62 protein-coding genes and 3 pseudogenes are annotated in these 106,872 nt (G+C 73.1%); 43 read left to right on the top strand and 22 right to left on the bottom strand.

What is annotated here, in order from left to right; translation table 11 throughout:
• Positions 1-164: 164 nt before the first annotated feature.
• The 5 genes from ACIG5E_RS26150 to ACIG5E_RS26130 all read right to left on the bottom strand — a co-directional run bounded on the left by ACIG5E_RS26150 (position 165) and on the right by ACIG5E_RS26130 (position 29,364).
• Complete coding sequence (locus tag ACIG5E_RS26150) at positions 165-380, bottom strand: MbtH family protein (protein ID WP_396537250.1); 216 nt, start codon at positions 378-380, stop codon at positions 165-167.
• A 3-nt stretch (positions 381-383) separates the two neighbouring features.
• The gene (locus ACIG5E_RS26145; protein WP_396537248.1) at positions 384-24,377 is read right to left on the bottom strand and encodes a non-ribosomal peptide synthase/polyketide synthase; all 23,994 of its coding nucleotides are present in this window, start codon (positions 24,375-24,377) and stop codon (positions 384-386) included.
• Positions 24,378-24,487: 110 nt separating this feature from the next.
• Positions 24,488-26,746 (bottom strand): ATP-binding cassette domain-containing protein, encoded by a 2,259-nt coding sequence (locus ACIG5E_RS26140; RefSeq protein ID WP_396537246.1) that lies wholly within the window; start codon positions 26,744-26,746, stop codon positions 24,488-24,490.
• Positions 26,747-26,977: 231 nt separating this feature from the next.
• Positions 26,978-27,343, bottom strand: coding sequence for a DUF5132 domain-containing protein (locus ACIG5E_RS26135; protein WP_396537244.1), 366 nt, complete (start codon positions 27,341-27,343; stop codon positions 26,978-26,980).
• Between the two features lie 317 nt (positions 27,344-27,660).
• Positions 27,661-29,364 carry a DUF885 domain-containing protein gene (locus ACIG5E_RS26130; protein WP_396537242.1) on the bottom strand — a complete coding sequence of 568 codons (1,704 nt, stop codon included), beginning with the start codon at positions 29,362-29,364 and terminating at the stop codon, positions 27,661-27,663.
• A gap of 212 nt (positions 29,365-29,576) precedes the next feature.
• On the opposite strand from ACIG5E_RS26130, the gene ACIG5E_RS26125 reads away from it, so the two are divergent.
• The 5 genes from ACIG5E_RS26125 to ACIG5E_RS26105 are packed head-to-tail and all read left to right on the top strand — an operon-like array spanning position 29,577 to position 36,078.
• Complete coding sequence (locus ACIG5E_RS26125; RefSeq protein WP_396537240.1) at positions 29,577-31,160, top strand: ABC transporter substrate-binding protein; 1,584 nt, start codon at positions 29,577-29,579, stop codon at positions 31,158-31,160.
• A gap of 14 nt (positions 31,161-31,174) precedes the next feature.
• Positions 31,175-32,143: an ABC transporter permease gene (locus tag ACIG5E_RS26120; RefSeq protein ID WP_396537238.1), complete on the top strand. Its 969-nt coding sequence runs from the start codon at positions 31,175-31,177 to the stop codon at positions 32,141-32,143.
• Between the two features lies 1 nt (position 32,144).
• Positions 32,145-34,001, top strand: coding sequence for a dipeptide/oligopeptide/nickel ABC transporter permease/ATP-binding protein (locus ACIG5E_RS26115; protein ID WP_396537236.1), 1,857 nt, complete (start codon positions 32,145-32,147; stop codon positions 33,999-34,001).
• A complete protein-coding gene (locus ACIG5E_RS26110) occupies positions 33,998-34,789 on the top strand; it encodes an ABC transporter ATP-binding protein (RefSeq protein WP_396537234.1) in 792 nt (263 codons plus the stop codon). The genes ACIG5E_RS26115 and ACIG5E_RS26110 overlap by 4 nt, the downstream gene beginning before the upstream one ends.
• Positions 34,786-36,078, top strand: coding sequence for an NAD(P)/FAD-dependent oxidoreductase (locus ACIG5E_RS26105; protein WP_396537232.1), 1,293 nt, complete (start codon positions 34,786-34,788; stop codon positions 36,076-36,078). Before ACIG5E_RS26110 ends, ACIG5E_RS26105 begins: the two co-directional genes overlap by 4 nt.
• Here the strand turns inward: ACIG5E_RS26105 and ACIG5E_RS26100 are convergent.
• Positions 36,068-36,832 (bottom strand): annotated as a pseudogene (locus ACIG5E_RS26100) (alpha/beta fold hydrolase); the annotation flags it as partial. The gene ACIG5E_RS26105 and the pseudogene ACIG5E_RS26100 overlap by 11 nt on opposite strands.
• A gap of 387 nt (positions 36,833-37,219) precedes the next feature.
• Positions 37,220-38,116, bottom strand: a pseudogene (locus ACIG5E_RS26095) (type III PLP-dependent enzyme); the annotation flags it as partial.
• On the opposite strand from ACIG5E_RS26095, the gene ACIG5E_RS26090 reads away from it, so the two are divergent.
• The 5 genes from ACIG5E_RS26090 (at position 38,107) to ACIG5E_RS26070 (ending at position 44,074) form a co-directional block, all read left to right on the top strand.
• Positions 38,107-39,207 (top strand): glutamine synthetase, encoded by a 1,101-nt coding sequence (locus ACIG5E_RS26090; RefSeq protein WP_396537230.1) that lies wholly within the window; start codon positions 38,107-38,109, stop codon positions 39,205-39,207. The pseudogene ACIG5E_RS26095 and the gene ACIG5E_RS26090 sit on opposite strands and share 10 nt — an antisense overlap.
• A gap of 222 nt (positions 39,208-39,429) precedes the next feature.
• Positions 39,430-39,615, top strand: coding sequence for a hypothetical protein (locus tag ACIG5E_RS26085; protein ID WP_396537228.1), 186 nt, complete (start codon positions 39,430-39,432; stop codon positions 39,613-39,615).
• A 389-nt stretch (positions 39,616-40,004) separates the two neighbouring features.
• Complete coding sequence (locus ACIG5E_RS26080) at positions 40,005-42,143, top strand: alpha-galactosidase (RefSeq protein ID WP_396537226.1); 2,139 nt, start codon at positions 40,005-40,007, stop codon at positions 42,141-42,143.
• A gap of 168 nt (positions 42,144-42,311) precedes the next feature.
• Positions 42,312-43,568, top strand: a complete 1,257-nt coding sequence (locus ACIG5E_RS26075; RefSeq protein ID WP_396537254.1) for an SLC13 family permease — start codon at positions 42,312-42,314, stop codon at positions 43,566-43,568.
• 14 nt (positions 43,569-43,582) lie between these two features.
• Positions 43,583-44,074, top strand: coding sequence for a universal stress protein (locus ACIG5E_RS26070; RefSeq protein WP_396537224.1), 492 nt, complete (start codon positions 43,583-43,585; stop codon positions 44,072-44,074).
• Between the two features lie 12 nt (positions 44,075-44,086).
• Here the strand turns inward: ACIG5E_RS26070 and ACIG5E_RS26065 are convergent, their stop codons facing one another.
• The 4 genes from ACIG5E_RS26065 to ACIG5E_RS26050 all read right to left on the bottom strand — a co-directional run bounded on the left by ACIG5E_RS26065 (position 44,087) and on the right by ACIG5E_RS26050 (position 49,440).
• Positions 44,087-46,642 carry a glycosyl hydrolase family 95 catalytic domain-containing protein gene (locus ACIG5E_RS26065; protein WP_396537222.1) on the bottom strand — a complete coding sequence of 852 codons (2,556 nt, stop codon included), beginning with the start codon at positions 46,640-46,642 and terminating at the stop codon, positions 44,087-44,089.
• A gap of 121 nt (positions 46,643-46,763) precedes the next feature.
• Positions 46,764-47,642 (bottom strand): amidohydrolase family protein, encoded by an 879-nt coding sequence (locus ACIG5E_RS26060; RefSeq protein WP_396537220.1) that lies wholly within the window; start codon positions 47,640-47,642, stop codon positions 46,764-46,766.
• A 55-nt stretch (positions 47,643-47,697) separates the two neighbouring features.
• Positions 47,698-48,429 carry a FadR/GntR family transcriptional regulator gene (locus ACIG5E_RS26055; RefSeq protein ID WP_396537218.1) on the bottom strand — a complete coding sequence of 244 codons (732 nt, stop codon included), beginning with the start codon at positions 48,427-48,429 and terminating at the stop codon, positions 47,698-47,700.
• A gap of 441 nt (positions 48,430-48,870) precedes the next feature.
• Positions 48,871-49,440, bottom strand: a complete 570-nt coding sequence (locus ACIG5E_RS26050) for a hypothetical protein (protein WP_396537216.1) — start codon at positions 49,438-49,440, stop codon at positions 48,871-48,873.
• Positions 49,441-49,623: 183 nt separating this feature from the next.
• On the opposite strand from ACIG5E_RS26050, the gene ACIG5E_RS26045 reads away from it, so the two are divergent.
• A complete protein-coding gene (locus tag ACIG5E_RS26045; protein WP_396537214.1) occupies positions 49,624-50,574 on the top strand; it encodes an alpha/beta hydrolase family esterase in 951 nt (316 codons plus the stop codon).
• Positions 50,575-50,693: 119 nt separating this feature from the next.
• On the opposite strand, the gene ACIG5E_RS26040 is transcribed toward ACIG5E_RS26045, so the two are convergent.
• The 4 genes from ACIG5E_RS26040 to ACIG5E_RS26025 all read right to left on the bottom strand — a co-directional run bounded on the left by ACIG5E_RS26040 (position 50,694) and on the right by ACIG5E_RS26025 (position 56,075).
• Positions 50,694-52,985, bottom strand: coding sequence for a glycoside hydrolase family 3 N-terminal domain-containing protein (locus ACIG5E_RS26040; RefSeq protein WP_396537252.1), 2,292 nt, complete (start codon positions 52,983-52,985; stop codon positions 50,694-50,696).
• 86 nt (positions 52,986-53,071) lie between these two features.
• Positions 53,072-53,890 carry a carbohydrate ABC transporter permease gene (locus tag ACIG5E_RS26035; protein WP_396537212.1) on the bottom strand — a complete coding sequence of 273 codons (819 nt, stop codon included), beginning with the start codon at positions 53,888-53,890 and terminating at the stop codon, positions 53,072-53,074.
• The gene (locus ACIG5E_RS26030; RefSeq protein ID WP_396537210.1) at positions 53,890-54,786 is read right to left on the bottom strand and encodes a carbohydrate ABC transporter permease; all 897 of its coding nucleotides are present in this window, start codon (positions 54,784-54,786) and stop codon (positions 53,890-53,892) included. The genes ACIG5E_RS26035 and ACIG5E_RS26030 overlap by 1 nt, the downstream gene beginning before the upstream one ends.
• The gene (locus ACIG5E_RS26025) at positions 54,783-56,075 is read right to left on the bottom strand and encodes an ABC transporter substrate-binding protein (RefSeq protein ID WP_396537208.1); all 1,293 of its coding nucleotides are present in this window, start codon (positions 56,073-56,075) and stop codon (positions 54,783-54,785) included. The genes ACIG5E_RS26030 and ACIG5E_RS26025 overlap by 4 nt, the downstream gene beginning before the upstream one ends.
• A gap of 191 nt (positions 56,076-56,266) precedes the next feature.
• Here ACIG5E_RS26025 and ACIG5E_RS26020 point away from each other — a divergent pair, with 191 nt between their 5' ends.
• Positions 56,267-57,313, top strand: coding sequence for a LacI family DNA-binding transcriptional regulator (locus ACIG5E_RS26020; RefSeq protein ID WP_396537206.1), 1,047 nt, complete (start codon positions 56,267-56,269; stop codon positions 57,311-57,313).
• A 157-nt stretch (positions 57,314-57,470) separates the two neighbouring features.
• On the opposite strand, the gene ACIG5E_RS26015 is transcribed toward ACIG5E_RS26020, so the two are convergent.
• Positions 57,471-58,952 carry an endo-1,4-beta-xylanase gene (locus ACIG5E_RS26015; RefSeq protein WP_396537204.1) on the bottom strand — a complete coding sequence of 494 codons (1,482 nt, stop codon included), beginning with the start codon at positions 58,950-58,952 and terminating at the stop codon, positions 57,471-57,473.
• A 414-nt stretch (positions 58,953-59,366) separates the two neighbouring features.
• Here ACIG5E_RS26015 and ACIG5E_RS26010 point away from each other — a divergent pair, with 414 nt between their 5' ends.
• From ACIG5E_RS26010 to ACIG5E_RS25975, 8 genes are all read left to right on the top strand, one after another.
• The gene (locus ACIG5E_RS26010) at positions 59,367-60,509 is read left to right on the top strand and encodes a radical SAM/SPASM domain-containing protein (protein WP_396537202.1); all 1,143 of its coding nucleotides are present in this window, start codon (positions 59,367-59,369) and stop codon (positions 60,507-60,509) included.
• Positions 60,510-60,593: 84 nt separating this feature from the next.
• On the top strand, positions 60,594-62,150 hold the full coding sequence (locus ACIG5E_RS26005; protein ID WP_396537200.1) for an NAD(P)-binding domain-containing protein: 1,557 nt from the start codon (positions 60,594-60,596) through the stop codon (positions 62,148-62,150).
• Entirely contained in the window at positions 62,147-63,424 is a 1,278-nt protein-coding gene (locus tag ACIG5E_RS26000; RefSeq protein WP_396537198.1) for a sugar efflux transporter, read from the top strand. The genes ACIG5E_RS26005 and ACIG5E_RS26000 overlap by 4 nt, the downstream gene beginning before the upstream one ends.
• Positions 63,421-64,398, top strand: coding sequence for a glycosyltransferase (locus ACIG5E_RS25995; RefSeq protein ID WP_396537196.1), 978 nt, complete (start codon positions 63,421-63,423; stop codon positions 64,396-64,398). The genes ACIG5E_RS26000 and ACIG5E_RS25995 overlap by 4 nt, the downstream gene beginning before the upstream one ends.
• A complete protein-coding gene (locus ACIG5E_RS25990; protein WP_396537194.1) occupies positions 64,395-65,186 on the top strand; it encodes a PIG-L deacetylase family protein in 792 nt (263 codons plus the stop codon). The genes ACIG5E_RS25995 and ACIG5E_RS25990 overlap by 4 nt, the downstream gene beginning before the upstream one ends.
• A 16-nt stretch (positions 65,187-65,202) precedes the next feature.
• The gene (locus ACIG5E_RS25985; RefSeq protein ID WP_396537192.1) at positions 65,203-67,791 is read left to right on the top strand and encodes a glycoside hydrolase family 3 N-terminal domain-containing protein; all 2,589 of its coding nucleotides are present in this window, start codon (positions 65,203-65,205) and stop codon (positions 67,789-67,791) included.
• Between the two features lie 269 nt (positions 67,792-68,060).
• On the top strand, positions 68,061-70,073 hold the full coding sequence (locus ACIG5E_RS25980; protein ID WP_396537190.1) for a glycoside hydrolase family 6 protein: 2,013 nt from the start codon (positions 68,061-68,063) through the stop codon (positions 70,071-70,073).
• A gap of 76 nt (positions 70,074-70,149) precedes the next feature.
• Positions 70,150-71,694 carry a cellulase family glycosylhydrolase gene (locus tag ACIG5E_RS25975; protein WP_396537188.1) on the top strand — a complete coding sequence of 515 codons (1,545 nt, stop codon included), beginning with the start codon at positions 70,150-70,152 and terminating at the stop codon, positions 71,692-71,694.
• Between the two features lie 17 nt (positions 71,695-71,711).
• Here the strand turns inward: ACIG5E_RS25975 and ACIG5E_RS25970 are convergent, their stop codons facing one another.
• Positions 71,712-72,746 (bottom strand): LacI family DNA-binding transcriptional regulator, encoded by a 1,035-nt coding sequence (locus ACIG5E_RS25970; RefSeq protein ID WP_396537186.1) that lies wholly within the window; start codon positions 72,744-72,746, stop codon positions 71,712-71,714.
• A gap of 255 nt (positions 72,747-73,001) precedes the next feature.
• Here ACIG5E_RS25970 and ACIG5E_RS25965 point away from each other — a divergent pair, with 255 nt between their 5' ends.
• The 7 genes and pseudogenes from ACIG5E_RS25965 (at position 73,002) to ACIG5E_RS25935 (ending at position 81,585) form a co-directional block, all read left to right on the top strand.
• Positions 73,002-74,360, top strand: a complete 1,359-nt coding sequence (locus tag ACIG5E_RS25965; RefSeq protein ID WP_396537184.1) for an extracellular solute-binding protein — start codon at positions 73,002-73,004, stop codon at positions 74,358-74,360.
• A 77-nt stretch (positions 74,361-74,437) separates the two neighbouring features.
• Positions 74,438-75,421, top strand: coding sequence for a carbohydrate ABC transporter permease (locus tag ACIG5E_RS25960; RefSeq protein WP_396537182.1), 984 nt, complete (start codon positions 74,438-74,440; stop codon positions 75,419-75,421).
• 5 nt (positions 75,422-75,426) lie between these two features.
• Positions 75,427-76,287, top strand: coding sequence for a carbohydrate ABC transporter permease (locus ACIG5E_RS25955; RefSeq protein ID WP_396537180.1), 861 nt, complete (start codon positions 75,427-75,429; stop codon positions 76,285-76,287).
• Between the two features lie 40 nt (positions 76,288-76,327).
• On the top strand, positions 76,328-77,791 hold the full coding sequence (locus ACIG5E_RS25950) for a glycoside hydrolase family 1 protein (RefSeq protein ID WP_396537178.1): 1,464 nt from the start codon (positions 76,328-76,330) through the stop codon (positions 77,789-77,791).
• A gap of 121 nt (positions 77,792-77,912) precedes the next feature.
• The gene (locus tag ACIG5E_RS25945; RefSeq protein WP_396537176.1) at positions 77,913-78,917 is read left to right on the top strand and encodes a LacI family DNA-binding transcriptional regulator; all 1,005 of its coding nucleotides are present in this window, start codon (positions 77,913-77,915) and stop codon (positions 78,915-78,917) included.
• Positions 78,918-79,340: 423 nt separating this feature from the next.
• A pseudogene (locus tag ACIG5E_RS25940) lies at positions 79,341-80,060 on the top strand (glycoside hydrolase family 11 protein); the annotation flags it as partial.
• Between the two features lie 100 nt (positions 80,061-80,160).
• Positions 80,161-81,585, top strand: a complete 1,425-nt coding sequence (locus ACIG5E_RS25935; RefSeq protein WP_396537174.1) for a non-reducing end alpha-L-arabinofuranosidase family hydrolase — start codon at positions 80,161-80,163, stop codon at positions 81,583-81,585.
• Positions 81,586-81,661: 76 nt separating this feature from the next.
• On the opposite strand, the gene ACIG5E_RS25930 is transcribed toward ACIG5E_RS25935, so the two are convergent.
• Together ACIG5E_RS25930 and ACIG5E_RS25925 are read right to left on the bottom strand one after the other, a co-directional pair.
• Entirely contained in the window at positions 81,662-82,951 is a 1,290-nt protein-coding gene (locus ACIG5E_RS25930) for a glycoside hydrolase family 6 protein (protein WP_396537172.1), read from the bottom strand.
• A gap of 31 nt (positions 82,952-82,982) precedes the next feature.
• The gene (locus tag ACIG5E_RS25925; protein WP_396537170.1) at positions 82,983-83,954 is read right to left on the bottom strand and encodes a glycoside hydrolase family 6 protein; all 972 of its coding nucleotides are present in this window, start codon (positions 83,952-83,954) and stop codon (positions 82,983-82,985) included.
• A 298-nt stretch (positions 83,955-84,252) separates the two neighbouring features.
• Here ACIG5E_RS25925 and ACIG5E_RS25920 point away from each other — a divergent pair, with 298 nt between their 5' ends.
• The 7 genes from ACIG5E_RS25920 to ACIG5E_RS25890 all read left to right on the top strand — a co-directional run bounded on the left by ACIG5E_RS25920 (position 84,253) and on the right by ACIG5E_RS25890 (position 94,519).
• Positions 84,253-85,278 (top strand): LacI family DNA-binding transcriptional regulator, encoded by a 1,026-nt coding sequence (locus ACIG5E_RS25920; RefSeq protein ID WP_396537168.1) that lies wholly within the window; start codon positions 84,253-84,255, stop codon positions 85,276-85,278.
• A 409-nt stretch (positions 85,279-85,687) separates the two neighbouring features.
• The gene (locus ACIG5E_RS25915; protein ID WP_396537166.1) at positions 85,688-86,989 is read left to right on the top strand and encodes an extracellular solute-binding protein; all 1,302 of its coding nucleotides are present in this window, start codon (positions 85,688-85,690) and stop codon (positions 86,987-86,989) included.
• Positions 86,990-87,167: 178 nt separating this feature from the next.
• Positions 87,168-88,178, top strand: coding sequence for a carbohydrate ABC transporter permease (locus ACIG5E_RS25910; protein ID WP_396537164.1), 1,011 nt, complete (start codon positions 87,168-87,170; stop codon positions 88,176-88,178).
• A 17-nt stretch (positions 88,179-88,195) separates the two neighbouring features.
• The gene (locus ACIG5E_RS25905) at positions 88,196-89,143 is read left to right on the top strand and encodes a carbohydrate ABC transporter permease (protein WP_396537162.1); all 948 of its coding nucleotides are present in this window, start codon (positions 88,196-88,198) and stop codon (positions 89,141-89,143) included.
• 55 nt (positions 89,144-89,198) lie between these two features.
• The gene (locus ACIG5E_RS25900) at positions 89,199-90,650 is read left to right on the top strand and encodes a GH1 family beta-glucosidase (RefSeq protein WP_396537160.1); all 1,452 of its coding nucleotides are present in this window, start codon (positions 89,199-89,201) and stop codon (positions 90,648-90,650) included.
• A gap of 190 nt (positions 90,651-90,840) precedes the next feature.
• Positions 90,841-91,761 carry an NADP-dependent oxidoreductase gene (locus ACIG5E_RS25895; protein ID WP_396537158.1) on the top strand — a complete coding sequence of 307 codons (921 nt, stop codon included), beginning with the start codon at positions 90,841-90,843 and terminating at the stop codon, positions 91,759-91,761.
• A gap of 346 nt (positions 91,762-92,107) precedes the next feature.
• On the top strand, positions 92,108-94,519 hold the full coding sequence (locus ACIG5E_RS25890; protein ID WP_396537156.1) for a SpoIIE family protein phosphatase: 2,412 nt from the start codon (positions 92,108-92,110) through the stop codon (positions 94,517-94,519).
• A 183-nt stretch (positions 94,520-94,702) separates the two neighbouring features.
• Here the strand turns inward: ACIG5E_RS25890 and ACIG5E_RS25885 are convergent, their stop codons facing one another.
• The 3 genes from ACIG5E_RS25885 to ACIG5E_RS25875 form a co-directional block, all read right to left on the bottom strand.
• A complete protein-coding gene (locus ACIG5E_RS25885) occupies positions 94,703-95,743 on the bottom strand; it encodes an ABC transporter permease (RefSeq protein WP_396537154.1) in 1,041 nt (346 codons plus the stop codon).
• Positions 95,727-97,298 carry a sugar ABC transporter ATP-binding protein gene (locus ACIG5E_RS25880; RefSeq protein WP_396537152.1) on the bottom strand — a complete coding sequence of 524 codons (1,572 nt, stop codon included), beginning with the start codon at positions 97,296-97,298 and terminating at the stop codon, positions 95,727-95,729. The genes ACIG5E_RS25885 and ACIG5E_RS25880 overlap by 17 nt, the downstream gene beginning before the upstream one ends.
• A gap of 84 nt (positions 97,299-97,382) precedes the next feature.
• On the bottom strand, positions 97,383-98,435 hold the full coding sequence (locus ACIG5E_RS25875) for a sugar ABC transporter substrate-binding protein (RefSeq protein WP_396537150.1): 1,053 nt from the start codon (positions 98,433-98,435) through the stop codon (positions 97,383-97,385).
• 352 nt (positions 98,436-98,787) lie between these two features.
• On the opposite strand from ACIG5E_RS25875, the gene ACIG5E_RS25870 reads away from it, so the two are divergent.
• The 9 genes from ACIG5E_RS25870 (at position 98,788) to ACIG5E_RS25830 (ending at position 106,725) form a co-directional block, all read left to right on the top strand.
• A complete protein-coding gene (locus ACIG5E_RS25870; RefSeq protein WP_396537148.1) occupies positions 98,788-99,639 on the top strand; it encodes a fumarylacetoacetate hydrolase family protein in 852 nt (283 codons plus the stop codon).
• Positions 99,640-99,650: 11 nt separating this feature from the next.
• Positions 99,651-100,988 carry an L-fuconate dehydratase gene (locus tag ACIG5E_RS25865; protein ID WP_396537146.1) on the top strand — a complete coding sequence of 446 codons (1,338 nt, stop codon included), beginning with the start codon at positions 99,651-99,653 and terminating at the stop codon, positions 100,986-100,988.
• Positions 100,985-101,749, top strand: coding sequence for an SDR family NAD(P)-dependent oxidoreductase (locus ACIG5E_RS25860; RefSeq protein ID WP_396537144.1), 765 nt, complete (start codon positions 100,985-100,987; stop codon positions 101,747-101,749). The genes ACIG5E_RS25865 and ACIG5E_RS25860 overlap by 4 nt, the downstream gene beginning before the upstream one ends.
• Positions 101,746-102,744, top strand: coding sequence for an aldo/keto reductase (locus ACIG5E_RS25855; protein WP_396537142.1), 999 nt, complete (start codon positions 101,746-101,748; stop codon positions 102,742-102,744). Before ACIG5E_RS25860 ends, ACIG5E_RS25855 begins: the two co-directional genes overlap by 4 nt.
• On the top strand, positions 102,744-103,484 hold the full coding sequence (locus tag ACIG5E_RS25850; protein WP_396537140.1) for a (Fe-S)-binding protein: 741 nt from the start codon (positions 102,744-102,746) through the stop codon (positions 103,482-103,484). Before ACIG5E_RS25855 ends, ACIG5E_RS25850 begins: the two co-directional genes overlap by 1 nt.
• Entirely contained in the window at positions 103,481-104,944 is a 1,464-nt protein-coding gene (locus ACIG5E_RS25845; protein ID WP_396537138.1) for a LutB/LldF family L-lactate oxidation iron-sulfur protein, read from the top strand. The genes ACIG5E_RS25850 and ACIG5E_RS25845 overlap by 4 nt, the downstream gene beginning before the upstream one ends.
• Positions 104,944-105,618 (top strand): lactate utilization protein C, encoded by a 675-nt coding sequence (locus tag ACIG5E_RS25840; protein ID WP_396537136.1) that lies wholly within the window; start codon positions 104,944-104,946, stop codon positions 105,616-105,618. Before ACIG5E_RS25845 ends, ACIG5E_RS25840 begins: the two co-directional genes overlap by 1 nt.
• Positions 105,615-105,926 carry an L-rhamnose mutarotase gene (locus ACIG5E_RS25835; protein WP_396537134.1) on the top strand — a complete coding sequence of 104 codons (312 nt, stop codon included), beginning with the start codon at positions 105,615-105,617 and terminating at the stop codon, positions 105,924-105,926. The genes ACIG5E_RS25840 and ACIG5E_RS25835 overlap by 4 nt, the downstream gene beginning before the upstream one ends.
• Before the next feature lie 103 nt (positions 105,927-106,029).
• Positions 106,030-106,725, top strand: a complete 696-nt coding sequence (locus ACIG5E_RS25830; protein WP_396537132.1) for a FadR/GntR family transcriptional regulator — start codon at positions 106,030-106,032, stop codon at positions 106,723-106,725.
• Positions 106,726-106,872: the final 147 nt, after the last annotated feature.

Below are 106,872 nucleotides of genomic sequence, written 5' to 3'. Positions count from 1 at the left end.
GGGGGCGGTGGCCGGGGCCCCCGCGCGCCAGCGGGGCTACTACGGGGACGGGGCCCCGGCTGGCGGGGGGGGTGCGCTGGGGGGCGGCGGGTCGGCCGCCGCGGCCGGGGCCCGCGGTGTCGCGGGCCCCGGCCGAAACGGTGGTCGAGGTCATGTCTGCCGCGCTACCGCTTGGCGTCCATGGCCTCGGCGAGGCTCTTGGGCCGCATGTCGGTCCAGGCCTGCTCGACGTGCTCCAGGCAGGCGGCGTGGGTGTCGGGGCCGTGGGCGACGGTCCAGCCGTCGGGAACGTCCGCGAACTGCGGCCACAGGGAGTGCTGGTTCTCGTCGTTGACGAGCACGAGGAAGGTGCCGTCCTGGTCGTCGAAGGGGTTGGTCATGGGTCAGTCCTCCTGGTGGGAAAGGGTGGTGCCATCGGTGTCACGGACGGCATCGGGGTCGCCCGCGGCCTCGGCGAGCCTGGCGGCCAGGATCGGTCCGATCTGGGCCAGCGAGCCGGCTTGGGTCATCCGGTCGTGCCGGGTGGTGATCTCGTGCGATTCGATCCGGCCGGTGACGTAGGGGCGCCAGGTCTCGGGCCCGGCGTTGTCCTCGGCCCGGTCGATCGTGGAGTTGAACAGCAGCAGGTCCCCGTCGTAACTGCCGGGGACGAAGTCGACCGCCAGCTTCGCGTTGTTGATCATGATGTCGACGATCACCTCGACCTGCCGCTCGTTCAGACCGGCCAGCGCGCTGCCCCGCCGGTTCAGCACCTCGGCGACCTCGGCGTAGGTGATCTCCCGGTCGCCCAGCTCGTCCGGGTCGACGTCGAGCACCCCGACGAGCACGTCCCGCACGGTGGGTACCGGAGCCACCTCGAACTGCACGTCCTTCACCGGGTAGGCGTCGAGGATCGCCAGCAGTGCGGTCCGCTCGCCGCGCGACTGCAGCTCGCAGGCCAGCGCGTGGGCGATCAGCCCGCCGGCGGACCAGCCGAGCAGCAGGTACGGGCCCTCCGGCTGGATCTTCTGGATGTGGTCGGCGTAGTCGGCCGCCATCTCCTCGCAGGAGGTCGGCAGCGGTTCGGGCCGGCCGAGGCCGCGCGCCTGGATCGCGTAGACCGGGTGCTGCGGACCGATGTGGTTCAGCAGCCCGCTGTACGACCAGCTGATGCCGCCGCCGGGGTGGATGCAGAACAGCGGTGTGGCCGTCCCGGTCGAGCGCAGCGGCAGCACCACGTCCAACGCGTCGTCGGGATTGTCCATGACCAGGCGCTCGGTGAGCCCGGCCACGGTCGGCGCCTCGAACAGCATGCGCAGCCCCAGCTCCAGGCCGAGGGTCTCGCGGACCCGGGAAACCAGCCGGGCGGCCAGCAGCGAGTGCCCGCCCAGGTCGAAGAAGCCGTCGTCGATGCTCACCTGCTCCCGGCCGAGGACCTCGGCGAACAGGCCGCAGAGCAGCTGCTCCTGCGGGGTCCGGGGGCCGCGCCCGGCGTCCGACGCGCCGTACTCGGGGGCGGGCAGGGCCGCCCGGTCCAGCTTGCCGTTGGCGGTCAGCGGCAGCGCGTCCACGGTGACGAACGCCGCCGGCACCATGTAGTCGGGCAGTTCGCGGCGCAGCCGGCCGGACAGCTCGCCCGGCTCGGGCGCCGCGCCCTCGGGGGCGGGCACCAGGTAGGCGACCAGCCGCTTGTCGCCCGGCCGGTCCTCGCGGGCGACCACGGCCGCCTGGGCGACGCCCGGGCAGCCCGCCAGGACCGCCTCGATCTCTCCGGGCTCGATCCGCAGGCCGCGCAGCTTGACCTGGTGGTCGGCGCGTCCGGCGAACTCCAGCGTGCCGTCGGGCAGCCACCAGGCCAGGTCGCCGGTGCGGTACATCCGGCTCCCGGGCGGCCCGTACGGGTCGGCCGTGAAGCGCTCCGCCGTCAGGCCGGGTCGGCCGAAGTAGCCGCGGGCCACGCCCGTCCCCGCGAGGTACAGCTCGCCGACCAGGCCGGTCGGCACCGGCCGCAGGTGGTCGTCGAGCACGTAGGCGCGCATGTTCGCCATCGGCCCGCCGATCGGCACGGTCGCGGCGTGTTCGGGGAGGGTGCGCACCGGGTGGCAGGTGGCCAGGGTGGTGGCCTCGGTGGGCCCGTAGCCGTTGACCACCTCGATGCCCGGGCAGGCGGCCAGCACCCGGGCGGCGGCGGCCGGGGAGACCACGTCGCCTCCGGTCCAGACCTCGCGCACCCCGGCGAGCAGGCCCGGGCGCTCCTCGGCGACCAGCCGGAACAGTCCGGCGGTGAGCCACAGTCCGGTCACCCCGTGCGTGGTGATCGTGTGCTGGAGCAGGTCGAGGTCGAGCTGCTCGGGCGGTGCGACCACGATCCGGCCGCCGCCCAGCAGCGGCACCCACAGCTCGTAGGTCGAGACGTCGAAGGCCGTCGGGGAGTGCATCAGCACCCGCTCATGTCCGCCGCCGCGCCATTCCGGGGTGAGCGCGTGGCCCACCACGTCACGGTGGGTGACGGCCACGCCCTTCGGCCGCCCGGTCGAGCCGGAGGTGTACATGATGTACGCCAACTGGCCGGGATCGCACGGGATTTCGAGGCTGGACGGGTCGCGCTCGGACTGCACCAGCGCGGTCAGCACCTCCTGGGTGAGCACCAGCGCGGCCCCGGTCTCCCGAAGGATCAGCTCGATCCGCGACGAGGGGAAGCGCGAGTCCAGCGGCACGTAGGCGCCGCCCGCCTTGATGATCGCCAGGATCGCCACGACCAGCTCCGCCGAGCGCCCCAGCAGCACCGCGACCGGTGTCTCCGGCCGTACGCCCTGGCGGACCAGGGCCCGCGCCAGCCGGTTGGACCGCTGGTCGAGCTCCCGGTAGGTCAGCTCGGTGCCGCCCGCGACGACGGCCACCGCGTCCGGGGCGGCCGACACCTGACGGGCGAACAGCTCCGGCACCGCGGCCCGGGGCAGCTCGGCCGCCGTGTCGTTGAACCCGTACAGCAGCCGGTGGCGTTCCGCGTCGGACATCAGGTCGATCCGGCTGATCGGCCGGTCCGGGTCGGCGACCGCCGCCCGCAGCAACCGGGCCCAGCGGGCGAACAGCAGCTCCACGGTGGCCGGGTCGAACAGGTCGGTGGCGTACTCCACCGCGCCGACCAGGCCGTCGGGGCCGCCGTCCGGACGGAACTGTTCGGCCAGGCTGAAGGTCAGGTCGACCCGTGCCGTCCCGGTCGGCGCCTCCAGGTGGCCGGTCTCCAGCCCCGGCAGCGCGAACTCGCCCAGCGGCGCGTTCTGCAGGGCCAGCATGATCTGGAACAGCGGGTGGTGGGCCAGCGACCGCGCCGGGTTGACCACCTCGACCAGGTACTCGAACGGCACGTCCTGGTGGTCGTACGCGGTGAGCGCCTTCTGCCGCACCCGGCCGAGCAGTTCGGCGAAGCCGGGGTCGCCGCCGGTGTCGGTGCGCAGCACCAGGGTGTTGACGAAGAAGCCGACGAGCTCGTCGAGTGCCTGGTCGGTACGGCCGGCGATCGGGCTGCCGATCGGGATGTCCGTACCGGCGCCGAGCCGGGTGAGCAGCGCGGCCAGGCCGGCCTGGAGCACCATGAACATGCTGGCGCCGCGCGTGGCGGCCAGGTCCCGCAGGGCCTGGTGCAGTTCGGCGTCCAGCCGGACCCCAACCCGGCCGCCCCGCTGGGAGGCCACCGGCGGCCGGGGCCGATCGGCGGGCAGCTGCAGCTGCTGCGGCATGCCCTTCAACTCATCCTTCCAGTAGGCAAGTTGCCGGGCGAACAGGCTGTCCGGGTCGGCGGCGTCACCGAGCAGGTCGCGCTGCCACCGGGAGTAGTCGGCGTACTGCACCGGCAGCGGGGACCACTGCGGTTCCTCGCCCCGGCAGCGGGCCGTGTAGGCCGCGGCCAGGTCACCGGCGAGCGGGCCCATCGACCAGCCGTCGGCGGCGATGTGGTGCACCACGACCAGCAGCGCGTGCCGGTCGGGGGCGAGCGCGTAGAGCTCCGCCCGGATCGGCGGCTCCGCCGCCAGGTCGAAGCCGCGTTGGGCCGCCTCGGCCAACCGCTCGGCCAGTTCGCCCTCGTCGAGCTCGACCACCGGCAGTGCGGGGTGAGCCTGCGCGGCGCCCAGCACGACCTGGTACGGCACCCCGTCCGTCTCGCGGAAGACCGTCCGCAGGCTCTCGTGCCGGGCGACCACGTCCGCGAGTGCGGCGTGCAGGGCCGGGCGGTCCAGTTCGCCGGTCAGGCTCAGCGCGAGCGGCATGTTGTAGGTGGCGCTCGGCCCGTCCATCCGGTGCAGGAACCACAGACGGCGCTGGGCGAAGGACAGCGGCACCCTCCCCCAGCCTTGACGGCCGGGAGGTGCCCCCATGGGGCGGGGCTGGGCGGTCAGCGCGGGCCGCGCCGTTCCGGAGCCGTCCAGGCGGGCCGCCAGGGCGGCCACGGTCGGGGTCTCGAACAGGGTGCGGACCTCCAGCTCCGCGCCGAGGGTCGCCCGGACCCTGGAGGCCAGGCGGGTCGCCAGCAGCGAGTGGCCGCCGAGGTCGAAGAAGCTGTCCTCGACCCCGACCTGGGCCACGCCGAGCACCTCGGCGAACAGCTCGGCGAGGAGTTGCTCCTGCGGGGTGCGCGGCGCCCGCCCGGATCCGGCCGAGCCGAGGTCGGGAGCGGGCAGCGCGCGGCGGTCGAGCTTGCCGCTGGCCGTCAGCGGCAGCGCCTCCAGCGCCACCAACGCCGACGGGACCAGGTAGTCGGGCAGCCGCCCGCGCAGCCAGTCGCGGAGTTCGCCGATGAGGGCGCCGGTGCCCCGGCTGCCGGTCGGGCGGTTGGTCAGCGACGACAGCGGCCTGCCGGTGGACCGCGCCGGCCGGTACGGCTCGACCGGGGAGCCGTGTGGCGTCCGCGGGTCGGCGAAGACGACGTCCAGGGCGTCGGCCGCGGTGGCCGACCAGGTGACGCCCACCCGGCGGTCGAACTCCCGCCCGAGGGCGTGGAAGTCCTCCGGATCGGGAAGGTCGGCCTCCTCCGGGGCGTGCAGCCGCTCCAGCAGCTCGGCGAGCGAGCCGTCCCCGTCCTGCACCGCCCGGGCCAGGGCGGCTTCGCGCAGCACACGGCGGTTCGGCACTCCGGCGATCCGCAGCACCCCGGCGGGCGGCTGGGCGAGAAGTTCGCGCAGCTCGGCCAGTCCCGCGAGCTGCCGCCCCCACTCCAGCTCGACCGTGCGGCCCGCGGCCATCGGATGAACCGGGGCCTTGTGCAGCGTCACGTCGTAGCGGTAGCGGCTCAGTTCGTTGTGGTGGCGGGCCTCCTTGACCTCGACGGCCACCGCGCCGACCTCCGTGCCCTGCTCCCGCAGGACGGTGAAGAAGTCCGGGTCGACCAGCAGCTCCTTCTCCACCCGCACGGCCTGGTCCACCGCGCGGCGCACCGACGCGAGGTCGGTACCGGCAGCGGTCCGGTGCAGCTGGACGGCCGTGGCCAGCGGGCGCAGCAGCCGCAGGTTGCGGACGTCGCCGATGAACAGCGCGCCGCCGGGGGCGAGCAGCCGCATCAGCTTCCCGATCACGTCCGCGAGGTAGTCGGCGGACGGGAAGTACTGCACCACCGAGTTGATCACGATGGTGTCGAACTCCCCCGTCGGCAGCCCGTCGGTGTCGTGCGCCGGGCGGGTCTGCAGGACGACTCGCCCGGCCAGGTCGGGCTGCCGGTCGACCTGGGCGGCCAGCGCGTCGATCGCGGTGGCGGAGAAGTCGGTCGCCCAGTACGTCTCGCAGTGCGGTGCGACCTGGGAGAGCAGCAGACCGGTGCCGACGCCGACCTCCAGCACCCGGCGCGGGCGCAGGGCCAGGATCCGGGCCACCGTGGCGTCCCGCCACTCCCGCATCTGCTCGACCGGGATCGGGCTGGCGTCGTAACTGCTGTTCCAGCCCACGAAGTTCTGGCCGAACGCGGCTTCCTCGGGGGCGATGGGCAGGGCGTCGTAGATGTCCCGCCACTCGCCGACGTGGTCGGCCTCGACCCCGTCGTCCCGGGCGGTGTCCTGGCGCGGGACGACGTAGCCGATCAGCCGGTCGTCCTGGGCGAGGACGGCGGCCTGGGCGACGGCGGGGTGCTCGGCCAGGGCCGCTTCGACCTCGCCGGGCTCGACCCGGAAGCCGCGCACCTTCAGCTGGTCGTCGGCGCGGCCGACGTACTCCAGCTGACCGTCGGCCCGGAAGCGGACCACGTCGCCGGTGCGGTACATCCGGGCGCCCGAAGGATCGAACGGGCAGGCCACGAACCGCGCGGCGGTCAGACCCGGTCGGTTCAGGTAGCCGCGGGCCAGTCCGGCGCCCGCGACGTACAGCTCGCCGGGCACGCCGGGCGGCACCGGCCGCAGCCGCTCGTCCAGCACGTACACCCGGGCGTTGGTGATCGGCCGGCCGATCGGCGGCACGCCCGAGCCGGGCGCGAGCGGGTCGCTCATCGTCGCGCACACCGTGGTCTCGGTGGGACCGTACGCGTTGACCATCCGACGGCCGGGCGCCCAGCGGGCGACCAGCTCCGGCGGGCACGCCTCCCCCGCCACGATCAGATTCGACACCGTCACCGAGTCCTCCGGCAGGGCCGCGACGACGGACGGCGGCACGGTCACATGGGTGACCGCGAGGCCCGGGTCGACCAGCGCGGCGACCGGATCGGCCGTCGGAGGCAGCACCAGCGCCGCGCCGCGCAGCAGGGCGGTGTAGATCTCCGACACCGAGGCGTCGAAGCTGGGCGAGGCGAACTGGAGCACCCGGCTGTCCGGGTCGATCGCGAACCCCTCGATCTGCCCGGCGACCAGGCTCGCCACACCGCCGTGGGCGACCACGACGCCCTTGGGGCGGCCGGTGGAGCCCGAGGTGTAGATCACGTAGGCCGGGTGCCGGACGTCGAGCGCGACCTCCGGGTCGCTGTCCGGCCAGTCGCCCTCGGCCACCATCGCGGGGTCGTCGACCAGCAGTGCGGGACGGGCGTCCGTGAGCATGAAGTCGATCCGCGACTGCGGGTACGCCGGATCCACCGGCAGGTACGCCGCCCCGGCCTTCAACACGCCGAGGAGCGCCACCACGGCTTCCACCGAACGCGGCAGCGCCACCGCCACCAGCTGCTCCGGCCCCACGCCCCGGGCGATCAGCGCATGCGCGAACCGGTTCGCCCGCACGTTCAGCTGACGGTACGTCAATTCGATGTCGCCGCGGACGAGGGCGACCGAGTCTGGCGTCGCCACCACCTGCGCTTCGAAGGCCCGCGGCACCGGGACGGCACCCAGCTCGCGGGCGGTCGCGTTGCCCCGTTCCAGCAGCCGGTGCCGCTCGTCGGCGTCGAGCAGGTCGATCCCGCCGAACGGCCGCTGCGGGTCGGCGGTGACGGCCTCCAGCAGGAGCGTCCAGCGCCGGGTCAGGGCGGCGACTGTCGCGCGGTCGAACAGGTCGGTGGCGTACTCGACCGCGCCGACGATCCCGGCCGGGCTCCCGTCCGGACCGAACTGCTCGACCAAGCTCACCCCGAGGTCGAACTTGGCGGTTCCGGTCGCGACCGCGTAGGTCTCGACGTCCAGGCCGGGCAGCGAGAACCGGCCCATCGGCGCGTTCTGTACGGCCAGGATGGTCTGGAACAGCGGGTGGTGCGACAGCGACCGGGACGGGTTCAGCACCTCCACCAGCTGCTCGAACGGCACGTCCTGGTGCGCGTACGCCGACAGCGCCGTCTCCCGCACCCGCTCCAGCAGCTCGGCGAAACTCGGATCACCGCTGGTGTCGGTGCGCAGCACCAGCGTGTTCACGAAGAACCCGACCAGCTCATCCAGGGCCTCGTCGGTGCGCCCCGCGATCGGGCTGCCGATCGGGATGTCCGTACCCGCGCCCAGCCGGGTGTACAGCGCCGCCAGCGCCGCCTGCAGCACCATGAACAGACTCGCGCCCGAGCGCCGCGCCAACTCCACCAGGGCGGCGTGCAGTTCGGGGCTCAACTCCAGGCCGAGGTGGTCCCCGTGCCAACCCGCAACGGCCGGCCGGGGCCGGTCGACGGGCAGTTGGAGCAGCTCCGGCAGGTCGGACAGCTGCCGCTTCCAGTAGTCGAGCTGCTCGGCGAACCGGCTCTGCGGGTCGGCTGCGTCGCCGAGCAGCTCGTGCTGCCAGAGCGTGTAGTCGGCGTACTGGACCGGCAGGGCCGGCCGGCTCGCCGCCCGGCCCTCGCAGTGGGCGGCGTACGCCTCGGCCAGGTCGCGGGCCAGCGGGCCGGTGGACCAGCCGTCACCGGCGATGTGGTGCATCACCAGCAGCAGCACGTGCTCGTCCGGCGCGAGTGCGAACAGCTCGGCCCGCAGTGGGGGCTCCGCCGCCAGGTCGAACGGCTGCCGGGCGAACTCGGCGAGCCGATCGTGCAGTTCGGCCCGCGACACCTCGGTCAGCCGCGCCCGGGGCCGGGCCTCGGCCGGGTCCAGCACGCGCTGGCACGGTACGCCGTCGACCTCCGGGAACACCGTGCGCAGGGTCTCGTGCCGGACCACCACCTCGGCCAGTGCCTCGTCCAGCGCCGCCCGGTCGAGCGTTCCGGTCAGCTGGAGTGCCAGCGGGATGTGGTAGGTGGCGGCGCTGCCGTCCATCCGGTGCAGGAACCACAGCCGGCGCTGGGCGAAGGAGAGCGGCACCGCCTCCGGCCGCTCGTGCACGGTCAGCGCCGGGCGGACGCGGCCGTCCCCGGCCAGTGCCCCGGCCAGACCCGCCACGGTGGGCGCTTGGAAGAGCGCGCGCAGCCCCAGCTCGACGCCGAGCACCGAGCGCACCCGCGCGGTCAGCCGGGTGGCGAGCAGGGAGTGCCCGCCCAGGTCGAAGAAGTCGTCGTCGACCCCGACCTGCGGCACGCCCAGCACCTCGGCGAACAGCCCGCACAGGATCTGCTCCTGCGGGGTGCGCGGCGCCCGCCCGGCCTCGGCCGAGCCGGGGTCGGGAGCGGGCAGCCCCGCCCGGTCCAGCTTCCCGTTCGGCGTCAGCGGCAGCGCGTCCAGCAGCACGAACGCGGACGGCATCAGGTAGTCCGGCAGCCGCTCGCGCAGGTACGCCGCCAGCTCCGCCGGCCGGACCGCCGTGCCGGGACGGGCGGCCGCGTAGCCGACGAGCCGGTCGTCCCGGGCCACCACGGCGGCCTGGGCGACGGCGGGGTGCTCGGCCAGCGCGGCCTCGACCTCGCCGAGTTCCACGCGGAAACCGCGCACCTTCACCTGGTCGTCGGCGCGGCCGACGTACTCCAGCTCGCCGTCGGCCCGGCGCCGCACCACGTCACCGGTGCGGTACATCCGGGCACCCTCCGGCCCGAACGGGCAGGCCACGAACCGCCCCGCCGTCAGGCCCGGCCGGTTCAGGTAGCCGCGCGCCAGACCCGGGCCGGCGACGTACAGCTCTCCCGCCACGCCCGGCGGCACGATGCGCAGCCGCTCGTCCAGGACGTACACCCGGAAGCCCGCGACCGGTCGCCCGATCGGCGGCACGCCGGCTCCCGCGGACAGCGGTTCGCTCATGGTCGCGCACACCGTCGTCTCGGTCGGGCCGTACGCGTTGATCATCCGACGGCCCGGCGCCCAGCGCTCCACCAGCTCCGGCGGGCACGCCTCACCCGCCACCACCAGGGTGGCGGCCGTGAGTTCGGCACCGTCCAGCGCGGCCAGGGCCGAGGGCGGCAGCGTCACATGGGTGACGTCCAGCCGGCGGTCCGTCAGGGCCTCCAACGGGGCCTCGACGGGGGCCAGGACGAGGGCGGCGCCGGTGAGCAGCGCGCTGCAGAGGTCCCAGAAGGACGCGTCGAAGCTGGGCGAGGCGAACTGGAGCACCCGGCTGCCCGGCGCCACGCCGAGCCGCTCGACCTGCGCCGCCACCAGGCCCGACACACCGGTGTGGCTCACCACGACGCCCTTGGGCCGGCCCGTCGAACCCGAGGTGTAGATCACGTAGGCCGGGTGCCGGGCGTCCACCACGACTCCCGGATCGTTCTCCGGCCGCCCGGAGGCCTCGGCCACCAGTGCCGGATCGTCGACCACCCAGGCCGGCCGCGCGTCGTCCAGCATGAACGCGATCCGCGCCGCCGGGTACGCCGGATCCACCGGCAGGTACGCGGCCCCGGCCTTCAGCACGCCCAGGACCGCCACCACCGACTCCACCGACCGCGGCAGGGCCACCGCCACGACCTGCTCCGGGCCCACCCCACGCGCGATCAGCGCATGCGCGAACCGGTTCGCACTGGCATCCAGCTGCCCGTACGTCAAGGCGACATCGCCGCACACCAACGCGACCGCGTCCGGCGCGGCCGTCACCTGCGCCGCGAACAGCTCCGGGAGGCTCACCCCGGCCGCCCCGCGCTCGACGGCGGGCAGCAGCTCGCAGCGCTCCTCGGCGAACAGCAGGTCGATCCCGCCGATCGGCCGGTCGGGCGCGGCGGCGACGGCGGCCAGCAGCCTGGTCCACCGGGCGACCAAGGCCTCGACCGTCGAGCGGTCGAACAGGTCGGTGCTGTACTCGACCGCACCGCTGAGCCCGGCCGGCGCGCCGTCGGGCCCGTGCTCCTCCGCGAACCCGAAGGTCAGGTCGAGCCGCGCCGTCCCGGTGAGCACGGTCACCGCGGAGACCTGGAGGCCCGGCAGCTCGAAGTCACCGCCCGGAGCGTTCTGCACGACCAACCCGGTCTGGTACAGCGGGTGGTGGGACAGCGAGCGGGACGGGTTCAGCGCCTCCACCAGGTGCTCGAACGGCACGTCCTGGTGCGCGTACGCCGACAGCGCCGTCTCCCGCACCCGGCCCAACAGCTCGGCGAAACTCGGATCACCGCTGGTGTCCGTGCGCAGCACCAGTGTGTTGATGAAGAAGCCGACCAGCTCGTCCAGCGCCTCGTCGGTACGGCCCGCGATCGGACTCCCGATCGCGATGTCCGTGCCCGCGCCCAGCCGCGTGTACAGCGCGGCGAGCGCGGCCTGCAGCACCATGAACAGGGTCGCACCCGAGCGCCGCGCCAACTCCACCAGCGCCGCGTGCAGTTCGGCGTCGATCCGGAGTTCCAGCAGCTCGCCGCCGTACGACATGGTGGCCGGGCGGGGCCGGTCAGCAGGCAGCTGCAGCTGCTCGGGCAGCCCGGCCAGCGCCTCCGTCCAGTAGGCGACCTGGCGGGCGAAGACGCTGTCGGCGTCGTGCTCGTCGCCCAGGATCTCGTGCTGCCACAGGGTGTAGTCGCCGTACGTCACCGGCAGCGGCGGCCAGGCCGGCGCCCCGCCGCCCTGCCGGGCGGTGTAGGCGGTGGCCAGGTCACGGGCCAGCGGGCCCATGGACCAGCCGTCCCCGACGATGTGGTGCATGACCAGCAGCAGCACGTGCTCGTCCGGCGCGACCGCGAACAGCTCCGCCCGCAGCGGTACTTCCGAGGTCAGGTCGAAGCCGCGCACCGCGGCCTCGCGCAGCAGGGCGGGCACCTCAGCCTCGCCGGCCGCGCGCACGGTCAGCGGGACGGCGACCTCGGTGGTGTCCAGCAGCCGCTGGTACGGGACACCGGCGGTGTGCGGGAAGACCGTGCGCAGGGTCTCGTGCCGGGCCACCACGTCCGCGAGCGCGGCGCTCAGCGCGGCCCGGTCGAGGTCGCCGGACAGTCGCAGGGCCAGCGGCATGTGGTAAGTGGCGCTCGGCGCGCCGAACTGCTGGAGGAACCAGAGCCGGCGCTGGGCGAACGACAGCGGCATCGGGTCGAGGCGGGGCCGGGGTACCAGGGCCTGCCGCGCGGTGCCGGCGTCGTGCAGCCCGGCCGCCAGTCCGGCGGGCGTCGGGGTCCGGAACAGGCTGCGCAGCTCCAGCTCGGCCCCGAGGGTCGCCCGGACCCGCGAGACCAGCCGGGTGGCGAGCAGGGAGTGCCCGCCCAGCTCGAAGAAGTCGTCCTCGACCCCGACCCGGGCGAGGCCCAGCACCTCGGCGAACAGCTCGCAGAGGATCTGCTCCTGCGGCGTGCGCGGCGCCCGGCCCGCCTCCCTGGTCGTGGCCTCCGGCGCGGGCAGCGCGGCCCGGTCCAGCTTCCCGTTCGGCGTCAGCGGCAGTGCGTCGAGCAGCACGAACGCGGACGGCACCAGGTAGTCCGGCACCCGGTCGCGCAGGTACGCCGTCAGTGCCGCCGCCGTCGCCCCGGTCCCGGCCAGGGGGACGACGTACGCGACGATCCGGGTCTCGCCCGGCCGGTCCTCGCGGGCGAGCACCGCGACCTGGGCGACGCCCGGGTGCGCGGTCAGCTCGGCCTCGATCTCGCCCGGCTCGATCCGGAAGCCGCGCACCTTCACCTGGTGGTCGACCCGGCCGGCGAACTCCAGCTCGCCGTCGGCGCGCCAGCGCACCAGATCGCCGGTGCGGTACATCAGCGCGCCCGCCGGACCGTACGGGTCGGCGACGAAGCGGCCGGCGGTGAGCCCGGGCCGGTTCAGGTAGCCGCGGGCGAGCCCCGCCCCCGCGAGGTACAGCTCGCCCAGCACCCCGGGGGCGACCGGCCGCAGCGCGGAATCCAGCACGTACGCCCGGCAGTTGGCGATCGGACGGCCGATCGGCACCGGGAGCGGGCAGTCCGCCGGGTCGGCGGGCAGCGGGTAGGCGGTGATCACATGGGTCTCGGCGGGGCCGTAGTGGTTGTGCAGCACCCGGCCCGGGCGGCGCGCCTGGAACCGGCGTACGGCGCCGCCGAGGCGCATCGCCTCGCCGGCCTGGGCAACCAGGCGCAGGTTGGGCAGCTCCAGCCCGGCCTCCTCGGCGGCCTCGGCCAGCGCCTCGATCACCAGGTTGGGTGCGAACAGCTCCCCGACCTCGTGCCGGTCCAGCCAGTGCGCGAGCAGTTCGGCGCTGTGGCGCTGCTCCTCGGTCGGCACCACCAGGGTCTTGCCGTAGAGCAGCGCGGACAGCACCTCCTGCACCGAGACGTCGAAGCTGATCGCGGTGAACTGCGCGGTGCGCGTGCCGGGTTCGCCGCCGACGGCCCGGTGGTGCCACGCCAGCAGGTTCAGCAGTCCAGCGGCGGGCATCACCACGGCCTTGGGCCGCCCGGTGGAGCCCGAGGTGTAGATGACGTAGGCCGGGTGCCGGGCGTCCACGGGGACGGCCGGATCGTGCTCCGGCTGCCCGTCGGGCGGTGTGACGGCCGCGAGGTCGTCCAGCACCACGGCCGGACGCGCGTCCTCCAGCATGTAGGCGATGCGGGCGGCCGGGTAGTCCGGGTCGATCGGCAGGTACGCCGCGCCCGTCTTGAGCACCGCGAGGACGGCGACCACCAGCTCGGCCGAGCGCGGCAGCCGCAGGGCGACGAGCTGCTCCGGGCCCACGCCGCGCGCGATCAGCGCGTGCGCCAGGCGGTTGGCCCGGCGGTTCAGCTCGCGGTAGCTCAGCACGCGGTACATCGGCTCGCTGGCCTCGAACAGCACCGCCGGGGCCTCCGGGGTCGCCCGGACCTGCGCCTCGAACAGCGCGGGCAAGGTGGCCGCGGGCACCGGCCGGGCGGTGTCGTTGCGTGCGACCAGCAGCTCGTGCCGTTCCTCGGCGGTGAGGACGTCGATCCGGCTCAGCGGCCGGTCAGGCTCGGCGACCACCGCCGCCAGCAGCCGCAGCCACCGGGCGACCAGTGCCTCCACCGTGGCGGGGTCGAACAGGTCGGTGCTGTACTCGACCCGCCCGATGATGCCCTCGGCCGGCCCGCCGGTGCCGCCGCGCTCCAGCAGGTGGAAGCCGAGGTCGAACATCGCCGTCGGCGTCCGCACCAGGACGATCTCGGCGGCCAGGCCGCTCAGCGCGAACTCGGTACGGGGCACGTTCTGCAGCGCCAGCAGCACCTGGAACAGCGGCTGGCGGGCGAGCGACCGGGACGGGTTGAGGGCCTCGACGACGTGCTCGAACGGCAGGTCCTGGTGGGCGTACGCGCCGAGCGCGCCCTCCCGGACCCGGCCCAGCAGCTCGGCGAAGGACGGGTCGCCACTGGTGTCCGTACGGAGCACCAGGGTGTTGACGAAGAAGCCGACCAGGTCGTCCAGCGCCTGGTCGGTCCGGCCGGCGATCAGGCTGCCGACCGGGATGTCGTCGCCCGCGCCGAGCTTGTCCAGCAGCGCCGCCAGCGCGGCCTGCAGCACCATGTAGACGCTGGCTCCGTGCTCCCGGCCCAGCCGGACCAGCCCGGCGTGCAGTTGCGCGTCCAGGTCGATCGCGAGGTGGCCGCCGGAGTAGGAGGGGGCCGCGGGGCGGTGCCGGTCGGCGGGGAGCCGGATCTGATCCGGCAGGTCCGCCAGTGTCCGGGTCCAGTAGGCCACCTGACGGGCGGACAGGCTGTCCGGGTCGGCCGCGTCGCCGAGCAGCCGGTTCTGCCACAGGGTGTAGTCGGCGTACTGCACGGGCAGTGGCGCCCACTGCGGCTCCTCGCCCTGACGGCGCGCCGCGTAGGCGGTGGCCAGGTCGGCGGCCAGCGGGGCCAGCGACCAGCCGTCACCGGCGATGTGGTGCATCACCAGGAGCAGTACGTGCTCGTCCGCCGAGAGCTCGAACACCTCGGCGCGCAGCGGCGGTTCGGCAGCGAGGTCGAACCCGCGCGCGGCGGCCCCGGTCAGCAGTTCCGGCAGGGCCGACTCGTCGGCCGGGGTGACCGACAGCCCCGGGCGCGCCTCTCCGACGGCCAGCACCTGCTGGTGGGGCACCCCGTTCGCGGCCGGGAAGACGGTGCGCAGGGTTTCGTGCCGGTCGACGACGTCGCCCAGTGCCGCCGCCAGGGCCGCCAGGTCCAGCGGCCCCGAGAGCCGCCACGCGAGCGGCATGTTGTAGACGGAGTCGGCGCCCTCCAACTGGCGCAGGAACCACAGCCTCCGCTGAGCGGACGACAGCGGTACCAGCGCGGGCCGCTCCGCCCGCTCCAGGGCGGGCCGGGCCCGGTCCGCGCCGCCCAAGCCGGCGGCCAACCCGGCCACGGTGGGGCTGCGGAACAGGGTGTGCAACGCGAGTTCCACGCCCAGGGTCGTACGGATCCGGGCCACCAGCCGGGTGGCGAGCAGCGAGTGCCCGCCGAGGTCGAAGAAGTCGTCGTCGACGCCGACCTCGGACCGGCCCAGCACCTCGGCGAACAGCCCCGCCAACACCTGTTCCTCAGGAGTGTGCGGTGCCCGCCCGGCCCGCGTCACGGTGGACTCCGGCTCGGGAAGTGCGCGCCGGTCCAGCTTGCCGCTGGTGTTCAGCGGCAGGGCGTCGAGGGAGAGGAACGCGGCCGGCACCATGTAGTCCGGCAGCCTCTCGCGCAGGTGCGCCCGCAGGTCCTCCGGTCGCGGCTCCGCCCCGGTGGCCGGCACCAGGTAGGCGACCAGGCGGGGGTCCTGCGCCCGGTCCTCCCGGACGATCACGGCGGCCCGCGCGACCTGCGGGTGCTCATCGAGAACCGCCTCGATCTCGCCGAGTTCGATCCGGAAGCCACGGACCTTCACCTGGTCGTCGGCGCGGCCGACGTATTCCAGCTGACCGTCCGCACGTCGGCGCACCACATCACCGGTGCGGTACATCCGCGCGCCCGCCGGACCGAACGGGCAGGCCACGAACCGCCCGGCGGTCAGGCCCGGCTGGTTCAGGTAACCACGCGCGAGCCCCGGGCCCGCGATGTACAGCTCCCCGGTCACGCCCGGCGGCACCAGGCACAGCCGCTGGTCCAGCACGTACGTCCGGAACCCGGCGATGGGACGGCCGATCGGCGGCACACCCGACCCCGGCGACAGCGGCTCGCTCATCGTCGCGGTCACCGTCGTCTCCGTCGGACCGTAGGAGTTGATCAGACGTCGGCCCGGCGCCCAACGCGCCACCAGCTCGGGCCCGGACGCCTCACCGCCCACCAGCAGTGTCGGCACGGCCACGTCGTCCGGCGACAGCACCGCCGGCACGGACGGCGGCACGAGGGCATGGGTGAGCGCAAGGCTCGGATCGGTCAGCGCGGCGACCGGCTCGGTCGCGGGCGCCAGCACCAGAGCGGCACCGGTGAGCAGGGCGCCGAACAGGTCCCACACCGAGGCGTCAAAGCTCGGAGAGGCGAACTGGAGCACCCGGCTGCCAGCACCGATGCCGAGCCGCTCGACCTGCTCGGCCACCATTGCGGGCAAGCCCTCGTGGCTCACCACCACGCCCTTGGGCCGGCCGGTCGAACCCGAGGTGTAGATCACGTACGCCGCGTTCCCGGGCACGACCTGTACCCCGGGGTCGCCGTCCGGCAGCCCGGCCGCCCCGGCTCCGGTATCGAGCAGCAGCCGGTCGAGGCCGTCCGGGCCCGGCAGGGCCGCCTCCAGGTCCGCGGTGGTGACCAGCAGCGCCGGCCGGGCGTCGTCGAGCAGGTACGCGATCCGCGCCGCCGGGTAACCGGGGTCGATCGGCAGGTACGCGGCCCCGGCCTTGTGCACCGCCAGGATGGCGACCACCAGCTCCGGGGAGCGCGGCAGGGCCAGCGCCACCAGCCGCTCCGGTCCCGCCCCCCGGGCGATCAGGGCATGCGCCAGCCGGTTGGTCCGGGCATCCAACTCGCCGTACGTCAGCGTGACGTCCCCGCTCACCACGGCCACCGCCTCGGGCTGTTCCTGGGCCCGGGCCCGGAACAGTGCGGGCACGCTCGCGGCGGGTGCCGGCTGTGCCGACTCCTCACGGGAGGCGAGCAGTTCGCGGCGCTCCTCGGCTGACAGCAGGTCGAGGCGGCCGAGCGGCCGCATCGGGTCGGCAACGGCCGCGGTCAGCAGCCGGACCAGGCGCGCGACCATCGTCTCGACAGTGGCCGGGTCGTACAGGTCGCTCGCGAACTGGACGAACGCGTCGATCCCGGCCGGGGAGCCGTCCTCGGTGTGCCGCTCGGCCAGCGAGAAGATGAGGTCGAACTTGGACGAGGTCGTGGTCAGCTCCACCTCGGCGACCCGCAGGCCGGGTGGGGCGAACTCCGCCCGGGCGTTGTTCTGCAGCACCAGCATGACCTGGAAGAGCGGGTGGTGGGAGAGCGACCGGGACGGGTTGAGGGCCTCGACCAGGTACTCGAACGGCAGGTCCTGGTTCGCGTAGCCGGCCAGCGCGGTGTCCCGGACCCGGGCGAGTAGGTCGGCGAAGGTCGGGTCGCCCGAGGTGTCCGTCCGGAGCACGAGGGTGTTGACGAAGAAGCCGACCAGTTCGTCCAGCGCCTGGTCGCTGCGGCCGGCGGTGAGGCTGCCGACCGGGATGTCCTCGCCCGCGCCGAGCTTGCTCAACAGCGCCGCCAACCCTGCCTGGAGCACCATGAACAGACTGGTCCCGTGCGCGCGGGCGAGCTCGCGCAGACCGCGGTGCAGCTCGGCGTCCAGCCCGGCACGCACCGAGCCGCCCCGGTGCGAGGCGACCGCCGGGCGGGGCCGGTCGGTGGGCAGCTGGATCTGCTCCGGCAGTCCGGCCAGCTGCCTGGTCCAGTAGGCCGCCTGGCCGGCGAACAGGCTGTCCGGGTCGGTGGAGTCGCCGAGCAGTTCGTGCTGCCACAGGGTGTAGTCGGCGTACTGGACCGGCAGCTCCTCCCACTGCGGCTCCTCACCGCGGCAGCGCGCCGCGTAGGCGGCGGTCAGGCCCTGCGTGAGCGGGCCCAGCGACCAGCCGTCGCCCGCGATGTGGTGGAGCACCAGCTGGAACACGTGCTCGTCCGGTGCCAGCTCGAACAGCTCGACCCGCAGCGGCACTTCGACCGCCAGGTCGAACCGACGGTCCTTCGCTTCCGCCATGAGGGCCGGCAGCCCGGCCTCGGTGGTCCGGCTCACGAGCAGCCGCGGGCGGGCCGCCACGACGTCCAGCACCCGCTGGTACGGCACGCCGGCCACCGCCGGGAAGACGGTGCGCAGGCTCTCGTGCCGGGCCACCACGTCCGCCACGGCGGCCTCCAGGGCCCGCCGGTCCAGCTCCCCGGACAGCCGCCAGGCCAGGGAGATGTGGTAGTTCGCGCTGGCGCCCTCCAACTGGTGCAGGAACCACAGCCGCCGCTGCGCGAACGACAGCGGGATCACCTCGGGGCGCTCGCGCCGTGCCAAGGCTGCCTGCGCCGGTCCGGCCGCCACCAGGGCGGCGGCCAGGCCGGCCGGGGTGGGCGCCTCGAACAGGGTGCGCAGCGGCATCTCCACGCCGAGCGTCGCACGGACCCGGGCGGCCAGCCGGGTGGCCAGCAGCGAGTGCCCGCCCAGGTCGAAGAAGCCGTCCTCGACGCCGACCGACGCCACACCCAGGACCTCGGCGAACAGCTCGCAGAGGATCTGCTCCTGCGGGGTGCGCGGCGCGCGGCCGGTCCGCTCCGCGGTGAACTCCGGTTCGGGCAGGGCCCGGTGGTCCAGCTTGCCGTTGGCGGTCAGCGGCAGCGCGTCCAGCACCACGAAGGCCGACGGCACCATGTACTCCGGCAGCCGCTCGGCCAGGTGGCCGCGCAGCTCGGCCGGGCGCGGCGCGGCTCCGGCGGCGGGCACCAGGTAGGCGACCAGGCGGGTGTCGTCGGCGCGCTCCTGCCGGGCCAGCACGGCGACCTGGGCGACGCCGGGGTGCGCGGCGAGCGCCGCCTCGATCTCGCCGAGCTCGATCCGGAAGCCGCGCACCTTCACCTGCTGGTCGGCCCGGCCGACGTAGCGCAGGCTGCCGTCCGCGGCGCGGCGCACCACGTCGCCGCTGCGGTACATCCGCGATCCCGCGGGCCCGAACGGGTCCGCGACGAACCGCCCGGCGGTCAGGCCCGGCCGGTTCAGGTAGCCGCGCGCCAGGCCGGCGCCCGCGACGTACAGCTCGCCCGCGACGCCCGGGGGCACCGGACGCAGGCCCTGGTCCAGCACGTACGTGTGCAGGTCCGGCAGGGCGGTGCCGATCTGCCCGGCGCTGGTGCCGGACGCCCCGAGCGCCGCATGGGTGACGTGCACCGTGGTCTCGGTGATGCCGTACATGTTGACCAGTCGCGGCGTGTCCTCCGGGTGCCGCTCGTACCAGCTCGCCAGCCGGCCGTGTTCCAGCGCCTCGCCGCCGAACACCACGGTGCGCAGGGCGAGTTCACGGCCGACGGCCGGCGCCTCGGCGTCCGCCTGGATCAGCTGGTAGAAGGCGGAGGGCGTCTGGTTGAGGACGGTCACCCGTTCGCGGGCGAGGAGTTCCAGGAACCGGCCGGGCGAGCGGCTGGTCTCGTGGTCGACGACCACCAGCCGGCCGCCGTGCAGCAGCGGGCCCCACAGCTCCCAGACCGAGAAGTCGAAGGCGTAGGAGTGGAAGAGCGTCCAGACGTCCTCGGCGGTGAACCCGAACAGCTTCTCCGTGGTCCGGAACAGCCGCAGCACGTTCCGGTGCGGGACCACGACGCCCTTGGGGTTGCCGGTGGAGCCGGAGGTGTGGATGACGTAGGCCGCGTGCGCGGGGTCGACGGCGACCTGCGGATCGGTGTCCGGCCGTCCGTCCAGGTCGGCGGTGTCCAGCAGCAGCCGGTCCACGCCGTCCGCTCCCGGCAGGTCGCCGACCGCGCTGGTCGTCACCAGCAGCGTCGGCCGGCCGTCCTGGAGCAGGTAGGCGATCCGGGCGGCCGGGTACCGCGGGTCCACCGGGAGGTAGGCGCCACCCGCCTTGAGCACGGCGAGCACCGCCACGACCTGCTCCGCCGAGCGCGGCAGGGCCAGCGCCACCAGTTGCTCCGGGCCCACCCCCCGGTCGATCAGCGCGTGCGCGAGTCGGTTCGCCCGGGCGTTCAACTCGCCGTAGCTGAAGGATACTTCGCCCTCGGTGAGGGCGACGGCGGCCGGGTTCGCCCGGACCTGCCGCTCGAACAACGCGGTGATGCCACTGTCCGGCAGCTCCTCGCCGAGGACCTCGCCGGCGGGCAGCAGCGCGCGGAGCTCCTCGTCGGACAGCACGTCCACCCTGCCGATCCGGCCACCGGGGTCGGCGACGACGGCGCGCAGCAGCCGCAGCCACCGCTCGACGATCCCGGTCACGGTGGCCGCGTCGAACAGGTCGGTGCTGTACTCCACCACGCCCGACAGACCGTCCTCGCCGGGCTGTTCGGCCAGGATGAAGGTCAGGTCGCACTTGGCCGTCCCGGTGTGGACCAGGTCGGTCGCCACCCGCAGCCCCGGCAGGTCGAAGGTGCCGAGCGGCGCGTTCTGCAGGGCGAGCATGGTCTGGAACAGCGGGTGGTGCGCCAGCGTCCGGGTCGGGTTGAGCGCCTCCACCAGGTGCTCGAACGGCACGTCCTGGTGCGCGTACGCGGCCAGCGCGTCGGCGCGCACCCGGCCGAGCAGTTCGGTGAAGGACGGGTCGCCGGAGAGGTCGGTGCGCAGCACCAGGGTGTTGACGAAGAAGCCGACCAGCTCGTCCACGGCCTCGTCGGTGCGCCCGGCGATCGGCGTGCCGATCGGGACGTCGTCGCCCGCGCCGAGCTTGCCCAGCAGGGCGGCCAGTCCGGCCTGGAGCACCATGAACAGGCTCGCCCCGCCGTCGCGGGCGAGCGCCCGCAGGCCCTGGTGCAGTTCGGCGTCGATCCGCACCGGCAGGTGGGCGCCCCGGTAGGACATCGCGGCCGGCCGGGGCCGGTCGAAGGGCAGCTCGGTCTGCTCCGGCAGATCCGCCAGCTGCTGCCGCCAGTAGGCGAGTTGGCCACCCAGCAGGCTGTCCGGGTCCGCGCCGTCGCCGAGCAGCTCCCGCTGCCAGAGGGCGTAGTCGGCGTACTGGACGGGCAGTGGCGGCCACTCGGGCTTCGCACCCTCCGCGCGGGCCGCGTAGGCGGTCGTCAGGTCCCGCGAGAGCGGGCCCATCGACCAGCCGTCACCGGCGATGTGGTGCACCACCAGCAGCAGCACGTGCTCCTCGGCCGCCAGCTGGAAGAGTTCGACGTGCAGCGGCGGTTCCTCGGCGAGGTCGAAGCCGTAGCGGGCCGCCTGCGCCAGCCGCTCCGGCAGCTCGCGTTCGCCGAGTTCGGTCACCCGCAGCCGCGGCCGGGCCTCGTCCGGTTCCAGCACCCGCTGGCACGGCACGCCGTCGACCGTCGGGAAGACGGTGCGCAGGCTCTCGTGCCGCTCGACCAGGTCCGCCAGGGCGGCTTCCAGGGCCCGCTGGTCCAGGCGCCCGGACAGCCGCAGGGTCAGCGGGATGTTGTAGGTGGCGCTCGGGCCCTCCATACGGTGCAGGAACCACAGCCTTCGCTGTGCGAAGGACAGCGGGACGGTCTCCGGCCGCTCGCGCCGCGCCAGCGCCGGGCGCGCCCGGCCCGCGACGTCCACGGCCGCCGCCAGTTCCGCCACCGTCGGCGCGTCGAACAGGTCGCCGAGCCGCAGCTCCACCCCGAGGATCGAGCGGGCCCGGGCGACCAGCCGGGTGGCCAGCAGGGAGTGCCCGCCGAGGTCGAAGAAGCTGTCGTCCAGCCCGGGTTCGGGCACCCCGAGCACCTCGGCGAACAGTCCGACGAGCAGGTGCTCGGTCGCGGTGCGCGGGGCGCGGCCCGGCGCGGCGGGCTGCCGCCCGGGCGCCGGGAGGGCCCGCCGGTCGAGCTTGCCGTTCGGGGTCAGCGGCAGCGCGTCCAGCAGCACGTACGCGGCCGGCACCATGTGCCGGGGCAGCCGGTCCCGCAGGTGGTCGCGCAGGGCGGTGTCGGTCACGGTGGCACCGGGCCCGGGCACCGCGTAGGCGACCAGCCGGGGTTCCTCCTCCTCGGTGCGCACCAGCACGGCGGCCCGGGCGACCTGCGGGTGCTCGGCGAGGACGGCCTCGATCTCGCCGAGCTCGACCCGGAAGCCGCGGATCTTCACCTGGTCGTCCGTGCGGCCGAGGAACTCCAGGTTCCCGTCCGCGCCCCAGCGCACCAGGTCCCCGGTGCGGTACATCTGCGAACCGCTCGGCCCGAACGGGTCCGCGACGAACCGCCCTGCGGTCAGCCCCGGCCGGTTGAGGTAGCCGCGGGCCAGGCCCGCGCCCGCGATGTACAGCTCGCCCGCCGCACCGGCCGGCAGCGGCCGCAGGGCGCCGTCGAGCACGTACAGCCGGGCGTTGGTGACGGGCCGGCCGATCACCGGGCGCGGGCTCGAAACCAGCGCCGCGACCACCGAGTTGACGGTGCACTCGGACGGTCCGTAGAGGTTGAGGCAGGACACCCCCTCGGCCGAACGCAGTTGCTCCCACAGCCGCTCCGGGACGGCCTCGCCGCCCGCCGCGACCAGGGCCGGGCGCCGCTGCGGGTCGCTCAACAGTCCGTGGTCGACGAGGACTCGCAGGTACGACGGGGTGGCCTCGACGTAGTCCAGCCCGCAGCGCGCGGCGTAGCCGACGAAGGCGTCCGGGTCGGTCCAGGTCGCGTGGTCCAGGACGTGCAGCTCGTGGCCCCCGAACAGGGCGAGCAGCTGGTTCCAGGAGGCGTCGAAGGAGACCGAGGTGGTCAGGGCCACCCGCAGCCGCTGCCGCTCCTTCAGCACCGGCGCGAAGTGCACCTGCCGGAGGTCGGTGAGCAGGTCCAGCAGGCCGCCGTGGGTCGGCAGCACGCCCTTGGGCCGTCCGGTGGAGCCGGAGGTGTGGATGACGTACGCCGGGTGGCCCGGGTCGACGGCCACCATCGGGTCGGCCGCCGGGCGGTCGGCCACCAGGGCGGCCGTCTCCGGGTGGTCGAGCACCAGCCGGTCGACGGGCCCGGCCTGGGGCAGCCGCCCCTCGCTGCCGGAGTCCGTGACGAGCAGCGCCGGCCGGGCGTCGTCGAGCAGGTACGCGATCCGGGCGGCCGGGTACTCGGGGTCGACCGGGACGTACGCCGCGCCGGTCTTCAGCACCGCGAGGATCGCCACCACCAGCTCGGCCGACCTCGGCAGCGCCACCGCCACCAGCCGCTCCGGGCCCGCTCCCCGCTCGATCAGGGTGTGCGCCAGCCGGTTGGCCCGCGTGTCCAGCTCCGCGTACGTCAGCGAGACCGCCCCGCAGACCAGCGCGACCAGGTCCGGGGTCGCCCGCACGTGTTCCCGGAACAGCTCCGGCAGGCTCGCGGCGGGAACCTCGGCCACCGGCCCGGTACCGAGCTCCGCCAGCTCGCGGCGCTCCTCGGCGGTGAGCAGTTCGATCCGGCCCACCGGCTCGTCCTGGTCGCAGTCCGCGAGGGTGTCCAGCAGCGCGAGCAGCCGCTGCTGGTGGGCGGCCAGGTCGTCGGGGCCGTACGCCTCCGGCGAGCCGTGCAGCCGGAGCAGCGGCGGGTTGCCGTCTCGGTAGTCGAAGACCCAGACGGCGAGGTCGGTGGTCGAGCCGGACACGAAGTGGTGCACGGAGGCCGGGTGCCCGGCGAAGCTCGGCCTGGAGTTGAAGGCCATGATGTTGACGATCAGCGGGAACGCCGTCCCGATGCTGCCGGGGGCGCCGAGGTCCCGCAGCAGGTCCTCACTGCGGTAGCGCTCGTGCGCGACGGCCGTCTCGACCTCCCGCGCCGCCTGGGCGACGAGTTCGCGCCACGGCATGTCCGGCCGCACCGTCAGCCGCAGCGGCACCACGTTGGACATCGTGCCCGGCACCGCCGTCAGGTCGCGGTCGGCACCGCGGCGGGCGGTGACGGGCAGGGCGAGCACCACGTCCTGGTTGCCGGTCAGCCGGTGGGCGTAGAGCGCCGTCGCCGCGACCACCAGCCGGGACCACCGGACGCCGGCCCGCCCCGCCGCCGCCCGCAGGGCGTCCGGGCGGCGCAGTGCCCGCTCCTCGGCCAGCCGGAGGGCGCGGTGCGGGTCGGTCGCGGAGGTGTCGGTGAGCCGGGTCGGGGCGGGCAGGTCGGCGAAGCGCTCGGTCCAGTAGGTGCGGTCGGCGGCGAAGTCGGTGGACGCGCGGTACGCGGTGTCGCTGTCGACCAGGTCCCGCAGCGTGCCGAACGGGCAGGGCGGCACGGCGCCGCCCTCGGCCAGTGCCGAGTACACCTCGCCGACCCGCTGCCGGAGCATGGAGCTGCTGATCGCGTCCAGCACCACGTGGTGGTAGTTCAGGTACCAGAGGTACTCCGTCGGCGCCGCCTTGATCAGCGCATGGCCGAACAGCGGGTCGCGGGCGAGGTCCAGCGGGCGCAGCAGGTCCCGCTCCATCCATTCCACGGCCGCCGCCCGGGGGTCGGGCTCCCCGCTGAGGTCGAGGTGCACGGGCGCCCAGTCCCAGCCCTCTCGGAGGACCTGGCGCGGGCCCTCGCCGTCGTCGACGAAGGTCACGTGCAGGGCGTCGACCTCGTCCACGACCCGGCGCAGCGCGGTCTCGAAGAGCTCCCGGTCCACCGGCCCGTGGATCTCCAGGCACTCACCGACGCGGTAGCCCGGGATCGGGGTTCGGGAGCGCTGCTCGGCGAGCCAGATCTCGCGCTGGGCCGCTGTCAGGGGAAGGGCGTCACCGTCGCGACGGGACATGGGGGTACCTCCGAAAGTATGGGCGGGCGTCGTCGCGGGGCGGCACGCCGGGCCGCGCCGACCGCGGTGTCGTCACGCGGTCGGCCGGCGGGCGGGCGCGGCTGCTGCGGTCAGGCGGCGAGTTCGCCGGCCTGGAGCTGCCAGAGGGATGCGTAGAGTCCGTGCTGGGCGAGCAGTTCGTCGTGGGTGCCCTGTTCGGCGACGACGCCGCCCTTGTCCAGGACGTAGATCCGGTCGGCGTGGCGGACCGTGGAGAGCCGGTGGGCGATGACGACCATCGTCCGGTCGGTCGCGAAGACCCGGAGCGTGCGCTGGATGGCGGCCTCGGTCTCGTTGTCCACGGCGGAGGTGGCCTCGTCGAGGATGACGACCGGCGGGTCCTTGAGGATCGCCCGGGCCAGGGCGATGCGCTGCCGCTGGCCGCCGGAGAGCGCGGCGCCGCGTTCGCCGATCAGGGTGTCGTAGCCGTCCGGCAGCGTCGCGATGAAGGTGTGCGCCTCGGCCATGGTGGCCGCCTGGACGACGGCCTCGTCGGAGGCCTCGAAGCTGCCGTAGCGGATGTTGTCGGCGATGCTGCCGTCGAAGAGGAACGGGTCCTGGGCGACGAAGCCGATGGCGTGCCGAAGGTCGTGCCGCCGCAGGTCCCGGACGTCCCGCCCGTCGAGCAGCACGCTGCCGGACTCCGCGTCCTGGAAGCGCATCAGCAGTTTGGCGACCGTCGTCTTGCCGGAGCCGGTGGCGCCGACCAGGGCGGTCACCTGCCCGGCCGGGATGGTCAGCGAGAGGTCCTCCAGGGCCGCCGGCCGGCCGGGGTAGGCGAAGGTGACCCCGTCGAGGACGAGCTCGCCCCGCACCTCGGCGAGGTCGATCGTCCCCTCGCTGCCGTCGGCCTCGACGGGCAGGGCGCGCAGCCGCTGGACCCGGTCGTAGGAGGCACGGGTGCGCTGGTACTGGTCGACGATGCCGCCGAGCCGGCTCATCCGCATCAGCAGCATCTGGGGCAGCCCGATCAGCGGGCTGAACACCTCGAAGCGCAGGGTGCCGTTGAGCACCGAGCGGCCGCCGATCAGCAGGGTGCCGGCCATCGAGGCGGTGGTGCAGGCCCGGACGGTCTCGGCGTGGCGGATCGTGCTCCGGTCGGTCTGCCGGCTGCTCTCCTGGGCCGCCTCGCTCAACTCGTCGATGCGTTCGGCCTCGTAGTCCTCGGTGCAGAAGCTCTTGACGGTGGCGCCGGCTTCCAGCGAGTTGATCACCTGGCTGCCCAGCCTGGCCCGGCACTCGCCGGTGACGGCGTAGTCGGCCGCGGCCTTGTCCTGGTGGTGCAGCGAGAGCCAGGCGATGACCGGGATCGGCAGGAACGCGATCCAGGCGATCTGCGGTGCCAGCAGCAGGAACGCCGGCACCAGGAGGGCCAGGCTGGTGCCGAGTTGCAGCACGTCGTTGGCCGGGCCGGCGAAGAAGGCGCCCAGCTGGCCGACGTCGTCGATGAGCGCGCCGGCCACCCGGGTGGTCCGCTCGCCCTCCAGGTGCTCCAGTTCGAGGTGCTGGACGTGCCGGTACGTGCGGCTGCGCCAGTCGTGCTCGATGTCCTGGCCGAGTCGGCGCCACTGGAGGTTCGAGGCGTACGAGAGGCCCGCGACGGCGGCACAGGCGGCGGCCACCAGGCCGGCCAGGCCCCAGAGCTGCGCGGAAGCGGTGGTCAGGCCGAGGCTGACCAGCGGCGCCGCCTCGCCCTTGATGAGGACCAGTCCGGTCCAGCCGAGGAAGGTACCGAGCGCCATCTCCGAGACCTGGCAGGAGACCGAGAGTGCGGCGGCCCGGTAGAGGCGGCGGCGGTGCGGCCCGACGATCTCCAGCAGAGGGTGGCGTTCGGCGCCGGGTCCGACCGCGTCCTGGGACGCGTCGACCGTTCTGCGCCAGGCCTTCCGCAGGACGGCCGCGGTCGCGGCGGCCACTCCGCCCACCGCCACCAGCTGCTTGCTCAGCGCCGACCCCTTGACCAGGGCGATCCCGGCCGCGACCCCGCCGCCGACGGCGAGCACCGGTCGCACGACCAGGCCGCGGTCCACCTGCCGGGCCGGTGCGGCGGCGGGCCGGGCCGGTGCCGGGCGTGCCGCTCCGGTCGGATCCTCCGCGACCAGGCTGACGGCTCTGCGGACGATGCGGCTGACGTCCGTGGCGCGCACCCGCGCATCGTGCCGGACGAGCACCCCGCCGGTGACCGGGTTGGCCTGGGCCTCGGTGATCCCGGGAATGCGGCGCAGCACGGCGGCGAGGACCTCGGCCGTCCGGGGCCGTCCGAGCACCAGCTTGACGTCCCAGCGCTGGCGGCCCGGAATGACCGAGCGCGGGCTCGCGTCCAATTCCACGGAGCGGAATCCGGCTGCGGCACCCAGTAGCGATGGCATGTGTACGTTCACCTGTTTGCGGAGGTCGCGGAAAACCGTCACGGACACGACGGAGTACGGCGACGGGGTGGAAATTCTGGACGGCGGATTTCTGCGGCCGAACGGCCTGTGGTCGGCCGCCGCCCGGGCGCGCATTCCGTCGAGATCGATCGGCATGCGCTCCCGGCGGCGGCCGCGGCTCCCGACGGGCCGTCAGTGCGCCTTTCCGGGGCCGGTGCTAGGGCCGGCGGCGCTGCCGGCGCCGGCGGTCGCGCGGATCTTCGGGGCCCTCGCGTCCCCCTCGGCGCGGTTGGCGGCCTCGTCCTTGGCGCCGTTCGGCGCACCGTTTCCGGTGGCGTGCTGGCCGTCACCGGAGGCGATCTGGGCGGCCACCATGTCGGCGGCCACCTCGGCCGCGAGGTCGTGGATGTTCTCCCCGGCCTCGTGGGCCGCCTTCTTCACCTCCATCGCGATGCCGACGGACGTCTTGACGACTCCCCGGACCAGCGGCTTCAGCAGACGCTTGGCCAGGGGGGCGACGATGAGGCCGACCAGGAAGGGCGGTACAACGGGCGGCATGATGCTCCATCCTCTCTACGCATACGTATGACAGGGAACCCGGGCACTGCGAAAACGGGAGCAGCGCGCAGCCGGACGGACGGAAGCATTCCACCTCGGAATCCGAGATTCACCTACCGAATCGAATTTCCCGGACACCGGCGCGTACCGCCCGATCTCGTGGCAACCGTAGTCGAACCATGTCCGCCGGAGCCAAACGGCTTCCGCAGGGTTCACTCATGCGGGTGTCCATGACCTTCTCGCGTGACCTGAATTGCAGCGCACCCGAACACCGCATTGCCCTATTACCTGGATGGCTCTATTGCCGATTATCAGACTCAATGAACTCCGAGTTCCCGCATCACCCGCCGCCGCAGCCCCGGAAACGGCAACGCCCCACCCCCCAGCACCGCCTCGTGGAAGGCCCGCACCTCGAACCCGGCACCCAGCTCCGCCTCGGCGTCGGCCCGCAGCCGGCCGAACTCCAGGAAGCCGGCCCGGTAGGACAGCGCCTGCCCGGGCAGGTCCGTCGAGTAGCGCAGCAGGTCCGAGGCGATCTGGCCGTCCGCCTCGGTGGAGTTGGCACGCATGAAGTCCCGCGCCCGCTCCAGGCCCATCGTCCCGAGGTTGAGCCCGGTGTCGACCACCAGCCGCTGCGCGGTGAACCGCTCCTGGGCGAGGCGCCCGTAGGCGTCCCACGGATCCTCGTAGAGCCCCGCCTCCCAGCCGAGGCCGGCCGCGTACTCGGCCCAGCCCTCGTTGAACGCACCGAACTCGGCCACCTCGCGGCGCAGTTGCGGCAGGGCGCCGTCCTCCGCCTGCCGGGCGAGGTGGAAGTGGTGCCCCGGCGCCAGCTCGTGGTAGATCAGCGAGGCCGAACCGAGCAGGGACCGCCGGTCCAGGTCCGAGCCGTTGTAGCGGTAGCGCCCGACCGGGTCGGCCGCGGTCGGCGCCTCGTAGTACCCGAAGGTCATCCCCGGCTCCAGCGCCGGGTCCAGCCGGGCCAGCCCGTACGGCGCCCGCGGCAGCACCGCGAACCAGCGCGGCAGCACCGGGTCCAGCCGGTCGAGGTGGCCGCGGTAGCGGGCCTCGACCTCCTCCGGCGTCCGGGCGTACATCCGGGGCTCGGTCCGCAGCCGCTCGTGGAACTCGGCCTCGGAGCCGTGGAAACCCAGCGTCGCGCGCACCTCCCGCATCCGCTCGGCGAGTTCGCGGCACTGCTCGCGGCCGAGCTCGTGCAGCCGCTCGGGCGCCGTGTCGCCCCCGGTGCTGGTCCGGACGAAGTCCCGGTACGCCTCCTCGCCGTCCCGGTACCGCGCCCAGCCGACCTCCTGCGGCGCGGCGCGCAGATAGGCCGGGTCGTCGAGGACGGCCAGCAGTCGGTCGAAGGCCGGCGCCAACTCGCTCTCCTGCAACCGCCGTACGCCGTCCCGGAGCTGTCCGCGCGCGGCCGGCCCCAGCCCGGCGAGCCGGTCCTCGGCCACCTCCACCCGGCGCGCGACGGATTCCCGCAGGCCGGCGAGGGCGGCGCGTGCTCCGGCCAGCGCCGGGGCCGGCACCCGGAAGCCGCGCGCCGCCTGCCCCACCACCTTGTCCCCGATCGAGCCGACCAGCCGGGCCAGTTCCCGCACCAGCGCCAAGTACCGCCCGGCGTCCGGCGGTTCGGCGAAACGGAAGGCGCGCAGCACCGCGTCGGCGTACAGCGACAGCGGGAACAGCCGGTACGGCGTGGCGGCGGGCGTCAGCCAGTAGTGGCGGTACGCCCGCAGCTCCTGCTCGGCCAGCCCGGCCAGGAAGGCGGCGGTGTCGGCGTCGGCGCCGGACGGCTCGCCGTCGGACGACCCGGCGCCGTCGAGCGCGTGCACCTGGCGGAGCACCTCCTCGGCGAACCGTGCTCTCTCCTCGGCCTCCGCGAGCGACGCCCCCGGCAGTGTCTCCACCGGAAGCCCCTGACGGGCCCTCAGCATCGGGTCACGCGCCAACAGGAACTCGAAGTAGCGGTCCGCCAGACGGCCGATCTCCCGGCCCGGTTCGTTCGTCATGCCACCCATCCTGGCGACGACCGGCCACCGGGCGGCCCGGCCCAGGACGCACTGACCGCAACACCCCTCGAACGGGTGAATCATGGTCACCCGCCCCGGCCGCCGCCGACGGCTCCCGGCCAGGCCGGCAGGCCACTCCGAGCATTCGAACACGCTTACCGCACCCGCCAGTTGACTCGCCACGGCCAAGCCCCGGTGGCACCATGGCCGCCATGCCCCGACGCACCCTGCCGGTCGCCCTGGCGGCCACCCTCACCGCCTCGGCCGTCGCGCTGAGCGGCTGCGGCGGCGTCGCCACCTCCTCGACGACCACCCCCCTGGTGGACCACGGGACCGTCCGGATCGCCGAGTCCAGCGAGACGCCCAGCTTCGACCCGTACTCCACCTTCGGGGCCAGCCAGGCCCGCTACGCCTACGACTCGCTGGTCAACATCGCCCCCGACGGCACCGTGGTCTCCGGCCTCGCCTCCTCCTGGCAGGCCACCACCACCACGGCCACCTTCACCCTCCGCCCGGGCATCACCTGCTCCGACGGCACCCCGCTCACCGCCTCCGCCGTGGCCCGGGCCCTCGACTACGCGAGCGACCCGGCCCACCAGCTGGCCGGCGCCCAGACCGTCCTGCCGAACGTCCCGTTCACCACGGAAGCCGACGACGGCGCCGGCACGGTGTCGGCGACCACCGCCGCGCCCTTCCCGTTCCTCACCCGCACCCTCGGCCTGCTGCCGATCGTCTGCCCCACCGGCCTCGACCGGCCCGAGGCGCTGGCCCGCACCACCCAGGGCACCGGCCCGTACGTGCTCACCCGCTACTCCCCCGGCGGGCCGTACGAGTTCACCGTCCGCGAGGGCTACACCTGGGGCCCGGCCGGAGCGACCACCGCCGCTCCCGGCCTGCCGGCCCGGATCGTCCTCTCGGTGGTGCCCCAGGCCTCCACCGCCGCGAACCTGCTGCTCACCGGGGGCGTCGACATCGCGAGCGTGAACGGGCCCGACCGTGCCCGGCTCACCGGCCACGGCCTGACCACCGAGGACGTGGCAACGGTGGTCGGGCTGACCTTCTTCAACCAGCGCCCCGGCCGGGCCCTCGCCGACCCGGCGGTGCGCCGCGCCCTGGTGTCCGCGCTCGACCGCCAGGGGCTCGCCAACGTCGCCGTCGGCGGCACCGGCCGGCCCGCCACCGACTTCGGCGCCGAGGGGGCCGTCTGCCACGCCGACCTCGCCGCCGCCAACCTGCCCGCCCAGGACGCCGCCGAGGCCCTGCGCGCCGCCGGCTGGACCCGCACCGGCACCGGCCCGCTCGGCAAGAACGGCCACCGGCTGAGACTGCGCCTGATCACCAGCCCGGACCTCGGCCCGACCCTGCCGCCCGCCGCCGAGCTGATGGCCCGGACCTGGACGGCGCTCGGCGCGGACGTCGAGCTGGTCACCGAGAGCCTGCCCGCCCTCGTCAACGCCATGTACCAGACCGCCGACTTCGACATCGTGGTCGGCAGCACCCCCGGCTTCGCCCTGCCCGTCGGCTTCATCCCGTTCTTCTCCGGCCCGACCCCCGCCCGCGGCCTCAACTTCGCGGGCGTCTCCAACCCCGAGTACGACGCCCTGGTCGCCCAGGCGCTCCGGGAGCCGGACACCACCGGCTGCGGCAGCTGGAACCGGGCCGCCGCCGCGCTGCTGCGTTCGGCCGACGCCCTGCCGATCGCCGACGGCCGGAGCACCGTGTACGGCTACCGCACCGCCTTCGCCACCACCTTCGGCGGCCAGCTCGTCCCCACCAGCATCCGGCTGCACCGATGAACCGGGGGCCCGCCGTGTCCTTGCCCCGCCTGCTGCGCCACCCGTGGACGGCCTTCCTGGCGCGCCGCACGGCCCGGCTGCTGGTCTCCCTCGCCGTCGTGCTCACCGCCTCGTTCGCAATGGTCCGGATCGTCCCCGGCGACCCGGTCCGCGCCGCCCTCGGCGTCGACGCCGCCCCCGCCCTGGTGGCCGCCCGCCGCCACCAACTCGGCCTCGACGCGCCCTTCCCGTCCCAGTACCGGCACTACCTCGGCGGTCTGCTGCACGGCGACCTCGGCACCTCGCTGGTCACCGGCACGCCGGTCGCGGAACTGGTCCGCACCCGGCTGCCCGCCACCCTGGAGATCGCCGGCCTGGCCTTCCTGGTCACCCTCGCCGTCGCCCTGCCCGGCGGACTGCTCGCCGCCGTGCGCACCCGCGACGGCCGGCACCCGCGCAGCGAGCTGGCCTTCACCGTGGTCACGGCCGGCCTGGCCGGGGTGCCGGACTTCGTCCTGGCCGCCGGGCTCACCGCGCTGCTGGCCGTCGGCCTCCAGCTGCTGCCGGTGGCCGGCGCCGCGGGCGCCGAGTCCTTCGTGCTGCCGGTCCTGGCGCTCGCCCTCGCGCCGACGGCCGTACTGCTGCGCATCGTCCGGGTCGAGGCGCTGAAGGTGCTGGGCGAGGACTACCTGCGCACCGCCCGGAGCAAGCGGCTGTCCCCCGCCCGCCGCTACCTGCGGCACGCGGCGCCCAACACGGCCACCGCCGCGCTCACCGTCGCCGGGAGCCTGCTGCCCGCGATGATCGCCGGCACGGTGCTGGTCGAGAAGGTGTTCGCCTGGCCCGGCATCGGATCGGCGCTGGCGCAGTCCGTGGTGACCCAGGACTACCCGGTGATCCAGGCGATGGTGCTGATTCTGGGCACCACCGTGCTGCTCTCCGGCCTGCTGGTCGACGTGCTGCTGGCGGTGCTCGACCCCCGTTCGACGATCCGGGAGAGCTGAGATGCACCTTCCCACCAGGTACCTCCGCTCGCCGATGGCCTGGATCTCGGCGGTCATGCTGGTCTCGCTGGTCGTCCTCGCGCTGGCCGCCCCGCTGCTGTGGGGCACGGCGGCCGACCGGCCCGACCCCTCGGCGGTCCTGCGGGGCCCGTCCGCGGCCCACCCGTTCGGCACCGACAACCTCGGCCGGGACGTGCTCGCCCGGGTCCTGACGGCCACCCGGCCCTCCCTGCTGCTCGCCCTGGCGGCGACCCTGCTCGGGGCCACCGGCGGCGTCCTGCTCGGCGCCGCCACCGCCGTCGTCGGCCGCCGGAGCCGACGGCTGCTCACCGCGCTGATCAACCTGCTGCTCGCCTTCCCCGCCCTGCTGATCGCGATGTTCCTCGCGGTCGTGTTCGGCGCGGGCGCCGGCGGGGCAGTGCTCGCCCTCGCCGTCGCGGGTGTCCCCGGCTTCGCCCGGCTCGCCCAGACGCTCGCCGCCGCGGTGGCCGGCACCGACCACCTGGCCGCGGCCCGGGTCCTCGGCCTGCGCCGGCACCGGCTGCTGTGGCGGCACGTCCTGCCCAACATCGCCGAGCCGCTGCTGCTGGCCACCACCACGGCGGCGGGCGCGGCGCTGGTCGCGCTCTCCGGGCTGAGCTTCCTCGGCCTGGGCGTCCAGCCGCCCGACTACGACTGGGGGCAGCTGCTCAACCAGGGGCTCGACCGGATCTACGCCGAACCGCTGCCCGCGCTCGCTCCGGGTCTGGCGATCCTCTACGCGGCCCTGACCTTCCAGCTGCTCGGCGAGGTCCTCGCCGGCCACGTCGCCCGGCGCGGCCCGGCGGACCGCACGCCCGCACCGCCGCCCACCCCGAGCGGGCCCGCCGAGGACGGCCTGGTGCTCCAGGTCGAGGACCTCGGCGTCGAACTCCCCACCCCGGACGGGCTGATCCGGCCGGTGCGCGGGGTGAGCCTCGCGCTGCGGCCGGGCGAGATCGTCGGGCTCGTCGGCGAGTCCGGCTCGGGCAAGTCACTCACCGCGCTGGCCATCGCCGACCTGCTCCCCGAACGGGCCCGGGTCACCCGGCGGACCCTTCGCCTGCTCGGCGCCGACCTCGCCACCATGACGCCCAGGCAGCGCGACCGCCACCTCGCGACCGGCCTGGCGGTGGTCTTCCAGAACCCGGCCTCCGCACTCAACCCCTCCCTGCGGATCGCCACCCAGCTCACCGAGGCCGTCCGGGCCCACCGCGGTGCGAGCCGCGCCCAGGCCGCCGCGCAGGCCGCCGACGCACTGCGCCGGGTCGCCCTTCCCCCCGCGCTGTTGCGCTCGCGCCCCCACCAGCTCTCCGGCGGCCAGCGCCAGCGGGTGCTGATCGCGGCCGGACTGATGGTGCGGCCCGGTCTGATCATCGCCGACGAGCCGACCACCGCGCTCGACGTCACCGTGCAGCGGCAGATCACCCGACTGCTCGCCGACCTCCGGAAGGAGACCTCCGCCGCCGTCCTGTTCATCAGCCACGACGTCGCGCTGGTCGGCGAGTTCTGCGAACGCGTCCTGGTGATGTACGCGGGCACCCTCGTCGAGACGCTGCCCGCCGACCGCCTCGCCACCGGCGCCCGGCACCCCTACACCCGCGCCCTGGTCGCCTCGGTGCCGGACCTCGCCGCGGACCGCGACCGCCCGCTGCCGACGGTGGAAGGCGCACCGCCCGACCCGCTCACCCCCGCCGCCGGCTGCCCCTTCGAACCCCGCTGCCCGCGCCGCCTGGACCACTGCGCCGAGCAGGCACCGCCGCTGGACGGCCTCGACGCCGTGCACCGGGTCGCCTGCTGGAACCCGGTGCCGGTGACGGTCGAGGCGGTGACGCCGTGACCACCCTCCAGCTCCGCGACCTCACCGTCCGCCACCACGGCCCACGCGGCCCGGTCACCGCCGTGGACGGCGTCTCGCTGGACGTCCCCTCCGGCAGCACGCTCGGGCTGGTCGGCGAGTCCGGCTCGGGCAAGTCCAGCCTGGCCCGCGCCGTCGTCGGTCTCACGCCCGTGCACGCTGGCCGGGTCCTGCTCGACGGCCGGGAGGTCCGGGTCCGCACCGTCCGCGACCGGCGCCGGCTCGGCCGGCTGGTCCAGGTCGTCCTCCAGGACCCGGACACCGCGCTGGACCCGAGGATGACGGTCCGCCAGACCCTGGTCGAGGCGGCCACCGCGTTCGACCGGCTCGACCGGCCGGCCCGTACCGAGCGCGTCACCGGCCTGCTCGGCCTCGTCGGCCTGGACACCCGGTACGCGGACCGGCTGCCGCGGCAGCTGTCCGGCGGCCAGCGCCAGCGGGTCGCCATCGCCCGTGCCCTGGCCGTCGGCCCGGGCCTGCTGATCGCCGACGAGATCACCTCGGCCCTCGACGTCTCGGTGCAGGCGGCCGTGCTCAACACGATCCGCGAACTCCAGCGGCGGCTGGGCCTGTCGATGCTGTTCATCGGCCACAACCTGCCCGCCGTCTGCCATGTCTCCGACTCGGTGGCCGTCATGCGGCACGGCCGGATCGTCGAGACCGCCGCCACCGAGACGCTGCTGCGCGCCCCGCAGCACCCGTACACCAGGGAGTTGCTCGACTCCGTGCCGCGCCTGCGCACCCGCCCGCCCGAGGAGGAATCGTCATGACCGCACCCCCACCCGATGCGGTGGTGGTCGGAGCCGGGGTGATCGGCTCGGCCGTCGCCCTCGAACTCGCCCGCACCGGACGGCAGGTGGTCGTCGTGGACAAGGCGGGTGCCCCCGGCCACGGCTCCACCGGCGCCTCCAGCGCGATCGTCCGGTTCAACTACTCCACCTTCGACGGCGTCGCCACGGCCTGGGAGTCCCGGCACCTGTGGACGGACTGGCCCGAGCACCTGCGGCTCGCCGGCCGCGGCCCGCTCGCGTCCTTCCAGCGCACCGGCGCCGTCCTGCTCGACTCCCCGGTGGCCGCGCCCTCCGAGGTCACCGCCCTGTTCGACCGCGCGGGCGTCCCGTACGAGCGGTGGGACGCCGCCGCGCTGCGCCGGCACCTGCCGGGGATCGATCCCGGGCGGTACTGGCCGCCGAAGCCGGTGGACGACGACGCCTTCTTCGCCGACCCGACCGGCGAGCTCGGCGCGCTCTTCACCCCGGACGCCGGGTTCGTCGACGACCCGCAGCTCGCCGCCCAGAACCTCGCCGACGCGGCGGGCGAGCTCGGCGCCCGCTTCCTGTTCCACCGGGCCGTGGCCGCCGTCGATCGGTCCGCCGACCGGGTGACGGGCGTCCGCCTGGCCGACGGCACCCGGATCGCCGCACCGGTCGTCGTCAACGCCGCCGGCCCGTGGTCGGGCGGCCTCAACCGGCTGGCAGGCGTCGGGAGCGACTTCACCGTCGGCGTGCGCCCGCTGCGCGAGGAGGTCCACCTGGTCCCCGCGCCCGGCGGGTACGCGCCCGTGGTTGCCGACCTCGACCTCGGCACCTACCTGCGGGCGGCCCCCGGCGGCCACCTCCTGATCGGCGGCACCCAGCCGGACTGCGACCCGCCGGAGTGGATCGACGACCCGGACGCCGCCGACCCCCGCCCCACCGCCCGGCGCTTCCGGGCCCAGGTGACCAGGGCGGCCCGCCGCTTCCCCGCGATCGGAGTGCCCAACCGGCCCCTCGGGACCGCCGGGGTGTACGACGTCGCGGACGACTGGACCCCGATCTACGACCGCACCGATCTCGACGGCTACTACGTCGCCATGGGCACCAGCGGCAACCAGTTCAAGAATGCCCCGCTGGTCGGCCGCTTCCTCGCGGCCCTGATCGACCTGGTCGAGGCCGGCCACGACCACGACGGCGACCCGGTCCGCTACCGCTGCGACCACACCGGCAACGTCGTGGACCTGGGCTCCTTCTCCCGACGGCGCCAGGTCCGGGCGGACTCCGCGCGGACGGTCATGGGCTGATCACACGCAGCTCCCGCAGCAGGTCCCCGACCACGCCGACCACGAACTCGGGCGCCTCGCGCGGGAAGTCGTGGCCCGTCCCCTCCGGCGTGTGCACCAGCCGGGACGCCGTCGACGCCGCCAGGTACCGGACCCTGCTCCTGAGATAGAAGCCGCTGATCCGCTCGGCCTCTGCCGCGCCCCGGGCCCCGGCCAGCACCGCCTCACCGCCGATGAGATCCCGGGGTATCACCAGCATCAGTGGCAGGTTTCCGAGGTCCCCGTCGTACACCACGGTCTCCCAGCCCACCCTGGCCAACCCGGACGGCGACAGCTCCGCGAAGATCGACGCGGCGGCGCAGCCCTGCCCGGTCCGCCCGCCGCGGCCGCGGTGCGCACCGAACAGCTGCCGCACCGCCGTCAGCAGGAAGCCTCGACGCATCCCCGCGAGCTGCCGGTTGGGCGGTGCGAAGGCGATGACCTCCAGGGGCGTCGGATCCAGCAGCACGAGGCCGGCCACCAGCTCCGGCCGGCGCCTGGCCACGTTCGCGACCAGTAATCCGCCGAAGGAATGACCGACGAACACGAACGGGGCCCGCTCCCCCGCCGCCTCCAGCGCGGCCGGCAGCTCCTCCGCCTCGACCGCCGTCGTCCGCGGGAAGGGCCCGACATCGCTCCAGCCCGTCCCGAGCCGGTCGACCAGCACCGACCGGGCCCGGGCCGACATCATCGTGTGCAGCTCGCGGAACTCCTCACCAGGGGCGTGCCCGCCGGGCATCCAGACCACCGTCGGCCCGCCCCCGGTCTCCCCCTCGCCCAGGACGTGCATCCGGTGGCCGCCCACGTCCACCAGCCGCCCCGGCGGCGGATTCACCCGTGCCTCCCGGGCCACCAGCACCAGGTGCCGAACGGCTCCCGCCCCCAGCAGCACACCGACGGCCATCACCAGGCCACCGAACGCCACCGCCCATGCCGCCCCCGCCCCGACCAGCCCGCCACCCACCGCCACCACCAGCAGCGCGACCGGCACCCCCAGCCAGTCCCGGCTCAGCAACGCGAGCAAGGAGTCCGCGACCCGTCCGTTCCGGCGCATCGGTCCTCCGCAAAGGCGCTCGAAAACCGGCCACTGCCAGTGTCCTTCCCCTATCCGCCCGGCACAACGCAAGGCTCCGTCGAGACGGTGACGGGAGGTGAGCCGGGCGACGTGGGCGCGGATCGCGCCGTGGTCGGCGACCAGGTGGCGCCCGGGTTCGAGCAGGAAGTCCAGCGGGGCGGCGTTGACGGCGCGCAGCCGTTCCATGCCCTCGCGGAGCACCGTGAACATCTTGTCCAGCGGTGGTTCGAGCGGGCGGCCGTGCCGGTCGAGCACCCTAGGGGCGGGCAGTCCGCCGCCGAGGTTGATCCGGTCCGGCACGATGCCACACCGGTTGAGCGCCTCCAGGACGGCGGCCAGCGAGTCGATCGCCGCGACCCAGGCCTCGGTGGTCATCTGCTGGGAGCCGACGTGGACGGACAGGCCGGAGGGCACCAGCCTGGCGGCGCGGGCGGCGCCGAGCACCCGCAGGGCGTCCTCGGGCGAGCAGCCGAATTTGTGGCTCAGGCCCCACAGGGCGCCCTCGCCGGTGGTCGCGATGCGGCAGAACACCCGGGAGCCGGGGGCGTGTTCGGCGATAGCGGCGACGTCCTCCAGGCTGTCGGTGGCGAAGTCGCGCACGACGAGGCGGTAGGCCTCGGCGATGTTGCGGTCGGACTTGATGGTGTTGCCGTAGTGGATCAGTTCGGGGGCGACGCCGGTGCGCAGCGCCTGGGCGATCTCCTGTGGGCTGGCCGCGTCGAAGCCGGAGCCGAGCCGGGCGAGGTGGTCGAGCACCTCGTCGACCGGGCAGGCCTTCATCGCGAACCGGACGGCGACGTCTGGCAGTTCGACACACAGGGCGGCGTACTGGCGGCCGATGCCGTCCAGGTCGTAGATGACGGTGTCCTCGGTGGCGGCGGCGAGCGCGGCGCGCAGGACGGCGTGGTCGTGCGGCTCGGGGCGGGGCGCGGTGGATGCGTGCACGGCGACCTGTGCGGTCGGGGGGCGGCGACCGGCTCACCCCGCTCGCCGCCCAGCCCGGCTGGGCCTGGGCCCCGGCCGACCGCTACACCCAGGACGGCACCCCGCACCCGGGCTGCCAGCGTCACTTCGCCCGCCAGGCCACCAAGGCCCTGGAGCAGCGCGGGCTTTCGGTGCGAGCCGGGATCGAGGTCGAGTGGGTGGTGGCCGATGCCGCCGGGGACCCCGCGACGGTCGGGCCCGGGTACGGGATGGCCCGCTTCATCGAGCACTCCGACTACCTGCGGGCGGTGCTGCGCGCCCTCACGGACCAGGGGCTGGCCGTGCTCCAGGTCCATCCCGAGTACGCCGCCGGGCAGTTCGAGGTCTCGGTCGCCGCCGAGGGGCCGGTCGAGGCGGCCGACACCACGATGCTGGTGCGTCACACCATCCGGGCCGTCTCCGCCCGGCACGGCCTGCGGGTCTCGTACACGCCCCTCTTCACCGAGGGCTCGGTCGGCAACGGCGGACACCTGCACCTCAGCCTCTGGCGACAGGGCCGGAACCTCGGGCACGGCGGCCCCGGCCGCCACGGGCTGCACCCAGAGGCCGAGCAGTTCCTCGCCGGCGTACTGGCCGAACTGCCCGCCCTGCTCGCCCTCGGCGCGCCCAGCGTCGCCTCCTACCTGCGGCTGGTCCCCTCCCACTTCGCCGGGGCCTACCGCTGCTGGGGCCTGGAGAACCGTGAGGCGGCGCTGCGCCTGATCACCGGCTCCGCCGCCGGGCAGGCCAACGCCGAGCTCAAGTGCTTCGACGCCGCCGCCAACCCCTACCTGGCGATCGGCGGCGTGCTGGCCGCCGGACTCGCGGGCCTGGACGCCGGCCTGCCCCTCCCGCCCGAGACCCCGAACGACCCCGCCGGCCTCGGCGACGCCGAACGCCTCCCGGCGAGCCTGCCGGAGGCGATCGACGCGTACGAGAAGTCCGCCGTCCTGCGGCAGGCACTCGGCCCCGAGCTGTATGAGACCGTGCTGGCCGTCCGGCGGGCGGAGGCGGAGCTGTTCGCGATGCACACCGATGCGGAGGTCATCGACGCCGTCCGCTGGCGCTACTGACGAGCAGTCGGCTTGCGTACGCCCCCGGCCAACCGTGTGCTGCGGACCCTCGACCAGGCGACCAAGGAGGTCCGTGAGTGGAGCCTGCGGAAGAAGGTGGAGCAACGCGGCCGACCGACCCGACCGGGACCGCCCGGGTCCTGTGCCGGACGTGGGAGAACTCCAGAGGAAGCCGGCTCGGTGCGGCGCGGGGCGCGGCACGTCGACGCCGGACGGGCGGTCATGACGGAAACCGAAGGGCTGGGCGGGGTCGTAGGTGACGAGGACGCGCTCCAGCAGCGCGGGCAGCCGAGCGGTGAGGCGCTCGTCGCCGCTGTCACGGGCCATCAGGAACGCACCCCGGTGGAAGTAGATCCCCAACTCGGCGTCAGTACGACGACGGAGCCGCGAGCGCCGTCGTCGTACTGAGCGTGAGATCCGCAGTCGCGGCGGCGACGACCCCTGGACGCTCGACAGGAACACGCATGCCAAATGTTCCGGTCGTCCTATCCATGGGATGTTCAGCGCAAGGGCGGACGTGCTATCTCTACGAGTGCACTCTGTCGGCCAGGCCTGGAGTCGACTTGCCCACACGGGGAACCGGCATTGGCCAATGCGTCAGACAGGGGCAACTTGTTAGCGTTCACATAACACTGGCCAAAAGGTGGACAACCCTGTGCGAGCAAGGCACGGCACGGCTCGTTGACCGCTACGGTGACCGCATCAACCCCCGTGTCCCCCGGCTGCCGTACTGCCCGGGGCGCGGCTCGGCGCCCGCCGGGCACTTGACCAGGACCCACCCCCTGAACGAGGACGGAATGACTGAGTCGAACCTCGTCGTGCTGTCGGCCGGTGACGCGGCCCTCGCGCTCGACATCACCGGAGCCGACATTCCCCGGGTGCTGCATTGGGGCGTCGATCCCGGCTACCGTGCCGGCGACGCCGCGCAGGTGCTCGACGCCATGGGCCGGGCACCGCGCCACCAGGCCGGGAGCCTGATGCCCTCCCAGGGGCAGGGCTGGTTCGGACGGCCGGCCCTGGCCGGGCACCGCGACGGCCGGGTCCGCCCCCCGCGTTTCGAGCTCGCCGAACCGGTCAGTGTGCGCGCCCAGGACGGCAGGGGCGGCTCCGTCCACGTACGGGCCCTGGACCGTGGCGCGGGGCTCGCGCTGGACACCGAATTGCAGATGACGGCGCACGGTGTGGTGCGGCTACGCCATGCCCTGACCAACACGGCCGCGGACGCCTACACACTGGACGCGCTGGCGTGCGTGCTGCCGGTACCCGCGCACGCCGCGGAGCTGCTGGACTTCGCCGGCCGCTGGGCCCGTGAGCGCTCCCCGCAGCGCGCCCCGCTGCGGCAGGGCGTGTGGTCGAGGGAGAGCCGCCGTGGCCGCACCGGCTTCGATGCCGGGCTGCTGCTCGCCGGCACCGAGGGCTTCGGCTTCCGTCACGGCCAGGTCTGGGGCGTGCACTCCGCCTGGAGCGGCAACCACGTCCAGTACGCGGAGCGGCTGGCCGACGGGACGACGGTCCTCGGTGGCGGCGAACTCCTGGACGCGGGTGAGATCCGGCTGGCGCAGGGCGAGTCCTACCAGACCCCGTGGGTGTACTTCGCGACCTCCGACACGGGTCTGGACGGGATCAGCCGCGGATTCCACGACATGCTCCGAGCCCGGCCCCGGCACCCGGCCACCGCCCGGCCGGTCACCTTGAACATCTGGGAGGCGGTCTACTTCGACCACGACCCCGAGCGGTTGCGCTCCCTCGCGCACACCGCGGCGACGGTCGGCGTGGAGCGGTTCGTCGTGGACGACGGCTGGTTCCGGCACCGCCGCCACGACCGGGCCGGCCTCGGCGACTGGTACGTCGACGAGAAGGTGTGGCCCGACGGACTCCGCCCGCTCGCCGAGCACGTCCACGGGCTCGGCATGCAGTTCGGTCTCTGGTTCGAGCCCGAGATGGTCAACCCCGACTCCGACCTGGCCCGCGCCCACCCCGGCTGGTTCCTCGCCGATCCCGAGCGCCTCCCGTACGAGCAGCGCAACCAGCATGTCCTGGACGTCGCGCACCCCGGCGCCTACGCCTACCTGTTGGAGCGGATCAGCACCCTGATCAGCGAGGTGGGCATCGACTACCTCAAGTGGGACCACAACCGCGACCTCGCCGATGCCGTCCACGACGGCCGACCCGGCGTGCACGCGCAGACGACGGCGGTCTACCGGCTCCTGGACGAACTGCGCGGCCGCCACCCCGGGCTGGAGATCGAGTCCTGCTCCTCCGGCGGGGCCCGCGCCGACCTCGGCATCCTGGAGCGCACCGACCGGATCTGGGGGTCGGACAACATCGACCCGATCGAACGCCAGGCCATCCAGCGCTGGACCGGCCTGCTCCTGCCCTACGAGCTGATCGGCTCCCACGTCGGCTCCGCCCCCGCCCACATCAGCCACCGCGACACCACACTCGCCTTCCGCTGCGCCACCGCCCTGTTCGGCCATGCCGGCATCGAGTCCGACATCTCGCGCTGGTCGCAGGACGACCTCAGCGCGCTCACCGCGTGGGTCGGCGCCTACAAGCAGCTGCGGCCGCTGCTCCACGGCGGCGACGTCGTCCGCACCGACCACCCCGACCCGGCCGCGTGGGTCCACGGCGTCGTCTCCCGGGACCGGACCCACGCCGCCTTCGCCTACGTCCAGCTGGAGACCTCAGTCGCCGAGAACGGCGCGCCCGTACGTCTCCCGGGCCTGGAGCCCGCGACCCGCTACGCCTTGCGCGTGCGCCCCGAACTCTCGTCCCCCGAGCACATGTGGCCGGCCTGGGCACGGCGGACGACCCCGCTCACCGTGACCGGCCGGTACCTGGCCCACGTCGGCCTGGCCGCCCCGCACCTGGCCAACCACCCCGGCCACGGGCTGGTGATCGAAGCGCAGGCGCAGCCACCCGCCTCGCAGGAGTAGACCCCAGACCCTCGCCCACCGCGCCGGTACCCCGCACCGCCTTCGTGCCGGCCGCGTGGGCCGCCTGGCCATGCCCCAACTGATGGTCGGGCTGAACTGATGTGCCGCGTTCCGGAAGGCTCTGGTTCGATGGGGGCACCGTCACCGCCGCCTGCGAGGAGCAAGACCCTGAGTACGTCGTTCGCCGAGGCCCTGTCCGTGGGGCTGCTGGTTCTGGTGCTGGTCTGTGCGGTGGTGCGGCCGTGGGGCTGGCCGGAGGCGGTGGTCGCCGTCCCCGCCGCGGGACTGGTGGTCGGCACCGGTGCGATCCCGCTCGACCACGCGCTGGCCGAGACCGGACGGCTGGGGCCGGTGGTCGGGTTCCTGGCGGCCGTGCTGGTGCTGGCCAAACTGTGCGACGACGAGGGGCTGTTCCAGGCCTGCGGGGCCTGGATGGCGCGCGCCTCCGCCGGTAGTCCGCAGCGGCTGCTGGCGCAGGTGTTCGTGGTCGCGTCGGTGATCACGGCCGTGCTCAGTCTGGACGCCACCGTGGTGCTGCTGACGCCGGTGGTGTTCGCCACGGCGGCCCGGCTCGGCGCCCGGCCCAAGCCGCACCTGTACGCCTGCACCCACCTGTCGAACACCGCCTCGCTGCTGCTGCCGGTCTCCAACCTCACCAATCTGCTGGCCTTCGCCGCCAGCGGGCTGAGTTTCACCCGGTTCGCCGCGCTGATGGTGCTGCCGTGGCTGGCGGCCATCGCAGTCGAGTACCTGGTGCTGCGCCGGTTCTTCGCCGCCGACCTGCACGCGGGCGCGCCGGCCCCGGCCGCGTCGGCGGCGCCGGAGCTGCCGCTGTTCGCCCTGGTCACGGTGGCCGGCACGCTCGGCGGCTTCGTGCTGACCTCCGCGCTCGGGGTGGACCCGGCCTGGGCGGCGCTGGCGGGCGCGCTGGTACTGGCGGGCCGGGCCCTGGCCCAGCGGCGCACCACCCCGGCGGCGATCGTCCGCTCGGCCGCCGTGCCGTTCCTGGCCTTCGTCCTCGCCCTCGGCGTGGTGGTGCGGGCGGTGGTCGACAACGGGCTGGCCTCGGGGCTCGGGCACCTGCTCCCCCACGGCACCTCGCTGCCCGCCCTGCTCGGCACCGCGGCGCTGGCGGCCGTGCTGGCGAACGTCATCAACAACCTGCCCGCGACCCTCGTCCTGCTCCCGCTGGCCGTCCCGTCCGGTTCCGGCGCCGTCCTGGCCGTGCTGCTGGGGGTGAACATCGGCCCCAACCTGACCTACGCCGGTTCCCTGGCCACCCTGCTGTGGCGGCGCATCGTCCGCGAGCACGACACCGACATCGGGCTGGGCGAGTTCACCCGGCTCGGACTGCTCGTCGTGCCCGCTGCCCTGACGCTGGCCGTGGTGGCACTGTGGGGGTCCCTGCAAGTCATCGGAGCGTGAGGAGGCTGACCGCCGTGACGGTCGTCGTCTGGATCACCGAGGGCACCTGGCCCGCCTGCGTCGACGCCGCCCGCGCCCACGCGCCACAGGACGCGGAGATCCTCCTGCTCCACGTCAGCGGCCAGGAGGTGTCCGGCGTCGCGCACGGAGCGTTCGCCGGCCTACTCGGCCGCGGCCGCCGCGAGCGGGACCCCGGCAACCGGGTGGAGGCCCTCGCGGCGGCCTCGGCCCGGCACCTCCTCGACGACGCCGCCGAGCGCCTCGGCCGGCCCTGCGCCCGCCTGGAGCGCACCGGCCGTACCGAGCACGAGGTCCTGACCGCGGCGGACGGGGCCGATCTGCTCGTCCTCGCCCGCGACGGCGACCGTACCCGTCTCGGGCCGCACAGCCTCGGCCCCGCCACCCGCTTCGTCGTCGACCACGCCCCCTGCCCCGTGCTGCTGGTCTGGCCGGAGCCCGCCCCCGGCACCGACACCCTTCCGCCCCCGCCGCACCATCACCCGTGACGTACCGGCAGGTCAGTGGCCGACGTCCGGCCCCGGATAGCTGAGCCGGTGGCGGCTGCCTGCCGCCAGACGCAGCCGCAGACGCCGCGCGTCGCCCGCAACCGCGGCCACCTCAACCCCCGCGGCCAGGTTGCCCTCCTCATCGGTCACGACGGGAAGGCCCCCGCGCTCGGGCAGGTACAGGTCGACCGTGGTGTCCCGGGCGGCGCGCAGTTCCGCTCCGGTCAGCATGCCCCGGCGCCAGCTCAGGCCGACCGTGAGCCCGCCCCGAGCACGCAGGCCGCGGACGTCGCCGTCCGGCCAGGACGGCGGCAGTGCGGGCAGCAGCCGCAGGATGCCGTTGTGGCTCTGCAGCAGCGACTCGGCGATGGCGGCGGTGATGCCGAGGTTGCCGTCGATCTGGAAGAGCCGGGGCGGGTGCAGGTCGAGGAGGTTGGGGGCGATCGAGGTGGCGAGCAGGCGCTCGACGGCGTGCCCGGCGAGAGCGCCGTCGCCCAGGCGGGCGGCGAGCGCGGCGACCCAGGCGAGGCTCCAGCCGGTGCCGCCCCCGCCGTGTTGCAGGCGGCGGTGCAGGGCGCGGCGGGCCGGGTCCAGCAGGGTGTCGTCGCCGAGCGGGTCGACGGCGCTGCCCGGGTAGAGGCCGTAGAGGTGGGAGAGGTGGCGGTGGCCCGGGTCCTCCTCGGGGGGGTCGTCCCGCCATTCCAGCAGGCGCCCGTCGGCGGCGAGGGCCGGGGGCCGCAGCCGGGCATGGACGCCGGCCAGTTCCTGCGCCAGGCCGTGGTCGACGCCCAGCTCGCGGGCGGCCGTGACGGTGTTGTCGAGCAGTTCGGCGGTGAGCCAGTAGTCCAGGGCGCAACCGGCGTCGACGGCCGCCAGGGTGCCGTCGGGGAGGCGGAAGTGGTGCTCGGGCGAGGTGGACGGGCAGGTCACCAGCGTGCCGTCGGCGTCCTCGACCAGCAGGTGGGTGAGGAAGCGGGCCGCCTCGCGCATCACGGGGTAGGCGCGGTCGGCGAGGAAGGCGCGGTCGCCGTGGAACAGGTGGTGGTCCCACAGGTGGGCGGCCAGCCACGGGCCGGCCATGGGCCAGTGGGCCCAGACCGGTTCCCCCTGTACGGGGTTGGTGGCGCGCCAGAGGTCGACGTTGTGGTGGCAGCACCAGCCCGGGGCGTCGTAGTACGTCCGCGCGGTGGAGCGCCCGGCTTCGGCGAGGTCGGCGACGAGATCGAACAGCGGCGCGTGGCACTCGCCCAGGCCGGTGGTCTCGGCCGGCCAGTAGTTCATCTGGAGGTTGATGTTCGACGTCCAGTCGGAGTTCCACGGCGGGGTGACGTCGTTGTTCCAGATGCCCTGGAGGTTGGCGGGCTGGGTGCCGGGCCGCGAGGAGGCGATCAGCAGGTAGCGGCCATAGGCGAAGAGCAGGGCCGCGAGCCCGGGGTCCGCGTCGCCCGCGTTCGCGGCGGTGAGGCGCTCGTCGGTCGGGCGCTCCGCTGCCGCCCGGGCCGCCCGGTCGTGGAGCCGGAGTCCGGCTGCCCTGAAGAGCCGCTGGTGGTCGGCCGTGTGGGCGGCGCGCAGCTGGTCGAATCGCCGTCCCCCGGCCTCGTCCAGCCACCGGTGGGCCTCGGCGAGCGCCGTCTCGGGGCCGTCCGGCCGACGACGCCAGTCGCGGTACCCGGTGCCGACTGCGACCAGCAGCACCGCCTCGTCGGCTCCGGTGACCTCGATCCCGCCGTCGAGGGCGCCGATGCTCCCGCTTACCGTCCGCACGCTGACGGCGGCCGCGAACCCCGTACCCTCGTCCTCGCGGTGCACCGTCGACCCTCCGCGCCAGGAAGCGACGCGCACCGGGGCACGTCCGTGGACCGACAGGGTGGCGCTACCGGGTTCGGTGGTCCGGGCCGCAGCCGGGTGGGGCGTCGTGAAGCTCGCGCGGAAGGAGAGGGCACCGGGCGTGTCCGCGCTGAGGCGGACGGCCAGCACGCCCGCGGGGGCGGAGACGAAGCTCTCCCGCCGGTACCGCACCCCTCCCGCCGTGAACGACACCGTGTGCACGGCCTCGTCGAGGTCCAGGGAGCGGCGGTAGGCGGCGGCGTCGTCCTCGCCGCAGGACGGGAAGGTGAGCAGGAGGGTGGCCAGCGGCTGGTACGCGTCCGTGTCGGGGCCGGCGAAGTGGGCGGCGGCGATCGCCTGGGCGCCGGCGTGGTCGCGGTGGCGCAGCACCGCCTCCCGCAGGGCGGGCAGGTGGTCGGCGGCACCCGCCCGGTCCCGGGGGCCCGGCCCGCCGGACCACAGGGTGTCCGCGTTGAGCTCGAACCGCTCGGTGTGCACGCCCCCGTACGTCATGGCGCCGAGGCGGCCGTTGCCGAGCGGCAGTGCCTCCAGGAAGCCGTCGGCGGGGCGGCGGTACCAGAGTGTTTCCGCAGCGGGCTGCTGGGTGTGCGTCAGCACGGTGTCCATCCGGTCGTGGGCGGTGCGCTGCCCGTCGCGGGTCAGTACGGGCCGGAAGAAGGCGGTCAGGGGGCGGTACTGGCGTTCCCGTGGCGATCGCCGCCCGGACGGGGGTGTCCGCACGTCAGAACTCCTCGGCCGCGGCACGCCGTTCATGGTTGAGCCCGGCCGGAGACGAAGCCGTCCTCGACGGACGGGTCGATGTCGGGGTCGAGCCCGGTCTCCCCGTAGGCGAGGCGGACCTTCATATCAGCTCCTCCCCGAGGCCGGACGGGGCCGGTTCAGCCAACCCGTAGGCCCGGGCCGCCGTGCCGCCGAAGACCTGAGCGCGCTCGTGCGGATCCAGTTTCTCCGTCAACTCACCAGCGGTACCGACTACTTCCTCGTAGGAGGCGGCCAGCAGACAGACCGGCCAGTCGGAGCCGAACATCATGCGCCCGGGCCCGAAGGCGTCCAGGGCGGCGTCGGCGTACGGGCGCAGATCGGCGACGCACCAGGCGTCCCGGCGGGCTTCGGTCACCAGGCCGGAGAGTTTGCAGAAGACGTTGGGCTCGCCGGCCAGCTCGCGCAGTCGGCCGGCCCAGGGCTCGAGTTCGCCGCGCGCGATCGGCGGCTTGGCGAGGTGGTCGAGGACGAACGTCTGGTCCGGCAGGGCGCGCACGGTATCGATGGCGGCGGGGAGTTGGTGGGGCAGGACGAGCAGGTCGTAGCGGAGGCCGGCCGCGCCGACCGCGCGCAGTCCGCGCCGCACCTCGGGTCGGGCGAGCCAGGCCGGTTCGGCTTCGCCCTGGACGAGGTGCCGCACGCCCACCAGCCGTTCGCCGCCCGGCCCCTGCCGCAGTTCGGCCAGGGTGTCGGCGGCTTCGGGCGCGGTGAGGTCCACCCAGCCGACCACGCCGGCGATCAGCGGCTCGGCCGCGGCCAGGGCGAGGAACTCCCGGGTCTCCGCCAGGTCCGGCAGGACCTGCACCAGCACGGTGCGGTCGATGCCCGCCGCGCGGGCGTGGGGGGCGAGGTCGGCCGTCCCGAAGTCGCGCCGGATCGCTGCCGACTCCGGTCCGTCCAGCCAGGCCTGCGGGCGCCGGCCCAACTCCCACACGTGGTGGTGCGCGTCGACTCTCATGGGCGATCGCTCCTCGGTCGATGGTCGTCGATGGCTACGGAGGGGTGACGGCGAGTCAGGAACGGGAGTGGTCCGGCTGTCGCCGGGGCGCGCCGGGGGTCTGCTCCCCCTCGGCCAGGTGCTCGCGAAGCCAGCATTCGGTGGTGTTGACGTGCATCAGGGCCGCGGCCTGGGCGAGGTTGGGATCGCGGGCGACCAGAGCCCGGTAGATCGCCTCGTGCTCGGCGATGGTCCTCCTGGCCGCGTCGGCGTCGGTGAGTCCGCGCCAGACCCGGGCCCGCAGGGTGCGTCCGGAGACGTGCTCCAGCAGCGTGGCCAGGGTCTCGTTGCCGGTGGCGTGGACGACCGCCCGGTGGAAGGCGGCGTCGTGGCAGGTCAGCAGCTCGACGTCGTCCTGCGCGTCCCGCATGGCCGACAGGTGCCGTTCGATCTCGGCGAGGTCCTCGTCGGTACTGCGGGTGGCGGCCAGCGCGGTGGCGGCCGGCTCGAACAACCGGCGCACCTCGGTGAGCTCCAGGACGGTGTCCCCCTGCAGCAGTTCGACCGCTCCGCCGAGCCCTTCCAGCAGCAGACCGGGGGCGAGGCTCGTCACATACGTCCCGTCGCCGCGCCGGATCTCCAGGACCCGGGCGACGACCAGCGCCTTGACCGCCTCGCGCATCAGGTTCCGGGACAGGCCGAGCTCGGCCGCGAGCTGCTGCTCGGGGGGCAGCTTCGCCCCGGGGGGCAGCTCGCCCTCCCGGATCATCTGGCGGATTCGGGCGATTGCCTTGTCAGTCAGGGACACGGCGCCAACGTAGCAGGTGGTCCCATGTCCTGGAAGAGAGGGCGACCTCCCTCCCGCGCCAACCGGCCTATCCAGCCTGGCTGTTCACTGATCGGCTTCCTCGCATCCGGGATACCCGGGGCTGGATCCATCCCATGTATCGACTCAAAGCGGCCGAAGAACCGGCAGCGCAGGATTCGGCGCAGGCCGTCGTCCGGATGCCGTTCGCGCCGATGGTGCACGGCGGACCGACCCGGGTGTTTCACCCACTCGGACGGACGGCGTGCGCCACTTCGCCCGCAGCACCCGGGTGCGGGCGCCCCGCCAGGTCGTGCTCACGCGAACCACACGTGATCTCCGCAGAAGCCTCGCGCCGGGCCGGTGTCGCACGCGGGGCAGATCTGCGTAGGCTCCGCAGATCACCCGTCGCGGCATGCGGGCACCTACGGAAGATCGAATGAGTTACTGCACGCTCTGCCAACGGCATCTCAACGGCGCACTCTCCTGCCCCGGCTGTGGGAGGCCGAAAGAAGCGCTCCCCCAGCAGGAGCCCGAACGCCAGGTCGCGGACCCGCCCACCGCGGCTCCCGCACCCCGGAGGGCCCGGCGGCGAACGACCCGGCGGCGCGGCGCCCGGCTCGCCCTGGCCGCGCTCGGTGTGGCGGCGGGCGGACTGGCCACCGCGGTGGTGGCCTTCGGCCAGGACGATGGCGCGACGTCCCCGCTCCCGTCGGGGAGTACGACGGCGTCCACGTCGACGGCCACGCCGTCCACCCGGGGGCCGGTGAGCGTTCCCACGACGGCGACGGCCGCGCCGAGCGCAGCGAGCCCCCTGGCGCAGCCGTCGGTCACCAGCACCCGGCCCAGCGCGTCCAGGACGACCGCCACCCCGTCACACGCCGCCCCGACCGAACCAACCCCTCCCCAGCCCACGACGCCCACCACGACGCCGCCCACCCGGCACTCGCCCAGCCCGGGCGCCCCCACGGCAACGGCAACGCCGGCCTGCAAGCCGTTCCTCTTCTGGTGCACCTGACCCTCCGCGCCGTCCGTCGCGGGGAAGAAGGCCGTCCGCGCCGCCGTCACCGTGAAACTTTCACCGGCGGGACCGAACCCACCGGCCGTATCGCCGGGATGCCGCGAAGGGGCCTTGGCCACTCCTTGACGGGCAGCGGTCACTGATGCAGCGTCGACAGCCCGTGGAGAAGAGGTTCCATGCTGCGTTCCCGGTACCTGAAGTCCCGCCTGCTCGCCGTACTGCTGGCGATCGGCGCCGCGTTCGGGGTGAGCGTGTCCGTCGCTCCCCAGGCCGGCGCCGCCTCGTTGACCCGGATCACCGGCTTCGGCAACAACCCGACCAACCTGCAGATGTACGTGTACGTGCCGAACAGCGTCAAGGCGCACCCGCCGATCCTGCTGGCACTGCACGGCTGCCAGGGCTCCGGGCCCTACCTGTACTCCAGCACCGACTTCGGAGCGCTGGCCGACCGGTACGGGTTCGTCGTCGTCTACCCCTCGACCAGCCCCGGCGGCAGTTGCTGGGACGTCTCGTCCGACCAGGCGCTGACGCGCAACGGCGGCAGTGACCCGGTCGGGCTGATGTCGATGATCACGTACGCCGAGCAGCACTACGGCGGGAACCCCGACGCCGTGTACGTCACCGGCGAGTCGTCGGGAGGGATGATGACGAACGTCATGCTCGCGGACTACCCGGACGTGTTCAAGGCGGGCTCCGCGTTCATGGGCGTGCCCTACCACTGCTTCCACACGGGCACCGTGCGCGGCTGGAACGGTCCCTGCGCCGGGGGCCAGATCTCCATGACCGCCCAGCAGTGGGGCGACCTGGTGCGCCGTGCCGATCCCGGCTACACCGGGCCGCGCCCCCGCGTGCAGTTGTGGCACGGCACCGCCGACCCCATCCTGAACCACCGCGATCTCGGCGAAGAGACCAAGCAGTGGACGAACGTCCTCGGAGTGCGCCAGACCCCGTCGTCGAGTGACACCCCTGTCACCAACTGGAACCGGGCCCGGTACGCCGACCGCTCCGGCATCACCCAGGTCGAGACGTACAGCATCGCCGGCGCCGGGCACCAACTGCCGATCCAGGGCACGCCGATGGCCGCCTACGCCGTCCACTTCATGGGGCTGGACGGCAGCCGCGGCTGAACAGGGCTTCGGGGCCGGTCTCCGCCGCCGTTGCGGGACCGGCCCCGAAGCATCCGCCGTCCCCTGCGGCGGCCGACGAGGCCGGGGAAGAGCCGGTCGGGTTCGCGGAGCTTCCTCCGTTACGGGGTCTCGGCCGGTGGGAGGTCGTGGACGGTGACGGTCGGGTGCAGTCGGCGGGTGTGGCCGAGCGGGCGGACCGGGCCGGTGAGGCGCAGCGGCACGGTGAGGCGGGGCTCGGTGCTGGAGGCGGAGATCCGCAGTTCCAGTGCGCCGGGTTCGACGATCCGCCGGCCGTCACGGCCGGTGAAGGAGGCCAGGTCGGCAGGGAGGGTCAGCTCCACCCGGCAGCCCGCTCCGGCGTCCAGCGGGATCCGGCGGTAGCCGATCAGCCGCTGCACCGGCTGGACGACGCTGGCCACCGGGTCGTGGAGGTAGAGCTGCACCACCTCGACGCCCGCCCGCGCGCTGGTGTTGCGCAGTTCGAAGGCGAGCCGGAACGTGCCCTCGGTGCCGGTCTCGGCCACCTCCACCTCCAGGCCGGACCACGTGAACGCGCTGTAGCCGAGCCCGTGTCCGAAGCCGAAGGCGGGTGTCGGATCGGTGCTGGAGACCTCACCCGCCTGGGCCAGCCGCGCGGCCAGGTAGGTCGAGGGCTGGACCCCGGGGTGGGCGGGGACGGAGACGGGCAGCCGCCCGGACGGGTTGACCCGCCCGCTGAGCACGCCCGCGAGCGCCTCCGTACCGGCCTCGCCGGGGAAGAAGCACTGGACGATACCGGCGGCCTCGGTGACGGCGCGGCCGAGCGTGTAGGGGCGCCCGGCCAGCAGGGTGACCACCACGGGCGTCCCGGTGTCCAGTACCGCCTCCAGCAACTGCCGCTGTCTGCCGGGCAGTTCGAGCGAGGCGGCGTCGCAGCCCTCGCCGCTGGTGCCGCGCCCGAACAGCCCCGCCCGGTCGCCGAGGGCGAGCACCACCACGTCGGCCCGCTCGGCGGCGCGCACGGCTTCGACGATGCCTGCGGTGTCCTCGCCGTCGACCGTCACGCCGCGCACCGTGCGCAGCTCGCTGCCGGGGAACTCGGCCGCCAGCGCCTCGCGCAGGGTGGGGAGTTCGATGCCGAGCGGGGTATCGGGGTGCTGGCTGCCGACGTGCACGGGGAAGGAGTAGCAGCCGAGGACCGCGGTGGGTTCGTCGGCGTTCGGGCCGATCAGCGCGATCCGGGTGGGCTCGCGCAGCGGCAGCAGGCCGTCGTTGCGCAACAGCACCACAGCCTGCTCGGCGAGTTCGGCGGCGAGCGCGCGGTTGGCGGGCCGGTCCAGGTCGATCAGGCCGCGCAGCGCCCGCGGCTCGCTCAGGTCCATGTCGGCGAGGGCGCCCGGTACGGGGGTCCAGTCGGCGTCCAGCAGCCCGAGTTCGGCCTTCTGGACGAGGACGCGGCGCAGCGCCCGGTCGATCAGCCGCTCCGGGACGCCTCCCGCCACGACCGCGTCGAACAGGGGCGGTCCGAAGGTGTTGACGGTCGGCAGCTCGACGTCGACCCCGCTCTCCAGCGCCAGGGCGGCGGCGTCGGACCAGTCGTCGGCCACGCCGTGCAGCGTCTTGAGGAAGGCGATGCCGAAGTAGTCGGCGACGACCGTTCCGGTGAAGCCCCAGGTGTCCCGGAGCAGTCCGGTGAGCAGGTCCTGGTCGGCGGCGGAGGGGAGGCCGTCGGTGTCGGTGTAGGCGTGCATGACCGAGCGGGGGCGGCCTTCGCGGACGGCCATCTCGAAGGGCGGCAGGATGACGTCGGCGCGCTCGCGCGGGCCCATCGAGACGGGGGCGAGGTTGCGCCCGGTGCGGGAGGCGGAGTACCCGGCGAAGTGCTTGAGGGTGGCGACGATCCCGGCCGACTCCAGGCCCTGGACGTAGGCGGTGGCGACGGTGCCGACCAGGTACGGGTCCTCGCCGATCGTCTCCTCGACCCGGCCCCAGCGGGCGTCGCGGACCACGTCGAGCACCGGCGCGAGGCCCTGGTGCACGCCGACGGCCCGCAGGTCGCGGCCGATGGCGGCGGCCATCGTCCGGACCAGCTCCGGGTTGAAGGCGGCGCCCCAGGACAGCGGTACGGGGTACGCCGTGGCTCCCCAGGCGGCGAAGCCGGCCAGGCACTCCTCGTGGGCCAGGGCCGGGATGCCGAAGCGGTTGGCGGCGGCGATCCGCTGCTGGGTGCGCAGCAGCGAGAGCGCACCGATCGCCGGGTCGACCGGAACGGTGCCGAACGGCCGGGTCAGCTGGCCGAGCCCGTAGGGCAGGAGGGTGTCGAGGTCGGGTGGCGGCTCCATCTCGTGCTGGTGGGGGGCGACTTCCTCGCCGTCGGCGTCGGCGCCGACCCAGACGCCGACCAGTTGGGCGGTCTTCTCCCGCAGGGTCATCGCGGCGATCAGGGCGTCGGCCCTGGCCTCCGGGGTGAGCGAGGTGTCCCGCCACGCGGGTGCGGGCTCGGGGTTGCGGTGGTCGTTCACTTTCCTCCGACCCCCGTCAGGCCCTGGACCAGGGCGCGGCGGGCGAACAGGTAGACGATGAAGACGGGGAGCATGGAGAGCACCACGGCGCTGAGCAGTCCGGGCACGTCCACGCCGTGCTCGGTCTGGAAGTCGTACAGGCCGAGGGTGATGACCTTGGTGGAGTCGGACTGGGTGAGGATCAGCGGGAAGAGGAAGCCGTTCCAGGCCTGGAGGGCGGCGAAGACCGTGATCGAGGACAGTCCGCCCTTGGACAGCGGGAGCACCAACTGGCGGAACACCCGTGCAGGGGACGCGCCGTCCATGGCCATCGCCTCGTACAGCTCGGGGCCGATGTCGCGCATCGCACCGGTCAGCACCAGGGTGCAGACCGGCAGGCAGAAGGCCGCGGTCGGGAGGATGATGCCGATCAGGTGGTCGTACAGGCCGGTCTTGCTGATGACGTAGAACATCGGCACGATCACCGCCTGGGCGGGGATCGCAAGCCCGAGCAGAAACAGCCGGAACACCCAGCCGGTCGCCCGGCCGCGGGCGCGCACGATGGCGTAGGCGAGCGGCGGGACGACCAGCAGCACGATGGCGATCACGCCGGCGGTGACGGTCAGGGTGTTGAGGAAGTCCTGGCCAAAGCCGGTCGAGAGGTCGGTCAGGTAGTTCTGCAGGGTCCACTGCGCGGGCGGCTTGAGCGGGCCCTCGGTGGAGTAGTCGGCGCGGGTGCGGAAGGTGGCGATCAGCAGCACGTACAGCGGCAGGCCGACCAGCACCAGCCACACCAGGGAGCCGAACCCGGCCAGGACGTTGGGGCGTCGTCGCATCACAGGCCCTCCGTGGTGCCGCGCATCCGGTCGTAGCCGGAGAGCCGGACGACCGCGAGCGAGATCAGGGTGGCGACCACCACGAGGACCAGTGCGATGGCCGAGCCCGTGCCGAAGTCGAAGCCCTTGAAAGCCTTTTGGTACATGTAGTAGGCGGTGACGGTGGTGTCCGTGCCGGGGCCGCCCTGGGTGAGGATCAGCACCGTGTCGAAGGTGGTCAGGCCGCCGACCACCATGAGGATCACCGAGGTGATGATCGTGTTGCGCAGCTGCGGCAGGGTGACGTGGAGGAACTGCCGTACCCGGCCCGCACCGTCGACGGCGGCGGCCTGGTAGAGCACCTGGGGGATGGCCCGGGCGCCGCCCTGGTAGATCAGCGCGTGCAGCGGGGTGAACTGCCACACGCCGACGAAGGTCAGCACCCCGATCGCCCCGCTCCTGCTGCCGAGCAGGTTGCCGTCGCCGAACAGCCAGGTGAGCTGGGCCGGTACGCCGAAGTTGGGGTCGAGGACGGCTCGCCACACCACCGCGACGGCGGTCGCCGAGAGCAGCAGCGGCACGAAGTAGATCGCCGAGAGCACGGCGCGGTTGCGCTGCTGCCCGGCGGCCCAGACACCGAGCAGGATGCTGATCGGCGTCTGGGTCACCACGCCGAGGGCGGTGAGCAACAGGGTGGTCCAGACGGACTGGAGCATCACCGGGTCGTGGAACAGGGCGGTCCAGTTGTCCAGGCCGTTGAAGCGCGGTTCGCCGACGCCGTCCCAGCTGGTGAAGGAGAGCACGACGACCAGCAGCAGCGGTGTGAGCGCGAACAACAGGAAGAACACCGCCGCGGGGAGCGCCCAGACGAAGCCCGGGCGGGTCGCCTCCGCGCCGGGCCGCGCACCGCGCGTCATGAGGTCGGCAAGGCCTGCATGGCCTTGATGAAGCCGTCGGCGTCGAGCCTGCCGTCGAAGAACTGCTGGACGGCGGTGTGCATGGGGGTCATGGCGCTCGGCGGGTAGGCCTGGTCCCAGGAGAGCTGGAAGGAGGGGGCGGCCTTGACCAGCTGGTACTGGTCCTTGGAGTACCCGGGGCTGGCCGAGAGGTCGAAGAAGTCGGCGGTGCTGGTGGTGGTCGGCAGGTTGCCGATGGCCAGTTGGGCCTTCACGAACTCGTCGGAGTACATCAGTTTGAGGAAGGCCGCGGCGGCCTCCGGGTGCTTGGTCTTCTTGAGTACGGAGTAGAAGTTGTTGGTGTTGCCGACGACGTCGGCCGGGTCGCCCTTGCCGCCGCTCAGGGCCGGGAAACCGGTGTAGCCGAGGCCGGTCTTGGCGAAGTCGGGGTTGGCGTCCTGCTGGGTGGAGTAGTACCAGGAGCCCATCAGCTCGAAGGCGGCCTTGCCCTTGGCGACCAGCGCCGGTGAGCCGCCGTCGGTGAACTTCACGGAGTCGTAGTTGCTTCCGAAGGCCCCGGCGTCGACCAGCTGCTTGAGGGTGTCCAGTGCCTTTCGGCTGTCCTCGCTCGCCCAGGCCTCCCGGTCGCCGCCGAGCGCGCGCTGGAACAGGCCGGGGCCGGCGATCCGGTCGTAGAGGTACTCGAACCACATCAGGGTGGGCCACTGGTCGCCCCCGCCGAGCGCGATCGGGGTGATGCCCTTGGCCTTCAAGGTCCTGGCGGCGGTGACCAGTTCGTCCCAGGTCTTCGGCGGGGTGAGCCCGGCATCCGCGAGCACCTTCTTGTTGTGGAACAGCAGCACCGGCTGGGTGCCGCGCATCGGCACTCCGTACGGCTTGCCGTCCACCACCGCCGAGTTGAAGACCGCGGGCAGGAAGTTGTCCTTCAGTCCCTGGTCCTTGGCGATGAAGTCGTCCAGCGGTAGCAGCAGGCCCGCCTTGACGAACGGCTGGATGGAGCCGCCGCCCCAGTTGAAGAAGACGTCGGGGGCCCGCGAGGTGTTGATCACGGTCTGGAGCTTCTGCTGGTAGTCCGCGCCGGGGACGGTGTCGAGTACCGCCTTGACCTTGGACGTCCGGTTGAACGTCTCGACGATCTGCTTCTCGACCTTGTTGCCCGCGTCACCGTAGACCAGCACGTGGATCGTGCCGTCGCCGGCGTCGGAGGAGGAGCCCCCCGAGCCGCAGGCGGCGGACGTCCCCAGGACGAGTGCGGTGACGGCGGTGATGGCGGCGACTCTCGATCGCATATCCTGCCCTCTGTCTCGAATGTTTCGAGTAAGTTGCCGAATGTTGTGGGAAACCTAGATCCGACGTGACCGTCCGTCAAGAGACCCGACGGGGTCGGCCTCGACTCGTCGGGGGGCTAGCATCCGTGCGGTACGGCCGCCCTCGGCCGTCTCGTACAGCCACCCACGACGGAGTTCGCCCAGCAGGGGCAGTGCAGGAGGAACCCGTGACCAGAGCGGCCACGCTCGCCGAGATCGCGCAGGAGGCAGGAGTCTCCGCGCCGACTGTTTCGAAAGTCCTGAACGGGCGCGCGGACGTCGCGCCGGCCACCCGGGAGCGGGTGGAGGAACTGCTGCAGCGGTACGGCTACCGGCGGCGGCGCGGCAACCGGCAGACCAGCCCGCTGCTGGAGCTGGTCTTCCACGAGTTGGAGAGCGCCTGGGCGGTGGAGGTGATCCGGGGCGTCGAGAACGCCGTCCGGGAGGAGGGCCTGAGCATCGTGCTCTCCGAGTCCGCCGAACGGCACGGTCCCGGCCAGTCCTGGGTGGACGGGGTGCTCGCGCGGCGCCCCACCGGTGTGGTGCTGGTGCTGTCCGACCTGGACCGTTCGCTGCGCGAGCAACTGGCCCGCCGGGACATCCCGTTCGTGGTGATGGACCCGGCCGGCGACCCCGGCCAGGAGGTGCCCGCCGTCGGCACCACCAACTGGGACGGCGGCCTCGCCGCCACCCGGCACCTGCTCGACCTCGGGCACCGCCGGATCGGCCTGATCGGCGGCCCCGCCCGGATGATGTGCAGCCGCGCCCGGGCCGACGGCTACCGGGCGGCGCTCGACATGGCGGGCCTCCCGTACGACCCGGAGCTGGTCCGCGAGGGCGACTTCCACCATGAGTCCGGACGCCTGCTCGGGCTGGAGCTGCTCGGCCTGCCGGACCGGCCGACCGCCGTGTTCGCCGGGAACGACCTGCAGGCGCTCGGCCTGTACGAGGCCGCCCGCGAGCTGGGGCTGCGCATCCCGGAGGACCTCAGCGTGGTCGGCTTCGACGACCTGCCGCTGGCCCGCTGGGTGGGCCCGCCGCTGACCACCGTGCGCCAGCCGCTGACCGAGATGGCCGAGGTGGCGACCCGCCTGGTCATCGACCTGGCCCGCGGGGTGCGGCCCGGCACGCTCCGGGTTGACCTGGCCACCAGTCTGGTCCAGCGCAGCAGCACCGCCCCGCCGCGAACGGTCGTCCCCGGCCGGGCGGAGCGCGGTTGACGGGCGGTCGGGCGGTCGGGCGGTCGGGCGGTCGGGCGGTCGGGCGGTCGGTCCGGCCCTCGGGTGCCGTCCGGGCCGTCAGGCCGTCAGACCGGAACGCGGTGCGGCCGGGCGGCCCGGGGAACCCGGCGCCGTCCGGCCGCACCGCTCCGCTGTGTCAGCCGAGGGTCCACTGCTGGTTGTTCCGGCCGCTGCAGGTCCACAGCTGGGCCGGGGCGCCGTCGGCGGTGGAGCCGCCGGACACGTCCAGGCACAGGCCGGACTGGACGCCGGTGACGGTGCCGTCGGTGTTCACGTGCCACTGCTGGTTGGCCTGGCCGTTGCACGGCCAGACGACCACCCTGGTGCCCGAAGCCGTGCCCTGCCCGGAGGCGTCCAGGCACATCCGGCCCGCGCCGCCGTACACGCTCAGCTGGTCGGCGGAGGTGTGCGTCCAGATCTGGTTGGTGCCGCCCCAGCAGCTGTAGATCTGCACCTGGGTGCCGGCCGTGGTCGAACTGTTCGGCACGTCGAGGCACTTGCCGGCACCGACCGCGTGCAGCTCGCCCGTCGTGCCGCCACCGCCGCCGCCACCGCCGGTGCTCGAACCGCCGAGGGCGGAGAGCGTCGCGGAGAAGGCCGGCTTGGGCTGGTCGTTGTCGTCGTACATGGTGGCGGCGCCGTATCCGGGGAAGGTGCCGGGGATCCAGGAGTGCGCGTCGTCCACGCCCCACTGGCTCACGCCCACGCAGCGGGAGACGGCCAGGCAGGCCCGCACCACGGCGGCGTAGTCGGTGGCCTGCTGCTGGAGGGTGCCTCCGGAGGCGGGCAGCTGGATCCGGTCGTCCAGTTCGGTGACGGCCACGTCCAGCCCCAGGTTCGCGAACCGCTGCATGTTGGCCTGCAGGTCGGCGGGGATCTGGCCGACGATGAAGTGGCTCTCCAACCCGATGCCGCCCAGCGGCACGCCCTGGGCGAGCAGCGACTGCGCGAGGCTGTAGAGGGCATTGCTCTTCGCGTTCACGCCCTCGATGTTGTAGTCGTTGATGTAGAGCTTCGCGCTCGGGTCGGCGGCGTGCGCGGTGCGCAGCGCGTCGGCGAGGTAGTCGGTTCCCATCGCCCGGTAGAACACGTCCGGGACGAGCGAGCCGTCGCCGTTGAACGGTTCGTTGATCACGTCCCAGGCGTAGACCTGCCCCTTGTAGTGGGTGGCCTCGGCGGTGATGTGCGCCTCCATGGCGGAGCGAACCTGGTTCAGCGGCAGGTTCGACGCCCAGGAGGGGAGCTGGTTCTGCCACACCAGGTTGTGGCCGCGCACCCGCATGCCGTGCGCCCGGGCGAACTGGACGAGCTGGTCGCCCGGCCCGAAGTTGTACGAGCCCGGGGACGGCTCGATGGTGTCCCACTTCATCTCGTTGGTCGGGGTCAGCGCGTCGAACTGCGGCCCGACGACGGCGGTTTCCCCGCCGACGCCGAGGTCGCCGTCCGACAGGGCGGTGCCGAAGTACCGGCCGTTCGCTTCCGCCGCCGCCTTCAACGTGCTGCCGGCCGCCGCGGCCGGGGTCGTCGCGGCCAGCGCGCCGGTCGCGAGCACCAGCGCCAGGACCACCGTGGCCGTCCAGGCATGGTGAATTCCGATCAGGATCCTTCGAAGAGGCATGGTCGCCCTCCAGCGTCGCTCCAGGGGGAGGTGCACACCCGCGCTGTCGGCGGGTCGTGGCGCACGAGCGATGACGGCGGTGGGGCCGTCGGTTCGGGGAACGGGAGCGCTGTGGCGACCGTCCGGCAGACGGCGCCCGGTGGGTTGCGCTCCCGTGGCTAGGTAACTCGGAGTGCGTGGGGCCCGTCAATACGTGTTTGAAAGTTTCGGCGATGTTTCGGAAATTCCTACGCCGAAACGCGGGTGAAACCGAGCCGTGCCCGAGCGGAACCGCCACGGCCGGATCCGTTGACTAGGCACCCCGGGCCGGGCTAGCTTCGCGGAAACGCTTCCACCTCTTCACGGGCCCTTTCGCGCTCGCAGTGGGAGCGCTCCCAATAGGCTCCGAACACTCCGAACAGGAGATGAGTTCCCATGGACGAGCCACGTACTGAGCTGGGTGACACCGTCGGCACCCGGTTCGTCGAGCGCAACCTCGACCTCGTCGGCAAGCTCTACCAGCGTTCCGTCCATCCAGCCGTCCTCGACGTCGCCCGAGGCGGGCGACTGACCTCCCCGCTCGTGGTCGACCTCGACCCGACCACCGTCTGCGACCTGGCCTGCCCGGAGTGCATCTCCTCCCAGGTCCTGCACCACGGGCAGATCGGCCAGGACCGCGTCCTGCGCCTCGCCCACGAACTCGCGGATTCCAAGGTCCTCGCCGTGATCCTGATCGGCGGGGGCGAGCCGCTGATGCACCGCTCCGTGGGCCGGATCATCGAGGTGCTCCACGAGGCGGGCATCAAGCTCGGTCTGGTGACCAACGGCACCCAGATCCACCGCTACCTCGACCAACTCGCCGACATGCTCTCCTGGGTGCGGGTCTCGATCGACGCCGGCACCGCCGAGACCTACGCCGCGTTCCGCCCCAGCCGGGGCAAGCGCAGCGTCTTCCCCCAAGTCATCGACAACATGCGGGCGTTGGCCGAACGGAAGTCCGGCCGGCTCGGCTACTCGTTCCTGCTCATGCAGCGCTTCGACGAGGACGGCCGGGTCACCGACTCCAACTACGCCGAGGTGTACCGGGCCGGCGTGCTCGCCAAGGAGATCGGCTGCGACTACTTCGAGGTCAAGGCCATGCTCGACGAGGACCACTACACCGTCAACCAGCGCTCTGAGGACATCGCGGCCGTCGAGGAGCAGATAGCCCGGCTGCGCGAGCTGGAGGACGACGGCTTCCACGTCCTGCACTCCTCCAACTGGCAGGCCGTGCGCCGCAGATCCGACACCGTCCAGGAGAAGGACTACCACCGGTGCGCCGTCGCCGAACTACGCACCACCGTCACCCCGACCGGCGTATACGTCTGCCCGTACCACCGGGGCAACCCCAAGGGCCGGATCGGCGACATCGGGGAGTCGACCTTCGCCGAGATGTGGGCGGCGGCCGACACCGGTGTCATCGACCCCAGCCGGGACTGCCGGTTCGTCTGTGCGCGGCACCCCTCCAACCAGGAGATCGCCGTGATGGCGACCGGACCGGAGGCGCAGCCGTGCGACGACTTCGACCCCTTCATCTGACGGCGCCTCCGGTCCAGTGCCGGAACCAGTGCCGGATCCAGTGCCGAACTCCGTTCGGGCCCCGCCCATGAGCCTGGAGACTCCATGCGAACAGTCGTGATCGGAGCGGGCCCCGCAGGGCTCACCTGCGTGCGGCAGGCCCGCTCCGCCGGCCTCGACGTCGTCTGCCACGAGAAACGCGAGGATCTTGGCGGCATCTGGAACCCTTCGGCCGGCGGCGCCTACGCGGGGGTGCGCATGCAGAGTTCACGCATGAGCATGCCGTTCAGCGACCACCCGCCCGGGTTCGCCACCGCCTTCCCGACGCAGCCCGAGGTCCAGGAGTACCTGCGCTCGTACGCCACCCGGTTCGGCCTTCTGGACGCCGTCTCGTTCGGCAGCGAGGTCGTCCGGGTCGCGAAGGCGGACGGCTGCTGGCAGGTCACCACCCGTACGACGGACGGCCGGGAACGCACCGAGCGCGCCGACGCCGTCCTGGTCGCCAACGGTGAACTCTGGCGCCCCCGGCTGCCCGACCGGCTGCCGGCCCCTGGAGCGCCCGTACGGGTCCTGGCCGCACCCGAGTACCGCGGACCGGCGGCCTTCGCCGGCTGCCGGGTGCTGGTGGTCGGCGGCGGGGTGAGCGGCGCGGACATCGCCGCCGACCTCGGTGCCGCCTCCGCGCACGTGGACTGGTCGGTGCGCCGCCGGCAGCTCTTCCTGCCGCGCCTGATCGGCGGCGCCTACAACGACGCGCTCTTCTCGTACGCGGGGCGCGTCGCGGTCGAGGAGGTGCCGTACCCGGTCTACCTCGACTGGCTGACCGAGTGCATACCCGAGTACATGGCGATGTACCGGGCCACCGGCCTGCTGCCGCAGACGGGCTTCCACGGCGCCGTCCACGTCAACGAGCGGATCGTCCCCCGGGTCCACGCCGGGGACGTCCACCCGGTGCCGGCCTTCGAGCGGTTCGCCGAGGACGGCTCGGTGGAGTTCGCGGACGGCTCCCGCCGCGGCTACGACGCCGTGGTGCTGTGCCTCGGCTACGAGATGCCCGACTACGGCTTCATCGAGGGACTGCGGCGCGAGGACCTGTACGAGCACCACTTCTGGCGCCACGACCCGACCCTGGCCGTGGTCAACACCCCGGTGGACACTGAGGCCTTCGGCACGGCCTGCCCGTACTTCGAGGCGGTGGCCGGCTGGGTGATCGCCGTACTGACCGGAAAGGCGGCGCTGCCCGACGCCCCCGCCCGCGCCGACTGGTGCGCGCGCCACATGGGGGCGCTCCACGACCGCCGCTACCTCGACTGCTGGCTGGAGACCGTCCGGCTGGGCCTGCTCAGCGGGACCGTGCCGGACCCGGCCGTCGACTTCGCCGGGTACTGGACGGTGGTCTCCAGCCAGGTGGCCCCCGGCAACCTGGAACCCGGCCGGGCCACGGCGATCCCGGCCGTGCTCGACGGGCGGCTGGACCTGACCGGCGTGCGGCACCGCATCCTGGCCGCCCTGCCGGCGCACGCCCGCGATCGCCTGCTCGCCGAGGCGGTGATCGACCGGGACGACCTGGCCGCCGCCGCCCGCGTCCCGGCCGGCCGCGAGCTGGCCCCCTGGCTGCCGTACCGGCAACGGGAGGGCGAGCCGAGGGGGGTGACGTCATGACCGCCGAACCCGTCGAGCGCTCCGCACCCGTCGCCCCGGTCGGCGCCGTCAACCGCTGGCGCCTGCTCACCGACCGGTCCGTCCTGAGCCTGATCGCCGCCAACGGCGTGGTCGGCCTGGCCGGCGCGTTCGTGGTCCCGACCGTCAGCCTCTTCCTGGCGGACGCCGTCCGGGCGACCCCGCTGATGATCGGCCTGTTCTTCGCCGTCCGGTCGATCGGGGAGATCGGTACCGACCTGGCCATGGGCGTCGTCTCCGACCGGCTGCGCGACCGGCGTACGGTGCTGGTGCTGACCGCGCTCTGCAACGCGGCCGGGGCGCTCTGCTACTCCGTACTGCGCGACTACTACCTGCTGCTCCCGGCCGGCATGGTGTGCTTCGGCCTGGGCGGCGCCTGCTTCGGTCAACTCTTCGCCTACACCCGCGAGTTGGCCGAGGCCAGAGAGGTCGACGCGCCGTTCTTCAACGGCTTCCAGCGCTCGATCACCTCGCTGGCCTGGGTGATCGGCCCGCCGGTCGCCTTCTGGCTGGTCGCCCGCTGGTCCTTCGCGGTGCTCTACCTGGGCGCGGCCGGGCTGTCCCTGCTCGCCGCGGCGATCTGCCGCTGGGGCCTGCCCCGGCTCCCCCGCCCGGCGCCGGACGAGCGCTCCGCCGACACCGCACCCGGACTGCGCGGGCTGCTCGCCGGGCTCGGTCCACGCACCGGGCTCCTGCTCGGGGCGATCGTGCTGCTGCTGGGCGCCAACATGATGTACCAGATCGACCTCTCCCTGCGGGTCACCGGCGAACTCCACCTGAGCACCGCCTTCGCCGGCCTGCTGCTCGGACTGAGCGCGGTGCTGGAGATCCCGCTGATGATCGGCGTCGGCATCTGGGCCGACCGGATCGGCAAGACCAGGCTGCTGCTGCTGGCCACCGTGTGCGCCACGCTCTTCTTCGCGGTGCTGCCGGTGGTCCACAGCCGGACGCTGCTGCTGCTCCTCCAACTGCCCAACGCCTTCTGGACCGCGGTGGTGATGAACATCCCGGTCGTGATGCTCCAGGACTCCCTGCCCGGGCGCCCCGGCACCGCCTCCTCGCTCTACGCCAGTGCGTTCAAGACCGGCATGTTCCTCGGCGGCCTGGTGGTCGGCACGGTCGCGACCTGGACGGGCTACGGGCAGGTCTTCTGGGTGTGCGCCGGCCTCACCGCCCTCGCCGGACTGCTGGTCTTCCTGCCCGCCCGCCCGGGCAGCTCCGAATCCACCGAGACCCCCCGAGGGAGTGCCGCATGACCGCGCCGCCCGACTGCACCGTGATCGTGCCCACCTACAACCGCGTCCGACTGCTGCGGCACACCCTGGACTCGCTGGCCCGCCAACGCCTCGCCGAGGGCGAGTCCTTCGAGGTGATCGTCGTCGACGACGGCTCCAGCGACGGCACCGCCGCGGTCGTGGCCGGCTACCGCGACCGGCTCGACCTGCGCTACTTCTTCCAGGAGGACCAGGGCTACCGGGTGGCCAAGGCCCGCAACGTCGGCATCGCCGAGGCCGGCGGCGGGACATGCGTCTTCGTGGACTCCGGTGTCGTCCTGCACTCCGACGCGCTCGCCGCGCACCTCGCCGCCCACCGCCGGGCCGACGGCCCGATCGCCGTCCTGGGCTACGTCCACTGCTTCAACGAGGGCAACGAGGACGGCGAACAGATCACCCGGGAGATCGACTTCACCGACCCGGACGTCTCCCTGCGCCGGTTCGCCGAGCAGCGGCGGTGGCTGGACCTCCGTGAGAGCTACTACGAGCGCTACGGCGAAGACCTCGGTGTGCTCACCGCGCCGTGGCTCATGTGGTGGACGTGCCACGTGTCCGCCGACACGGCCCAACTGCGCGGGGTCGGCGGGTTCGACGAGGCGTACCGCTCCTGGGGAGCCGAGGACGTCGACCTCGGCTACCGGCTGCACCAGGCCGGCGCCCGGTTCGTCCTGCGCCGCGACGCCGTCTCACTGCACGTGCCCCACCCCAAGAGCTACCAGGACAACATGGCCGCGGCGGCCGCGAACTACCGGTACTTCGCCGAGAAGTTCGACACCCCGGTCGCCCGGCTCGTCCCCGACCACCACTTCGAGGAGATCGAGGACATCCTGCGCTCCCGCGGACTCGCCCGAGGGGCCGTGACCGACCGCTTCGGGACGGTCACCCGCGCGATCGACCAGGCCGTCGAACCGCCGCCGGCCGCCGACCGGGCCGTCGCCGAGGGGAGGAACGGATGACTCCGCCGCTGCTCGGCACCTGGACCGAATGGCACCTGCGCGCCCGGCGTTCCCGGGGAGCCGTGCTGGTCTTCGCGCCGCACCCCGATGACGAGGTGATCGCCTGCGGAGGCACCATCGCCCGGCTGGTGTCCGAGGGCACCCGCGTGCGCGTGGTCTTCGCCACCGACGGTGCCATGTCGCACTCCGCGGTGCTCGGCATCCACACCGACCCCTCCCCGGCCGAACTGCGGTCGATCCGCCGCCAGGAGGCCCGGGCGGCCGCGCGGGCGCTGGGACTGCCGGACGACGCCGTGCGGTTCCTCGACTTCCCGGACACCCGGCTCGCCGACCACCTGAAGGAGTTCCGCGGCAGGGTCCTGGAGGTGCTCGACGCCCACCCGGGGGTGGCCGAGGTCTACCTCCCGCACGAGGTGCGGGAACTCAACGCCGACCACCGGCTGACCGGCGAGACCGTGCTCGGCTGCCTGGCGGAACTGGGCCTCGCGCCGACCGTCTACCGCTACGTGGTCTGGGACGAGCGGACGGAGCAGGAGTTCGCCTTCGTCAACCGGAACCCGCCGTCCGACGGCGCGGGTACGGCCGAGCGGCTCGTCACCGTCGACATCGCCGAGCAGCTGCCGCTCAAGCGGGCCGCCTTCCGCGAACACCGCACCCAGGTCGAGCTGTTCGCCCCCGGCCAGACCCGGCCGGTCGTGCCGCAGCCGTTCCAGGAACGCGTGCTGGCCGCCGCGGTCGAGGAGTTCTGGATCAGCGAGCCGGCACCCGCCCGGCCGGAAACGGAGTGAGACAGTGCCACAGACAGTGCCCCAGCCAGTGCCGTCCACCGGGCGCGCCCCGCTCCCCGCGCTCGCACCGCTGCCGGCCTGGCCCCGGCTGACGTCCGCGATCCCGCCCGACCCCGTGATCGAAGGCCAGGTGGCCGCGATTCTCGCGCAGTTGACGCTGGAGGAGAAGGTCGGGCAGCTGGTCCAGCCCGAGCTCGCCCAGCTCACCGCCGAGGACATCCGCGAGTACAAGATCGGATCGGCGCTCAACGGGGCCGGGATCTGGCCGCACGGCCGCCGGCACGCCACCGTCCGGGACTGGGTGGACCTGGTGGACCACTTCTGGACCGCGGCGGAGCAGACCTGGCAGGGCCGGCCGTTCCGCATCCCGTTCATGTGGGCGACCGACGCCGTCCACGGCCACAACAACGTCCACGGCGCCACGGTCTTCCCGCACAACATCGGCCTCGGCGCCACCGGTGACCCGGACCTGATCCGCCGGATCGGCACCGCCACGGCCCGCGAGGTCGCCGCCACCGGGATGGACTGGATCTTCGCCCCCACCGTGACCAATCCGCGCGACCGCCGCTGGGGCCGCTACTACGAGGGCTACGGCGAGGATCCGGCGCTCGGCCACGCCTACGGCCGGGCCATGGTCGAGGGCTTGCAGGGCGATCTCGCCGCCCTCCGCACCGACCACCGGGTGCTGGCGACGCTCAAGCACTGGATCGCCGACGGCGGCACGGTGGACGGGCGCGACCGGGGCGCCGCGCGCTGCTCGGAGCAGGTCCTGCGCGACATCCACGCCCAGGGGTTCCTGGCCGGCATCCAGGCCGGGGCGCAGAGCGTGATGGTCTCCTTCAGCAGCTGGGAGGACCCGGCCAACTACGACCACACCCCGGGCGGCGGCGAGCCCTACAACCACAAGGTGCACGGCAGCCGGTACCTGATCACCGACGTCCTCAAGGGCGCCCTGGGCTTCGACGGCGTCGTGATCAGCGACTGGGACGCGCACGCCGAGGTCGCGCGCTGCTCGGCCGGGGACGCCGGGTACGCGATCAACGCGGGCCTCGACGTGCTCATGGTGGCGGGCCGGGAGGCCTGGCAGAGCGTCCACCGCACGGCCGTGTCGCAGGTGCGGGCCGGTGTCATCCCGCAGGAGCGGATCGACGACGCCGTCTCCCGCGTCCTGCGGGTCAAGCTGCGCGCCGGTCTGTGGGACAAGCCCCGGCCCTCCGAGCGGTCGCTGACCCGCCCGGGCGCTCCGGTGGTGATCGGCTCACCGGAGCACCGCGCGCTGGCCCGCGAGGCGACCCGCAAGTCCCTGGTGCTGCTCAAGCACACCCCGGGGCTGCTGCCCCTGCCCCGGACCGGCCGGGTGCTCGTCACCGGCAGCGCGGCCGACGACCTGGGCAAGCAGTGCGGCGGCTGGACCCTCACCTGGCAGGGCGACGACCTGGACCGCTCCGACCTGCCCGGCGGCGCCACCATGGCCGACGCCGTCCGCGCGGTCGTCGGCACGGACCACTGCACGGTGGACCCGGCGCCGGCCGTCACCGATCCAGGGGAGTACGACCTCGCGATCGTCTGCATCGGCGAGGACGCCTACGCGGAGATGCGCGGCACCGTCCGGCCGTGGCGCTCGATCGGCTACGCCGACCTCAAGCAGAGTTACGCGCGGGACCTGGAGCTGCTGCGCCGCCTGCGCGCGGCGGGCGTGCGCACCGTCACCGTCCTGTTCACCGGCCGTCCGCTGTACTGCACGGAGGAGATCAACCTCTCGGACGCCTTCGTGGTCGCCTGGCTGCCGGGCCCGTACGCCCAGGGGGTGACGGACGTGCTGTTCGCGGCGCAGGACGGTGCGCCCGCCCACGACTTCCAGGGCAGGCTGCCCTCCTCCTGGCCGAGGACGCGCGACGCCAGCGCCGTCAACGGCATCCCCGCGCACCTGCCGGACTACCGGGTGCCGGCGGAGGAGACGGCGCCGGAGGGGGACCGCACCCCGCTGTTCCCGCTGGGCTACGGCCTGTCGGCGCACGACCCGGCGCCGCCCGGCGAACCGCTGCCGCCGCACACTCCGGCGGCAGCGCCCCCGGCGCCGCGGGTGAGCGGCCCCCTGCGCGTCCTCGACGCGCAGGGATCCGCCTACCGCCTGCGGGTCGGCGGGCACAACACCTGGTCCCGGGAGGACATCAGCCTCGAAAAGCCGATGGACTGCCTGATCGTCCACGCGACGCCGTTCGCCACTCCGGAGGGGACCGCCCTGCGGCTGCGCTTCAAGGGTCATCCGGCCTTCGTGTACGCCGAATCCCCGTCCGGAGCCCCCGCCGACCTGCGCGGGTACCTGGAGGGCGGGGCGCACATCCGGTTCGCCGTGCGCGTGCTGCGGCAGCCCTCCGCCCCGCTCTACCTGGCCTGCCACGACGACTTCCCCGCCCAGCCCGGTGTCGACCTGGTGGCGCGGCTGCGCGCGGCCGGGCCGACGGCCTGGACCACCGTCTCCGTCCCGCTCGCCGAGCTGGCCGCGGTCGGTACGGACCTGCGGCACGTCGACGTGCCGTTCATGCTCTACACGGACGGCACCGCGGAGCTGGAGGTCGCCGACGTCTCCTGGTGCCTTCCGTAGCTGCCTTCCCCGGCACGGCCTCCGGCCCCGGCTCCGCGGGTGTGCGCGGAGCCGGGGCCGGGGCCTGGGTGGGTGGGTCCGGATGGGTGGGCCGCTCGGCGCGGCGGCGTGTAAGTTACAGCGTCTTTTGGGAGCGCTCCCGCAGCTATTGACGCCGTTTCACGGGCCCTGGCTTGATGTGAAGGGATCGCCGCGCCCCAAGTGGGCGCGTTCCCACCCAGTTTCCGCGATCCCGTCAGGAATCCCCACCCATCCGAAAGGACCCGGACGTGCCTCATCCCGTCCTACGTCGGCTCCGCACGGCAGCGGCCGCCACGCTGTTCGGCGCCACCGGCCTGCTGCCGAGCATCGGTGCCGCCACCCCCGCACACGCGGCCCCCGCCGCGGCCGCCGCCCACGTCGCCAACCCGTTCGCCGGTGCGACCGGCTACCTCAACCCCGACTTCGCGGCCGAGGTCAAGGCCCAGGCCTCCACCGACGGCGGCACCCTGGGCGGCCTCGAGTCCCAGGTCGCCGCCAACCCCACCGCCGTCTGGATGGACCACATCGGCGCGATCGCCGGCGACGCCACCCACCTCGGCCTCCAGGCCCACCTGGACCACGCGCTCACCGAGCAGCAGGGATCCACGCCGGTCGTCTTCCAGGTCGTCATCTACGACCTGCCGGGCCGGGACTGCGCCGCGATCGCCTCCAACGGCGAACTCCCCGCCACCGCAGCAGGGTTGACCACGTACGAGACGCAGTACATCGACCCGATCGCGGCCGTGCTGGCCAACCCGAAGTACGCCGGCATCCGGATCGCGGCCGTCATCGAGCCGGACTCGCTGCCCAACGCCGTGACCAACCAGTCCAAGCCGACCTGCGCCACCGCCACCCCGTACTACGAGTCGGGCATCGAGTACACGCTCAACAAGCTGCACGCGATCCCCAACGTGTACAACTACCTGGACATCGGCCACGCGGGCTGGCTCGGCTGGTCCAACAACATGGTTCCGGCGGGCAAGGAGTACGCCAAGGTCGCCCAGGCCACCACCGCCGGGTTCGCCAGCATCGACGGCTTCATCAGCGACACCGCCAACACCACCCCGCTCACCGAGCCGTTCCTCACCAACCCCGACCTGACGATCGGCGGGCAGCCGCTCAAGTCGGCGAACTTCTACCAGTACAACCCGGCGTTCGACGAGTACCACTACGACACCACGATGTACTCCACCCTGGTGGCCAACGGGTTCCCGAGCAGCATCGGCATGCTGGTCGACACCTCGCGCAACGGCTGGGGCGGCTCCGCCCGGCCCACCGCGCTCAACTCCGCCCCCACCACGGTGGACGCGTACGTCGCGGCCAACAAGGTCGACCAGAAGCCCTTCCGCGGCGACTGGTGCAACGTCAACGGCGCGGGCATCGGGGAACGTCCGCAGTCCCAGCCGTACGGCGCGGGCAGCCCGATCATCGCGTTCCTCTGGGTCAAGCCGCCGGGCGAGTCGGACGGCGACTACCCCGACGCCTCCCACCCCCACGGCGACCCGCACTGCGACCCGAACGGCACCCAGAGCGACGGCAACGGCAACACCTACCCGACCGACTCCATCCCCGGCAGCAACATCCCGGCCGGACAGTGGTTCCCGGCCCAGTTCCGGCAGTTGGTGCAGAACGCCTACCCCGCGTTCGGCAGCGGCTCCGGCGGCAACACCGGCCCGACCGCGCCGAGCGGACTGACCGTCACCGGCACCACCAGCAGCAGCGTGTCGCTCAGCTGGACGGCCTCCACCGACCCGGCCGGCGTGACCGGCTACTCGGTGTACCGGAACGGGGCCAAGGTCGCCACCGTGACCACCACCGGCTACACCGACTCCGGACTCTCCCCCGCCACCGCCTACCAGTACACCGTCACGGCGCAGGACGCGGCCGGGAACGTCTCCGCCGCCTCCGCCGCGGTGACCGGCACCACGGCGGCGTCGAGCGGTGGTGGCGGTGGCAGCAGCGGCTGCTCCGCCAGCTACGCGGTCGGCAATGACTGGGGCAGCGGCTTCACGGCCGGTGTCACCGTCGCCAACACGGGCAGCACGGCGACAAAGTCCTGGACGGTCACCTGGACTTGGGGCGGCAACCAGCAGATCACCAACAGCTGGAGCGCCACCACCGCCCAGAGCGGCAGCGCGGTGACGGCCGCCAGCCAGGCCTACAACGGCGCGCTGGCGCCGAACGGCACCACCAGCTTCGGCTTCCAGGCGACCTACTCGGGCGGCAACACCGCTCCGACGCTGACCTGCACCGCGAGCTGACCCGCATCACGAGCTGACCTCACTCGGCCGGGGCCGCACCGGCGGCCCCGGCCCCCACCCCCCCGAGGAGTTCGGCATGCCCCCTAGCGTCCCTCACCGCACCGCCGCCACCCGCACCACCCCTCCCCGCACCGCCGCACTCGCGGCCGCCACCGCCGCGTGCGCCGCCCTGGCAGTTCTCCCCCTCACCGCCTCGGCGGCCACCTCCGCCCTGGCCCCCGCCGCCGGCCCCTCCTGCGACGTCAAGTACGCCGTCAACGACTGGGGCGGCGGATTCACCGCCAACCTCACCATCACCGACACCGGCACCACCCCCATCAACGGCTGGACCCTCGGCTACTCCTACCCCGGCAACCAGACCCTCCAGAACGGCTGGAACGGCACCTGGAGCCAGACCGGACAGGCCGTCACCGTCACCAACCCCGGCTACGCCCCCACCATCAACCCCGGCGCCACCTACACCACCAGCGCCAACTTCTCCTACAGCGGCGCCAACACCGCCCCCACCGCCTTCACCGTCAACGGCACCCCCTGCGGGCCGCGGTCGAGCCCGTCGCCGAGCCCCTCCCCCACGCCGACCACCACGCCACCGACCACGCCGCCCCCGAACGGGCCGGCCCCGGCCGTGCACGTCTCGGGCAGGACGCTGGCGAAGGCCGACGGCAGCCCGATCACCCTGCACGGGGTCGACCGCTCCGGGGCCGAGTTCATGTGCGTCCAGGGCCACGGCTTCTTCGACGGCCCGGCCGACCAGGCGTCCGTCACCACGATGAAGTCCTGGCACATCAACGCCGTCCGGGTGCCGCTCAACGAGGACTGCTGGCTCGGCCACTCCAACGTCGACCCCGCCTACGCCGGTCCGGCCTACATCAGCGCGGTGCGAAGCTACGTCGACCTGCTGGAACGGAACGGCCTGGTGGCGGTCCTGGACCTGCACTGGACCGACGGGCTGTACACCGGACCGTCCGCCGGCTGCTCGGACGCCAACGCCACCTGCCAGAAACCCATGCCGGACGCGGCCGGTGCGATCCCGTTCTGGACGTCGGTGGCGCAGACCTTCAAGGGTGACGACGCGATCGTCTTCGACCTGTTCAACGAGCCGTACCCGTCACGCGCCACCGGGAGCCAGGACAGCGGCTGGACCTGCTGGCGGGACGGCGGCAGCTGTCCCGGAATCGGCTACCAGGTCGCCGGGATGCAGGCGATGGTGGACGCGGTGCGCTCGACCGGCGCGGACAACGTCCTGATGCTGGGCGGCCAGGAGTACGCCAACGACCTCACCCAGTGGGCCGCGCACCAACCCGCCGATCCGCTGCACAACCTGGCCGTGTCCTGGCACTCGTACAACTTCAACGCCTGTAGCACCAGTTCCTGCTGGGACGGCCAGATCGCCCCGCTCGCCGCCCAAGTACCGATCATCGCGGGCGAGTTGGGTGAGAACGACTGCGCGCACGGCTACCTGGACTCGCTGCTGCCCTGGCTGGACCAGCACGGCGTCTCCTACCTCGCCTGGGCCTGGAACACCTGGGACTGCGGCAACGGCCCGGCGCTGATCAGCTCCTACGACGGCACGCCGACGGCCTTCGGCGCCGGCTACCGCGCCCACCTGGCCGGCACGTAGGACGGAGCTGGCCCCGGTCATGAGGACTCCCGCACCACCAGTTCCGTCGGCAGGACCGTCTGCCGACGGAACCGGCCCGGCTGGGCGATCTCCTTGAGCAGCGACCGGACCATCAACCGCCCCATCTCCTCGGTCGGTTGACGGACACTGGTGAGCGGCGGCTCGGTGTGCCGGGCCACCACGGAGTCGTCGAAACCGACCACGGCGACGTCCTGCGGCACCCGCCGGCCCGCCTCGCGCAGCGCCTGCAACGCACCCGCCGCCGTCAGGTCCGAAGCGCAGAACACCGCGTCCAGGCCGGGCCGGCGGGCGAGCAGTTCCCGCATGCCCTCGCGACCGCCGCGCTCGGTGAAGTCCCCGTGGGCAACGAGCCCCTCGTCCGCCGGTACCGCGGCCTCGGCCAGCGCCTGGCGGTAGCCGGCCAGACGCGCCGCGGCGCCCTCCATGTCGAGCGGCCCGGTGACGGTCCCGATGGCCGTCCTGCCCCGGGAGAGCAGGTGCCGGACGGCCGCGCGGGCGCCGCCCGCGTTGTCGGCGTGCACGTAGCTCAGCGGTTCCAGCTCCGAGCGGCGGCCGCCGAGCACGGCGGGCAGCTCCAGCCGCTCCAGCAGCTCGGGGAGCGGATCGTCCTGGTGCACCGAGACCAGCAGGACACCGTCCACCCGGCGCGCGGTGAGATAGCGGGTCAGCCGCTCCCGCTCGTGTTCGTCACGGACCAGAACCAGCAGCAACTGCAGGTCGGAATCGGCGAGTTCGGCCGAGACTCCGGTGATGATGTCGGAGAAGTAGGGCTCGGAGCTCAGTTTCGCGACGCTCTCGGGGATGACCAGGGCGACCGCGTCGGTCCGGGAGGTGACCAGGGAGCGCGCCGCCTGGTTGGGGACGTAGCCGAGTTCCGCGATGGCCTGTTCGACCGCCGCGCGGGCCTTGGCGCTCACCTTGGGCGAGCCGTTGACGACCCGGGACACCGTGCCCCGGCCCACTCCGGCCCGCGCTGCCACCGCCTCCAGGGTGGGACGGGCAGCGGGCGGCTGCTGCGCGGCTCGGCTCATGATCGTTCTCCCGGCGGACGGTGGACGGCGGACGGCGACGACCGCGGCGAGGGCGTTGGGACGACACGGTCCGGTAACGGAGCCGTAGCACGCCCTTGACACACCTCGCGCGGCGAAGCAATCTTCCCACATCGCAGTGGGAGCGCTCCCATACTGTTTCGCACGCACTCGCACTCCCACCAGTTCCGAGCACCGTTCCGCCGCCCCAGTGGCGCGGCGCAGCCATGCACCCAGCCTGGACAAGGAGATTCGGCCATGCGGAACCCCGGCACCACCCACGGCGGCAGAGCCACCGCCCCCCTCCCCGTGCACAAGGTACCCAAGCCGCTGCTGAGCGCCGCGACCGCCGCCCTGTGCGCCCTGCTGGTCGCCGGGTGCAGCAGCTCCGGCTCCGGCTCGGCCGGCACCGCGGCCTCCGATGCCAAGATCACCCTGACCGTCGGCGACTACGGCACCTTCGGCTACAAGCAGGCCGGCCTGTTCGACGCGTATATGCGGGAGCACCCCGGCATCACCATCGTGGAGCACACCGTCGAGCAGGAGACCGACTACTACCCGGCCCTGCAGACCCACCTCGCCTCCGGCAGCGGCCTGGACGACATCCAGGCGATCGAGGTCGGCCGGATCGCCCAGGTGGTGAAGAAGCAGGCGAACAAGTTCGTCGACCTCGGAAAGGCGGACGGGGTCGACAAGGGCGCCTTCCTGCCGTGGAAGTCCCAGCAGGCCAGCACCCCGGACGGCCGCACCATCGGCCTGGGCACCGACATCGGTCCGATGGCGATCTGCTACCGCAAGGACCTGTTCCAGCAGGCCGGGCTGCCCACCGACCGCGAGGAGGTGGCCAAGCTCTGGCAGGGCGACTGGGTCAAGTTCGTCGAGACGGGCAAGCAGTACCAGGCCAAGGCACCCACCGGCACCTTCTTCACCGACTCCGCCGGCGGCCTGTTCAACGCCGTGGTGTCCTCCAGCACCACCCAGTACGACAACAGCAGCGGTCAGCTGGACTACAAGAACAGCCCCAGCGTCAAGAACGCCTGGAACCTGGCGACCGGCGCGGTCCAGGCCGGGATCAGCGCCGGCCTCAAGCAGTTCGACACCCCCTGGTACCAGGCGTTCGCCAACTCCAAGTTCGCCACGGTCGCCTGCCCGTCCTGGATGACGGCCATCGTCGCCGACAAGTCCGGGAGCGCCAACAAGGGCAAGTGGGACATCGCCACCGCGCCGGCCGCCGGAAACTGGGGCGGCTCCTTCCTCGCCGTACCGAAGGCCGGCAAGCACCAGAAGGAGGCCGAGGCGCTCGCCGCCTGGCTCACCGCACCCGCGCAGCAGGCCAAGGTCTTCACCACGGTCGGCAACCTGCCGTCCAACACCAAGGCCCTGAGCCAGCCGGAGGTGCAGAACGCCCGACTCGACTTCTTCGGCGACACGCCCACCGGCCGGATCTACGCCGCCACCGCGCAGTCCATCCAGCCGACCGTGATCGGCGAGTGGGACGGCCTGGTCAAGGACACCCTCACCAACGGCGCCCTGCTCAGCATCGAGCAGCACCAGAGCGACCCCGCCAAGGCGTGGAGCAACGCGGTCAAGGAGATCGACGACAAGGTCAGCGACTGACGCCCGGTCTCCCGCCGTCCGCCCGACCCGGCCCCGGCCCGGCCGGGACAGCCCCGCCCTCCAGAGAGGTCTTCACCATGCTCGACGAGGCCGTCCCGGCCACTCCCCTCGGCCGGCCACGCCCCGCTCCCCCGCCGCCCCGCCCCTGGCGCACCCGGCTCTACCGGTGGGACCTCAAGGCCTCGCCGTACCTGTACGTCGCGCCGTTCTTCCTCTGCTTCCTCGCGTTCGGCCTGTTCCCGCTGATCTACACGGGCTGGGTGTCGCTGCACAGCGTCGACCTGCAGACGTCCGACCAGATGCAGTGGCGCGGCTTCGACAACTACACCCGGCTGCTCCACGACGACCTGTTCTGGAACGCCCTGCGCAACACCGTCACCGTCGGCGTGCTGTCCACCGTGCCGCAGTTGCTGATGGCCCTCGGCCTGGCTCACCTGCTGAACTACCGCCTGCGCGGCCGCGGTTTCTTCCGGATCGCGATGCTCGCGCCGTACGCCACCTCGATCGCGGCGGCGACCCTGGTGTTCACGCTGCTGTTCGGGCGGGACTACGGGATGATCAACTGGCTGCTGGGCGACCTCGGCCTGGGCCACGTCGACTGGGAGGGCGGCACCTGGAGTTCCCAGATCGCCATCTCCACGATCGTCACCTGGCGCTGGACGGGCTACAACGCCCTGATCTACCTCGCCGCCATGCAGGCCGTCCCGCACGACCTGTACGAGGCGGCCGCGCTCGACGGCGCCAACCGGTGGCAGCAGTTCCGGCACGTCACGGTGCCGTCCATCCGGCCCACCATCCTGTTCACCGTCGTGGTCTCCAGCATCGGAGCCACCCAGCTCTTCGGCGAGCCACTGCTGTTCGGCGGCGGAGCGACCGGCCACAGCGGCGGCTCGGCCCACCAGTACCAGACCCTCGGGCTGTACCTGTACGACCAGGGCTGGTACGCCTTCCACCTCGGCCGGGCCGCCGCCGTGGCCTGGACGATGCTGCTGATCCTGCTGGCCATCGGCGCGCTCAACCTCGCCCTGGTCCGCATCCGCCGTGCCCGGAACGGAGGTTGAGAGCGATGGCCGTCAACCCGGGACGACGGCGCGCGGGAGCGCGCGGCCTCACCGGCGCCGGACCGTTCACGTACGCGGTACTGATCCTCGTCGCCGTCCTCTCCCTGTTCCCGCTGTACTGGACGCTGGTCGGCGCCTCGACCTCCGGGAGCCGGATCGCGCAGACCCCGCCCCCGCTGCTGCCCGGCGGGAGCCTGTGGCACAACCTGGACATCGCCTGGAACCAGGTCCACATGGGCCAGGCACTGCTCAACTCGGCGGTGGTGGCGAGCTGCGTGACCGCCAGCACCGTGCTGTTCGCGACGCTGGCCGGCTTCGCCTTCGCCAAACTGCCCTTCCGGGGCCGCAACGCCCTGCTGAGCCTGGTGGTGGCGACCATGACGGTGCCCGCCCAGCTGAGCGTCATCCCGCTGTACCAGATCATGGCGCGGCTGCACTGGACCGACCGGCTGCAGTCGGTGATCCTGCCCAACCTGGTGGCCGCGTTCGGGGTGTTCTTCATGCGGCAGTTCCTCTCGGAGGCGTTGCCGATCGAACTGGTCGAGGCGGCCCGGATGGACGGCGCGAGCAGCCTGCGGATCCTGTGGAGCGTGGTGCTGCCGATCGCCCGGCCCGGGATGGCCGTGCTCGGCATGCTGGTCTTCGTGCAGTCCTGGAACGACTTCTTCTGGCCGCTGATCGCGCTGAGCCAGAGCAATCCCACCGTCCAGGTCGCGCTGGCCGGTCTCGGCGGCGGATCGTACGACTCCGACCAGGCCGTCATCCTCACCGGCTCGCTGCTCGGGACGGCACCGCTGCTGCTGGTGTTCGCCCTGCTGGGCAGGCAGGTCGTCGGCGGCATCACCGCTGGCGCCGTCAAGAACTGACGTACAGTCAATCCCCCTGTCAGAAACGGAGAAGCCAGCGATGACTTCCGCACGGACCGAGTCGGCCCCGGTCGACACCTCCGTCTCCGCCTTCCCCGCCGGTTTCCTCTGGGGAGCCGCGACGGCGGCGTACCAGATCGAGGGGGCCGTCGACGTGGACGGCCGGACCCCCTCGATCTGGGACACCTTCAGCCGCATCCCGGGACGAACGGCCGGTGGCGACACCGGCGAGCGCGCCACCGAGCACTACCACCGGTACCGGCAGGACGTCCGGCTGATGAGCGAACTGGGCCTGGGCGCCTACCGGTTCTCGGTGTCCTGGTCCCGGGTGCAGCCGACCGGCCGCGGGCCGGCCGTCGAACGGGGCATGGACTTCTACCGGCGCCTGGTGGACGAGCTGCTGGAGCACGGCATCCAGCCCGCCGTGACGCTCTACCACTGGGACCTGCCACAGGACTTGGAGGACATCGGAGGCTGGCCGGCCCGCAACACCGCGGGGCGGTTCGCGGACTACGCCGCGCTGGTGGCCGACGCCCTCGGCGACCGGGTCGGCCTCTGGACCACCCTCAACGAACCCTGGTGCTCGGCCTTCCTCGGTTACGGCTCCGGGGTGCACGCCCCGGGCCGTGCCGACTGGACGGCCGCCCTGCGCGCGGCCCACCACCTCAACCTCGGCCACGGCCTCGCGGTCGAGGCGCTGCGCGCGGCGCTGCCCCGGGACGCGCGGATCGCCGTGTCGCTCAACCTGCACGAGGTGCGGCCGCTCACCGAGTCCGCCGCGGACCGCGAGGCCGCCCGCCGGATCGACGCGGTGGGCAACCGCGTCTTCACCGGACCGATGCTGAACGGTGCCTACCCCGACGACCTGCTCGCCGACACGGAACACCTGGTCGACTGGCAGGCCCTGGTCCACGACGGTGACCTGGCCGCGATCGCCCGGCCGGTCGATCTGCTGGGCGTCAACTACTACACCCCCACCGTGGCTTCGGCCCTGCCGCCCGGGCAGGCCCCGGACCCCACGACCGCGAGCGACGCGGGCCACGGCGACGGTGCCCAGTCCCCCTTCGCCGGCTGCGCCGACGTGCTCTTCCACCGCGCGCCCGGCCGGCGCACCGCCATGGGCTGGCCGATCGACCCGGCCGGCCTGACCGACCTGCTGCTGCGGATCCACCGCGAACACCCCGGGCTGCCGTTGATGGTCACCGAGAACGGTGCCGCCTTCGACGACCGGCTGACGCCGGAGGGCACGGTGCACGATCCGCAGCGCATCGACTACCTGCGCGGCCACCTCGACGCCGTCCGGCGGGCGATCGCGGCCGGCGTGGACGTGCGGGGCTACTTCCTCTGGTCGCTGATGGACAACTTCGAGTGGGCGCACGGCTACGGCAAACGGTTCGGCCTGTACTACGTGGACTACGCCACCCAGACCCGGATCGCCAAGGACAGTGCCCGCTGGTACGCGGAGGTGATCCGCCGGGGCATGCTGCCTGACCTGCGCGGGTGAGGACGTCGGATCCCTTGACGCTGGTCGTTCAACCGACCAAGCTGGCAGCGGTGGGTGGACCGGCGCGCGCGATGAGTTCGGGGTGCAGTTCCCGTGTCGAGTATCGATCCAGGACGGCCCCATGCCCCAGCCCTCACCCAGCAACGACCCCGCTCCGACACTGGCCGCGGTCGCCCGGCACGCCGGTGTCTCCACCGCGACCGCCTCCCGGGTGCTGAATCGTTCCGCCCCGGTCTCCACTGACGTAGCGGCCCGGGTGGAACGGGCGGCGCGCGAGTTGGCGTACGTCCGCCGCCGGGCGGCCAGTGCCCGGGAGACCGGCGTGGTGGCCGTCGTGGTCTTCGCGGATCCGGTGCAGTACCACGCCGACGCCTTCCCCGTGCGGCTGCTGGCCGGGCTGCGGCGCTCCCTGCCGGGCGCGGAGCGGGAGTTGGCCGTCTTCACGGTGCCGAGACGCTCCCGGCGGCCACCGCTGGTGCGCTACCTGTGCGGCGGCCACGTCGACGGCGTGCTGCTGGTCGGCCCCTGGGGGGACACCGCGCTCACCAGGCTGCTGCACGCGGCCAGGGTGCCCGTGGTGTCGCTCGGCCGGCCGCCGGAGCCGGGCACGGTGGCATTCGTGGACGCGGACAACCTCGCCGGCGCCAGGGACGCGGTGCGGCGGCTGTGCGCGTCCGGGCGCCGCTCGGTGGCCACCATCGCCGGACCACCGGACACCGCCGCCGGCGCGGACCGGCTGGCCGGCTACCGCCAGGCGATGGCCGCGATGGCCGCGGTACGGCCCGCCGTCGCCTACGGCGACTTCAGCAGTGCCTCCGGAGAGCACGCGATGCAGCGGCTGCTGGACCAGCACCCCGAGGTGAACGCGGTGTTCGCCGCCTCCGACCAGATGGCCGCGGGAGCCCTCCGGACCCTGCGGCGACACGGCCTGCGGGTGCCGGAGGACGTCGCGCTGATCGGCTTCGACGACGCCCCCGTCGCGGCGCGCTGCCGGCCGGGCCTGACCACCGTCCGCCAGCCGGTGGAGGAACTCGGCTCCCGCGCCATGGAGTTGCTGCTGAGGAATCCGGCGCACGGCGAATCGGTGGTGCTCCCCACCCGGCTGGTCGTCCGGGCGTCCGACTGACAGCCGCAGAGCAGTCCCATCTGCGCCACGAAACTTTCGAGATACCTGCTCTGGTTATTTACCGCCCGTCCGGGAGAGGGCAGCGGCAACCAGTCGGCCAGCTCGGCCGCCAAGCGCCTGACCGGTACCTTTCCTGGAAGGAGCGTGACCGGGCTACGGCCGACTCTTTCGCCTTCTCTGCCGAAAGAGTTGACAGCTTGTCGAGGGCAGGCCAACACTGTCGCCGTCGACAAGTGCGAATGGCCTTGGATCCGGACCCGGATCCGGGTCGCGTGTCGCCAACCAGCGCTCGGCGGGGCGCTGGTGACGACACGCCGGTTCCCTGCGCCGCCATGCGATGTCGCTCGGCCCACCATCCGTCAGCGATCACCGGTGGCACAGAGTCGCACCCCACCCCCACTCATCGGCAGAACGGATCACCCCGTGAATCCTCCCCACCCCAAGAGCCGCAAGGCCGGCCGCCTCCGGCGGTTCGTCGGCAAGGCACCCGTTCTCGTGCCGGCCCTGGCGGTCGTCCTGATCCTGCCCGGCACCGCCGACGCCGCCACCGTGACCACGAACCGGACCGGCACCGACGGCGGATACTTCTACTCGTTCTGGACCGAGGGCACCGGTGCGGTCTCGATGTCGCTGGACGGCGGCGGTCACTACGGCACCTCCTGGGCCAACGCCGGCAACTTCGTCGCCGGCAAGGGCTGGAGCACCGGCTCCCGCAATCCGGTGACCTACTCGGGCACCTGGAGCACCAACGGCAACGCCTACCTCTCGCTCTACGGCTGGAGCACCAACCCGCTCGTCGAGTACTACGTCGTCGACAACTACGGCTCCTACAAGCCCACCGGCGCGTACAAGGGCACCGTCACCAGTGACGGCGGCACCTACGACATCTACGAGACGACGCGCTACAACGCCCCCTCGATCGAGGGCATCAGGACCTTCAACCAGTACTGGAGCGTCCGCCGGGACAGGCGGACCGGCGGAACCATCACCGTCGGGAACCACTTCGACGCGTGGGCAAGGTACGGGATGAACCTCGGCACCATGAACTACGAGATCCTGGCCACCGAGGGCTACCACAGCAGCGGCCACTCCGACATCACGGTGGGCTCCGCCCGCGGCGCGGGCCGCTCCGGCGGCACGGGTTGAGCCGAGCCGCGGGGCACGCGTCATCCTCCGCGCGCTCTCGTGTTAACGCTCACATACTGTCGTCTGCCGGCCCCACCCGGCCGTGAAGGAGTTCCTCATGCGTGAACGAAAGTCCGACCGCGGGCGACCGGCCACGGTGCTCATCGCCGTGGTCGCGGCCGTGGCGGCGTTGGCGGCCATGCTGGTCGCCGGCCCGGCGCAGGCCGCCACCAGTGGCGCCCTGCGCGGTACCGGTTCCGGCCGGTGCCTCGACGTGGCGAACGCCAGCCAGACGGACGGCGCGTCCCTCCAGGTCTACGACTGCTGGAACGGGACCAACCAGCAGTGGACGTTGACGCCCGACAACCAGCTGACCGTGTACGGCGACAAGTGCCTGGATGTTCCGGGCCACGCCACCACCGCCGGTACCCGGGTGCAGATCTGGAGCTGCACCGGCGCCGCGAACCAGCAGTGGCGGGTGAACGCCGACGGCACGGTGGTGGGCGTGGAGTCCGGGCTGTGCCTGGACGTCGCGGGCGCCGGTACGGCCAATGGCACGCCGGTGCAGATCTGGCCCTGCAACGGCGGCAGCAACCAGAACTGGACCGGCCTGTCCGGGTCGGCCCCGCCAGGCGGCACGTGCGCGCTTCCGTCCACGTACCAATGGTCGTCGACGGGTGCGTTGGCGCAGCCGGCGAACGGATGGGTGTCGGTGAAGGACTTCACCGACGTCGTGTACAACGGCAAGCACCTGGTCTACGCGTCGAACGTGTCGGGATCGTCGTACGGCTCGATGATGTTCAGTCCCTTCTCGGACTGGTCGGACATGGCCTCGGCCGGCCAGATCGGGATGAACCAGGCCGCGGTGGCGCCCACACTGTTCTACTTCGCGCCCAAGAACATCTGGGTCCTGGCCTACCAGTGGGGTCAGTGGCCGTTCATCTACCGCACGTCGAGCGACCCGACCAACCCCAACGGCTGGTCCGCGCCGCAGCCGCTGTTCACCGGCGGCATCCCGGGCGCCGCCCCGATCGACCAGACCCTGATCGCCGACGACCAGAACATGTACCTGTTCTTCGCCGGTGACAACGGCAGCATCTACCGGGCGAGCATGCCGATCGGGAACTTCCCGGGCAACTTCGGCTCCTCGTACACCACGGTCATGAGCGACACGGTGAAGAACCTCTTCGAGGCCCCGCAGGTCTACAAGGTCAAGGGCCAGAACCAGTACCTCATGATCGTCGAGGCCCGCGGCGCCAACGAGCAGCGCTACTTCCGCTCCTTCACCGCCACCAGCCTCAACGGCACCTGGACCCCGCAGGCCGCCACCGAGGACCACCCCTTCGCCGGCAAGGCCAACAGCGGCGCCAACTGGACCAACGACATCAGCCACGGCGACCTGGTCCGCAACAACCCCGACCAGACCATGACCATCGACCCCTGCAACCTCCAGCTCCTCTACCAGGGCAAGTCCCCCAACGCCACCGGCCCCTACGACCAACTCCCCTGGCGCCCGGGCCTCCTCACCCTCCAGCGCCACTGACCGGAACTCACCACCACAGGGAACCCCAGCCGGCGTTGCGGCTGGGGTTCCCTCGTCGGCGACGACCCGGCCCGGCTCAGTCCCAGCCGTTGAAGTTCAGCGCCGGACGGGCGTTCTCCACCAGCGTGCGGGCCTGCGCCGCCCACCAGGTACCGGCCGGTGGATCGACGACGCCGGACTCCGGGTCGACCGTTCCGCCGGGGATGCCGCGGTTGCACTGTCCGTCGGACTGGCCGACGGTCTTGATCCACAGGTAGGCGTCGGCGAGCGGGGTGCCGGTGTCGGCCGTGGGGCGGTCGCCGATGCCGCGGCCGGGCGGGTTGCACCAGATCTGCGGGTCGCCGGTGTACTTGCCCGCCGGGGGCGTCCAGGAGCCCTGCCCGTTGCGGCTGGTGTCGACGACAAAGTGGGTGAGCTCCTTCGCGGGCGGGGTGCCGACGTTCTGCTGGTACCACAGGTCGGTCCAGTGCCAGGTGCCGGAGTCGTCCACGTCGACGGAGTTGCCCGGCCGGCCGTCATTGGGAGCGGCCGAGGAGTAGTACTGGCCCGCGCACGAGTCGGCGTGTCCGCGTGCCGCCGCCGGGCCCTTGGTGGCGTACCAGAGGCAGTTCGACACCCACGTGCCGTAGCGGTCGGACAGGTCGGTGGCGAAGAAGTTGGAGACGTTCAGCGAGAAGCCCTGGGCGTGCTCGACGCCCGCGTCCATCAGGCGCTGCGTCATGGCGCCCACGCTCTGCCAGTGGCTGTTGCCGGCGTCCAGGTAGACGGTCGTGTTCGGCTGCTTCTCCAGGACGTCGATCGCGTAGCGGAGATCGGCGATGCGTCCCGCCGTGAGCGCGCCCGTCGGGTCGGTGGTCGGAGAGCAGTCGCGGGGCAGATTGGCCAGGGCGTCGGGTTCGAGGACGATCACCGCCTTGCCCCGGCCGATGCCGCGGGCCAGCCCGGCTGCCCAGGCCCGGTAGTCCGCGTCCGACTGCGCCCCGCCGCTGGAGTACTGCGAGCAGTCCCGCCCCGGGACGTTGTAGGCGACCAGGACCGGGACGGTTCCGGTGCGGGCCGCGCGGCGGACCAGGGTCCGCGTCTGGTCCTCGACCTGGTCCGGTGTGCCGTCGGTGAACCAGTGGGCTCCGGGCCAACTGGCCAGCTTCGCCATGGTGGCGGCGCTGTCGAGGTCACCGTGCAGCAGGTCCGTGACGGACTGCCGGGCGGCGTCGCGGTCCGGTTCCACGTAGAAGCGGGTCCCGGCCGGCAGCGTGTGACCGGTGGCCTCCCGGGCCTCGGCCTGGGCCTGGGTCGGGACGGCGAGCCCCGTCAGCAGGGCGGCTATGCCGACGGGGATCAGCGCGCGGGGGATGCGTAGTCTCACTGAACGGTCCTCATGTCGGTTTCTCGGCTCATTAGCCGTAGATCAGGTTGTAGGCGACCTGCGGCAGGAACTGTCCGGCCGTCGAGCCGGTGCCGGTGCCGCAGTTGCCGTCGGACTCGCCGGGGGCCTTGATCCACAGCAGCATTTCGGCGCCGCCGCCGAGCTGCGTGGGCGTGCCGATCCGGCGCCCCGCCGGGTTGCACCAGTTGCCGTCGGATCCGTTGCCGTTGCGGCTGGTGTCGATGACGAACGGCTTGCCGAAACCGTTCGCCGACTGCAGGGCCGCGCTGACGGCGTTGCCGTACGCCGTGTTCTGCGCGGTGGGGAGGAAGTTGGACACGTTGAGCGAGAACCCGTGGGCTCCGCTCACCCCGGCCGCGGCCAGGTGGTTGGCCATGGTCTCGGCGCTCATCCAGGCGGGGTTGCCTGCGTCCAGGTAGACCCAGGTGTTGGGGGCCTTGGCGTTGAACTGCGCGATGGCGTTGCGCAGCATGCCGTTGCGCTCGGCGATCTGGTCGGCGCTCATGCAGGTCTCGTCCCCGAGCGAGTCGGGTTCGAGGACGACCACCGCCGGCCGGTTGCCGATGCCGCTGGCGAAGGCGGCGATCCAGGTGGCGTAGTCGGCGGGGCTGCCCGCCCCGCCGCCGGACTGGCCGGCGCAGATGTCGCGGTTGGGGATGTTGTACGCCACCAGGATCGGCAGCTTGCGCTGGGCGGCGGCCGCGCCGACGAAGGCGCCCGTCGCCGTCCCGATGGTGCCGCTCCAGTTGCCGAACCAGCGGGCCGTCGGCACGTTGGCGATCGACGACCGGATGGCCGGGGCGCGGCCGTCCCCGGGGTTGGCATTGAGCCACTGCTGTGCACTGGAGTTCGGGTCGACGTAGAAGCCGCTGGTCATGGTGGTGGGGTCGGCGGCGTACGCGGTCCCGGGGTGGACGGCGACCAGGAGAGCGGTGAGCGCGGGGGTCAGGAGCAGGGACAGCCTGCGGAGCGAGCGGCGCATGGTTCTTCCTCCACTGGGTGGGGGCGGGAGGGGAAAGTGGAAGCGCTTCCAGTTGCCAGATGATTGGGCCGATTCGAACCGGTGTCAAGACGTTCGCTCCAAGTTCCCTCCACCATCGTCTGCCCTGGTCCAGTTGAGTTGCCGCTGTCCCGGCGGAACCCGGCTCCCTGGGCCTACAGTGTGGAAGCGCTTCCGACGAGCGGAGGCGAGAGGGCGGTCGGTCGCATCGGTGTCACGGGATGCCGTGGAACCATGGACCGGAGAACGCCCGCCGGCAACAGGAGGATCAACGATCGCGATGGAGACGTCCCCACGACGCCAGCCGACACTGGACGAGGTCGCGGCCCGGGCCGGTGTCTCGCGCACGGCGGCGTCCCGCGTCATCAACAACGTGCCGCACGTGAGCGCGGCCAAGCGCGCCGCGGTGGAACGGGCGGTCCGCGAGCTCGGCTACGTGCCGAACCCGACCGCGCGGGCACTGGCCACCCGGCGCGCGGGTGCGGTCGTGCTCGCGGTGTCCAGCGACGAGCCCGGGCTGTTCGCCGACCCCTTCTTCGCCGAGGTGACGGTGGGCGTCAGCTCCTTCCTCGACCAGACGGACCTGGAGTTGGTCCTCCTGCTGGCCAACACGCCCCGCGGCAAGGAGCGGCTGCGGCGCATCCTGAGCTCCCAGCGGGCGGACGGCGTGATGCTGATGGCCGTGCGCGGCGACGACCCCCTGGGGCGGCTGGCCGAGGAGACGGACCTGCCCGTGGTCTTCGGCGGACTGCCACTCGCGGGCACCCCCCGGTGGTACGTGGACCCGGACAACCGGGGCGGCGCGCGCCTGGCGGTCGAACACCTGGTCCGCGGCGGACGCCGGAACATCGCGATGATCACCGGACAGGTCGACCTCCAGGCCGCCATCGCCCGCGAACAGGGCTTCCGCGAAGCACTGGTCCTGGCCGGCCTGTCCCCCGCCGGCGTGGTGCCCGGCGGCTTCACCCAGGACGGCGGCGAGGCCGCGATGGAACGACTGCTCGCGGACCGCCCGGACCTCGACGCGGTGTTCACGGCCAATGACGGCATGGCGCTGGGAGCGCTGCGCGCCCTGCGGCGGCACGGCCGGCGCGTCCCCGAGGACGTCGCGCTCGTCGGCTTCGACGACCTCGCCAGCGCCTTGTACGCCGACCCGCCGCTGACCACCGTGCACCAGCCGGTGCGCGCGCTCGGACTGGAGCTGGCCCGGATGCTGGTGGCCGTCATCGAGGGCCAGGACCCGACCCCCCTCGTCCTGCCGACCCGCCTGACCGTCCGGGAGTCCGCACCCCCGACGTCCCGCTGACCTCAGACCGCGAACAGGCTGCCGGAACGGAAGCGCTTCCATGACTTTCCACGCGTTCCACGCGCCGGTCGCACTCAGCGTCCACAGGTGAATTAGCCAGCCGTCACCACGCCTTCACGGTGCGGCGATCGACCCTGCCCGGGACGGCGGGGCGGCTCGAAAACCCTCCTTGGACATCTCTTGACAGTCACCTGTGCGAGGGAGCAGGGTTTGGCGAAACTGGAAGCGCTTCCACTCATGGTCCGGCGCTCCCGGGGCGGGCGGACCCGATCCGTCCGAAACCCCCTCACGTACCTCCTCGCGGGCGCTCGGGGCTTCCGCTCCCCGCACCGCCAGGCAACCGCCCGAGCAACTCCCACCCGCGCAGCCGCCACCCCTGCGCATCCCGCCACCGCTTCCTGGAGAACCCATGTTCCTGCGTAGCCGTCCCCGCAGAGCCGCCGCCGTCCTGTCGGCCACCGTCGTCACCGCGGTCCTGGCCACCGGATGCTCCTCAGGAGGGGCCGGCTCGGACGACCCGAACGCGCAGATCACGCTCACCGTGGGCGACTTCGGCACCTTCGGCTACAAGGAGTCCGGGCTACTCGACGAGTACATGAAGGCGCACCCGAACATCACGATCAAGGAGAACACCACCACCCAGGAGGGCGACTACTGGACCGCGTTGCAGACCCGGCTGTCCGGCGGCGGGCTCGACGACATCCAGGCGCTTGAGGTGAGCCGGATCGCGTTGGCCACCTCCGACCAACTCAGCGGCGCCTTCACCGATCTGTCACACGTTCAGGGCGTCGACCAGGACGCCTACCTGCCCTGGAAGTGGAAGCAGGCGACCACCGCCCAGGGCAAGACGGTCGGCCTCGGCACGGACGTCGGCCCGATGGCGATCTGCTACCGCCAGGACCTCTTCCAGGCCGCGGGCCTGCCCGGCGACCCCGCCGCGGTCAGCGCCCTGTGGGCGGGGGACTGGGCGAAGTACGTCGAGGTCGGCCGCCAGTACCAGGCCAAGGCCCCCAAGGGCACCTTCTTCATGGACACCGCCACCGGCCTGTACAACGGCGTGGTCTCCTCCAACCCCGAGCAGTACTACAAGAACGGCAAGATGAACTACCAGGACTCCGCCGGTGTGAAGAACGGCTGGAAGCTGGCCTCCGACGCCGTCCAGGCCGGCATCACCCAAGGGCTCAAGGAGTTCGACACCCCCTGGCAGACGGCCTTCTCCAACTCCACGTTCGCCACCACCGTCTGTCCGTCCTGGCAGCAGGCCAACATCGAGAAGTTCTCCGGCCCCGGCAACGCCGGCAAGTGGAACATCGCGCAGGCCCCCACCGCCGGCAACTGGGGCGGCTCGTTCCTGTCCGTGCCGGCCTCCGGCAAGCACGTGGCCCAGGCCCAGGCGCTGGCCGTCTGGCTCACCGCGCCCGAGCAGCAGGCCAAGGTGTTCCAGAAGGTCGGCAGCATCCCCGCCAACCAGAAGGCCTACGCGCTGCCGGGCGTCACGGACTTCAAGAGCCCCTACATCGGCCCGAACGCCCCCACCGGGCAGATCTTCTCCACCGCGGCCAAGGCCATCCAGCCGGCCGAGACCGGTCCGCACCACGGTGACCTGCACGGGGCGTTCAGCAACGGCGTGCTGCTGATGGAGCAGAACCACATGAGCCCCGAGGCGGCCTGGGCCGACACCGTCAAGCAGATCGCGAGCACCATCCAGTAGCCCGGGCCACGCCGTACGGACCACGCGGCAGCCCTTCCCCCGCGCGGTCCGTACGGCATCCGGCAGCCAGGACCGAACTCTCCACCGAACCGTTCCCACCGAACGTTCCCACCGAACCCCCTTTTCCAGAGCGCCCCGACGGACCCCACCGGCCGTCGACCCGGCACGGAGGAACCCTGTGGCCACCTCGACCCGCACCCACCGAAGCGATCCAGCCGACCCGGCCGACCCGCCCGCCGCCAGCCCGCCGGAGCGCGGCAGAACGCCGACGGGCCTGCGCAGCCGACTGCACCGCTGGGACCACATCGGCTCGCCCTACGTGTTCGTCGCACCCTTCTTCCTCGTGTTCGCGGTCTTCGGCCTCTTCCCGCTCCTCTACACCGGCTGGCTGTCCCTGCACCAGGTCAGCCTCTTCAACGTGGACCAGGCCGACTGGGTCGGTCTCCAGAACTACCGTGACCTGTTGTTCGGGCCGCCGAGCGAGCTGTTCTGGCGCGCCCTGCGCAACACCGTCACCCTCGGTGTGCTGTCGACCGTCCCGCAGCTGCTGATCGCGCTCGGCCTCGCCCACCTGCTCAACTACCGCCTCCCGGCCCGCGGTTTCTTCCGCACGGCGCTGCTCGCGCCGTACGCGACCTCGGTGGCGGCCGCCACGCTCGTCTTCGCGCTGATCTTCAGCCCCGAGGGCGGCATGGCCAACTGGCTGCTCGGCCTGGTCGGCATCGGCCCGGTCAGCTGGGAATCCGGCACCTGGAGCTCCCAACTCGCCATCTCCGTGATCGTCATCTGGCGCTGGACCGGCTACAACGCGCTGATCTACCTCGCCGCGATGCAGGCCATCCCCCGCGAGCTGTACGAGGCCGCCGCGATCGACGGTGCCAACCGCTGGCAGCAGTTCCGCCACGTCACGATCCCCGAGCTGCGGCCCACCATCCTGTTCACCGTCGTCGTCTCGTTCATCGGAGCGACCCAACTCTTCGGTGAGCCCTACCTGTTCGGCGGTCAGAGCGGCCACCAGGGCGGTACGCAGCACCAGTACGAGACCCTCGGCATCTTCATGTACGACCAGGGCTTCCACTACAGCATGCTCGGCCGCGCCTCCGCGGTCGCCTGGCTGATGTTCGGTCTGCTCGTGCTGGTCGGCCTGGCCAACACGCTGATCGCCCGCCGCCTGCGTTCTGCCAAGTGACCGAGGAGGACGACCGCATGACCACCATCCCCGCCCCCGACTCCCCCGCCGCCCGCGCGGCACGGCCGACCGGCGGCTCCGTCGACCGGCGCGGCACCGGGCGCCGGCACCGGCTGCGCTCCCCGGGCGCGGGCGACCAGCACCGGGCCGGGCCGCTCGCCCTGGCGACGCTGATCCTGGTCGCCATCGCCTCGCTGTTCCCGCTGTACTGGACACTCGTCGCGGCGTCGACCGACGGCCACCGGGTGGTCGCCACACCCCCGCCGCTGCTGCCCGGCCGGAACCTGTTCCACAACATCGGCTACGTGTGGGACAACGCCGGGGCGCGCGGCATGGGCGCCGCGCTGCTCAACTCGACCCTGGTCGCCGGCACCGTCGCGCTCAGCACGGTGGCGTTCTCCGTCCTGGCCGGCTTCGCCTTCGCCAAGCTGCGCTTCCGCGGCCGCGGCGCGCTGCTCGCCCTCGTCGTCGCCACCATGGCCGTCCCCGCCCAGGTCGGCGTCGTTCCGCTGTTCATCCTGATGCGGCACCTGGGGCTCGGCAATCAACTCGGCGCCCTCATCCTGCCCTCACTGGTGACCGCCTTCGGCGTCTTCTTCATGCGCCAGTACCTCACCCAGGCCCTGCCCACCGAACTGCTTGAGGCCGCCCGGGTCGACGGCGCGAACTCGCTGCGCGTCATCTGGCACGTCGTTCTGCCGATCGCCCGCCCCGCCATGGCCGTGCTGGGGATGCTCACCTTCGTCCAGTCCTGGAACGACTTCCTGTGGCCCGTCATCGCGATGAACGGCGCCATCAATCCCACGGTCCAGGTGGCACTCGCCGGACTCGGCACCGGCTGGTCGACCGACTGGTCCGTCATCACCGCCGGCGCGTTGATCGGGACCGTGCCGCTGCTGCTGGTCTTCACCGTCTTCGGCCGGCAGATCGTCGGCGGCATCACCCAGGGCGCACTGAAGGGGTGACCGGCAGTCAGGCCGGCACCCGTTGTTCACCACACCGCATTGGAGCACACCCGTCATGACCGTGGTCTCACCGGACAACGCCCGTACCCGGCGTGCCTTCCCGCCGGGCTTCGCCTGGGGGACGGCCACCGCCGCCTACCAGATCGAGGGCGCCGTCGCGGAGGGCGGCCGAACCCCCTCGATCTGGGACACCTTCAGCCACACCCCCGGCAAGGTCGCCAACGGTGACACCGGGGACATCGCGCTCGACCACTACCGGCGTTTCCGCGAGGACGTCCGGCTGATGGCCGACCTCGGCCTGACCGCCTACCGGTTCTCGATCTCCTGGCCCCGCGTCCAGCCGACCGGCCGCGGCCCGGCCTCCGAACAAGGCCTGGACTTCTACCGGGCGCTGGTCGACGAACTGCTCGCCCACGGCATCACCCCGGTCGCCACGCTCTACCACTGGGACCTCCCCCAGGAGTTGGAGACCCCGTCGATCAGCGGCTCCGCCGCGGGGGGCGGCTGGCCGTCCCGGCAGACCGCGCACCGCTTCGCCGACTACGCGACGCTCGTCGCCGAGGCGCTCGGCGACCGGATCGGCACCTGGACCACCCTCAACGAGCCCTGGTGCAGCGCCTTCCTCGGCTACGGCGCCGGCATCCACGCCCCCGGCCGCACCGACCCGGCCGACGCGCTGCGCGCCGCCCACCACCTCAACCTCGGCCACGGCCTGGCCGTCGGCGCGCTGCGCGCCGCCCTGCCCGCCTCCGCCCAGGTGGCCGTCTCGCTCAACCTGCACGCCGTGCGGCCGCTCAGCGACCGCCCGGAGGACCTGGAGGCGGCCCGCCGGATCGACGCCGTCGGCAACCGGATCTGGACCGGCCCGATGTTCAGGGGCCGGTACGACGAAGACCTCCTCACGGACACCGCGCACCTGGTCGACTGGGACACCCTGGTCCACGAGGGCGACCTCGCCGAGATCTCCCGCCCGATCGACCTGCTCGGCCTCAACTACTACAATCCGACCGTCGTCTCCTCCCCGGCCGCCGGCGAGGTGCTCCCCCGCAACGACGGGCACGGCGCCGGCGCGGCCTCGCCCTGGCCGGGCGCCGAGGACGTCGCCTTCCACCTCGCCAACGACGACGTCACCGCCATGGGCTGGCCGATCGACCCGACCGGACTGTCCGACACGCTGCTCGCCCTGCACCGTGAGTTCGGCCTGCCGCTGCTGGTCTCCGAGAACGGCGCCGCCTTCCAGGACACCGTAGCCGCCGACGGCACCGTCCACGACCCCGAGCGGACCGCCTACCTCCGCGGTCACCTCGACGCGGTCGCCGACGCGATCGCCGCCGGCGCGGACGTGCGCGGCTACTTCCTCTGGTCCCTGCTCGACAACTTCGAATGGGCGTACGGCTACGACAAGCGCTTCGGCATCGTCCACGTCGACTACGACACCCTGGCGCGCACGCCGAAGACCAGCGCCCACTGGTACGCCGAGGTGATCCGCCGCGGCGGGCTGGACTAGCGAAGGCCCCTCCCCGAGGCCCCCGGGGCGGTACGCACCGCCGTCGCCGAGCCCGCCGCCGCCCGGCCGCGGACCCTCCGACGGGTCCGCGCGGGTGCCGGGCGCCCGCCACGGGCATAGCGTGGCCCACGGCGGCCCGCCCACCCGGCGGTGCGCGGGACCGCAACACCCGCTCCTTGGAGGTCGGTTCATGCACGCCGTGACCTACGACTCGTACGCCCAGGACAACTCCCGGCTGCGGTACGGCGAGGTGCCAGACCCGAAGGTCGGCCCCGGGCAGGTGCTGATCCAGGTCCGGGCCGCCTCCGTCAACCCGGTCGACTGGAAGGTCATGGCGGGCGGTCTGGACGGCATGATGGACACGGTCTTCCCCGTCATCCCCGGCTGGGACGTGGCCGGCGTCGTCACCCGCACCGGGCCGGACACGCCCGAGTTCGCCCCGGGGGACGAGGTGATGGCCTACGCCCGCAAGGACGTGGTGCAGGCCGGCACCTTCGCCGAGTACGTCGCGGTCGCCGCCCCCGCCGTGACGCGCAAGCCCGCCGGGCTCGACTGGGCGCAGGCCGCCGGACTGCCGCTGGCCGGCCTCACCGCGTTGCGCAGCCTGGACCGGCTCGAGGTCGGCCCCGCCGACGTCCTCCTGGTGCACGGCGCCGCCGGCGGCGTGGGCAGTCTCGCGGTGCAGCTCGGCCGCGACCGCGGGGCCCGGGTGATCGGCACCTCCTCCGAGCGCAACCACGCGTTCGTCCGCGACCTCGGCGCCGAACCGGTGACGTACGGGGACGGCCTGACCGAGCGGGTGCGTGCGCTGGCTCCCGACGGCGTGTCGGCCGTCGCGGACTTCGTCGGCGGCCAACTGGAGACGACGCTGGCCGTGCTCGCCGGGGGCGGGCGGCACGTCTCGATCGCCGATCCCGGGGTGTCCCAGCACGGCGGCCACTGGGTCTGGGTCCGCCCGGACGGCGCCAAGCTGGCCGAACTGGCGGCGATCGTGGACCGCGGCGCACTGACCGTGGAGGTCGCCCGGACCTTCCCGCTGGAGCGGACGGCCGAGGCCTTCGACGCCAGCCGCACCGGTCACACCCGCGGGAAGCTGGTCGTCCTGCCGTGACCGACCGTGCCCTCCCCGCTGGGAGCGCGTGTGGCGGGAGCCGGACCTAGGGCCTGTCTTCAAACTCCCGTCGTCCGCCCGGAGGGCGGGCGGGGCGGCGTTGGGGTGCGTGGATCGCAAGGCGGAGGAGGGAGCCACTGCGGTGGGGGCACCTCCCGGCCGAAGGCTGGGGGCCATTGGCGACCGACGACAACGCGGCGAGGCGCGCTTGTGCCCTGGGGGTACCTCCCGGCCGAAGGCTGGGGGAGCGTCGCCCCGCAGGCGGGAGTTTGAAGACAGGCCCTAGGGTGGATCCAGGCCGCCGGAATCCGTTCCGGCACACACCGCTGCCCGGACGGAGGCGCGCGTGGAGACGACTGGCGAGCAGGACGCACCCACCGCCGCTGTCGTGGTCGGCCCGGACGGTGTGGTGAGCGGCTGGAGCGAGGGCGCACTGCTCCTGCTGGGCTGGAGGGCGGAGGAGACCGTCGGCCGCCCCGTGACCGACTTCCTGGTCGATCCCCGACCCGGGTACCTCGGGGGCGCCGGCCCCGGTACCACGCCGCTCACGCTGCGCCGCCGGGACGGGTCCACGGTGGACGCCGCGGTGACGATCCACCCCCTGAACGGCAGCGACGGACAGCCGCTGGGCCGTGTGCTGACCGTCCAGCGCTGGGACCGCCGACCGGTGATCGCCGACCGGGCCTTCGAACAGTGCCCCTTCGCCCTGGGGGTGTACGACCCCGAGCTGCGGTTCCTGTGGGTGAACGCCGCCGCGTGCCGGGTGATGTCGCACTCGGAGGCCCAGGTGCTCGGTGAGAAGTACCGCGAGCTGTTTCCCGAACTGGACGACGCCGCGTACACCAACCAGCTCTCCGAGGTGGCCAGGACGGGCGAACCCGCGCGCCTCATCACGGTCTTCCGGCCGCTCGGCAGCGCCTATGCCAACGCCTGGGCCACCAGCATGTGGCCCGTCCGGGACGCCGGGGGCAGGGTACGCGCGGTCGCCAACTGGGGATTCGACATGAGCGCGGAGTACTGGGCCCGCCAACGCCTGCTCATCCTCAACGAAGCCAGCAGCGGCATCGGCCGGACCCTCGACGTGATCAGCACCGCCCGGGAACTGGCCACCGCCCCGGTGCCGGGCTTCGTCGACCTCGTCACCGTCGACCTCTTCGACGAGGTCCTGCGCGGGGAGGAACCGCCCGCCGCCGCGGTCACCACCGGTGGCACCATCACGCTCAGCCGCGCCGCCCGGCACAGCGCGAAGCGGGACCCGGACGGACCCTTCGGGCCGGTGACGCCGGTCGGGTACGCCCCCGGTTCCGTCCCCGCCCGCTGCATGGCCGCCGGCACGTCCATGGTCCAGCTCGCCGCCGAAGCCGACCAGGGCGGCGAGTGGGCCTTCGGCCCCGGCCTCGCCGCCGACCCCGCCCACTGGCCGCCGGGCCTCCCGCTGATCGACCGGACCATCGCCGCCCAGGGACTGACCGGCCGGATCACCGTGCCGCTGCTGGCGCGCGGCGCCCTGCTGGGCGTCGTCGCCTTCGCCCGGAAGGACCGGCCCGAGGCCTTCACCGCCGACGACCTGATCCTCGCCGAGGAACTCGCCGCCAAGGCCGCCGTCGCCATCGACAACGCCCGCCGGTACACGCGCGAGCACACGACCGCTCTGACCCTGCAACGCAGTCTGCTGCCGCGGCGGCTGCCGAGCCACGGGGCGATCGAGGTGGCTTCCGGATACCTGCCCGCCGGGGCCGGCGCGGGCGTGGGCGGCGACTGGTTCGACGTCATCGCGTTGTCCGGCGCGCGGGTCGCCCTGGTCGTCGGCGACGTCGTCGGCCACGGCGTGCACGCCTCCGCCAGCATGGGCCGACTTCGCACGGCGGTCCGCACCCTGGCCGACGTGGACCTGCCACCTGACGAACTGCTCACCCACCTGGACGACCTGGTCCTCCACCTTCCCGACGACCCCCGGCCCGACGGCGGTTTCGAGCCGACCGGCGAGACCGGCGCCACCTGCCTGTACGCGGTGTACGACCCGGTCTCCCGCCGCTGCGCCCTGGCGAGCGCGGGCCATCCGCTGCCGCTGATCATCGCGCCGGACGGCACCGGCACCCCGGTCGAAGCGCAGCCGGGGCCCCCGCTCGGCATCGGCGGCCTGCCGTTCGAGGTGACGGAGTTCGACGCTCCCGAAGGCAGCCTGCTCGCCCTCTACACCGACGGACTGGTGGTCAGCCACGAGCGCGACGGCGAGCAGGGGGCCACCGGCCTGCTCCGGATCCTGAGCCAGCCGGCCGCCTCGCTGGAGGCACTCTGCGACGCGGCGATGAAGGCCATGCTGCCGGAGCACCGCACCGATGACGCGGCCCTCCTGCTCGCCCGCACCCGCGCGCTGGACCCCGACCACGTCGCCGACTGGGCGATCGAGCCCGACCCCGCGCAGGTGGCGCGCGCCAGGCGGCTGGCCGCCGACCAACTGGCCGTCTGGGGCCTGGAGGAGACGGCGTTCGTCACCGAACTGGTCGTCAGCGAGCTGGTCACCAACGCGATCAAGTACGGCCAACCGCCCATCAGACTGCGGCTGATCCGCGACACCTCGCTGATCTGCGAGATCTCCGACGGCAGCGACACCGCCCCGCACCTGCGCCGGGCGCGCACCTTCGACGAGGGCGGCCGGGGCCTGATGCTGGTCGCCCAGCTCACCCAGAGCTGGGGCACCCGCCACACCACCAACGGCAAGACGATCTGGTGCGCCCAGACCCTCGGTCCGGTGTGATCCCCTTCCCACGCCCCCCAGTTCGCTCCCCCCTGCGCAGCGCAGTTCGTCGGCCGCCGCCCCGGACGTGCCCGCCGTCGCCTCCCTGACGGAACTGCTGGAGCTGTTCTGACACCGTGCGGCACGGCATGCCGGCTACCCGGCACGTTACGTGACGGCCCGGGGTGGTGCGGCAGGTACGGGCTACTCCTGCTTCTCGCCGGAGGCGTAGCGGGAGATGATCAGCGCGACGATGATGATCGCGCCGTTGAGGAACTGGTTCCACAGCGGCGGGACGCCGGCCAAGGTCATGACGTTGACCACGAGCTGGAGCGTGAGCACGCCGGTGAGGGCGCCGAAGAGCGTGCCGCGGCCGCCGTTGAGGCTGACGCCGCCGATGACGGTGGCGGCGAAGACCTGGAAGATCCAGCCGTTGCCCTGGTCGGCGGAGATCGATCCGTAGTGGCCGGTGTAGAGGATGCCCGCGAAGGCCGCGAGCAGGCCGCCGAGGACCAGCACGGCCCAGACGATCCGGTCGACCCGGATGCCCGCTGCCCGGGCGGCCTCCGCGTTGCCGCCGATCGCGTAGAGGGCCCGGCCGTGCCGCAGCCAGGCGAGGGCGCTGGCGCCGGCGAGGAAGAGCAGGGCGCAGATCCAGATCGCGGCCGGGACGCCGAGCCAGCTCGCGCTGCCGAGGTAGCGGAAGGAATCGGGCACGTTGACGATGGACTGCCCCTGGGATACGGCGACTTGGAGGCCCCGGAGCAGGGTGAGCGCACCGAGGGTGACGATGAAGCCGTTGAGGCGCAGCTTGAGGATGAGGAAGCCGTTGATCGCGCCGATGAGCGCGCCGACCAGCAGGCACAGCGGGATGGCGGTCCATTCGGGGAGGAGTCCGAGGCCGTTGAAGCGGGCGCCGTGGTCGGGCAGGACGAGCCAGACGGCGATCACCGGGGCGACGCCGATGGTGGACTCCAGCGAGAGGTCCATTCGCCCGGCGATCAGGATGAGCGCCTCGGCGAGGACCAGCAGGCTCAGTTCGGTGGCCTGTTGCCCGACGCCGAGGAGGTTGTCGGAGGTGAGGAAGGCGGGCGAGACGATGAAGCCGATGACGCCCAGCACGAACAGGACCGGGACGAGCGACAGATCGCGGTAGCGGGCGAGGTCGAGACGGCGGCTGGCGGGGGCGGCGGCCGCCGCTCCGGGGAGCTCGGGGAGCTCGGGGAGCTCAGTGGTGGGGGTCATGGCCTTCCTTCGGGTCGGTCGGGCCGCGCATGCCCTCCATGGCCGCGACCAGTTGTTCGTCGCTCCAGCCGGGTTCGAACTCGGCGACGACACGCCCCTGGAACATGGCCAGGACGCGGTCGCAGACGCGTAGGTCGTCGAGCTCGTCGGAGACGATCAGGGCGGTCCTCCCCTCGTCGGCGACCTGGCGGATGGTGCCGAGCAGGGATTCCTTGGACTTGATGTCGACGCCGTTGGTCGGGCGGATGGCGACCAGGACGTGGGGCCGGGTGGCGAGCGCCCGCGCGATGACGACCTTCTGCTGGTTGCCTCCCGAGAGTGCGGACACCGGGGTGGCGGGGCCGGGGGTCTTGATGTCGAGGTCACTGATCACGCGCTGGGCGAAGCTCCGCGTGCGCGAGGGCAGGACGGTGCCGTACGGGCCGAGCTGGTCGGTGACGGTGAGGGTGGCGTTCTCGGCGACGCTGCGCTGGGGTATCAGGCCCTGGACGTGCCGGTCCTCGGGGACGAATCCGATGCCGGCCGCGAGTGCGGCGGGCACCTTGCCGGTGCGCACCGGGCGCCCCGCGACGGTGACCGTCCCGCTCTGGGGCCGGTGCAGGCCCGCGAGGGTCTCGCCGAGCTGCACGTTGCCGCTGGCGGCGGCGCCGGCCAGGCCGACCACCTCGCCGGGCCGGGCGGTCAGGGCGACGTCGCGGTAGCGGCCGGCCAGACTCAGGCCGGTGACGTCGAGCAGCGGCGCGCCGTCCGGGTGCGCTCGGCCGGCCGCCGACCAGCTGGGCTCCGTGCCGCGGGAGGACTCGCCGGTCATCGCCTCCACCAGGGCGTGCTGGTCGAGTTCGGCCACCGGGGCGGTGACGATGTGCCGGGCGTCGCGGTAGACCGTGACGGTGCTGCAGAGCTCGTAGACCTCCTGCAGGTGGTGCGAGATGAACAGGAAGGCGACGCCCTGCTGTTGGAGTCCGCGCAGCTTGTCGAAGAGCCGGTCGATGCCGCGGGCGTCGAGCTTGGCGGTCGGCTCGTCCAGGATGATGAACCGTGCGCCGAAGGACAGCGCCCGGGCGATCTCCACGAACTGGCGCTGCTCGACGGTGAGGTCCTCGGCGCGGGCCGTCGGGTCGACGTCCACGCCGTACTCGGCGAGCAGCTCGCTCGCGCGCAGGCGCAGTTGCTTCCAGCTGATCGGGCGCAGCGCACGGCTGGTCTGCCGGTCCAGGCTGTGTCTGTTCAGGAAGAGGTTCTCCGCGACGGTCAGCGCGGGGATGATCGTGGAGCGCTGGTAGACGCAGGCGACGCGCGAGCGCCAGGCGTCGGTGTCGCCCGGGGCGGGGGCGGGTTCGCCGTCGTACCGCAGGGTGCCGGTGTCGGGGGTCTGCAGTCCGGTGAGGATCGAGACGAGGGTGGACTTGCCCGCACCGTTTCGGCCGACCAGGGCGTGGGATTCGCCGGGGGCGACGGAGATGCGGGCGTCGCTGAGGGCGACGGTGGCGCCGAAGCGCTTGCTGATCCCGTCGGCCTCGACGACGGGGCCCCGGACGGGGCTGGGGTCCGCCATGGCGGGGGTGTCCTCTCCACGGGGCCCGCGGGCGGGCGAGCCTCGGCCTGGGGTGCCTTGCTCCGCCCGTCCACGGGGGTCGGGTCACTTGCCGACGCTGTTGCCCCACAGGGCCTTGTCGTCGACGTTGTCCTTGGTCACCAGCGGCGCGGGGAGCTGGTCCTCCAGGCCGTTGGGCAGGGAGATGATGGTGGACTGGTGGTCGGTCAGGCCGGGCTGGAAGGTCTTGCCCTCGGCGGCGGCCTGCGCGTAGGACAGCGCGTACTTGGCGTACAGGTCGGCGGGCTGGGAGACGGTGGCGTCGATGTCGCCCTTGCGGATGGCGTCGAGTTCCTGCGGGATGCCGTCGTTGGAGACGACGGCGATGTGCCCCGGCTGACCGGCGGGCTTGAGCAGGCCCTTCTGCTGGAGCAGGGCGAGGGTCGGCTGCAGGAAGGCGCCACCGGCCTGCATGTAGATCCCGCCGAGGTCGGCGTTGGCGGCCAGCGTGGACTGGAGCTTCGCGGAGGCGACGTCCCCCTTCCAGTCCGTGGCCAGCTCGATCACCTGGACGTCGGGGAACTTCTCCTTCATGCAGGCGGCGAAGGCCTCCGAGCGGTCGCGGCCGTTGATGGAGCTCAGCGCTCCCTGGAGCTCGGCGACCTTGCCCTTGCCGCCCAGCTGCCTGCCGAGGAATTCGCAGGCCTTGGTGCCGTAGGCCTTGTTGTCGGCCCGGACGACCATGTAGACGTTGCCCTTGTCGGGACGGGTGTCGACGCTCACGACCGGGATCTTCCTGGCGGACAGCTGGTCGAGGGTGGAGGCGATCGCGCCGGTGTCCTGCGGAGCCATGACGACGACCTTGGCGCCGGTGTTCTGGAAGACCTGGACGTTTGCGACCAGCTTGGTCACGTCGTTCTGCGAGTTGCTGACCGGCAGGGTGTTCAGGCCCTGGGAGGAGGCGTCCTGCTTGACGTACTGCGCGTAGGAGTTCCAGAAGTCGGAGTCCGCGCGGGGCAGGTCGATGCCGATCGCCGGCTTGCCGCCGCCGGAGGCGGAGGAGCCCGAGTCGCTGCCGCGGTTGCAGGCCGTGGCGAACCCCGCCAGGACGGCCACGGTGGCGGCCGTGGCCGCGATTCTGGAGGAGCGAAGCTTCATGGTGCTGGTCTCCTTGGCTGGGAGGGCCGGCGCCCCTGCGGAAGGGTGGGAGGCGGATCGCAGGGGGAATGACCGGGCATCCGGAGGCAGTCATCGGATGGCTTGCGGTGCCGAGGACTCTACGAGCCGGATATCCGACTGACAAGAGGAAACCTCGGATGGTTCCGAACCGTGATTCCCAGCCATACCCCGCAGCACTGAACGATGCCAATTACTGCCATGAACTGCACAGTTGAACGGCCCGACCGGCGGAATGACGCGCAGACATCGGAGGAATCCTTGCGACGGCCAATGCAGCCTCGTATGGTCATGGCACCACGGATTCATCCGATGTGTTGATGGGAGCCACCACATGAAGCTGCTGCGAGTAGGCGAACCCGGAGCGGAGACGCCGATCGTCCGCGACGTTGACGGCGTCACCTTCACCCTCGCGGGCCTGACCGACGACATCGACGGTGCGTTCCTCGCCTCGGGCGGGCTCGACCGGGTCCGGGCCGCCCTGGCCGAGGGTTCGCTGCCCCCCGTGGACGCGGCCGGTCTGCGGATCGGGTCGCCCGTCGCCCGTCCGGGCAAGGTGGTCTGCATCGGCCTCAACTACCGCGATCACGCCGAGGAGACCGGCGCGGCCGTCCCCGAGCGGCCGGTGGTCTTCCTGAAGGACCCGTCCACCGTCGTCGGCCCCTTCGATCCCGTGCTGATCCCGCGCGGCTCGGTGAAGACCGACTGGGAGGTGGAACTCGCCGTCGTCATCGGCCGCGAGGCCCGCTACCTCGCCGACCCGGGCGAGGCGGCGAAGTGCATCGCGGGTTACGCGATCAGCAATGACGTCTCCGAGCGGGAGTTCCAGCTGGAGTACTCCGGCCAGTGGGACCTCGGCAAGTCCTGCGAGAGCTTCAACCCGCTCGGCCCGTGGCTGGTCACCCCGGACGAGGTCGGCGACCCGCAGGACCTGGGACTGCGCCTGGCCGTCAACGGCGAGCCGCGGCAGGACGGCAGCACCAAGAACATGATCTTCGAGGTGGGTTACCTGGTCTGGTACCTGAGCCAGTACATGGTGCTGCGCCCCGGCGACGTCATCAACACCGGCACCCCGGCCGGCGTGGCCCTGGGCCTGCCCGGCAACCCGTACCTGCGCGACGGCGACACCGTCGAGCTGTCCATCGACGGCCTCGGCACCCAGCGCCAGACGTTCATCACCGCGTGAAAGGCATCCCCTTGTCCGCAACCACAGCGCGGATCACCGCCGTCGACACCTATGACGTCCGCTTCCCCACCTCGCGGGAGCTGGACGGGTCCGACGCGATGAACCCCGACCCCGACTACTCCGCCGCCTACGTCATCCTGCGGACCACCGAGGGCGGCCACGAGGGCCACGGCTTCACCTTCACCATCGGGCGCGGCAACGACGTCCAGGTGGCCGCCATCGACGCGCTCCGCCCGCACGTCCTCGGCCGCCCGGTCGCCGAGCTGTGCGCCGACCCAGGATCGCTGTACCGCGACCTGATCGGCGACAGCCAACTGCGCTGGCTGGGCCCGGAGAAAGGCGTGATGCACATGGCCATCGGGGCCGTCGTCAACGCCGTCTGGGACCTCGCGGCCAAGGAGCGGGGCAAGCCGCTCTGGCAGTTGCTCGCCGACGCCGACCCCGAGTGGCTCGTCTCCCAGATCGACTTCCGCTACATCGCCGACGCCCTCGACCCGGCGGAGGCGCTGGAGCTGCTGCGGCGCGGCAAGGAGGGCGCGTCCGAACGCGCCGCCGAGCTGCTCCGCCGGGGCTACCCCGCCTACACCACCTCCCCCGGCTGGCTCGGCTACGACGACGAGAAGCTCACCCGCCTCGCCCGTGAGGCCGTGTCGGACGGCTTCCGGCAGATCAAGCTGAAGGTGGGCGCCGACCTGGCGGACGACATCCGCCGCTGCCGGGCCGCCCGCGCCGCCATCGGGCCCGACATCAGGATGGCCATCGACGCCAACCAGCGCTGGAACGTGGCGGAGGCCGTCGAGTGGACCACGGCGCTCGCGGAGTTCGACCCGTACTGGATCGAGGAGCCCACCAGCCCGGACGACGTGCTCGGGCACGCGACGATCCGGCGCGGGGTCAGCCCGGTGAAGGTCGCCACCGGCGAGCACGTGCAGAACCGGATCGTCTTCAAGCAGCTGCTCCAGGCCGGTGCCATCGACGTCCTCCAGCTGGACTCGGCGCGGGTCGGCGGCGTCAACGAGAACCTCGCCATCCTGCTGCTCGCCGCGAAGTTCGGCGTCCCGGTCTGCCCGCACGCCGGCGGCGTGGGCCTGTGCGAACTCGTCCAGCACCTGTCCATGTTCGACTTCGTCGCTCTCTCCGGCACCACCGAGGACCGCGTCATCGAGTTCGTCGACCACCTCCACGAGCACTTCCTCGACCCGGTGGTGATCGCCGACGGCCACTACCGCACCCCCACCGCGCCCGGATTCTCGGCGGCCATGCACCAGTCCTCGCTGGACACCTACCACTACCCCCACGGCTCCTTCTGGGCCGAGGAGCTGGCGCAGCACCAGGAGGCGATCGCATGACGACGGCTGAACTCGACGGACTGACGGCGCTCGTCACCGGCGGCGCCTCCGGGATCGGCCTGGCCACCGCCACCCTGCTCGCCGAGCGCGGCGCCCGGGTGGCCGTCCTCGACCTCGACCCGCGGACGGTCAAGGAGCCGCTGCTGGGCTTCACCGCCGACGTCACCGACGACGCTTCGGTGCGCGGCGCCGTCCAGGCGGCCGCCGAGGCGCTCGGCGGGATCGACGTCCTGGTCAACAACGCGGGCATCGGCGCGATCGGCACGGTGGCGGACAACCCGGACGAGCAGTGGCACCGCGTCCTGGACGTCAATCTGCTCGGCGTCGTCCGCACCACTCGGGCCGCCCTGCCGCACCTGCGCCGCTCGACCCGGGCCGCGGTGGTCAACACCTGCTCCATCGCCGCCACCGCCGGCCTGCCGCAGCGCGCGCTCTACTCGGCCAGCAAGGGCGCCGTCCTGTCGCTCACCCTGGCCATGGCCGCCGACCACGTCCGCGAGGGCATCCGGGTCAACTGCGTCAACCCCGGCACCGTGGACACCCCCTGGGTCGGCCGGCTGCTCGACGCCGCCGACGACCCGGCCGCCGAACGCGCCGCCCTCAACGCGCGACAGCCGACCGGCCGGCTGGTCACCGCCGAGGAGGTGGCCGCCGCCATCGTCTACCTGGCCTCCCCGGCCGCCGGCAGCACCACCGGCACGGCGCTGCAGGTCGACGGCGGCATGGCGGGCCTGCGGCTGCGGCCGGAGTCCCGGCCGTGATCGCGCGCGGCCGGCCGCTGGGCCGGAGCAAGGTCGAGGTCGGCGAGCTCGCCTTCGGCGCGGCGGGCATCGGCAACCTGTTCACCCCCGTCACCGACGCCGACGCCGAGGAGGCCGTCGCCGCCGCCTGGGAGTCGGGCGTGCGGTACTTCGACACCGCCCCGCACTACGGCCTGGGCCTGTCCGAGCGGCGGCTCGGCCGGGCCCTGCGCGGCCGTCCCAGGGACGAGTACGTCCTCTCCACCAAGGTCGGCCGGCTGCTGCGCCCGGCCCCGGAGCCGGGCGGCGACGACCTCGCCCACGGCTTCGCCGTCCCCGCCACCCACCACCGGGTCTGGGACTTCAGCGCCGTGGGCGTCCGCCGCTCGATCGAGGACAGCCTGGAGCGGCTCGGCCTGGACCGGATCGACATCGTCCACCTCCATGATCCCGACGACCACGCGGAGCAGGCGCTCAGCGAGGCGTACCCCGAGCTGGCCCGGCTGCGCGCTGAGGGGATGGTCGGCGCGATCGGTGTCGGGATGAACCAGGCCGGGCTGCTCGCCCGGTTCGTCCGCGAGACCGACCTCGACGCCGTCCTGTTGGCCGGCCGTTACAGCCTGCTCGACCAGCGTGGACTGACCGAGCTGCTGCCGCTGGCCGCCGAACGCGGCGTCGGCGTCGTCATCGGCGGAGTCTTCAACTCCGGCCTGCTCGCCGACCCGCGCCCCGGCGCCACCTTCGACTACACCGCCGCACCCGAGGAGTTGCTCACCCGCGCCCTCGACCTCAAGGCCGTCTGCGAGGAACACGGCGTGCCGCTGCGTGCCGCCGCGCTGCGCTTCCCGTTCGGGCACCCCGCCGTGGCGAGCGTCCTGGTCGGCACCCGCAACGCCGCCGAGGTCCGGGACGCCGCCGCCATGCTCCGGCACCGCGTCCCGGACGCGCTGTGGGCGGAGCTGAAGGACCGCGAGCTGCTCCCGCCGGACGTCCCGACCCCGCAGGAGGTCACCTGATGCGCGTCGCACTGTTCATCACCTGCTTCAACGACACCATGTTCCCCGGCACCGGCCGCGCCGTGGTGACCGTCCTCGAACGGCTCGGCCACACCGTGGCGTTCCCGCAGGAGCAGACCTGCTGCGGACAGATGCACATCAACACCGGCTACCGTACGGACGCCGTCCCGCTGATGGCCCGGTTCGCGCGCGCCTTCGGCGAGTACGACGCCGTCGTCACGCCGTCCGCGTCCTGCGCCGGGCTCGTCCGGGAGCACCATCCGGCCCTCGCCGAGGAGTACAGCCCGCCACAGCTGCGCCGGCAGGTCGCCGAACTGGTGCCCCGGGTGTACGAGTTCACCGAGTTCCTGACCGACGTCCTCGGCGTCACCGACATCGGCGCCCGCTTCCCGCACCGCGTGACCTACCACCCCACCTGCCACTCGCTGCGCGGGCTGCGCCTCGGCGACCGCCCGCGGCGGCTGCTGCGCGCGGTCGAGGGCCTCGACCTGGTCGAGCTCCCGGCCGCCGACTCGTGCTGCGGCTTCGGCGGCACCTTCGCCGTCAAGAACTCCGCGACCTCCGGCGCGATGCTCGCCGACAAGGTCGGGGCGGTGCGCGAGACGGGCGCCGAGGTGCTGTGCACGGTCGACAACTCCTGTCTGATGCACATCGGCGGCGGCCTGTCCCGGCAGGGCGCCACGGTGCGGACCATGCACCTGGCCGAGATCCTGGCCACGACCGAAGGAGGACGCCCGTGAACTCCCCCGGCGAGCGCGGAGTGGTCTGGCTGGGCTCGCCGTCCTTCCCGGACGCCGCCCGCGAGGCCCTCGGGAACACCCGGCTGCGGGCCAACCTGAAGCGGGCCACGACCGTCATCCGCGACAAGCGCCTCGCCGTCGCCTCGGAGCTGGACGACTGGGAGGCGCTGCGCACCGCCGCCGACGCGATCAAGACCCGGACCCTGCGCCACCTCGACCACCACCTGCTGCGGCTGGAGGAGTCGGTCACCGAAGCCGGCGGAATTGTGCACTGGGCCGCGGACGCCGCCGAGGCCAACCGCATCGTCACCGAACTGGTTCGGGCCACCGGCGAACGGGAGGTCGTGAAGGTCAAGTCGATGGCCACCCAGGAGATCGGACTCAACGAGGCGCTCGCCGAAGCCGGCATCACCGCCTACGAGACCGACCTCGCCGAGCTCATCGTCCAGCTCGGCGACGACCGCCCCTCCCACATCCTGGTGCCGGCGATCCACCGCAACCGGACCGAGATCCGCGAGCTGTTCGCCGAGCGGATGGGCGCGTGGGGGCAGCCGGCCCCGGAGGGCCTCACCGACGATCCCGCCGCACTCGCCGAGGCGGCCCGCCGGCACCTGCGGGAGAAGTTCCTCCGTGCCAAGGTCGCCGTCTCCGGTGCCAACTTCGCCGTCGCCGACACCGGCACCGTCGTCGTACTGGAGTCCGAGGGCAACGGCCGGATGTGCCTCACCCTGCCCGAGACCCTGATCACCGTGATGGGCATCGAGAAGGTCGTCCCCGGCTGGGCGGACCTGGAGGTGTTCCTCCAACTGCTCCCGCGCTCCTCAACCGGCGAGCGGATGAACCCGTACACCTCCACCTGGACCGGCACCACCGAGTCCGACGGCCCGTCCGCCTTCCACCTCGTCCTGCTCGACAACGGCCGCACGGACACCCTCGCCGACACCGTCGGCCGCCAGGCCCTGGCCTGCATCCGCTGCTCCGCCTGCCTCAACGTCTGCCCGGTGTTCGAACGCACCGGCGGGCACGCCTACGGCTCGGTCTACCCCGGGCCGATCGGCGCCGTGCTGACCCCGCAACTGGTCGGCGTCGACCACGCCGCCTCCCTGCCGTTCGCCTCCACCCTGTGCGGGGCCTGCTACGAGGCCTGCCCGGTGAAGATCGACATCCCGAAGCTGCTGGTCCACCTGCGGTCCGAGGTGGTCAAGGCCAGGCGCGCTGCCGGAGGACTGCCCACCGGCGAGGCGCTGGCGATGAAGGCGGCCGCCACCGTCCTCGACTCCCCCGCGCTGCTCGCCGCCGCCCAGCGGGCGGCCTCGCTCGGCGGCCGGGCGCTGGCCCGGGGCGGCCGGATCGGCCGGCTGCCCGGCCCGCTGAGCGGCTGGTCCGCCGACCGGGACACCCCGGTGCCGCCCGCCGAATCGTTCCGCGCCTGGTGGCGCAGGAACCGGGAGGGGAAATGATGAACACCCGCGATGCCATTCTGGGGCGCATCCGTGCCGCGCTCGCCGACGTGCCCACCGACGAGGGCCCGGAGGACGTTCCCGTACCGCGTGACTACCGGCGCGGCCACACCGCCCCCGGCCAGGACCTCGTGGCCCTGTTCGCCGAACGGGTCGCCGACTACCGCGCCACCGTCACCCGGACCGATCCGGCCGGACTACCCGGCGCCATCGCGGCCGCCCTCACCGCCCGCGGTGCCGTGCGTCTGGCGGTGCCCGAGGGCTTCCCGGACGGGCTCCTGCCGCCCGGGGACTGGGAGTGGCACCGGGAGCCGCTGGACGTCCCCGCCCTGGACGCCCTCGACGGCGCCGTCACCCTCGCCGCCGTCGGCATCGCCGTCACCGGCACCATCGTCCTGGACACCGGTCGGGGCCAGGGCCGGCGCGCGCTGAGCCTCGTCCCCGACTACCACCTCTGCGTCGTCCGCGCCGAGCAGATCGTCGACGACGTCCCCGAGGCGCTCGCCCGCCTCGACCCGCGTCTGCCGCTGACCTTCGTCTCCGGCCCGTCCGCGACCAGCGACATCGAACTCAGCCGGGTCGAGGGCGTGCACGGGCCCCGGACCCTGGACGTGGTCATCGTCGACACGACGGACACCGCCACCGACCCCGAGCAGCATCCGGAGCAGTCATGAGGATCGCCCTGCACACCCGCGTCCGGACGGACCGGATCGAGGAGTACGAGGCCGCGCACCGCGAGGTGCCCGGCGAACTCACCGACGCCATCAGGGCGGCCGGCGTGAGCTCCTGGACGATCTGGCGCAGCGGCTCCGAGCTGTTCCACCTGCTGGAGTGCGAGGACTACGCCCGGCTGCTCGCCGAGCTCGAACACCTCCCGGTCAACATCGCCTGGCAGGCGCGGATGGCCGAACTCCTCGACGTCGTCCACGACTACTCGGCGGCCGGTTCCGCGGCCGGGCTGCCCGTGGTGTGGGAGTTGTGACCGTCCCGGCCGCCCGGTCGGACCCCGGTGTACGGAGGCACCGGGGCCCGGCCGGGCGAAGCCCTTATGCTGCGAAGATCAGATGACCAGGAAAGGCGAGGCCGTGCCAGTCACCGACGAGGCGATCGAGAAGATCAAGGCCATGATCGTGAGCGGCGAGCTCCGCCCCGGCGCGAGGCTCCCGAAGGAGGCCGACCTCGCGGACCGGCTCGGCCTGTCCCGCAGCTCCCTGCGGGAGGCGGTGAAGGCCCTGTCGCTCATCCGGGTGCTCGACGTGCGCCAGGGCGACGGCACGTACGTGACCAGCCTGGAGCCCGAAGTCCTCCTGGACGCCCTGGGTTTCGTGGTCGACTTCCACCAGGACAACACGGTGCTGGAGTTCCTGGAGGTCCGCCGCATCCTGGAGCCGGCCGCCGCCGCGATGGCCGCCCGGGTGATGTCCGAGGAGGACGTCACCGGCCTGGACGAGGTGCTGGGGAGCCTGGACGAGGACGCCTCGCTGGAAGAACTCATCGCCAACGACCTGGAGTTCCACCGCAGGATCGCTGCCGGGTCGGGCAACACCGTGCTCTGCTCGCTGATCGACGGCCTGTCCGGGCCCACCATGCGGGCGCGCATCTGGCGCGGGCTGACCGAGGAGGGCGCGGTGGCCGGCACCCGTCAGCAGCACCGCGCGATCTTCGACGCCATCGCCGGCCGCCGCCCGGAACTCGCCCACGCCTGGGCGACCGTGCACGTCGCCGGGGTCGAGCAGTGGCTCCGCGACACCCTCGGCGAACCGGGATCGGCGCTCGGCTGACGCGCAGTGGTGTGGCGCAGTGGTGGGGGGGGCGGGGGCCCGGGGGCCCCCCCCCCCCCCGCGGGGCGCCCCCCCCCGCCCCCGCCCCCCCCCCCCCCCCGCGCCCCCCCCCCCCCCGAGTCAGCGGCCCCCCCGGGACCGACGGGG

The organism is Kitasatospora sp. NPDC053057 (assembly GCF_044546945.1).
Classification (GTDB): Bacteria; Actinomycetota; Actinomycetes; order Streptomycetales; family Streptomycetaceae; genus Kitasatospora.
The sequence above is the reverse complement of the archived record's forward strand: the minus strand, read 5'-3'. Positions and strand labels throughout refer to the sequence as shown.

Excerpts from the sequence above, each read along its gene's own strand:
- ACIG5E_RS25945 (WP_396537176.1), top strand. The coding sequence starts at position 77,913 with ATGCCCCAGCCCTCACCCAGCAACGACCCCGCTCCGACACTGGCCGCG.
- ACIG5E_RS26105 (WP_396537232.1), top strand. The coding sequence starts at position 34,786 with ATGACCGCACCCCCACCCGATGCGGTGGTGGTCGGAGCCGGGGTGATC.
- ACIG5E_RS25960 (WP_396537182.1), top strand. The coding sequence starts at position 74,438 with ATGCTCGACGAGGCCGTCCCGGCCACTCCCCTCGGCCGGCCACGCCCC.
- ACIG5E_RS25870 (WP_396537148.1), top strand. The coding sequence starts at position 98,788 with ATGAAGCTGCTGCGAGTAGGCGAACCCGGAGCGGAGACGCCGATCGTC.
- ACIG5E_RS25915 (WP_396537166.1), top strand. The coding sequence starts at position 85,688 with ATGTTCCTGCGTAGCCGTCCCCGCAGAGCCGCCGCCGTCCTGTCGGCC.
- ACIG5E_RS25880 (WP_396537152.1), bottom strand. The coding sequence starts at position 97,298 with ATGGCGGACCCCAGCCCCGTCCGGGGCCCCGTCGTCGAGGCCGACGGG.
- ACIG5E_RS25920 (WP_396537168.1), top strand. The coding sequence starts at position 84,253 with ATGGAGACGTCCCCACGACGCCAGCCGACACTGGACGAGGTCGCGGCC.
- ACIG5E_RS25835 (WP_396537134.1), top strand. The coding sequence starts at position 105,615 with ATGAGGATCGCCCTGCACACCCGCGTCCGGACGGACCGGATCGAGGAG.
- ACIG5E_RS26125 (WP_396537240.1), top strand. The coding sequence starts at position 29,577 with ATGCCCCGACGCACCCTGCCGGTCGCCCTGGCGGCCACCCTCACCGCC.
- ACIG5E_RS26005 (WP_396537200.1), top strand. The coding sequence starts at position 60,594 with ATGCGAACAGTCGTGATCGGAGCGGGCCCCGCAGGGCTCACCTGCGTG.
- ACIG5E_RS25875 (WP_396537150.1), bottom strand. The coding sequence starts at position 98,435 with ATGAAGCTTCGCTCCTCCAGAATCGCGGCCACGGCCGCCACCGTGGCC.
- ACIG5E_RS26145 (WP_396537248.1), bottom strand. The coding sequence starts at position 24,377 with ATGTCCCGTCGCGACGGTGACGCCCTTCCCCTGACAGCGGCCCAGCGC.
- ACIG5E_RS26010 (WP_396537202.1), top strand. The coding sequence starts at position 59,367 with ATGGACGAGCCACGTACTGAGCTGGGTGACACCGTCGGCACCCGGTTC.
- ACIG5E_RS25935 (WP_396537174.1), top strand. The coding sequence starts at position 80,161 with ATGCGTGAACGAAAGTCCGACCGCGGGCGACCGGCCACGGTGCTCATC.
- ACIG5E_RS26030 (WP_396537210.1), bottom strand. The coding sequence starts at position 54,786 with ATGACGCGCGGTGCGCGGCCCGGCGCGGAGGCGACCCGCCCGGGCTTC.
- ACIG5E_RS25885 (WP_396537154.1), bottom strand. The coding sequence starts at position 95,743 with ATGACCCCCACCACTGAGCTCCCCGAGCTCCCCGAGCTCCCCGGAGCG.
- ACIG5E_RS26115 (WP_396537236.1), top strand. The coding sequence starts at position 32,145 with ATGCACCTTCCCACCAGGTACCTCCGCTCGCCGATGGCCTGGATCTCG.
- ACIG5E_RS26040 (WP_396537252.1), bottom strand. The coding sequence starts at position 52,985 with ATGACCCTGCGGGAGAAGACCGCCCAACTGGTCGGCGTCTGGGTCGGC.
- ACIG5E_RS25895 (WP_396537158.1), top strand. The coding sequence starts at position 90,841 with ATGCACGCCGTGACCTACGACTCGTACGCCCAGGACAACTCCCGGCTG.
- ACIG5E_RS26150 (WP_396537250.1), bottom strand. The coding sequence starts at position 380 with ATGACCAACCCCTTCGACGACCAGGACGGCACCTTCCTCGTGCTCGTC.
- ACIG5E_RS25850 (WP_396537140.1), top strand. The coding sequence starts at position 102,744 with ATGCGCGTCGCACTGTTCATCACCTGCTTCAACGACACCATGTTCCCC.
- ACIG5E_RS25925 (WP_396537170.1), bottom strand. The coding sequence starts at position 83,954 with ATGCGCCGCTCGCTCCGCAGGCTGTCCCTGCTCCTGACCCCCGCGCTC.
- ACIG5E_RS25860 (WP_396537144.1), top strand. The coding sequence starts at position 100,985 with ATGACGACGGCTGAACTCGACGGACTGACGGCGCTCGTCACCGGCGGC.
- ACIG5E_RS26090 (WP_396537230.1), top strand. The coding sequence starts at position 38,107 with ATGCGTGCACGGCGACCTGTGCGGTCGGGGGGCGGCGACCGGCTCACC.
- ACIG5E_RS25990 (WP_396537194.1), top strand. The coding sequence starts at position 64,395 with ATGACTCCGCCGCTGCTCGGCACCTGGACCGAATGGCACCTGCGCGCC.
- ACIG5E_RS26035 (WP_396537212.1), bottom strand. The coding sequence starts at position 53,890 with ATGCGACGACGCCCCAACGTCCTGGCCGGGTTCGGCTCCCTGGTGTGG.
- ACIG5E_RS25840 (WP_396537136.1), top strand. The coding sequence starts at position 104,944 with ATGAACACCCGCGATGCCATTCTGGGGCGCATCCGTGCCGCGCTCGCC.
- ACIG5E_RS25975 (WP_396537188.1), top strand. The coding sequence starts at position 70,150 with ATGCCCCCTAGCGTCCCTCACCGCACCGCCGCCACCCGCACCACCCCT.
- ACIG5E_RS26045 (WP_396537214.1), top strand. The coding sequence starts at position 49,624 with ATGCTGCGTTCCCGGTACCTGAAGTCCCGCCTGCTCGCCGTACTGCTG.
- ACIG5E_RS26135 (WP_396537244.1), bottom strand. The coding sequence starts at position 27,343 with ATGCCGCCCGTTGTACCGCCCTTCCTGGTCGGCCTCATCGTCGCCCCC.
- ACIG5E_RS26130 (WP_396537242.1), bottom strand. The coding sequence starts at position 29,364 with ATGACGAACGAACCGGGCCGGGAGATCGGCCGTCTGGCGGACCGCTAC.
- ACIG5E_RS25970 (WP_396537186.1), bottom strand. The coding sequence starts at position 72,746 with ATGAGCCGAGCCGCGCAGCAGCCGCCCGCTGCCCGTCCCACCCTGGAG.
- ACIG5E_RS25995 (WP_396537196.1), top strand. The coding sequence starts at position 63,421 with ATGACCGCGCCGCCCGACTGCACCGTGATCGTGCCCACCTACAACCGC.
- ACIG5E_RS25955 (WP_396537180.1), top strand. The coding sequence starts at position 75,427 with ATGGCCGTCAACCCGGGACGACGGCGCGCGGGAGCGCGCGGCCTCACC.
- ACIG5E_RS25905 (WP_396537162.1), top strand. The coding sequence starts at position 88,196 with ATGACCACCATCCCCGCCCCCGACTCCCCCGCCGCCCGCGCGGCACGG.
- ACIG5E_RS26025 (WP_396537208.1), bottom strand. The coding sequence starts at position 56,075 with ATGCGATCGAGAGTCGCCGCCATCACCGCCGTCACCGCACTCGTCCTG.
- ACIG5E_RS25900 (WP_396537160.1), top strand. The coding sequence starts at position 89,199 with ATGACCGTGGTCTCACCGGACAACGCCCGTACCCGGCGTGCCTTCCCG.
- ACIG5E_RS25950 (WP_396537178.1), top strand. The coding sequence starts at position 76,328 with ATGACTTCCGCACGGACCGAGTCGGCCCCGGTCGACACCTCCGTCTCC.
- ACIG5E_RS26000 (WP_396537198.1), top strand. The coding sequence starts at position 62,147 with ATGACCGCCGAACCCGTCGAGCGCTCCGCACCCGTCGCCCCGGTCGGC.
- ACIG5E_RS26015 (WP_396537204.1), bottom strand. The coding sequence starts at position 58,952 with ATGCCTCTTCGAAGGATCCTGATCGGAATTCACCATGCCTGGACGGCC.
- ACIG5E_RS25965 (WP_396537184.1), top strand. The coding sequence starts at position 73,002 with ATGCGGAACCCCGGCACCACCCACGGCGGCAGAGCCACCGCCCCCCTC.
- ACIG5E_RS26080 (WP_396537226.1), top strand. The coding sequence starts at position 40,005 with ATGACTGAGTCGAACCTCGTCGTGCTGTCGGCCGGTGACGCGGCCCTC.
- ACIG5E_RS26060 (WP_396537220.1), bottom strand. The coding sequence starts at position 47,642 with ATGAGAGTCGACGCGCACCACCACGTGTGGGAGTTGGGCCGGCGCCCG.
- ACIG5E_RS26085 (WP_396537228.1), top strand. The coding sequence starts at position 39,430 with ATGACGGAAACCGAAGGGCTGGGCGGGGTCGTAGGTGACGAGGACGCG.